Here is a 90,439-nt window from a genome sequence, read left to right as displayed (position 1 = left end):
CTCTGACCAACGCCCTTAAACCTGTCGTCCTGCCCGGAGAAGACATCGTCATCGATATCATCAAGGAAGGAAAGGACGAGAATCAAGGCATTGGCTATCTTGAAGACGGAACGATGGTGGTTGTCGAAAATGGCGGGTCCATGGTGAACAAGAAGGTTCGCGTAAACGTAACATCGATCATTCAGACGGCCGCCGGAAAAATGATCTTCACGCGCGCGCAAAGCGTTATTGAAGAAAGCGACGATCGGCAGGTTCGCGACGAGGACCGCCGCAATGATCGTGATCGCAATCGAAACCGTCAAGGCGGCGGCCGCCGCGATGACCGTGACCGCAACCGCGGCCGCAATGACGGCGGACAGAGCGGGCGAGGCGACCGTGAAACCGTGGGGAATCAGCGCTGAAGACTGGCGTCTGCGCCGGCGACGCTACGTCCTCGCCATCTGCCACAGATGATTGAGCGGGCCTGCGCCGGCGCCCAGGCGCGGCGCATGCTCGATGGCGCCCTGCAAGTAATCGCGGGCTGCAGCAATGGCATCAAGTAAAGAGCGTCCTTGCGCCAGTCCCGCAGCTATGCCTGCAGAAAGCGTGCAGCCCGTGCCGTGTGTATTCTCCGTGCGCAGCATCGGCCGTGATAGCAGCTCTTCGACTTCGCCGTCGAAAAATACATCAATGGCCTCGCCGGGTCGCTCTCGATCGCCTTCACGATGACCGCCCTTCAGCAGTATTGCGGCGCGCGTCCGATTGTGCAGCTCGCGCGCCGCTTCGCGCATCTCGGATAGAGTTGCAACCTCCCGGGCAAGCAGCACGGAAGCTTCCGGAAGATTCGGAGTAATCAGAGTGGCCAGCGACAGATATCGGCTCAATTCTTGCTCCGCCTCTTGCTCCAGAAGACGGGCGCCGCTGGCCGCTACCATGACCGGGTCCACGATCAGCGGGATGTTGCGCGCTTCGCTTTGCCAGACCTCGGCCACAGTGCGAATAATATCCGCCGAAAAGAGCATTCCTGTTTTGGCCGCACGAACCGGAAAATCGTGGAGAACATCGCGCAGCTGACCTGCGACAATTCCGGGATGAGCGGCCTGCACGGCGCTGACGCCGCGCGTATTCTGGCAGGTCAACGCTGTGATGGCGCTGGTCCCAAAGCAGCCAAAGGCCTGAAAGGTCTTCAGATCAGCCTGAATGCCCGCTCCGCCGCCGCTATCGCTGCCGGCAATCGTCAATGTAACGGGAAGCTCATGTGGTTTCACGGCCGGATCTTAGCCAGGCAGACGCCAAGAGTCAAGCAGTGTAACGAAGGCTTTTCGCTCGACTGGCATCCAGGCTTGGCGTTGATGGGTGTCATGAGCTCGCAGGATCGCGGCGTGTTTCGTGTACGCGGCGGAAATCCAATCAGCGGCAAGATCCGTCCGCAGGGAAATAAGAACGAGGCCTTGCCATTGCTGGCCGCATGTCTGCTGACGAATGAAGAAATGGTGCTGAGCAATGTGCCGGACATTGAAGACGTCCGCATGATGCAGGAAATTCTCCGCGGTTTGGGCGCAAGCGTAGCGCCAGTGCATCCAGGCGATGGCGCCAGATTGCGCATCCAGGCCAGCGGCGATCCGGCGGCAGAATTGCCGGCCGCAGAATCGGCCAGCCTGCGCGGAAGCGTGACCCTCGCTGGCCCGCTTCTGGCGCGCAACGGTCGCGTATTCCTGCCGCGGCCTGGCGGCGATCGAATTGGTCGGCGACGCATCGATACGCATATCCTGGCCTTGCAGGCTCTTGGGGCTCGCGCCAAGGTTTTTCCCGATGGCATTGAACTGCAGTGCGATCATTTGCGCGGCGCAGATATCTTGCTTGATGAAGCCTCGGTAACAGCCACGGAAAACGCAGTATGCGCCGCCGCTCTTGCTGAAGGAGAGACCATTATTCGTAATGCGGCCAGCGAACCTCATGTGCAAGGCCTCTGTCGGATGCTCAATTCGATGGGCGCCAGAATCGAGGGTCTTGGATCCAACATCCTTCGTATCCAGGGCGTCGAAAAGCTACGCGGGGCCCCGCATCGCGTCGGTCCCGACTATCTTGAAGTAGGCAGCTTCATTTCCCTGGCAGCGGTAACCGGCGGCGAACTCTACGTTGAGGACGCCGATGTTGAAAATCTGCGCATGATTCGCCTTGTCTTTTCCCGGCTCGGAATCGAAACGCGGGTGGAAGGCGATGGCATCTTGACTCCCGGCGACCAGCAGCGGGAAATCGTATCCGATCTGGGCGGCGCCATTCCGCGCATCGATGACGCCCCATGGCCTGGCTTGCCGGCCGACATGACTTCCGTCATTCTGGTAACGGCCACTCAGTGCAAAGGGACGATCTTGATTCACGAGAAGATGTTCGAGTCGCGACTGTTTTTCACAGATCGTTTGATCAGCATGGGCGCTCGCATCGTTCTCTGTGATCCGCACCGCGCCGTAATCATGGGCCCGAGCCCGTTGACCGGCGCCGTAGTTTCCAGCCCGGATATTCGCGCCGGAATGGCTATGTTGATCGCTGCACTATGCGCCCAGGGTGAAAGCGTCATCCAGAACATTGCGCAAATTGATCGCGGCTTCACGCGTATCGATGAGCGCCTGCGCGTTCTGGGCGCGGACATCAGCCGGGAGGCTTAGGCCTTGAGGCCCTGGTGCATTGCTTTCAGGCGCTGGCCAGCACAGATTCCGCTCGCGCCAGCAACGCGGCCAGCGACGGGCTGACGTTATGCGCCTTTTGCGAGTGGATATGTATGCGGCCGCCGCGCGTGCGTACAGCGTGCAGCACATCGCCCAGCAGTATGAGTTCCGTAGCGCTGGGATCCCCGCTTTGCCGCAAAGAAACCAGGACCGGCAAATGACTCTGGCGAATTGCATCAAGTATTTGACTGCGCTGTTCGGCGGCGGCAAAGGGCGATGCGGCGCCAAACCGCAAGTGCAGCGTATTTCTTTCCACTTTCAGTACCATCCGTGTTATCCTTGAGCGATCCTCCATGATCGCCCTGCTGTTTTCTCTGACTGGAAGCCCCGGCTGGATGTTCGACTTAGCCCCGGGCAGTTCCTGGTAAATGCTTCGGAAGAAAGGAAAGCGAGATTAACGGCGCCCGGCCAGTTTCAGTCGCCCGGCAGCGCAGAATGGGAAGTGGGCCCTCCAGGATTTGAACCTGGGACCAAGAGATTATGAGTCTCCTGCTCTAACCGCTGAGCTAAGGGCCCGGCGCCGAACTCTGGCCTGCCGGAGGCAGGCAGCGAAGCGCCAGCCTGCCAGAGGGGAGAGCGCTGGCAAGAAGAACGGTTGCACCAGCCCTGATCAAAAGGGGAGCAGATCCTGGCGCTCGCTGTCGGCCGCCCGTTTCTCTGCGAGGCGCAGTAGCGCGTCACGCAGAGAGTTCACGCAGGTTCCGCAGCCTCCCGACGCGCCCGTCAAATCCATGACTCGCTCCAGGGATCGAGCGCCGCGTTGCATAGCCGCCGCTACATCCGATTGGCGAACGTCGCAGCAGCGACAGAGGATCGGATCGGCGGCGGACATTCGTAGTTCAGACCGCCTTCAGAATCTCCAGCGTTGCTTGCTTTCTACGCGCTTCGCGCTCCTCGGGAGTTTCGATCTTGATTTCGACATCAGGCTTAACGCGGAACAAAGGTTGTCCCTTCTTAACTACGACCCCATCCTGGCCGGGTACCAGCGATTCGGTCACTGTGCCGCTGAACTCGGCGTAGACTTTGTTGAACATCTTCATCACTTCGATGATGTAAATGGGATCGCCAGCATGGAACTGCTTGCCGGGTTCCAGCAACGGCGGCTGTCCTGGCGCCTCGCGGGAGTAGAACATGCCTCCGCTGACTGCCACCAGTTCGTCCGCCGCCGCCGGCGGCGGCGGCGCGAGGTTGCGAATATAGTTTTCCTGCGCCTCTGGATTCAAGAACTCTTCGGGAGTAATAGGATGCAAGGCGTCGTCCACTGCGAAGTCCAGCAGCCCGCAGCGCGATCCGAGCAATACAAGGGCATCAAGAATTTCCATGCCGGCCAACCACCCGCGATGTGAAGCAGCCACCTGGGCCAGCAGCTCCTCGGTCAATGCCGCGCCCGACGTCGGACGTTGATTGGCGAGCAGGGCGGCGGACAGGTCGGAGTAAGCGCGGGAGCCATTTTCCCGGCAGGATGACATGCTGGCTTCGAAATGGCTTTCACTATCGACGCCAAGGGCTTCCTCAAGCTGTTGATAAAAACGCAGCCCGGTTTGAAGCAGCTCCAGATCATCAGGCCAAATCTGCTGTACAGGCGCCGCTCCCGGCCGTTCCTCAAGTCGAAAGTATCTGTACAAATCATTGAGAACGCGCGCCGGATTACGCTTCCAGATTACTTTTCCACTTTCAATAGTAAAGGCGCGCCGATGGTGGCGGACCAGCCAACCTGCAGCAGCATGCGGATTGTCCACGAAGAAGTGCAGCGGTCGAGTGGCCAGCGTTTGCTTGGCGGCGAGGACCTCTGCGGCGCCGGCGCCAAGGGCGACGATAACGCGTTTGGCGACGTCTGTCCAGGCGACCTCAAGATCAAAACTGGCCAGTTCACCGGCCAGCTTGCCGACCGCGGCCAGATAGGGGAGCGCGAACTTCGTATCCGGCTTCAACATCGGATGTAATCCGAGGCAGAAGTTGAGAATTCCATAGTGAAATTCCCGGTTAGTCTTCAGCTCTGGCCCGCGCATCTCCATGCGGCGCAATATGTCTGCTAGATTCTCCAGGTTGTGCCGGCGGCCGTCGCCGCCGCTGATAATCAAGGCAATATTGGAGTCGTAAGCGCCGGCCAGGTGGTAGGCAATGAACCAGCCCGTGTCGGGATTTGGGACGCCAATTCCCTGATCGTCGCGAACCTCATTGGGCGCTAGCGGCGACCAATTCTCAATTGTTCCGCCGGCATGAGGCTGTAGGGCGTCATTCATTGCGTTTAGACGAACCTCTCCGCCGGCGCGATGACGAAACAACCTCTGCGGCTTGGGCAGCCGCGTACCGTGAGCAGCGCACAGCGCCATCGCTTCGACCAGCGATTCGACAATAAAGAAATCCGAAGGATCGTCTGGATTGACGAATTTCAGCGAATAAACCATCTCCGTGACGCGGTGTTCTACCTGGATGCGTGTGTTCATCTCCATGAAAAAGAAACTATGCTCGGATACGATACACTCGAAGGTGGAAGCGCTGTTTAGTTTAACGGCCTGTCCAAAGCGCGCCGCCTGATCCTCCATGTCGCGCAACACGGCCCGATCTTTCTTGAGAGTTTCAGCGTAGCCGGGTCGTCCTTCTTGCTCCGCGAGGGCAGTTTCATATTCGAAGAGTTCGTCCGTAATACTCAGTTCCACAAGTTTTTGCTCGTGCATCTGCAACGAGCAGTCGCGGCCGCCAAGCGCTACGCACCATTCGCCATTGCCCAGCAGCTGGATTTCATTATGGCGGGTGTTCTCAATGTTGAGTTCCATAAGGAAGTTTTTGTTGTCGGCCGGTCCGTTGGCCTTTGATTCCAGCAGAACTTCCAGGGCCATCGCCGGCGCGTCCGCGGCCTGGGTGATGATGCGCTGGCCCTTTCCGCCGCCGCCGCCAATGTACTTCAGGCGAATGCGTCGGCCGGGATTGCTCTTAAACAGCTCGGCGGCCTGGAGGCCGGCTTCCGTCTGGATTTCTTCGGTACTGATCAATCCGATGCTGCGGGAATAGCCAGCCTGCAGGACCGCTTCAGCGTAGTCCTCGAGGCTGCGCCCCTGGCGCTCCACGTTGAGGCCATGGGAACGCGCCAGTTCGCTCAGCTTTGCTTCATTGCCCGCGCATTTGCGCAGCAACGTGAGCGCAGTAATATTGTCGACGCCCGGAGTTACGCTTACGCCGATCTGGCGAGCGATAACCTTTGCAGTATCCTTGGCGCCGGCGGCGCGGTGAACAACAGATGCCGGGCCTACAAAACCAAGGCCGGCGGTCTCGATACTCTCGACAAACTCGGCATCTTCTGCCATGAATCCGTATCCGGCAAAGAGGTGCGTGTACTCATTATCTACGGCAATCTGGATGATTTGACGAATGCGTTCCTTGCGCTCCGCGGCCGAAGCGCCGGTATAGTCTGGAACTCGATGCACGGAGTCATCATCGACGATGACGCGCAGCTCCGGCGCCAGAGTATAAGGGTAAGTCACTGAATCCTTTTCAGATAGAAGAATGCCATAACGGGCCCCCAGTCCGCCGAAAACATCCATAGCCTCTTTGCGGATCGGTCCGCGGCAAACGATCAGAATCTTCAGGTGGGCGCAGGAAAAACTGGCCATCCATTTGGAACTGGCGCTCTTGTACTTGTCCGGATGTGTTGCTGTCAAATTCACGGTGGCGCTCGCTGGCAGGAAAATCGGGCCGCCAAAGGCGGAACCTATGCGAATTCCGCCGACCGCTGGCGTTTGTCAATTGATAGACGAACGCATCTGCTGGACGATTTCAAAGAGCGCAACGGCGCTCAGCTGCTGCGCCTGGTCCAGCTCGCGGGCCTGCGCCGCCAGTTCCCGTAAGCGCGACGCTCGATCATCGCTGCTTCCGTGCCTTACCCCGCTATCAAGCAGGTCAATCAGCAAACGATTCAATTCCGCAGTGAGCCGCGTCGCAAAGCGAGCGTTCCAGCCGCCATCTTCTCCCGCCGCAGCGCTCATCGACCGCAGTTCGCCAATTGCAAAGGCATCAAGCGCTCGGTGATAGTCGGCTGGCGTCCAGCGTCGACGCTGTTGCGTTGTTGCCAGGTAGATGGAAAAGGCGTCGCTGAGGGCAAAGAGGCGCCGAAACGCTCCCAGCGCTTCGGCTGCGCCTTCGCCAAGTGCACGGAGCGCCCCGCGCAACTCGCGCGGCGGTCGAAAGCTGGCGTGCTCCTCGCACTCCCTCAACAACTTCTGAAATCCTTTGCGGCCCGCGTCGCCCAGCTGCTGCAGCAGAGAATCTTCCTGTATCAGTCGTAAATGCAAGCCCTGAAATACATCCTGTAGTTCTACGAGGTAATCATAGTAGGCCGACAGGGAGCTCTTGCGGCCCTCTTCCGGAAAGGCCTGCCAGAGCGCTTCGAGGTCCAGAAAGCGCGCCAATCGAAGGAAGCTTTGCAAGATGGCCGAAGGGCTCGCTGGACTGGCAGACTGAAGACGCGTCATATAGCTGAGACCCATGCGGTCGAACAAATAGTTCAAAGCCTGGGCAATGACCATTTCGCGGCGTAAGGGGTGGCTCTTGATGTCCTCGGCAGCGGTACGCGCGAGGGCCGCTGGAAAATAGTCCAGAGCCAGATAGTCGAAATTTGTGTCCTGGAATGCTCCCTGATCTAGCAGCTGACGTCTGAGTTGCAATTTGGCAAAACCAAATAAAGAGCACAGAGTCGGTCGCGGCAGCCGTCGCCCTTCGCGCGCTATCTGATCCAGATCTGCTTCAAAGGGAATCGTATCCTGCGCTCGGTCCAGGTAGCCCTCGCGGTTCAAGCTTTTGATCAGAATCCGCAGCCAGCCAAAATCGCGCAGGCTGCGTCGCTCATCGAGCGAAAGCGCCAGATTATTGGCGCGATTGGATGCCAGCACTAGCTCGATTTCCTGCGCTTCCAGCTGGCGAATGATTCGATTGCGTTCGGCTACATCCTTAATGGCGCCGCGCGCCAGTCGACGTTGTAGCAAAATCTTCAGGTTCACCTCGTGATCGGACATGTTGACGCCGCCGCTATTGTCGAGGGCGTCAGTATTCAATCGAACGCCGGCGGCGGCCGCCTCCACTCGCGCGGCTTGCGTCAAGCCCAGATTCCCGCCTTCGCCAATGACGCGGCAGCGCAGCTGCGATGCATCTACACGTACGCGGTCATTGACCGCATCGCGCGCCTGATAATGCTGTTCCTTGCTGGATTTTACATAGCAGCCGATGCCGCCATTCCAGAGCAGATCAATCGGCGCGCAAAGTGCGGCTCGAATCAATTCCTCGCCAGAAAGTGCGCTGGCTTTGATCCCCAGCGCCTTTTGCGCCTGCGCTGAAAGCGGAATTTTCCGAGCGCTGCGCTCGTAAACACCGCCGCCTGCGGAAAGCAAATTTGCGTTGTACTGATTCCAGTTACCAACTGATTCAAAGAGACGCTTGCGCTCGAGAAAGGAAACCTCCGGATCCGGATCGGGATCGATGAATATGTAGGCATGATTGAAGGCTGCCACAAGCTTCATGCTCCGTGATAGCAGCATTCCATTGCCAAAGACATCGCCGCCCATATCGCCGATGGCCGTCACGCGAATCGCATCGCGCTCCGGATCGACATTCATTTCCAGAAAGTGACGGCGAACTGATTCCCACGCGCCGCGCGCCGTAATGCCCTGCTGCTTGTGATCGTAGCCGTTTTGTCCGCCGGAGGCAAAGGCATCATCCAGCCAGAAGCCGCGCTTCATCGCCACCGCATTGGCCAGATCGCTGAAGGTGGCAGTTCCTTTGTCTGCCGCTACAACCAGGTAGGGATCGTCGCCATCGCGCCGCCGGATGCCGTCGGCCGGCAGCGTGCGGCCGTCGGGCGCAATGTTGTCGGTCAGCTCCAGCATGCGTTCCATAAAAGTCTGGTAGGCTGCAACGCCGGCTTCGCGAAAAAGCTTTGCATCGTCATAGGCGCGCTTCAGCACAAATCCGCCCTTGCTGCCGGCGGGTACAATCAGAGTGTTCTTTACCATTTGCGCCTTGACCAGGCCCAGAATCTCCGTACGGAAATCGTCCGGTCGATCCGACCAGCGAATGCCGCCGCGCGCCACCGGATCGCTGCGCAAATGTACTGCCTCGAATTCTTGTGAGTAGACAAAAATTTCAAACAAAGGCTGGGGCGATGGCGCAAAGTTCAACGAGCGCGTGCTGATCTTGAAGGAGATCTCGTCATGATTTTTGTAGTAGTTGGTGCGCACAATAGCCAGGCAGAGTTCCAGAAATTGGCGCATGATCTGCTCATCACGCGCCAATCGGGCGCCATCGATAGCGCCCTGGACGCCGAGCAGAGCCGGCGACTCCTCCTGCTTTGCGGCGTGGGCGTCGAGACGAGCGTGAAACAGCCTGACCAGCGCCTCGCTGAATTCATGATAGGAACTTAAGAACGAGTAGAGCGTAATACGTGCGTAGCTCTTTTCGATCTGAAAAAAACAAGCTGCCAGTGCGCGCAGCAAGTGGATTTCTCTGGCGGAAAGGCCGCTGCAAAGCGCAAGCGAGTTCAATTGGTCGGCGGGCGATCGGCCATTCAGAGCGTCCGATAGGACGTCTTCGACCCGTTTCGTTGCGCCTGGCGGAGCTTCGGCCGGCGCTTGAATCCGAAACCGAAGCAGAAAACGGGGATCGCCCTCGCGCTGGTAAGGAATGGTCAGTTCATCAAGCAGGTCCAGGCCCAGACTATTGAGCGCTGGCGTCGAATCGCCAAGCGAAAGCAGTCGACGACAGTAGACCTTGACGCATGCACGTTCCGGCGGCTGGAGGCGAACCCGAACCTCGACGCCGCTTTGTTCATGCAATTGATCGAGCGTGTTCAGGTCCTGAAATGCTTCTTCGGGCGACGCATTGAGCTCAAGTTCCGGCGATAGACCGCTGAAAAAGCGCTGTAGCGCGGCGCCGATGGCCTGGTCGCCAATCAGTCGATTGCGAACGATGCGTCTCAATTCCTCGCGCCAGGAAAGGAAAAGCTCATGAGATCGACTCTCCAGTTGTTCGCGCAGTGCGGAGAGGCTGATTTTTTCCGGTCGCAATGCAAAGAGCAGCCAACGGTTGCGAAAAAACTCCTGGTCGAGCCGGTGAACGATGGCGTAGCCGATTTCACGTTGCATTCGCTCCAGGGGCTCGCCCGGAATATGCAGCGATTCGCGCCTGGGCAGGGTGACGCCAAGCCAGAGGACGCCGTGTGCGGAGTCTTCCACCCAGATGCGTTCCAGATTATCGTTATACAAGTTCTCCAGCGGCAGCGGCAGCCACTGCCGTAACAACGTCAGTCGTGTGAAAAGGATGGCGGCTGGAATCCCGCCGGCCAGCGAATAGAGCTGCTTTCGCAAATGGGATCGCTCTGCCGCGCGTAGTTCGTAAGCTAATGCAGAGAGCGCCTCGTCTACTTGCGGCATCTCGTGGCGCGGCGCGAGGTCGGCGGATTGTGCAAAGTGAACCAGAAAGATTCGCTTACGGTTGGCGGCAACGGCCAGCGTAAGCGGTCGACGGTGATTGACGCGACTGAGAATACTGGTTTCCAGAAAGTACAGGCCGTCGCCGCCGATTTCAGCCGGGACCTGAGCGAGCGCGACCTTGCGCAGGCCAGGTTGACGAAGAATTCCCAGGGGCGCTTCGTCTACTCCGCGCCCCGGCGCCGAACCAAGCAGAATCAAATGCTCGGCAAACCACTGAGCGGCGGCGGGGTCCGGGACGGCGTCGAGCAGCCGCTGACGCATCTGCGGAAAATCAGCGACCACGTTTTCAACTTCAGCAAAGAGTTCCTTCAGTTCGCCCTGCAGCGGTGCCAGACGGTTTTCCGGAAGTCGTCCGGTTTGCAGATAGATCAGGGTTTCGTGTTCCGGACCCTGATCGGAAAATCCACAGTGTGTCAGCGTTCCCTTTTCGTCGCGGCGAGCGAAGAGGACGGGACTGATTAGCATATCGATGCGCAGATCCGATGACTGGCAGTATTCGATTAGCGTATCCAGCAAAAAGCGCGAATCAGAAAGGCAAACCTCGATCAACGTTGCATTGATATAGATCAGCTGTTCGTCATCGGGATTAAACACGCGTACTGCGGCGCGATCGCCGCGTTGCCGAAAAAAGTCGAACCTTGCTCTGATAAACCGATCGCGGTCTTCAGCCGTCAAAAACTGGCGCAGGGTTGAGGGGATATAGAATTCAAAGGCGGCGCTGAAATCTGCAAACAGAGGCTGTTGCTCCGCTCCTGATGGTCTGGCGCTACGGCTCATATTTGCTCAGCGAATTCGCTCCACGCGATAAAGTTTTCCGAGGAGCAGATTTAAGACGCCTTCTTCTCCGGGCAGGTGCAGGGCGCCGATAGCCACAAACGCGCCGCCCTCGTCGATGTGCGGCAACATGTTCTGGACCATGCGGTGATTGCGATCGTACAGCAGTCGTCGGTTAACTTTTCGAATCAGCTCAATGCTTTCGCCGGCGCGAATCTGCTCGTAAATCGAGCCGGTTCGACCATTGAGATAATCGGAGACGGAATCTCTTTGGCCCGGGCGGCCATCGTCGAAGAACCAAACCTGGCCGTCGAGGGTCAGGCGAACCAGGTCAGCCTGCTCCTGTAGACTGAGTCTGCCAAAAACGTCGAACTGCTGCTCTGGCGTTTCCAACGAGACCACCGTCATGCCGCGGGCGCGCGCCCGCTGGCAGAGGGCCGCGTCCAGTACTTCGCCGCTACGCTGGCTGCCCTCTGGTCTGCTGGTCGGTCCGGCCAGAAAGAAGAGCGCTGTCCAGGCCGGAAATGATCGGGCCTGCTGTTCGGGGAAGCCGCGTTTGGCAAGAGCCTTCAGGGCGCGATGCAGTAGATCGCCTTCCCCGAGCGCCTCGTCGAGCGCAGGGTAACGCTGCAGCATCAAAAAGGCGCCAAGCTGGTTGCGGATTACGGCCGGAGAAAGTGCGATTTCTGGAAGCAAGACCCGGCTTTGCTCAAAGGCCGCGGCGACATCTTCCGGAAGCGCCAGTACCCGCGGATCGTTGCTGTGCATGGTGCCAAAGACGTGGCTGACAGCGCCAGCAGGCGAGGTAACGCGAAACAGACGGCCTTCGGCAAAGGGGACAGCGGCATCCGTCGTCTGCGCGGCGGCCGGACCAGCAGCCGCCAGAAATAGGACCAGCAAATACAGAGTTTTCCGTGACATAAGCGTTGCCTGTGAGCGGAGCGACAGCTCGAGCCTCACACGGCCGCTTCGTGACGGCAACATATTTCATAGCCAAATTGAGTTTGACGGCGACCTTTCTGCGAAGAGCCTCTGGCGATTCGTTCGAGCCTGTACTCAGGGAGCATGCAGTGAGCCAAAAACAACGCGCGCCGGGCAAAGAAATCTTCGGCTGGGCGATGTTCGACTTTGCGAACTCGTCTTACACGACTGTCATTATCACAGTAGTCTACTCTACTGTATTCTCCTATTGGATTGTGGGGCAGGGACATGATTCGCCGGAGGGAAACTTTTACTGGGGTTCGGTCGCGCTAACGATCAGCTACCTGATTGTCCTGGTGACTGCGCCGATTGTTGGCGCAGTCATGGATTTCAGCGCATCAAAAAAGAAATTTCTCTTTGGCAGCTACATTCTCACCGTCGTGGCTACTGCTGCACTTTACTTTGCGCGTCCGGGCGATATCTGGCTGGCTGTCATTCTCATAGTAATCTCAAATATCGGCTTTTCCGCAGGCGAGGCATTTGCAGCGGCCTTCTTGCCTGAACTGGGTCCGCAGGAAGACCAGGGCAGAATCTCGGGCATTGGCTGGGGCGTTGGCTACTTTGGCGGCATTCTTTCGACTCTGATCATCAGTCTTGTTCTCGCTGCCCCCAGCACAGACTCTTTTGCCGGGCACGAGTGGATTGGGCCGATTACTGGCGTCTTCTTTCTGGTGGCTGGAATTCCGACCTTCCTGCTGCTGAAAGAAAGGGCGATTCCCAAGACGCTGCCGCCTGGCGCCAGCCTGTTTACGGTGGGCTTCAGTCGCCTGCGGCAGACGCTTTCAGAAATTGGAGACTATCGCGATCTTGCGATCTTCCTGCTCTCTTTTATTTTCTCTTATGCTGCGCTATCGATAGTGATATCGTTTGCCTTCATCTATGGCGATACCGAGATCGCCGGATTCAACCAGGGGTATCCTGGACCGGGTGATATGAAGGTTTTTCGCGTCGGAATGTTTTTACTGACCAACATTTCAGCCGCCGTTGGCGCAATTGCCTTTGGTTACATCCAGGATCGCTTCGGCGACAAGCGTACTTACATACTCACGCTTATCGTCTGGATTGTCGCTACGGTCTTGATTGCCGGCGTCAAAGATGTAACTGCCTTTCTGAATTCCAGCTTTGGTCTGAGTCTACGGGATGTGCAAACCTTCCTCGTAGTGGGTTCTCTTGCTGGTCTTTGTCTGGGCGCTACTCAATCATCTTTGCGGGCGCTTGTCGGAGCGCTCAGCCCGGCCTCGAAGGCGGGGGAATTTTTTGGATTCTGGAATCTGACCGGCAAGATCGCGGCAATCATCGGCCTGTTTAGCTTTGGCGCTTTACAACTCTGGCTGGGTCTGCGCGGTGCAATCCTGATCTGTGCAGTATTCAATCTTGCCGGAATCGTTGTCGCTCTCTTCGGCAATGAGAAGCGCGGGAAGGAAATGGCGCTGCGCCACGAGGGCGAGTAATGGAGCGCCGCCGCCGTCCAGAATCGACGGCGGCGGGCATCAGGATCAAGCGAGCAAATCGAGAGTCTGTTGTTCCTGATCCGCAGACAGCTTCTGTTCGACGTTGACACGCAGCAGCTTATTCGCTGTTTCATGGACGGAGTCCACGATGTTCCGGTTGAGTTGATTCATCATCTCGGCCGAACGCGTAGATTGTTCGATAGCGCGGGCGGCATTGAACGTGGACTGGATTTCCATTCTTGCTCCACGGGAGAGTTCTCCCTTTCTTCTATATGATACGGCCGCGAGAGGCCCGAACCTGAGGGGGCAGCCTAAAAAAAGGCTCAACCCTGGCTCTCTTTTGGAGGTCTAAGATCCAGGGGCAGGGAAAAGTGTTGTATCAAAGATACAGCGCGAGAACTCGCCCTGTGAGCCCTAGGCTCGGAGGCGGCCGACGGGGAGACCGGTCGGCGCAGGAGGCAGAGAGGATGAAGATCGCTGAAAAGAAATCTGGCGCAGGTCGCCTGATCATGGCAGCCATCGCTATTGTCATTGGAGCGGCCTTGAGCGGCGCACTGTGGGCGCAGAGCAGGCCAGCGGATTTTCCCTACACCGGTATCAACTACCCGGCCACGCTGGGTGTAGGCAGCGCCACCGACTGCGTTACCTTCTGCAAATATTCCTACGCCTGTTTCTATCGCGGAAATAGCGGTCGGCAGGCAGAGGCAGCATCCCGCCACGACCGATTCATGCGCGATTGTCGGCGCAACGTTTGCGGCAAGCCGGCAAACCGCCAGAAGGCTCTGGGTTGTTACAACAATCAGATCCACGGCAACCTCAATCTCTGCGTCGCCGGCACGCAGTGCTTGATTCAGGCAATGCGCGCAAACTAGTACAATCTGCTTGCGGCGCGCCGGACCTCGCTGCAAACAATTCAGCATGGCTCACCGAAAAACGATACTGCTGCTGCTGGCGCTGGCCGCCTCTGGATTTGTGGCCGGGGGCTGTGCCAGCGGACCCCGGCAGTGCGCCTGCAGCGAGGTTTCGCGGGAGGCAGCCGACCGTGCGCCTGGCTCGCCGCAGCGGCCCGGCGCCCCACACAGCAGCGGCTTCAGCTTTTCACTGTTTTTGGATCCTTGCGCCTGCTCCCGCGAATTGAGCGATGGCGGCCGAGGCGTCCTGTTGCTGAGCGCAAATCAGGTGGGATCGGACTGCCAGGTGTTGAGCCAGCTGCGGACAGGATTCTACGAGCCGGTCCGCTATGATGTCGCAGGAATCATGCTACGCAATCTTGCAGCGGAGGCCGGCGCCAATGCCGTCTCCATTGACATATTCGAGCCGGGTAGCGCCCAGGGCCGGGCCCTGCAGTGCACTACCGAGTTCCTTTCAGAGCGACGCCCGGCCGCTGTCGAACAAGCGGCCGATCTTCCTGAGTGGACAACTGAAGCAGGCGTAACTCGAAACCGCCAGCGAAGGATTGGCTGGCAACAATGCAGCACCGGCCAGCAAGAGGTGCAGGGACGCTGTCAGGGAGCGGCGATTCCCATGAAATGGCCCGATGCTGCCGACTACTGTCGTCGACTCAGCCTCGGTAACAACCAATGGCGGCTGCCAACCATCGATGAGCTGAGTTCAATTCTCGATCCAACGCGCGCCGCGGGCGAGGCCAAGATCGACCCTGCGCTTTTTCCGGAAACACGCCGCAATGTCTACTGGAGCAGCACGCTCTATGAACCACAGGCCAGTATTGTGCGCGTCGTGGATTTTGACAGCGGTTTGAACTACGCCTACGGTCCGGAGAATCCCGGCTACGTTCGCTGCGTCTACGATACTCCGTAGGCGCAAAGCGCGCGCGGCAGGCCGGCCAGATCATGCAGCACTTCTGCGACTTGAAAGAAATTGTGCAGCGCGCGCTGGCCCGCGGCCGCGTAGCGCGGCGAAGTCTCAATCAGCAGCAAGCCCGGCGGACGCAGCGCCTCTCTGGCGCCCGCCGCTATGCGTTGAATCAGATCCAGCGGATCATCGGAAAATAGCGCCAGCGCCGGCTCAAAATCTCGAACCTCGGGCGCGAGGCTTTCCATTTCATCGGGATGGATATAGGGCGGATTACAGACGACGGCATCAAAAAGCGATTTCTCACTCAGCGCCGCCGCGTTGGCAGCCAGAGCTTCATAAAGATCGCCACAGCAAAAACGTGCGCGGGCTGCAATATTCTCAGGAAAACTGGCGGCATTCTGGCGCGCCACATCCAGCGCCGCCGGCGATAGATCCGTCAATACGGCCTGCCATTGATTGCGTTCCGCCAGCAGACTGAGCCCGATGCAGCCGCTGCCGCAGCATAGATCGAGAATAAGCTTCGGCCTTCCGTCAAGACGAGCAAGGATTTCGCTCACCAGCAGTTCGGTCTCGGGACGCGGAATCAGAGTGGCTTCGGTGACCAGAAAACTGCGGCCGAAAAATTCGCGTCGGCCGCAAATTTGCGCCAGCGGACGATGCTGGCAGCGTTGCTCGACGCGTTGCTGAAACCGCTCTACAAGCGTCAGCGTCAGCTGCTCCTCATCGTGCGCCAGAAGCCATGCACGATCCTTGTGCAGCAGGTCGGCAAGCAGATAGGCTGCTTCCGCCGCCGGCGACTCAAGCTCTGCATCGCGCAAGCGACGGAGCGCCTGCGCCAGAACAGCGGCGACAGTTTGCACTGTGGATTTTTCCACTTTGCCGTCCTGTTCAGCCATAAGCAAAACTCTCCACTGCCTGCTGCAGCTGGCGCAGATAGCTGCTGCCAAACAGGTTCAGATGCACCAACAAAGGATAGCACTGCCAGAAACCGACTCGCATTTCGAAACCCGGAGGAGAGCCGCTCTCCTCGGCGATCGCACGCATTGACTCTTCGCTCAACGGGGATCCAAACAGGGCAAGCATCGCCAGATCCTGCTCTGGAATTGACGCGGATATTGAAGGATCGATCAAGTGAGCGCGTCCGGCCGCATCGGGCAGCAAATTGCCGGACCACAGGTCGCCGTGAATCAGTCGCGGAATGCAACGCTCCAGCTTCCAGCGGCGAATTGCGGCGCGCGCATGGTCCAGGATTTCCCGCCCGGCGGCCCTGGAAAGCTGGCCGCTGGCGACCGTCAGCGCCAGCTGCGGATGCAATCGATCCTCCAGCCAGAATTCCGCGAAACTGCTGCGCGGCAAATTTCTTTGCCGCAAGGCGCCAATGAAATTGTCCTCAAACCATCCAAAGTGCGCCCGCTCTTGCGCGTAAAGCCGGCGCAGGTCGGCGATCAGCCGTCGGGAATCAATGCGGCCCGGGTCCGCAATAAATTCCAGAATCAGCAGCGCGCGATCCGCGTCCAGCGCCGGCGTAGATAGGACGCGCGGCGCCGGTGCGCCCGCTTCAGCAAGCGTCTGCAGGCCGCGAGCTTCAACTTCGGCCATCCTTTGCGATGAGACACACTTGACCGCGGCAATACAATCGGACAATTGCAGGCGATAGAGTTCGAAGAGGCTCTTGCCGTGCAAGAGTACGGGGGCGCCAACGGCGTCGGTTCGCCACAAGCCAAGCGCTTGCTGCATCCAGTGCGGCGCAGACATTGTCCAAGGGGAAAAGGATTGCTGCAAGGCGACAAATCGCTTTTCCTGTCTGATCATGGCCATTCGCAAAATCCTTCGGGCCGGCGATCCTCAGCTGCGCCAAAAGTCGGCGCCAGTGCCGCTCGAAGAGATTCGATCCAAAGAAATCAAGAAACTGATTCGAGATATGTACGAAACCATGAAAGCGGCCGATGGCATTGGCCTGGCGGCGCCCCAGGTTGGCGTATTGAAGCGACTGGTAATCGTGGGTTTTGATCGCAGCGCGCGTTATCCGGATCTAAAAGATGGCATCCAGCAACGCGTGTTGATCAATCCCGAGATCACAGCGCTCGAGTCGAAAACCGAGGGCTACTGGGAGGGTTGCCTTTCGGTGCCCGGCATGCGCGGCTATGTTGAGCGTCCTCGCAAGATACGCTTGAAGTTTTTTGACGAGAATGAAGAGCAGCACGACGAAGTAATCGAAGGCTTCGATGCTGTCGTCTACCAGCATGAATGCGACCACCTCGACGGGGTGCTCTACATCGATCGATTGAAAGATCCGCGACTCTTTGGTTTCAACGATGAACTGGATGCCGAAGAGGCCACGCGAACAGCCGTGACTGTCTGAAGTCGCCGCCAGCCCGGACCGCTATCCGCCGGAAGGCCTGGCGGAACAGGGCGCATCCGTGCTAACCGACGCTGCGTTCAGCCAATGCACGCAGAATCTGTTCGGCGCGATCATTGTCCGGCTCAACTTCAAGCGCTTCGCGCGCCATCTGCGCCGCTCGCGATTTTTGATTCACGCCCAGATATAGCCGCGAGAGGTTAATCAGGTTGCGAACATCAAGCGGTCGTCGAAGTCGATAGCGTTCGCCATAGTCAATTCCGGCATCCCACCGCTTCAACTTCCGGGCCAGGGTTGCGCCCACAAAGATCATTTCGGCATCGCCGGGATTCTCTGAGAGATAGCGATCGACAGCAGCAAATCCCTCTTCATAAGCGCCGCTGCGGTAGGCGCTGGCGATGAATTCGCGTTTCACGCGCAGCGAGGGCGGGTCCATCCGCATACGCATACGCAGCAGGTCGAGGGCCTCCTGCTGGCGATTGTTGCGCTGCGCCGCCCGCGCCGTATCAATTACTTCGCGGGTATCAGAAGGCTCAAGCGGCAAGCCGGCGCCTGTGTACTCAACGCGGACCAGCGACAGGTCGTCGGTCAACTCTCCGGCGCTGGACAACAGTTCGTAGATTCGTTCAAGGTCGGCGTTCGCTTCCTGAACAATGATCCGGAATTGCGTCTCATCTTCGTTAATGATCCGATTACCTTCGGCATTGCGCCCGATAGCGAGATCGTCGCGGCCATCCGATCCGGCGACGAAAACGTCGCCAGGCTGCAGCTGAAATGTTTCAATATGCAATGTGTCAGCAATCCCGGTCCAGCCGGCCTTACGCAATATTTCGCCCTTTTCGAGAAATTCAGCTTCGCGGTTGCGGTAGAGTACGCTGGCTGGATGCTCTGCGTTGATATAGTAAAGAAATCCTGATGATTCGTGGATCAGGCCGAAGACCATAGAAACCAGCATGCTGCCATCAAAGCTTTCAAAAATCTTGTGCAGCTCTATGAAGGCATTCTTGAGCCAGCGCTCCGGAAAGTAGCTCTGCGCCGCGTTACTGGAGCGGGTGCGCGACAGTATGGATTCGAGCACGCTGCCAAGTACGATCGTTCCGCCAGCGCCCTGGATTGACTTACCCATGGCGTCGGCATTGAGGAAGATTGTATACACTTCGCCGCGCAACTGTATCCGGTCCGCAGCGCAAAAGTCCCCGCCGATTTCCGATTTCCAGCGCCGGAATTGAAATTCCTTCTTCTGCTTGATCAGAAAATCGACTTTCACGGCCTCGCCGTGCGCTCGATTGGAGGAAAGCGGCGCCACCAGCATTGAAGTAAGCCAGTAGTCGCCATCTTGCTGGACTTTCAATCGATTGACTTCGTCCAGTGTATTGCGTAATTCTCTGGTTCGCTCTTTGACCTTCTCCTCCAGCGTCTCTGCATATTCTTGCAGCTTCTTGCGCGCCGACTGAATGGAACGAACCATCCCGTTAAAGGATTGCGCCAAAAATCCAATCTCGTCCTCGACCTTGACGGTTACTTCAACATTGAGATCGCCCTCGTTCACTTGCTGCACTCCGCGTAGCAGTCCCTGTAGCGGTGAGACAAGGGCGCCATAAAAGAACAGCGGAAAAAGCACCAACATGACGGCGACAGTCGCCAGCAGTAGTATTGCCAGATCTCGCGTCGGTCCATCCATATACCTGCGCCATCCAAGATAGGAAAAGCCGGCTTCCAGTACGTGTTCGCCGCGCTCATCTACGAAGGCATAGGCGACGTAGGGGTCATGATTGGGATCCTGCGATGCATGCCAGTGGTAGCTGCGTTCGCCCACAGCCCGCGCCGGGGCCAGATAGCGCAAAATTTCGGCTTTCAACGCAGCGTTCTCCAGCTGCGATGCTGGAAGCGCCCCGAGCAATGCTCCGGCAAAGGGACCAAAAGAGCGATCGCTTTGTTGCTTCTGCAGGTAGGCTTCGAGTTCGCGGCGGAAATTCTCGTCAGGCAACTCGCGGATCTTATTGAAGCGCGTCAGTACAGTTCTTGAATTTGCCTTCAAAAATGCGACGATAGGCGATGTTTCAGCGGTCGTTACGGGCGTTTCCGCGCTCTGGCCGGACGTAAAATGCGAACGAATGACCGCAGCATAGCCCGCAAAATGCGCCGGGGCAGCCTGCAAAATTGCTTCGATGGCAGGAGCCGTCGGCTGTGATCCCAGCCGGGCCAATCGTTCAACCGTCAGGGTATTGTCCAGCTCCGCAGCGAAACGATTCGGTTCAATTTCAACATCGGCTTCCTTAAAGACCCAACGAGATTTTCCGCTCTGCGGGTCATATTCGCTCAAATAGCGCAGACCCGGGGCGCGATCGCCGTGCAGCAAAGCAAGCCGGGCTTCGGCCCGGCGCAATCCATCATAGATCGCGTCATATCGCGATAGAACAAAGTAACTCACCAGCTGAAAGACGACCAGAAAGGTGGCGGCCGATACTGCTACCAGCTTGGTCATGAAGGTAGTGCGGTCCTCTGTGTTGTTGAGATATATAATAAAGAATGTAAAGAATCCGCCAAGCACCATCAGGCTTTTGGAAATTTGATAGGAATCGTAGCCGATCTGACCGCTGCGGCTGAGAACATTGAGAATACCCGGCGTAACCGAGCCCAGCAGCCACCCGGCCGCCATGGCAAAGGCAGGCAGACGCACGCGTTTGGTTACGATGCCGCGCCAGATGCCAAGGACTCCGATTGCAACAACATAGAGAAGGATGATAACTCCGCCGCGTCGCGAAATCAGATCAGCGTCGAAATCCCAAAAATGACTGGAGAAATGAAAGATTCGAGGCGCATGGTAGGTGCCGTAGAAGAAGACCAATGATGTGGCCGCTGCAACGATCCCGGCAACGATCCTCGTGATGCGCGTAAATCGCGGATGCGTATTTTCCGGAAAATGCATCCAGAAGGATATGAGAAAGTAGCCGACCACCAGAACCATGCTGAAGGTCGACCAGCGATAGAAGGCCAGTTCCGGCCGGAAGATGGTGGAAGCAAAGAAATACGAAATTTCAAAGAAGCCATACACGAGCATGGCCCAGGCATAGAGCGACGTAGCCCTGGAGCGATTTCGGATGCGAAACAGGAAGAAGGCCACAATCCAGGCAAAGAGCGTGGGGACCAGCGGACCGATGGAAAAGAAGTTCAGGAAGGAGCGTTCTAGCCAGTGCGAAAGGAACATCAAGATTGCCTGACCGCAGGGACGGCCTGCACAGACAAATGGCAATCAGATTTCCGAGGAGTTCGCGCGGACTGGAGCCTTCGAAGGCCCGGCGCTAACGCTGGAGGATGGTTTCGCGAGCCTTGCCGCGCATCTCCCGGAATTGTTCTTCCGTATAGATCTGGTATTCGTAGCCCTGCTCGGTCAAGAAAAGCTGTCGGTTTTGCCCGAAGCGCTCCTCGGTCGTGTCCCGACTCACCAGCGAGTAAAAGAAGGCCTGGTTGTCGCCCTGCTTGGGCCGCAGGACGCGTCCCAGACGCTGCGCTTCCTCCTGGCGAGAGCCAAACGTACCGCTGACCTGAATAGCAATCGAGGCATCCGGCAAATCGATGGAGAAATTGGCGACGCGCGAGACAATCAAGCAGGGTATTTCGCCGCCACGAAAGGCGCCATAGAGCCGCTCGCGTTCAGCCAACGGCGTCTTGCCGGTAATCAAGGGAAACTCAAAATGACGGGCAATCGTTTCCAGTTGATCGATGTACTGACCAATGATCAACACGTTCTCGCGGCCGTGTTCCTCGAGAATCCACTCGATCACTTGCATCTTTTCCCGATTCTCAGAGGCCAGACGATACTTTTCGCGATCGTCAGCGAGGCTGTACTGCATACGAAGATCGTCGTCCATATCGCACCGCACTTCGATGCAACGCGCATTGGCAATCCAACTCTGTTTTTCCAGCTCCTTCCACGGAACATCGTACTTCTTGGGGCCGATCAGCGAGAATACGTCCTCTTCCAGACCGTCCTCGCGAACTAGCGTAGCCGTCAGTCCGAGACGTCGCTTGGCCTGCAGCTCCGAGGTCATGCGAAAAACGGGCGCCGGCAGGAGGTGCACTTCGTCATAGACGATCAGACCCCAATTGTTAGCGCTGAAAATATTGAAGTGAGTGAACTCGCCGCCTTTCTTCTTGCGGTGGGTGATAATATTGTAGGTGGCGATGGTGATTGGCTTGATCTCCTTTTTCTCGCCGCTGTACTCCCCAATGTCTTCTTCCTTGACATCGGTCTTGTCCAGAATCTCGTTTTTCCACTGACGGATGGAGTAGGTGTTGGTGACCAGGATCAGCGTCTCGGCCCCCACAATCTGCATAACGCCGATGCCAACGATCGTCTTACCGGCGCCACAGGGCAGGACAATGACGCCAGAGCCGCCCTCGCGAGCGCCGTTCTGATGAAAGACTTCCACCGAGCGACGCTGGTAGTCGCGCATGATGAACTCTTTGCCGCCTTCTGTTGTATGCTTCAGATTGAAGCCATATTTCGCTCCCTCATCATAACCTGCGAGGTCTTCTACCGGATAGCCGATGCGAATCAAGGCCTGCTTGATATGTCCGCGATAGGATTTCTTAATGACGATTTGATCGCCGCGGCGCTCTTCGATATAGGGTTGAACGGTGCGGTGGTTGGCAATCTCGTTGAGAAATGCCTTTTCTTCCGAAATAATATATAGATCGCCGGTGTCGTCCTTGACCAGCTTCACTTTGCCGTAGCGCGAAATCTGTTCGCGGATCTCATTGATTACGTTCTTGGGCAGAGGGTACTTGGAGAATTCCTCCAGCGCTGCTACAATCTCCTCGGCGCTCATGCGACTGGAGGCGGCATTCCACAAAGAAAGCGGCGTAATGCGGTAGGTGTGCATGTGCTCCGGGCTCTTTTCAAGCTCGGCGAAGCGACTGACTGCAGCGCGGGCGTCCTCAAAGTAGCCATTATCCACTTCGAGCAGCATGGTGCGGTCGGACTGGACAATGAGGGGTTTGTTGATATCTGCCATCGGTTCCTTGAGGCCGCAAAGCAAGCAGCATGCCGGTACTCGCGAAAAGGCCCTGTACGTCAAGCTAAAAGCGGGAAGCAGGTCGCGGCGCGTGTAAAATGACCGGAAAGGGGCGTTACGACCGCTTCTGGCAGCGGGCTTTCGGCTGGACAGCTTGAAGCAGATGAAGCTCCCATCCGCTGTGGCTGACTCAAGACCCTACCGGCTCAATGTCGGCATAGTTGTGCTCAACCGCACCGGCTTGGCGCTGGCCGGCGAAAGGGTGCACTATCCGGGCGTCTTTCAATATCCGCAGGGCGGTATCGATAAGGGCGAGGCGCCGCTCGCTGCCGCTCGAAGAGAACTATATGAAGAAATCGGACTGCGGTTGGACGAAGAGCCCATCCACGAATTGGCCGAGTGGCTGAGCTATGAATTTCCTGAAAGCATTCCAGAGCATCTGAAACGCTTTCGTGGACAAAAGCAGCGTTGGTTCTTTTTTCACTGGGAGGGCGAACCTTCCACGCTTGCACTCGATTTGCACGACCGTGAATTTTCACGCGTCATCTGGGCGGATCCCCTGCACCTGGCTGACAATATAGTCGAATTCAAGAAAGACATCTATCGACGTCTGTGCGCGGAGGCAAAAATCGCAATGGCTCGATTCTGATGGATGCCGACGCAAGCTTGTTGGTCGGTAACCAACGGTTGCACGGCGAATTCCTGCAGCGCTATCGCTTCACAATGGCCGCGCTACTGCGCGGCGACTGCCTGCGGGCTTGCGCCGAGTGGGATCTGCTGCAAACTGACATCAATCGGCATGCCGTATTGGAAGAGCTCCAGGCTCTGCCTTTGAGCGCAGGGCTCGATCTGCCGCGGGGCGCCGATCCACGTGTGCTGCGCCATGACCACGAGTTACTGCGCGTTTCGATGCAATCGATTCAAAACTTGCTGGCGGAGGCCAGCGTCCAGCCGCCAGAGCGCTTGCTGGATTGGATTGTGGAGCGACTTGCACGTATTACAGCGTTTGAATCGCTCTTCGAACATCACACCGAACGTGAGTGCAAACTGTTCTACTCAACTCTGGATCGGCGGCTGATGCCTGCTCAACGAATGAAGCTCTATGAAGTTCTCTTCGAAATCTCCTGATCACGTGATACAAGGCATCTCACCGATGCTTCCTGGCGCGCATCAGCTCGGGTGCGTAACGCTCGAGGCGGGCCAGGCAAAGCTTTCGCCCATGAGTGCGCAAACGCTGCAGGTCCGCGGCAGCCAGTGCGCTGAGGTCTGTGGCAATTGAGGCCGCCCACTCCGCCGTTTGCGCATCCGATCCTTCCGCGCTGTTAATGGAAAACCAGAGCGGGCGGGGTCCGCCGCTGTGACGATAAAGTGACATCATCTGCTGCAAGACCAGACCGCGAATATTCTCCATCATGATATCCAGTGAGCGCAGCAAAGTACTCAGGCCGGAGCGAGTGGAGCGGTCCTGCAGCGCCAGCGGACGCCCGCCATCGCTTACAATTACATAATCCAGTCGCGCGAACCGCGGATGAAGCAGCGGGCGTACGCCAAGATTTTCGTAAACTCCGCCATCAGTAAGCGTTATCCCCGGATGCTGCGGAAACTCATCCGCCCCCAGCGGCAATGGGTTGAAGATGGGCGGAAAGGCGCAGGAGGCGGCAAGAGCCCGCGCTATCGACATCGCCGGATAGTTGTGAAATCCTAACTGCCATTCGCCAATACCGATCTGTAGCGGCGTTCGTGGCAGACCATGTTGTCCGGTTACCGCAAAGAATAGATTGCCGCTGGCCAAATTGGCGCTGTTGATGTAGAGCCGCGGCCCGAGCGCTAGATCTCCAAGCGTGCGCAGCGGGGCGTTGCGTCCGGCTCTGTCCAGGAGCCGACTTTGCAAGTATCCGGATAATGCTTCGATGCGCGTACGGAACGGATGTATCACCGATTGCAAGACGCTGCCAACGGCCAGCGATTCCTTTTGCAAGAATTCGGCAAGGAAATGACGACCGGAGTGGACATCCGGCGCCGCAAGCAATGCGCAGGCAGCGATACTGCCGCCGCTTACTCCGGAAAACATGTCTACCCGCTGCAGCAATTCCAGCTCACTGAGCGCATCAAAGAGGCCGAGATGCAGCGCCGCCGCCCGATAGCCTCCGCCAGACAGCGCGACGCCGATGCGCCGTTGGCGACCGCGCAATGGAATGGCCATCAGTGAAACGCTGAAGCCCAGGCCGCAAGCGTCAGGCTGATCAGAAGTAGCGTTGCAAGGAGCGCCATAAACAGTATTGCGTAAGGAACAACAACGGTCCCCCACGCTACGCGTTGTGAAAGAGCGAATCGCAGTTGAAGACCGATCGCGCTGAGATAGCACTGCCAGCCAAGAACAGCCAGCATCAAGAATTGTGCAGCCGAGGTCAGGATGGCCGCCAGATCAGGCCGCAGGGCCATCAGCGCCGCGGTCAAAAGTCCGCCTGCCAGCGATGCGGGCGGAAAACAGAGATGCGCCAGCAAGGTCGTCGACTGGATATCCGCCAGGGAAACCCGCGGCGCATTGAAGATTCGAAGCGCTCCGTAGCGCAGCAGGCCGACAAGCAAGATCGAAGAGAGGCCAATAGGCGCCAGCAGCAAGGGCGTAAGAAAGATATACCGCTGCAGATTTGCCAGCGGCGCTGGCTGCAGCTGTATGCCTTGATTTGCTGGAAGAATCGCTGGCGGAGATAAGATCCAGGAAACCAACGCTTGCAAAGCAGCCGCGCCGAAATACCAGATGGAGAAGATCATTAAGGCTTGAAGAAAAGTTCGTTGTACGCCTGCGAAGTATCGACGCGGAGACAACAATAGCTGCATATCATTCAGTATCATATTCAATGTTTGGATCTCCGATTGGGATCAATTGTGCAAGATACTGAAGCCAGAGTCCAGACTTTTCCGAAAACGGCCGCTTCGATCGAGGATCGCCACAGAATGGCGCGGCTGTTGAATCGCAGCGCTGCCTGGATTGAGATCGAAAGTCGCCTCAATTGCTTGTATCGGGCGGAGTGAAAGCATCAATTTCAATCACCGTTCGTTCCAACGCGGCCCGTAGCGGTCGCGAAGCAAGGCAAGTGCGGCTTCGCGCGCCTGCGCCGCCTGTAGCTGCAAATTCTGACGGCGTTGGGCGCTGAGCATCGCCTGTACTGCTGCCGTCACAGCCTGCTGGTCGCCGCGCAGGGAAGGATCGGCGGGGCGTGCAGCGATGTAGGCAGCGGCTTCGGCGAAGCTAGCTTCACTGCGTAGATCGAGGGCATCGTTCTCCAATCGCTTGCGCAGATAAAATTCGGCGGCCGCCTTGCGCAAACTCTCCTCCATCCAGATGCGACCCTCGGCCCCGGCGAGCAATCCTTCGCGAAGCGCCGCATATGCGAGCGTATCGGTTGCATATTGTTCCCGCGCCCAGCGCTCATATCCCTGGCGATTTCCAAGAAGCACGGCGGCGCCCTGCTTGCCAAGGTGCAGCTCAGCAAGCAAGGGAAAGCGGGCGCTCAGCTCCGCTTCTTCCAGATAGTGATCGGCGACTTCGTAACGCCAGTCCGGCCGTGCGCCGCTGTGCGCTTCAAAGTAGGATTCCAGAGCGCGCTCTGCGGCGCTGCGCTGGGGACGAGCGGCAAGAACGCCCAATATCATCGACAGCGCCATGAAGCCAAATAGGAAGGCCTTGTTGCGATGCGCAAAGCGCCGAAAAGCTTCAAAGCGACTGTGCGGCAGGTCCCCCTCCCCCCAGGACTCTTCGAACTCTGCGGAAGCCGATGCGTTGTCTGTCGCATCAACATGAATCCCCGTTTCTAACCTTGCTCGCTCTTTCATTGCACTAGCTCCTCATATTTGTTGTGCTCACTATGGTTTTCAGTGACGGCCAATTGTCTGGAATAATAGAACCAGGCCGCCCACGGCGTGGCGATGCTTGCCGCCGCCATGGATGCCAGCGCCCCGCTGGCAACGGCGATCGCCAGCGGACGCCAGAGGTCCGCCTCGGCCGAATTGTCCAGCGCGGCCGGCAGCATGCCAGCCAGCGTAGTCAGCGTAGTCATAGCAATCGGGCGCATTCGGGCGAGTGTAGCTTCAACCAGAGCGCCGCGCAGGGCGGCGGCATCTTTCGGCGGATGCAGCAGTAGACGATCCTCAATTGCGCTGAGAATCAAGATCGAGCTATTAACAACGATGCCGCCAAGCATTACCAGGCCAATCAGGGCCGTTACTCCCAAACCACTGTTGCTGATCCAGAGTCCCAGAAGCGCCGCGCTGGTTGATAGCGGCGCAGTCAGAAAAACGATCAATGGACGAAGCAATGATTCGAGCAAGGCTGCCAGCAGCATGTAGATCAAGAGCAGCGCAACGGCTACGGCGAGTAGCATCTGCCGACGGGCGGCGCGCTGCCGCAGATAGTCGTCGCTCAGCTGAAAGCTGATGCCGGAGGGAACGCGCGCTCGCAGAAAGTCATTGAGTTGATCAGCGGCTTGTTCCAGATCGCCGGTGAGCAAACGCAGACCGAAGGAGAGCATGCGCCGCTTGTTCTTACGCCAGATGCGCGGCTCGCCCTCTCCTTCGCGGAATTCAAGCAACGATCGCAAAGCCAGACTGTGTTCGCCTACCGGCAGAACCATCTGCTGCAGATCCGCCGGACCGCGCAACAGATCCGGGCGAGCGCGGTAGCGAACGTCGAGCAGCCGCTGTCCATCAAAGTGTTTGTGGATAACAATTCCTGCCAGCAGCTGCCGCAAAGCGCCGCCCAGTTCGACGCTGGAAATGCCAAGCGCCGCCATTCGATCCCGGCGCGGCAACAGTTGAATTTCTACGCGGGTTTCGCGAAAATGGAAAAGCGTCTGGTCAATGCCATTGACTTGCGATGGCAGCGCTGCCGCCAGATCTTGCGCTGCACTGCGCAACGATTTGAAATCCTCGCCATATAGTTCGACATTGAGTTCGGCGCCGCGGGCTTCGCCGGCGGCGTCATAGTAAACAAATGCATCCTGGCGGCGGTCGGTCAATTCGCGCAGTGCAGCAATTGCCTGCTGCGGTTCGACATCGTCGGCCAGATCCAGATGCAGTTCGGCATGGGATTTTTCAATGCGAGCAGTGACCCGCGAGACCAGCGGATGGGAGCGCAATTGCTGTTGGACTTCCGCAGCGATGGTCTGCGTTCGCTCCAGAGAGGCGCCGGTTGGCAAATCCAGGGAGGCGTGGAGCTGGCGTCCGTCCAATGGCGAATTTGCACGCGCTGGCAATAGCCACAAGAGCGCGGGCGCAAACAGCAGCACTGCCAGCAGAATGATTCCGCAAAGCCTGGGCCGCTGCAAGCTGAGCTCAATCAACTGCTGCCAGCGCTGCAGGCCGCGCGCCAGAATGTTGCGAACGCCAATCGATAGCGGCCCTGAAAAGCGAGCGGGAGCAGGATCAGCCCGCTTGCCTCGGCGACGCTCCAGCAAAGAGACGGCGATAGCCGGTGCAACGCTCAGCGATAGCAAGAGCGAAACCAGCAGCGTGTAGCACACGGTCAGCGCCAGATCGCGGTAGAGATCGCGCGTCTCGGCGGAAGTGAAAAGCAACGGAAGAAAGACGGCGATCGTCGTAAGCGTCGAAGCAATCAACTCCGCAGCACAGGCCCGTACTGAGTCGAAAGCGGCGCTCAAGGGCGTCATCGCTTCGCCGAGACGCTTTTCAATCGCGTCGGCCAGCACGATACTGTTGTCGAGGAGCATTCCGCCGCCCAGTGCAAGACCGGCAAGACTCATGACATTCAACTCGACTCCGCTCCAGCTCATCAAAGCAAATGCCCCGGCGGCGCTGCCGGGCAATGAGACAATGACCACTGCCGAAAGTTGTGGGCGGCGTAGAAAGAACAGCACAGTCAGACAGGCGAAAACTGCGCCCAGTACCGTTGATTGTACTGCCTGCCGCAAGGCGGACTCGATCGAATCGCCCTGATCAAAGGCGATGCGCGACGGAGGGGCGCTGCCGGCCGCGACGACAGCGGCCCGACACGCTCTGCTCACTGTCAAACCGCTGGCGCTGCCAGCTTTCTGAACATACAGTGCAACACGCTCGGCGCCGTCAACGGTAGACAGCGAATCAGCATCGCGGCCAGCCTCGGCAATGCGCAAAGCCTGGCCGATGGCTACAGCGGCATCGCCGGAAGGAAGCAAGGCCGCTTCCAGATTCTGCACTGCTGCCGAACGGGCATCGAGAGTGACCGCGATATCGCGATCACCGGCGAGACGTCCTGGACCAGCATATAGGTCGTTTCCTGAAATGGAATGGAAAATCCTCTGCGCCGGCCAGCGCAACGCGCTGAGTCGCCCAGGATCGACCAGCGCGGCAACCTCTCGTTCCCGCCCGCCGCTTACAAAGACCTCGCTTACGCCCTCAATGCGCTCGAAACGCGGCTTCCAGATTCGATCCACAATCTCGCGCGTTTGATCAACGCTCAATGTCGACGACTCGAAAACAACAATGAAGATTGGCCGGTCGCCCGGATCATAGCGAACAACTGCCGGATCCTCGACATCTCCAGGCAGTTGCTCGCGCAAGAGCTGCATCCGCTCTCCCGCCTCCAGCATTTTCAAGCGAATGTCGCTGTGCTCGGAGAATATCAGGCTAACGCGCGACTCTCCCTCCTGACTGACGCTGCTTACGGTCTGGATATCGGCAATGTCGCTGAGCTGGCGTTCGACCGGAATGGTAATGATGCGCTCCATAGTCTCAGCCGGAGCGCCATAGTAGCGCGTAATGATAGTTAGACCGGGCGACGCCACCGCTGGCAGCAAAGCCGCGGGCATTCGGGCGGCGGCCGTAGAACCGAGCAACAGAAGCGCGACTAAAATCATCCAGGCGCTGATGGGTCGCCGCAGAAGCGCGGCGGCAATTGAACTCACATCGATCTCCGCTGTCGACGAAGCTCGACCATTGCGTAGAGCGCAGGAAAGGCGACGAGGGAGAGTAACGCCGACGCGGTGAGGCCGCCAATGACGGCAATCGCCATGGGCGCCTGCAATTCAGCGCCCTCGCCCAGCCCAAAGGCCATAGGCGCCAGTCCAAGAACAGTGGTCAGCGTAGTCAGGGCGATCGGTCGCGCTCGCTCTGCGATGGATTCTTGTAAAATACGAAGCAGTTTCGTCTCGTCAATGTCAGCGCCATCTGGCATCGCCGCTCGTCGTTGTTGGATGGCTTCGTATAACGCAATTGCAGCATTCACCGATAGGCCGGCCAGCATTACCATGCCGATGCCGGAGACGATATTGAGCCCTCCGCCGCTCACAAATAGCGCCAGTCCGGCGCCGGCAAAAGTAAGCGGCGCTGCCGCGCCAAGTACCAGCGGATGCAGCAAAGATTCAAATTGGCCGGCAAGCAACATATAGATCAAGGCCAGCGACAGTGCAAAGGCGCCGGCCATTTGCCACAGTGACTGCAGCGTTTCCTGATTGGCCGCGCGCAGCTGTAGCAGCGGGCGGCGATCGACCGGCAGTCTGGCCGCCAGCGTTTGCAATTCCTGTAGAGTATTCTCCGCCGCCGACTGCGCTGCAGACTCTTTTCCAGGAATTGCCGCAAGTTCCAGGCGCTCCAGCTTACGCTGATCCTCGCGCAGCGTCGTTGTATATCCCGCTCCGGTTTGCATTTGTAGCGCCAGACCAAGCGGCGCTTCGCCTTCGCCTGCCGGTGCGTAAATACGCGGCAGCAAATGAGCGCTGCTGCGGTCGGCGGCGCGCAAACGAATGCGTACCGGAATTTCGCGATCCGCCTGGCGGAGCTCCGCTCCTATTCGACCACGTAATGCCGCGCCCAGCAGTTCGGCGGCAGCGCCGGGCGTCAACCCGCGGGCGCCCAGTCGCGTGCGGTCGACTTGCAGCTGCAATTCCGGCCGGCCGATGCGGGCCGTGCTACGCAGAATTCGAAACAGTCCGAGCTTCTGCAGCCGTTGATGAGCGATCTCAATCAAACGACGAGCGTCGCCCCGATCGGCAGCGCTTGCTTCCAAATACATCAGCGAGGCGTCGCCCAGCAAATCGGCCAGCGGATCATCCTTGCTGCGCAGTTCGCGTTCGATGCGACCTGAGCCGGAAAGCAAACGCTCAATGCGCAGCAAGGCGTTCGAAGAGTCAGGATCGGCCGAGTCCAGGAATACGCGCGTCAGGCCCTCGTTGGTATGCAGAGCGCCGCGGGCGTGTTCGCTGAGATCGTCGCTTTCGGCGCCAAGCGTTGTCACGGCGCCAGTCACGCCTTCCGTAGCAAGCAGCGTCTGGTGGAAGCGTTGGTGCCATTGCAGATTCTGCTGTAGCGTGACGCCGGGCGGTAAGGCCAGTCGCACGCTGAGTTCAGCGCGCTGCGCCTGTGGAAAAAGTCTACGCTCCATCAAGAGGAAGAGCGCCGCGCCGCCAATGCTGACCAGCGCCAGCAGGATGACGGTCGCCTGCGGGCGGGCCACGGCGCGAAATACCCACGCCGAGCTGCCCCGCGCCAGTGCCGCGATCCAGCGATTGAGCACAGCTGCGATTGGTTCTAGCCGGCGCTGCATCCATTGCATGATGCGATCGCTCCGCGAATCAGGCGAGGGCTGCAAAGTAGCGAGGGCCGGAGTGAGCAAGAGGGCGCAGGCAAGGGAGGCCAGCAGCGAGATGGCGACAGTCAGGGCCAGGTCGCGAAACACAGCCGCCGCCAGCCCAGACAAGAAGACGATCGGCAAGAAGACAATCACTGAGGTCAGGGTTGACGCCAGCGACGAGGAGGCGATGCGACGAATTCCAAGCGCCGCCGCATCGGCGAGCAATAGCTCCGGACGCCTTTCACGCTCGGCGGCGATGGCCTCCAGTGCGACGATGGAATTATCCACCAGCATGCCAGCGCCGGCCGCGAGGCCGCCAAGGCTCATCAAATTCAGCGAAAGACCAAAGACGTCCATGGCCGCAAAAGCGGCAAGCATCGACGATGGAATACTGGCTGCAATGATCAACGCGGCGCGTATATCATTCAGGAAGACTAGCAACACAGCAAAAGCAATGCCGCCGCCGAGAACTGCCGACCACGCGGCCGACGACACCGCATTCTGAATGTAACGGGACTGGTCGCTGATCACGCTTAGATGGAGCTGACGTTCAAAACGCGAATTGATCGGTCCAAGGGCCTGGGCGATGGCAGCGGCGGCGTCGATGGCATTCTTGCCGGGCTCTTTGCGCAATGCCAACAAGGTCGCTGGCTGGCCTTTGTAGAGCGCGGCGCCGCGTGGCTCGCGGTAGTCATCGCGTACGCTGGCTACATCGGAAACGCGCAGCAACGGTCCATCGCCGCCGCGCACAATCACATTGGCAACTTCGGCCGCGCTGCGCAAATCGCCCAGCATGCGGACAGAAAATTCACGATCGCCAGAGCGCAGTCGTCCGGCCTGCGTCTGGAAGCTCGCCGCGGAAATAGCCTCGCTCAACTGAGCCAGGTTCAGCTGTCGGGCATGCAGTCGCGCCGAGTCCGCCTCTACCTGGATTTCGCGGCGTTCGCCCCCTTGAATGCTGATAGCGGCGACGCCGGGAATGCGTTCCAGCAGCGGTCGCACTTCCCGTTCCAGAAAATCGCGCAGCGCCCGCGGATCTATCTGGCGCGCCTCGGCAGCAAGCAGGACCAGCGGCTCTTGCGATGGATCAAATTTCAAGAGAATCGTTCGACTGGCTTCCTCCGGCAACTGCTGGCGAGCCAGATCGGCCTTCTGACGCATCTGAATCAGCGCTAGATCCGGCTGGGCGCCCCATTCCAATTGCGCCTCGACCACCGAAAGACCCTCCTCGGAGCGCGAGCGAAGCGACTGCACGCCATTGACGCTGGACAGCGCTTCCTCCATTGGCCGTGTCACCAGCGCCTCGATTTCTTCCGGCGGAGCGCCAGCGTAGAGAGTGAGCGCACTGATTCGCGGAATCTCCATGTCCGGAAAGAGATCAACTCGAAGTCGCTGAATGGAGATTGCCCCGGCCAGAGCAATGGCCAGGAAGATCATGAAGACTGCGATGCGTCGACGTACCGCCAGTTCAATCATCATGCGCCTAGTAGCTCAAGTAGAGCGAATAGTCCTGTTCCATCCATGCCCCGCTCAGGTTTTGCGCTCCATTGACGCCCCCGCGAAGCCGCAGACGATAGATTGGAATTTCGCCGGGTCCAGGCGCCGGAAAACCGCCGACAAGGCTGATAACGGCGCTTGCACCCAGAACACTGACATCGTAGATTTCCGGCGATGCTCCAGCGGGATTGAGTACCGGAGTAAGACTGAGTGCGGCCATGACTGTGGCTGGCGACATTGGCTGATTGAAATCAACCTGCAATTGCAGAGCACAATGCGCGGGCGCCGCGGCTGGAAGCGTCTCGATCCACTGGCCAATATCAACCACATTGAAGTCGACAAGGTCCGGCGAAAACCCGGCCGCCGAGGAACCAGCCGTGCAGGCCAGCGGTGCGCTGCTCTGTATCTGTCGAACGCGCAGCACCTGAGGCCGCAGGGATGCGACGCCATTGGTAACAAAGCGGTATTCTGCGGCCTGCGCCAGCGCATTGCCCTCCAGGTCGTGCGCCTGCCCATCGATACTGAGTGAATACTCGGTTTCCGGATCAAGACCGCCGCTGAATTGAATGGTCAGCGTATCGCCGGCGCCATTCCACCCAAAGACCATGGCGCGCGCCGGAGAGAGGCGGATCGAACCTTCGACCGAGGCGGCCTGCATCGCTTCGCTGAACTGCAGTGTAAGACTGTCGAGACGCTCCGCCCCGGAAAGACTTAGACCGGAGACAAGGGCCAGCGCGCCTATCGCTGCCGAGGCGATGCCCGGCTGTTGAAAGTCGGCGCCAACCGTAAACTGAATGCTGGCCTCGCGACGCAGCGTGTGGCCGCTGATGTCGCGCAGTTGTTGGTTCAACCGCAGGGTGTAAACGCCGTTAGCCAACGGGCTGTTGGGAACGAGCTCAATGGTCGCGCCGCCATCCGCACTCTGTGTACTGCGTAGAAAGTCGGGGCTAACGCTTATGCCGTCGCTGGCCGTAGCCAGATCCATGACCCGGGAGAAGCGCAGTCGTAGCACGCTGCCCGGAGGCACTGCGACGGCGCCGGCGGCCGGGCTGCTATCGATCCATTCCGGCGCTGCCAGGTCGGCGCTGGCATAGAATCGAATGATAACATCATCGGAAAGATCAACGCCGCGACTGGATTCCGCACTGCGTTGAATCAACATAGTGAACTGCTCGACTCCGCTGAGCGGCGTATCGGGCGTAAAGGTCAGTCGCGGTCCTTCCCAGCGAAAGCTGCCAGCAACGGCGCCTGAGGCGCCGCTCAAACGAAAGGAGCTTTGCGTCTTCTCCTGATCCATGCTCTGATTGAAAAGCGCCCACAGGCCGGCGGCGCCATCAAAGCCAAAGGCGCCATCGGCTGGTTCAGTAGCCACGACTGCGGGCTGGAGTTCATCGGGCGACAAACCGAGCAATAGCGACTCCACTGAGTCGTTGCTGCAGCGCAGAGCCGCCAGAACCAGCAATAGCGACAACGCTAGAAGAACGCGGCGGGCGGAGCTCATGGGTTGAACCTCAGGTAAAAGGTCCGGTCCTCGCGCAACCAGGTTCCGCTCTCCGGACCGGCGGCGGCGGAACGCAATCCGTTGCGCCCGCCGAATATTCTGAGTGTATACAAACTATCGCAAACGTCGCTCAGGTAAATGCGCAGGCGATCGGCGGGGCGGACCCCGCTGCTCTCTACGGCTATTCCAACCAGCGTGGCCCCCTGGCCCGAGGGCCCAAAGAGGCGCGCAAAGCTGAGGGCTTCGGCGACAGTCGCAGGGTTTAGCGAATGATCAAAATCCAGAGTCAGCTGCGCCTGCAGCGGAGCGGAGTCGCACCCGCCTGCATTCAAAAGCTGGATCGTATCGGGGGCCAAATTGAATGGCTCGAGCGGCGCTGGCGTCGTCTTGTTGGCACTGACAATTTGCAGATATTCAGAATTTATCGCGCCAGCGCTGTTGTTCACCTGAAATGCAAGTTGAGTCTCCAGAAGCAGGTCATTCCCGGCCAGATCTCGAGCGCTGGTCGCAGTTCGCAATCGATAGATCTGCAGCGGTTCCAGGGCCTCTTGCGGCGCAATGGTCAGTTCGCGGAAATCGGCGCTCCAGCTGCGCAACAAGGCGACGCCGGCGCCGTTTTCAACTCGGGTCAGTGTAACCGCGCTTTCGGCGCTGGCAAAATGCATGGGCTCGCTGAAGCGCAGAACAAGTGCACTGTCCTTATAGATCCCGGCAACCCCATCCAGCAGATCAACGAGGCTGCCGTTTTCGCGCACCCACTCCAGCTGCGGTCGTATCAGATCAAGACCGCTTTGAAAGGACCAACTGTAGTTCTCGCCGAGGAGCGAACCATCAGCCGCCGCGGCGGAGGATAGGATGCGCACGGAATACAGGCCGCCATTGTTCAATGCAGCAAACGGCGTGAAGCGGAAGCCTGCATCGTCGGCATCCCACTGGAAGGCGCCGGGCGCAGCAGGCGATACACTGAAGGCCTGCTCGACCGAGGTGCGATTCATTGCACGCGAGAAACGCAGCTCAATCGTTGCAGCTGGATCGACGCCCTGTGCGCCGCGGGCTGGCAGATGACTGACAACGCGCGGCGCATTTCCGCCCATCCCTACCGAAAAAAAGACAAGGTACTCCACTTCCAGAGGCGCGCCCTCTGCGGAGCGCGCTTCGCCGCCCACGCGTAAAAGATAGCTGGCGCCCGGCTGGAGATCTTCCTCCAGATCGAAGTACAGACGTCGGCCTTCCCATAGCGGCTGTCCGCGCGGCGGCGAGTCGCCGCTGATGGAGAAAGCGCTGCGCGTCGACTCGCGATCCATCTCTCGATCGAATTCTACAAATATGGCGGAGCTGGCAGCGACCGTCGGCGAGGCGCTGGAGGGCGATGAGAGTGTAATACGCGGACGCTCGCCGCCCGGCGGAGGCAGGAGGGCATCCAGGGCATCGGCAGCTTTGGCACACTGCAGCAAACAAAGCGACGCAACAAACGCAGGAAACGCTGCATCAACAATGCGCCTTCGCGTTCTCATGGCGAGCTCTCGCTGATTGGATTGGCGGCCTCATTTTCGATCCGCTCAATGCGCAGTCCATCTTCCAGAAAATCGACGGAATCAAGGGCAATGAGTTCGCCAGCCTTCAGTCCTTCGAGAATCTGCACCCGTTCGCCAAAGTCTTCGCCCAGACGAATCTCGCGCCGAAAGACCAGATTGTTTTGTATTACGTAGGCGATGGCGCGGCGGCCATCAGGGCCGTTGCGAATCTCGGTCAGCGCGCTAAGCGGCGCTGCCAGGGCATTCTCAATGCTGCGTACCTCGGCTCGGCAACGGGCAAACATTCCTGGTTGCAGACGGCGATTGCCATTGTCGATTTCCAGCCGGATCTCGGCGCTGCGCGAGGCAGGGTCGATGACCGGCGCAACCAGGCGTACGTTCGCTTCAATCTCCGTTCCCTGGTAAGCATCGATGCTGCAATGAGCCTTCTGTCCCGGATGTACCAGCGGCGCCTGATCTTCTGTAGCGTGCATCAAGGCTTGCAGTCGATCCATGCGCACTACCACAAAGAGCGGTTCGCCTTCTTTGGTCTGCTCGCCCAGATCCAGTGCGCGCTCGGCGACAACACCATCGATAGGCGAGCGAATTGTTGCTTCCTGCAGCAACATCTGTACCGATTCAGTCTCCAGCTGTGCGTTCTGCACGGCGGCTTGCGCGGCGCGTAGATCCTGGCGTTCGGTCTCAGTATTGAAGCTGATGAAGGCCTCGCGCTTCTCTTGCGATTCCTCGGGAATGGTCCAGCTGGCCTGGCGCAAATCTTGATCGCGATAGCCGACGATGCGCATCTCATATGTCTTGCGCGTCTGGTAGTAGCGGCTCATGGCTGCCAGGTACTGCGTGTATGCGCCCTTGACCTCTTCGCGGGATGCGCCGCCCAGTGCAAAAATCTGCTGACGTTGTTGTAGCTGTCGCCGCGCATTCAGAAAGGAAGCGCGGGCATCGACGATTTCAGCCTGGCTGCGTTCCAGGTCGCGAATTTGACGATCTGCTTCGCGTCGCGAGGCGCCATAGCGGGCCCGCGAGACGCCGGCCTGGGCCAGCGCCGAATTCAACCGTGCGCGGGCCTGGCGCAGCTGCAGTTCCAGCTCAAAGGTTTCCAGCTGAGCGAGCGCTTCGCCGCGGCGGACAGATTGTCCCTGCTCGGCATGCAGGCGGGCAATACGACCGGAAATGCGCGCAGAAACGGCAGCCTTTTCCAGATATGTTATGCTGGCCGGCGAATCAACCGTCTGCACCAGTGTTTCACTGTTTAACTTCAATGTATGGACGCGCGGAACAAGCGGCCCCTGTTCCTGACTGGCCAGTTGCGTCTGCCAGATTCGAAAGGCGATGATCGCCAGCAGCGCAATGGCGAGAGCGCCTGCCGGCAAAGGGTAGCGGCGTATCCAGGTCCACACCTTCCGGTAGTGCGTGGATAGTTCAGCCTTGAAAAATCCGAGCGCTTGACTGAGAGCAGCGCGAACGTTCGGATCCTCGCCGAAGGTCGCAGCTGTTTGGCGAACTCTGGCGGCGCGCTCCCGGACCGCCTGGACTACTTTGGACCAACGCTTCATGGTCGAACCTGACTGGCGTCGTCGTTGGCCGATGCCGGCGCCGGAGCGCTCAAAGGGCTGACTGCGTTCTGGCGCATACGGATCTCGACCATGCCCAGCGAATCCAGCGGCAAGCCGAGGGCGCTTTCCATCTGGTTGGCGGCCAGCGCCAGATCCACGCGTTGTTTGACCAGATCGTGTTGCGCCTGAATGAAACGAAGTTCCTGCTCGAGGTATTCCTGCAGCGCCAGCTCGCCATTTTCGTATTTCAAGCGGTCAACCTGAAAACGTCCGGCCTGAACCTGCAGGCTGTTTGCGGCCAGTTCCGACTCACGCACGCGCAGTAAGAAATCGCGGCGCAAACTCTCAATTTGCTGTCGTACCTCATCCATGAGGTCGCGTTGTCGTTCGCGCGCCCGATAGAGATTCATTTCACTGCGCAATTCCGATTCGCGCCAGCTGGCATTGTCATAGATGTTCAGCGTGGCGCTGGAGGAATAGCCGCGCGAGGTTTCGCCACGGGATCGATCTTCCTGCGCGTCGGTAACCAGCGTGTTTCCAAACGCGCGGAAGGTGAAGCTAAGGCCAACGCCCCACTCTGTGGTGCGCGGCGGCCACTCTTCGCCTGTGCGTCCGAGGTTGCCGGTGAGCGCAACGGTGGGCAGCCAGTCATACTGCTGAATCCGATGCTCGCGCGCGGCGCGAAGAGCGTCGATCCGAGCCTGGCGTACGTCCGAGCGACGTTCGAGAGCAAGCTCGACAAGATCTTCATTGGCCGGCGGCGGCGAGGGGAAGCGCAGCTCGAGGTCCTCGAGACGCAAGAGACTTAGAGAATCGTCGTCTGGCAGGCGCAGCAGACGGCGAAAGGAACTCAAGCCATCGGCCGCCGACTGATCCTGTCGCTCCAGATCCAGCGCCCTTCGCTCGAATTCGCTGGCCAGCTGTCGCTCATCAAGAGCCGCAATCGCGCCCTGCTGCAATTCCAATTCTGCTCGCTGTAAGGCGCGATGCGCGCTCTCCAGCGAGCCGCGTGCAATCAGCACTCCCTCCTGATCCTGGAGAATACGCAGATAACTTTCACGCACTTTGAGGCGCAACTGCACCTGCGCCTCAGCGTATCGCTCCTGTGCCATGCGCGCGTCAAGTTGCGCAATCTCCAGGGCCAGCACGCTGCGGCCGCCATCGAAGATAGGCTGCGATACGCTGAGTTGAACGGAATGGGCGCCGTTGTCGAAATTGCGCTGTGCGACGGTACGGTTACGACGATAGGAGAGCGAGACCTGCGGCAAAAAATCGCGCCAGCGTGCGCGTTCGGCCTCGTGCGCCAGAACGCGCTCACCGCGCAGCAAGCGTAACTCGACGCTATTCTGTTCAGCAAGCTCCTCGGCCTGGGCGATGCTCATCGGCGGCGCCGATTGTGCAAGCGCCGGGGATGCCAGCTGCACCACAAGAATCAACGAAAAGGCCAATCGCTTCACGAATCAACCGCCTTCGTCGGACGCAGCGGCGACATCACGCGCGTTAATATTCAGGGCGCGGACCATCCGGTAATGCTCGCTGCTGCGCTCGGGCATGTTCATGCGCTCGAAGAGTCGACCCATGTGCAGGTGGATGCGCGAAAGCTGATAGTCGGCGCCGAGCGCCGATTGGTAGGCGGCAAGAGCTGGACGCAGCTCGTTCTGCGACTCCAGGCACCTTCCTAAATAGTAGTGAGCTACGTAATTTTCGGGATCGCGCTGCAAGATGCGTCTGAAAATGGCGGCCGCCTCGCTTTGCCGGGCATCCTGAGCGGCCAATGTCTTGCCCAGCCACATCAGGGCGTAGGGGTTGTCAGCGTCGCGATTGAGGAAAGTCTGTAGGGCTTTCTCAGCCTGATCGAACTGTCTGGTGTAGAAGCGACAGCGCGCCAGAAGTACTGCCGCTTCTACTGAGTCTGGCCGTTCCTTGTAGAGCGCCTCCAGCAGGGCCGCCGCCTGATCAAATTTTTGGTTGCGGTAGAAAGTTTGGGCCTCGTTGAAGCTGCGCCACTGCTCTTCGTTGAATGCTTCCGGAGCGCTGGAAGAGCACTGCAGCGACCCGGCTGCCAGCGCCCATGCGACCATAATCAAAGCAGGCGCCGCATTGCTACGCCGTTGCCAACAATTCACGCCTTGCTCCTTTCGCACGCTGTTCAGCGTCCGATTGGCTTAACGATGCGCAACGGGGCCCTTTTGTGAATTTTTCAGCAAACGATAATGGCGGCGTCAGCTGCGAATACGTTGGGTCAGGCGATGAAATTCTTTCGTTTTAGATCCGTCGCTGCAAGGCCGTCGAGAGCAAAGAATCGCAGCCAGTGCAACGCGGCATCGCCGCGCAACTGGCAGCGCTCCTTCGCCAGCGCCTTGCTCGGCGTCAGGGAGATGAATGGTTCCTTGCTGACAGCGTCTAAGCGTGCCGGCGTAACATTACGCAGCAGGGCGAGCAGGGGGGTAAGCGCCTCGTAACTCGGACCTGGAAGTTATCAGTCATGCGGCGCACCTTGTCACAGCTGTACGATGTCGTGCCGGCCGCAGGTTCAATTAGTGAGGATTCAGAAAAGCAAAAAAGAGACATCTCCGGGCCATAGTGCCAGGTAGTCCCATTCCGTCAAGATAGCCAATTCCGCTAGCAGCATTTAAAAGTTAAGATAATATTCATCTACATACAATATTGAGCCAATCGGCGACAACTAATTTCGAATCGCTTGATTCAATTAATATTGGTTTCCCATTGACCGTGGCCGAGCTCGTTGCCTGCTGCCAATGTCAGTCCGGCCGATTTCATGCCCCCATTGTCAGCGCTTGACCCGGCGGATTCCGCACCTGCCCTTGACTTTCGCACAGAAGGTATTAAGTATGCCGGTTCAAAGCGGAAGCTGATTCCAGACATATTGAATATTGTCTCGCGTTTGCCAGTGCGGACGGCCCTTGACGCATGCTCCGGCAGCACGCGCGTCGCACAGGCTCTGGCGCGCAATGGCTTGCGGACTACAGCCAATGATATTGCCGTGTGGTCGCAGGTTTTCGGCCAGTGCTACCTGTTAAGCGCTGAGGACGAGGAGTTCTATGCTCCCTTACTTGCCTATCTGAACGCGCTTCCGCCCGAACATGGCTGGTTCAGCGAGCACTACGGCGGCGATGGCAGCCAGGTTTGTTCCGACGCCGGCGATGGTCGTAAGAAGCTCTGGCAATGGCAGAACACGCGTAAGCTGGATGCAATTCGCTCGGAACTTGATCGATTGTCGCTCAGCGAAATCCAACGCAGCGTATTACTGACTGCCTTGATTCTGGCGCTGGACCGCGTTGATAGCAGCGTTGGCCATCAGGTCAGCTACTTGAAACGCTGGGCCTCACGCTCCTACCAAACGCTCAGTCTACGCTTGCCATTGTTGATTCCGGCCGCCGCCCAGCAGGGACATCGCGTATTGCGTTCCGACCTCTTCGATCTTCTGGCAAGCGAGAGCGCCGATTTGATCTACCTTGATCCGCCCTACGGCTCCGGCAATGAGCGCATGCCGCCGTCGCGCGTTCGCTATGCCTCTTACTATCATGTTTGGACTACGCTTTGCCTCAATGATCGACCCAGCGTCCAGGGCAGAGCGGCGCGCCGCGCCGATTGCTCGGATCCGACGAGCTCTTCCATATTTGAAGAATATCATCGAAATCCAGAAAGCGGACGATGGATTGCGCTGGAGGCAATGGAGCGCGCTTTACGCAGCGCACGTTGCGCCTATTTGCTGCTTTCTTACAGCAGCCAGGGCCGCGTCTCGCGCGACGATCTGGCCGGCATGATTTCCGACCTTGGCTATGAATTCAGGGTCTTCGAAAAGAGCCATCGCGACCATGTGATGCGCTCGATGCAATGGACCGGGCAATGGAGTCAGATCCCAAGCGGAAGGCTCAGCGAGTATCTGATTTTGATAGGCAAGGCGGAGCGCCTGCCGCGCAACTGGCCGGGATGAGCGAAGCGCGACCCCGGGTGTTAATCGTCGATAGCGATGATGAGACAGTTGCACGCTTCGAACAGCTTCTGGCCATAACGGGATATGAAGTCTTCTTTCACCGCCAGCGCAGCGGCCTCGTCGAGGCTATGCTGCGCATCCAGCCAACGCTGATCATTGTCGCCGAGATCGTGGAAGACGCCAAGGGTTTGGATTTGCTGGACGAAGTCCGCTCGCATCCGAATCTGGAAGAGGCCCCGGCTTTGCTCCTGGCCGACCATCCAGATGAAGAAATGGTCATTACTTCGCTGGCCCGCGGCGTGGTAGATATCATTCGCAAGCCCTTCAGCATGGCCGAACTTTTGCTGCGCATTGGCAGCACAGTAAAGCGCGAGCGACAGCGCGTCGAACTCGAGGAAGCTAAGAATCGCCTGCTTGGCGAACGCAAATTGCTGCTGCAGTATTTCTCCGATGATGTGGTCAGTAAAATTGTTAGCGGCGACCTTGCCAACGTGGCCGGCGAAAGCCTGATTGCTTCCATCCTCTTCATTGACATTCGCAACTTTACCAGCATTAGCGAAAATCTTGATCCCCGTCACGTGGCCGATTTGTTAAGCATACTGTTTACGGATATCATGGATCTGATATTCAGCAACCACGGTTCGGTAAACAAGCTGATCGGCGATGCGCTGCTGGCCACCTTCGGTTGCCCCTTTGGATCGCCGCAGGATGCAGAGAACGCTGTGCGCGCGGCTCTCGCCGTTCGCGGCATGACCAAGCTATTTAACCAGGCCAAGCCGCCTTACCTGAAAGAAGACATACGCATTGGCATGGGCATTACCACCGGTCGCGTCTTTGCCGGTAACGTCGGCTCCTATCGACGCATGGAATACACCGTCATCGGTGATTTGGTCAATACCGCCAGTCGCCTTCAATCGCTTACCAAAAAGGCTAATGTCGACCTGCTGCTTGATCGCAGCACTTACGATAAGGTAAGCGAAATCTTTCCTCTGAAAAAGTTTCGCACTCAAACCCTGCGTGGCAAGGCGCGCGAAGTCGAAATCTTTACGGTAATGGATGTCGAGGGCCTGCCCGCTGACGACATAACCTTCTTCTAGCTCAATCGCGCGGCAGATCTAGCGCCTGTATCTCCTCGCGCGTCCAGATCGCCTCCGGCTTGAGTACGAAAATTACTTCGCCGCCAATCGTTGCCACGCCTTCCAGGAATTGCAGCTGAGCGCTGTAGCCCATGTCCGGCAATTCAGCCGGCGAAGTATCTTGCAGCGATATGACATCGTGCACGCTGTCAACCAGGAGGCCGCACAGCGTTTTTCCCGGAGTCATGCCCTCCTGTAAGAGAACAATGCAGCTGGCGCGTGTAGGCATCGTAGGTGCGCCAAAGAACCGCTGCGCAGGATCGAGTACCAGCACCGGTCGGCCGCGCATGTCCATCATTCCGGCGACAAAGGGCGGACTGGCGGGGATGCCGGTCAGGCTGGCGCGCTCGATGATTTCCAGCACGGCGGCGATGGGCATCGCGCAAAGTCGGCCGGCAATGCGCAGTGTGAGGAACTGCCCGGCCAGGCGCGAGTCAGAAACGCTCAAATCCGGCATCGTCGTCGCTCGCAACCGGCGCGGGCGCCGCGTAGCTGAGGCCAGTCGGTGGCGCGTTGGGCGTACGTGGCGCGGCGCCGCGTCGTTCCTGGACCCGGAAAAATGACATCATATTCTGGAGCGACGCGGCCTGAGCGTTCATCTCTTCGGCCGTCGCAGCAAGCTCCTCCGAGGCTGACGCATTTTGCTGCGTGACCTTTTCCAGCTGCTCAATGGCCAGGCTGATCTGGTGGACGCCGGAGGTCTGTTCGCGCGAGGCCGCGCTGATTTCTTGCACCAGATCCGCCGTTTGACGAATGTTCGGCACAATCTGATCGAGCAGTCGACCAGCGCCCTCAGCAATGGTCACGCTGCCGGATGCCAGACTGCCGATCTCTTGCGCTGCCACCTGGCTGCGTTCGGCAAGCTTGCGTACTTCGGAGGCCACCACGGCAAAGCCTTTGCCGTGTTCGCCGGCGCGCGCCGCTTCGATGGCGGCGTTCAGAGCCAGCAGGTTGGTCTGGTAGGCTATGGCTTCAATAATTGATATTTTTTCGGCAATCTTGCGCATTGCCTGCACCGTTTCCTGCACTGCCGAGCCGCCATCGCGGGCCTCATTGGCGGTGCGCGTGGCAATGTCGTCGGTGGTTGTGGCGTTGTCGGCGTTTTGTGCAATGCTGGCGTTCATCTCTTCCAGACTGGCGCTGGTTTCTTCCACGCTGGCAGCCTGCTCGCTGGAGGATTGGGCCAGCGATTGGGCGGTAGCGTTGACCTGATCGGAAGCCGTGGCCATCGATTCGGCGGAATTGCGAATCTCGTCAATGATATCAGAAAGTCTCTGCGCCATGTTGCTGAGCGCCCCAAGCATGCGGCCAATTTCGTCGCGGCTGCGGGCCTCGACGCGCGCGCTCATGTCGCCCTCTGAAAGCTTGCCGGTCAGTTCCATGGCGCTGGAGATTTGAGAGAGGATCTGACGGAGCATCAACACTGTCAGCGTTGCGGCCACCAGCACCGAGAGTGCGACGGCTGCTAATATCATATACATGCTGCGGCGAAAGCCGCCGATGCGCGTTTCCAGCATGTCGTCGAGTTCATCAAGCGCCGTGTCAAAGAGCCGAAAACTTGCGTCCAACGCCTTCTCGCCGCGCTTTCTAACCTCGGAGGGCGAGGCTTCGGCGCTTTCTTTCTGAATGATATTCTTCTCAATAAATGAAACCAGCTCTTCATTCTCAGCCAGAAAGCTGCGCAGTAGCGGACCGGTCTTTTCTTCCAGAGTTGCGCTGCCAGAGAAATTGCGCGTTTCCGTGAATGCACGCTCCTGTTCGGATTGAATCGCTTCACTGTGCGAGCGCACAACGGCCGCCAATCGCAGCAGCTCGGCGCGCTCCCGGAACTCCAGGTTCTTCTTGTTTGCCGCAAGCTCGGCCAGATCGCTCAGATCGGAAGCAGCCTCCCAGTAGTCTGGCAGCCGAATCAGGGTGACACTCATCGTGTAGTAGGTATCCAGATCTGGATCAAGGATCAGCTTTGAAGTATCGCCGACGTGAGCGTACAGTCCGCGCAGATCCTTGATCAAGCGTGTGACTTCGTCGCGTGAAGACTGGCCGCGTTCACTGCGTCCCTGCAATTCTTGCCAGCGCGCGGCCAGTTGCGTTGGTCGCAGAGATTCGCGATTACGCGCTCGCATGGCCGCCTGCGTCGTTTCCAGTTCGTTTTCCAGTTCGGCGTTCACCTCTTCCAGTCGCTGAAAGGACTCATCGATACTGGCGGCACTGGCATTTCGCTGTGCGCCCGCGTTGTCAGTATCCTGCAGTCCAGCGGTGTTCAGGCGGCGGTAGTCCAGCGTCGGCGCCAGCGCCTGGCGCAATGGTCGCAAGTAGCGATTGCCGTAGGTCTCCCAGCGCGCAAAGTCGATCTGTACGGAACGCGCACTGATCAGAAGGAATACCAGCAAAACCAGTGAGAAGCCCAGCGCCGCCCCCAGAATCAGAAACTTCTGCCAGAGTCGGAGGTTGTAGATCCACTTCATATCTGTGCTACCCTGCGGCGCGTCGCCGTCCCGCTGCAAATTCAACGATGGCCGCCGGCATCCTCGCCAGCGGCAATTCCTGCTGCACTGCGCCCAATTTCATAGCTTCGGCTGCCATGCCGTAGACTACGGAACTTTCTCGATCCTGGCCGATGGTCATGGCCCCGGCCTCGCGCAGATGCAAAAGTCCTCTGGAACCGTCGCCTCCCATGCCGGTGAGCAGCAGCGCCAGGACGCCGCCTGTCTCCGGCCGACGGGCCGCGGACTCAAATAGAACATCGACGGACGGCCTGTGCCGATTCACCAGCGGCCCATCGAATATTTGTACGTTGCGACCGCCTGGCGAAAGACGCATATGCTTCCCGCCGGGAGCCAGCAGACAGAGTCCGGCCTGCAACGTCTCGCCGTCGGCCGCCTCGCGTACGGTGAGCGCACAACGCTGGTCCAGGCGCTGGGCAAAAGCGTGCGTAAAATTTTCGGGCATATGCTGGACGATCAAAATTGGCGGACAGCCTGCCGGCAGTTCGCTGAGAATTTGTTCCAGGGCCGTTGTTCCGCCGGTGGAGGCCCCGATCAGTATCAAGGCGCTGCCGGCTGCGGCGGGTTCGACAGTCGCCTCACGGGCGACGGTTATGGCAGGTTCGGGCTGCACAACGGAGACGGGCGCGGCAAGGCGCGCGCCCGTTGTCAGCGGAAAGAGTTTGCGCACATCAGCGCGCGCTGCGGACTTCACTGCGCGCAGAATTTCCTCTGCGGATTCGCTGAGGAAATCGCGCAGACCGAACTTTGGTTTGGCAATGGCTTCCGCCGCTCCCAGGGAGTAAGCCTCGAGAGTAACGCGGGCATTCTTTTCGGCGTGCGAAGAACAGAGTACGACAGGCGTCGGCCGTTGTTTACTCAACTGACGCAAGAAAGTAAGGCCATCCATGCGCGGCATCTCGATATCCAGTATGATGACATCCGGCCACTCTTCTTTCATCTTCTGCAAGGCGAAGATCGGATCGGAAGCCGTGCCCAGAAGACGCAGCGATGGATCGCTCTGAATCACGAAAGAGAGCACCTCGCGGACTACTGCGGAATCGTCAATGACCAGTACTGTGCTTTGCGTTTCGCTCATCGTTGGGCGCCTGTCGGAACATGCAGCGGCAGGCGCTTCAGCCAAACATCGCCGGTGCTGAGTTCGAAGTGCAGCCGACGATAAACTTGCCCGCCCAGATCGCTGGACTGAAGCATTAGGCCGTGCTCCTCCAGCAGCTGCCGGCTGCGCTCTATGTTACGCGCCCCGACGTCGACGCTTGCGCTTCTGCCATAGAGTCCGGCCAGCAGCGAAGCCCCGCCAAATATCTTGGCAATGTACTCTTGCGGCGCTCCGTGGCGCCTCATCTGCTTTACCATAATAGCCATCGCTTCATCAGCATACCGGCCGTCCAGCTGAGGGGCGGGCGAGGCGCGCCCGGGCAGCATAACGTGGGCCATTCCGCCGCTGCGTCGCTCGGGATGCCAGAAACAAATTGCTACGCAACTTCCCAGTACAGTGCGGATGCGCACACCGGCTTCGGCCCAGGCCATTTCGCCGGGCTTCAGGTAAACATCTCCCTCGGCAACGAACTTCATTGTTTGCTATATACCGCTGGTTGCACCATGCGCATGCCGGGCTGTTGCGGCCGCAGCGATTCGGAGCCGCCCAGAAAAAGCCGACCTCCGCGCTTCAACCGAGAAATCGCAATTTGCAACGCACGCTGCTTATTTGACTCCGGAAAATAGATGATTACATTGCGAAGAAAGACGGCATCGCACAATTCGCCAAAGGGCGGCGGCGCCAGAACGCTGGCCTGCATGAAGCGAACTCGCTCTCGAAGCTGGCGTGAAATCTTCATCAGATGTGCTCGTTGGTCCACGCCGCGCAGACAGTAACGCTTGAGCAAGGCCGGCGGCACCTGTTGCTTTTGTTCGATGCGAAACTCCCCGCGCGCCGCCTGCGCCAGGATGCCCTGGCTGATATCGGTAGCTACCACGCTCCACGCCCCGCGGCAATGCTCAGCCAGAATCATGGCAATACTGTAGGCTTCTTCCCCGCTGGAGCAGGCCGCGCTCCAAACGCGGAATTCGGCGGAATCGGAACGCCGGGCCATTTCAGCCAGAGCTTCAAAATGTGAAGAATGTCGAAAAAAAGAAGTCTCGTGCGTCGTCAAAAGATCAATCGCTCGCTGTCGTTCAGCGTGGTCCTGCTGCAAGATGTTGTGGTAACTGAGAAAATCTGTGCAGCCAAGCGCGCGCAACCTTGCGGAAAGTCGACCCTGTACCAGCGATTTCTTGATCGGGGCCAGATGAACGCCAGCGGCCTCGCTGATCAGGTCGGCAAAGCGCTGAAACTCGTCGTCGCGTAGACTGACCGCAGTCCACGCCGCCGGCCAGCGTTCAAATTCGCTGGCGCTCTGATTCTTCATGGATGCTGAGGGCCAGTTCATCGATGTCTGCGACGCGGCTGAGATCCAAAATCGGAGCAAATACGCCATCCTGCGCTGCCATGCGCGATACAAAATGATGCGGCGCTCCCAGGCCGAACTGCGGAGGGGATTGCAATTCGTCTGGAGCGGTTTGCAGGACAACCTCTACAGCTGAAACCAGCAGACCCAGTTCGTTGTCCGTCGGTTGCTCATCGTCGCCGATGATCAGGACGCAACTGAGCGAATCGGCCGCAATCTCCCCGTGTCCCATTCGCACCGCGAGATCGAGTACCGGAACGACATTGCCGCGTAGATTGATCACGCCGCGCACAACTGGCGGCGTGCGCGGGACGCGCGTGATGTCGCTGAAGGGAATGATTTCTTTGACCGCCTCAACGGGCAGGGCATAATGCCTCTCGCCCACGCGAAAGCGCAGAAGCTGTACCTGCTCCGCGTTCATGTGCGGCCTCCGGCGACGACGGAATGAGCTTCGTGGCGCGCTGCCAGCTCGACGAGGGAAGGCACGTCGAGGATCAAGGCCACCGCGCCGTCGCCAAGGATCGTTGCGCTATTGATACCGCGCACGCCGGCGAAAAGCCGCCCCAGCGGTTTGATCACAGTCTGAAATTCTCCAAGCAGTTCGTCGACCAGCAGTCCGGCCTTGCGCGCGCCGTACTGTACCACCACCACGCTTCGCCCGCTGCCGCTTTCGCCAAAAAGCGCGTGCAACGGAACGCAAGGCAGAGCCTCGCCCCGCAAATTGAGAATCCCGGTTGCTGAATCTTCAGGAGCGTCCACACACTCCAGCACCATATCCATTGGCAGAATGTAGCGCGCCTGACCCACCCGGACTTGAAAGCCTTCAATGATGGCCAAAGTGAGCGGCAGTCGTATGCGCGTCAGGCTGCCGTGGTCGGGCTGATTCTCAATCTGGATGCTGCCGCGCAAGGCTTCGATATTCTTCTGAACGACGTCCAATCCGACGCCGCGACCGGAGATGGTACTGAGTTCGGTCGCTGTGGAAAAACCAGGCTGAAAGACCAACGCTAAAATCTGCTGTTCATCCAGCTGCGCTCCCGCCTCCACAAGGCCTCGGCGCCGCGCGGTTTCCAGAATACGCTCCAGCCGAAAGCCGCGACCGTCGTCGCGTACTTCGACGACAATGCTGCCCGTTTCCTGATAGGCCTGCAGGACGATCAGTCCTTCGCGCGGTTTGCCGGCGCTTTCGCGCTCCTCCGGGCGCTCAAGGCCGTGATCCACGGCGTTTCGCACCAGGTGCATCAACGGATCTACGATCTTTTCGACGACCGTCTTGTCCAGTTCCGTTTCTCCGCCGCTGATGGAGAGGCGTACACTCTTACCGGTTTCGGCGCCCAGATCGCGCACTACACGCTGGAAGCGGGCAAAGGTCTCGCCCAGCTGCACCATGCGTACGCGCAACGATTGCTCGCGTAATTCGGCAATCATCCTCAGGATCGAAGCCGACGCTTCGTTGAGTTGCGGATCGTTGCGGGCCGCTGCCAGCTGACTGATGTTGGCCCCGGCAATCACCAGCTCGCCGACCAGGTTGACCAGTTGATCAAGTTTTCCGCTCTCCACGCGCAGAAACCGCGCACCGGGGGCTTGAAAACCGGCGGCGGCAGCGGCAGATCGGTCGACGGGCTGCGGTCGATCGGAGGGCGACGCAGCGGTGGACCGCGCCGCAGCTTCAATTTCTGACCGCGGCAGGTCCGCTGCACTCTGACTGCGCAGCAGGGGTTCGCTGGCTCGCACGCTATCGGCCGCGCCCTCTGAGATCTTCCAATTGGCAACGCCATCGAAAAATTCGAAGGCACTTTCAATGTCCTGCCGGCTTACGCTTCCGCTGAGGTTTGCGCTATAGGAGAGATAGCAAAGTTCGGCATCCAGATCGCGCAGTACTGGCAGAGAAGCAAAGTCGACTTCAACATCTTCAATTTTTGACTGTGTCGCAAGTTCGCGCAGCGGCGCCAGGGGATCCAGCCCGAGTTTGAAGACGCCGCGCTCTGGTTGAAAAGCAATGCGCCAGCCAAATTGAAACAGGGCGCCTTGATCGCTAGCCGGGACATCAGGCTCGGCCGCTTCGGGCTGCGATGCCGGTCCAGTCGTCGGTCCCTGGGCGGCATGGGCCATTAAGGCTTCCATCAGTTGTCTTCGTCGCATGGCAAGTTCGGCGCTTTCAGCGCGATCCGCCATTGCATCCTGGATCATCTGCGAACTCAGGTCGCGAGCTTCCAGCAATCGCTGCACTGAGGCAGCCGACGCTTGCGAGCGGCCCTCGCGCCACTCGGCCAGCAGATGCTCCATGCAGTGAACGAAGTTGGTAATGTCGTGGTAGCCAAAAATTCCAGCGGCGCCCTTGATCGTATGCGCTGCTCGGAATAGCGAGGCAATCAACTCCTGGTCTTCCAGCTGAGATTCCAGTTGCAGGAGGTCAGCCTCCATGCGTGTCAGCAGTTCATTGCTCTCTTCAAAAAAAAGCAGGCGCGCCTTGTCCAGGTTCATTGGCCTTTCTTCCTGGCGCGAACTCCATAGCCAAAGCCGTAGTCATTTCGTCTGGCGGCGGGGATGCGCAGCGGATCGCCGAAAGCCGCCGTGGCGCCCGTTAGATCGAGAATACGCAGTACCGCATCGCTGTGTGCGCTGAAAACGAGCCGGCGGCCTTCGCTCTTCGCCATCTTTTTTGCGGCGGCCAGCAATTGTAGTCCGGCCAGGTCGATTCGAGAAACCCCATTCAGGCGCAATTCATCAATTGGCCAAACGCCGAGCAGCTCGCTGCGCAAGCTTGCTGCCCGATCCACAGTCACTTCGCCCGATAGTTCAGCGATGCGTTGGCCGTCTTGTTGAAGAACTACCATAATTGATTCATCTCTTTGGCTTCACATACTGATCGACAAATACGGGCTCCGGATTGACGTCCAGCAGCGCGGGGTTTCGAAACGGATATGCGCACCGTCCTGACGATCGACGATTCTATGCCGGTTCGGGCGGTGGTCCGTCAAGCGCTTGAGGCCGCCGGCTTTTCTGTGCTGGAAGCCTCAAGCGTTGAGGATGCCTACCGCCAACTCAACGGTGTAAAGCTCCATCTGATTCTCTGCGACTACAATATGCCCGGGGACAACGGCGTAAATTTTACGCGCACGATTAAGACGGAAATCGCCTATCAAAATTACCGCTTTACTCCGGTGATTATGATGACCACGGAATCAGACCCGCAAAAGAAACAAGCGGGCCGAGAGGCGGGCGTCAGCGCCTGGGTGGTCAAACCCTTTGTACCGGCCAGCGTGGTGGCGGCGGTGCAGAAACTTGCCCTGCCCGAATAACCGTCAGGAGACGGCTGCCCCGCCAGTTTGAATCGATCCACCCCGCCCCGTCTGACTCTCGTTTTCAGTTTTCAGCGAGGGGCGCCGTTTTTCGCTTCATGATGGCAGTGAGTTCGTTGCCCGGGGCGCGGTACTCCAGCACATCAAAACAGAGATCCCGGGCTATGGCTATGCCGCGTCCGTGCTGTTCGTAGGCCCGATCAGCAGAGAAAGTAAGGAATTCTTGAAAGTCAAAGCCGGCGCCCTGATCGCGGACGGTAAAGCTGGCGTGACCATCGATGCGTCGCAGGCGAACGCTGGCGAGGCGCGAGGCATACTGCGGATCGGCCAGCCGGCGGCGGATTTCGGCGCGCAGTCCGCCGGTGCGTAGCAATTCTTTCTTTTCGACGTGGGAGATCGACAGGTTGCCGTGTTCTACGGCGTTGACCAGGAGTTCATGAAGACCAAGGCGTGCGCTATCCGGGTCCGGCGTCAGTGCAGCGAGGAATACGGCCACCTCCGCCGCCTCCTCGAGGGTCCGAAATTCAAAACCCGCTTCGGTACAATGATCAAAGGGAAACTCCGGTCTGGCCTTGCCTTCGCGAACGAGTTGGAAGTCGGCGAGCGCTGTTTCCATCAGCACTCTCAGCACGCGCGGATCGAAGGGTTTGGTAACGTAATAGAGGGCGCCGGCAGCGATGCCGCTTTCCACATCGGCCGGGCTGGTGCGCCCGGTGAGCATGATGACTGGCAGGAGGCGCAATTCCTTTTGCGCCTTGGCATATTTCAAGAATTCAAAACCGCTCTCGCCAGGCATTTCCCAATCCAGCACCAGCAGAGCGACTTCGGCGCTGCGCCGCTGCAGAAAACTGCGCGCCTGCGCCGTGTCGTAGACGGCCTCAACGCGCCAGCTGGCCCCGGCAAATATCTCGCGGATCGCCTCACAAATAGCGCGGTTGTCGTCGACCGCGAGTATTACATTCTTTTCAACGCTCATACAGATTCACGCCTGAGATGACTGCGCAGTTCCGCCTGGCTTCCTGGCGACGGCAATGTAGGCCTGCGAGCAGAGCGCGCCCGCCGCTGACCAATGCTGGACCACATAATCGTGCATAATTGAGTCTCGTTGCTTCCAGTCTTCGTTACTCATCTTGTTTTTCATCCACTGAATCGGCGCACTACCTTCGACCATCGCTTCGTACAGAGACTCAGCATCGGCAATCGCGACGATCGGGGCATGGCTGTGGATCGCAATATCGATATAACCCGCAAGGCGCAGTTGCTCCCTGAAAAACTCCGGATTCTCAAGGCTGGCAATACCGCTCTGTGGCGCGGGCATCTGCGGATCGGCGGCGCGCAGCGCGCCAAACATCAGTTGCATCAGCGGCGAGTTGGCAATGGGTCCCCAGCTAGAAATGGCGGCGCGCCCGCGCGGTCGTAGCACGCGCAACATCTCACGCAATCCTTGCTGGAGGTCCGGAAAAAACATCAGGCCGAACATCGAGAAGGCCAGGTCGAAACTCTCATCGGGGAAACTCAGCTGCTGACCGTCCATTTGTTGAGCGACCACATTCGAAAGTCCTTGTTCCCTGCAGCCGCGCTGGAGTTCGACAATCATCGCTTCAGAAAAATCGATGGCCTCCACTTTTTGCACCATTGGCGCCAGTTGCAAGGCCAGGGTGCCGGGACCGGCGGCGACATCAAGCGCCCGTTCGCCCGGCAGGGGCATGAGTAGCTCGATTGCAAAACGAGAATAGGCGGCGAGCATCGGCGCCGTGCGGCGCGTATAGCCCGGCGCCACCAGCGTCCAGGGCGCAGCCGAAGAGAACGGATTGCTCATGGACCAAACGCGACCTGTGTCGCAATGCAGCCCAGCAAAATTGCAAGCCATCCTTTGCGATCACAGATCGTTAACAACCGCTCAGGGTCCAGCGTCCCTGCTTTCCGAAGCCCTCGCCCTGCCGCCCCCGCTCAAAATTTAGATTTACTACGCGTCCAAGGGCGGCCCGCTGGACTGCGCTATGTCGGTTGTTTCAGTAGTTCTGGTCGTAGCTGGACTCTGTCTCTTTGAGACCATATCGAGTATCGACAACGCCATCATCAACGCCGAGGTTCTGTCCACGATGGGACAGCGCGCCAGACGTTGGTTCTTGACATGGGGCATTTTGATCGCCGTGTTCTTGATTCGCGGACTGCTCCCGTGGGGCATCGTCTGGGCCGTGAACCCGACGCTCGGACCGGGCGGCGCATTGACTGCGACCTTTTCCAGCGACCCGGCGGTCCATCGATCGATTGAACAAAGCGCTCCAATCCTGCTCGCTGGCGGCGGGATTTTCCTGATCTTTCTTTTCTTTTACTGGCTCTTCCTGGAAGAGAAGAGCATCGGACTGCCGCATGAAAGCTTCTTTCTGCGAGCCGGCGTTTGGTTCTACGCCCTGGTGTCGCTGATTCTTGCCGCGACAGTCTGGTTCGCTCTGCAATCCAATACGATGATGGCTTTTGGCGCAGTAGTTGGCTCCAGCGTCTTTTTTATCACGCACGGTTTCAAACAAAACGCCGAGGAGGGCGAGCAGGAGCTGCTGCACGGCGCTATCCCACGCTCGGACATCAGCAAGATTCTTTACCTGGAAGTTATTGATGCCAGTTTCTCCATCGACGGCGTATTGGGCGCCTTCGCCTTTACTCTGTCTGTTCCGCTGATTCTGCTGGGCAATGGACTCGGCGCCATTGTAGTGCGACAACTAACGCTTGGGAATATTGAGAGAATCAAACGACTGCAGTTTCTAAAAAATGGGGCCATGTACAGCGTACTTGTCCTTGGCGCAGTGATGCTTGCTCACGCCTTCGGCTTTCACATCCCCGACTGGGTTTCACCGGTCTGCACCTTTGCCATCGTGGGCTTTTTCTTGCTCAAGAGTATACGAACGCTCAAAACGACGGCAACTGGCTAAAGCGGGCGCGTATTGCAACAGCGCATCATGGTCGGGACATTCAAGCAAAGTACACAAATTCCGGAGCGCCTCCTCGCCAGAGGGGCCGGCCAGCGCCGTGCGATAATGGCATTTTCTGGCGTTTTCCCCTTGCCGCTTTGGTCCGTGAAATCTCTGCTGACGCTCTTCTGGCGGCAGCACGCGTATGATGATTGGCATCGATCTGGGCACCACCAACAGTCTGGCGGCGGCGTTTCGCAATGGCCGCTCAGAATTGATCCCGAACGCGTTGGGCGAGAATATCACGCCCTCGGTGGTCAGCCTGAGCGAGGACGGCGCCGTGTTGGTCGGCAAGGCGGCGCGCGATCGTTTGGTTTCGCATCCGCAGTCCAGCGCGGCAAATTTCAAGCGCTACATGGGCTCGCCGCGCACCCAGCGTCTCGGCAATCGCGACTACCGGCCCGAAGAACTCTCGGCTCTGGTTCTGCGATCGCTCAAAGAGGACGCCGAGCGTTTTGTCGGCGAAAAAGTGGAAGAGGCGATCATAACGGTCCCGGCCTATTTTCGCGATGCTCAGCGGCGCGCCACGCGCCTGGCTGGCGAGCTGGCCGGCCTGAAAGTAGACAGACTGCTCAATGAACCCACGGCAGCAGCGCTTTCCTTTGGCGCCCAGGAACAGCTCGAGACGCGCGTGCTGGTCTTCGACCTGGGCGGCGGCACTTTTGACGTATCCGTGCTGGAGTTTTTTGAGGGCGTGGTTGAAGTGCGCGCCAGCGCCGGCGACAATATGCTGGGCGGCGAAGACTTCAACGAGGCGTTACTGCAGCGGTTCCTGCGCGAACACAAGCAGGAGCCGGCGGCAATACAGCGTGACGCGGCGCTCTGGAATCGACTCTTACGAGCGGCGGAGATGGCGCGTCGCGCTTTGAGCCAGGAAGCGCAGACAGTAATGCGCTTTGAAGATGAGCGGCGGGAATGGCAGATGAGTATCGATCGCGATGTTCTGGCCGAATTGTGCCAACCATTGTTGGATCGCATGCGCTCGCCGGTAGAACGGGCGCTGCGCGATGCACGCATTCGTGCTGCGGAACTGAACGACATCATTCTGGTGGGCGGCGCCACGCGCATGCCTCTGGTGCGCGACATGGTGGCCCGAATGTTTGGCCGCTTTCCATCTTTCTCGGTTCCGCCCGATGAGGCCATCGCTCTCGGCGCCGGCGTACAGGCCGGACTGCGCAAGCGCGATTCTGCGTTGCGCGAGGTTGTGTTGACCGATGTGGCACCCTACAGCCTGGGTATCGAGGTTGCCGACGTCTATCCAGATCGAATTGAACCCGGCTTCTTTTCGCCCCTAATTGAACGCAACACGGTCATTCCGGCCAGTCGCTCCAGCACTTTTGGTACAGTGCGGGACAATCAGCGGACGCTGGATTTGATGGTTTACCAGGGCGAGAGCCGCTACACGCGAGAGAACATTTTTCTGGGCAAGATTGAGGTGCAGGTGCCCGCCAGAAGACAGGGCGAGGAACAGGTCGAGATACGTTTTACTTATGATCCCAGTGGATTGCTCGAGGTTGATGCCACGGTGATTTCTACGGGCAAACATGAAAATTTACTCATCCAGGAAAGCCCCGGTTCGCTCAGTGAAAGCGACATCCGGCGGATACTTGAGGGCCTGCAAAAACTCAAGCTTCACCCGCGCGAGGATATGGAAAACATGACGGTGCTGGCCCGCGCCCGGCGCATGTACGAGGAAACGTTGGGCGAGCGCCGGCAGCGCGTGGGAGAGTTGATCAACGCCTTTCATCATGCACTGGAGACGCAGGACGAATTGGAAATCGAACGCTGGCGGCTGCGGCTAAACGAGCAGTTGGATCAGCTGGAAGAGAACCCTTTTCTCTGAACGCGTCATGATTTCGTGCAGAGAGGCCTGGCAACAACTGGCGATCAAGCCAACCAAAGATCCAGCCGTTCTCAGACGCGCCTATGCGCGTCGACTGAAAGAAATCAATGCTGATGAGGACCCGGCGGCTTTTATGCGGCTGCGCGAGTCATACGAACTTCTCAAGTCGTTGGTCGAAGGGCGCGAACTACGGCCAGAAGATTTGCGTATTTCCACGCTTGACGTAAGTCCGCGACCTGAATGGCAAGATCAGCCTCCGCCGCCTCCAGTTTGGTCGTCCGCGAATGCGCACTTGCCTCCGTTTGTAGAAGAGCCGGAGCTTGCGCCGTCGCCAGCAAACGATCAGCCATCCGGCGGAATGCCAGGAGCTCCGCCTGAGTCAGAGCTTGATCTTCGCCGTCCCTATTATGATGCTCGTCTGGAACACGAAATGTTCCTCGCTCAACTGCGCCAGTACCTGGAGTCCGGACAGGAGGCTGACGCCGTCGCTTTGTTTGATCGCGCTCTGACGCGCGACACCTACGAAAATTTTGAGCTACGCGCACAACTGGAGGCCGCGCTGCTGGCCGAGCTGGAGCAGCGCGTCCCGGTTCCGTCCGTATTTGGCGAGCACATTTACAGCGCCTTTCAGTGGTCGCAATTGCGACAGGGCGACCTGAGTCACTACAATGCGCGACTGTCCTCAATTCGTCGGCGTCTTGACTTAGGCGAGACGCTTGCAAAACACAGGATAGAGTCATCCGCGAAGCCAAAGTCCTCTACAAAAAAGCGCATACCGGTAGGGCTGATTATCCTGGCTATTGTTCTGTTTAACGGCGGGCGACTCTGCCTTAGCGGCAGCAGAAATCGCCATCGCAATCCACCCTCAAGCGAGCAGCGGGAGGAATTTCTTCGCAACCAACAACCATCCAGCGGCGGCTCTACTCTTCGCCGCCCCTATCAATCGACGCCCTCGCCGACGCCTGCTTCGCCATCTCCCAGGACTTCTCCCGACGCGGAGCGTCCGTCTCCTTCCGCTCCGCCGTCCTCGTGGGACGAGGTGCGACCCGCCCCCCAGCCCGCTGATGATCCGCAGCGACTCCGTCGTCAGGGGCCGGCCGCGTCGCCGTGGGGCGACAGTATACGTTGATCGCGGTCGCTGCGGCGGTTTTCGCAAAATTTTCACATTCCCCGCCTGACCAAGCACCTGGCAGTATGAACTGCAGCTTTCATTGCTGGCGGCGCCTCCGGCTTGCCTGTGTCTTGCTGCTCTTTGCCGCTGCCGCGCTGTCCTGCCGTTCAAGGGTGCAGAACCTGTTGGAAGCTTTGCAGCAGCGCGCTTACGGGAGCGAGCGCGGTCCGCAATTGGCCGAGGCTGGCGGCGCCCGCGTCTTCGAGGGCGATTTGCATCTGGTCAATCGATCCGGGGAAGAACTGGGACCTGTTGCATTGCAGGGAATGGCAACGGAAGCTCGCAACCTGGCCCTGCGTCGCCTGGCCCTGCGTCGGCTGGCAATTGCCGAGGGCTTCCGGCTTGGCATATTCGAATCGTCCGAGGCTGCGAGCTATCTGGCCCCCCGAATCGAACAGTTGTTAGAAGACTACTACTACTATGAACGCGGAAGATTTAGCAGCCTGCAGCGCGCGCTACACGATGCTGGACCGAGCGCCGCCGATTTACGTACGGCGGCCTTGCAGAATCCGCGACTGGCAGGCCGTGATGCAGAGCGCTTGCGTCGTCGGCTGATTGGCGAAGCGCTTGCCGTTCGTCAGCGTGAGCTTCGCGCCGAAATCAGCGCACGACTCGTTGCCGAACATCCTATTCGCCTGCAACAATGAGCCAGGACTGATGACGACATCCAATCAATATTGGCGCCGATTCATTTTCAGCCGCACAACCGTGCGCCGGCTTATCTCCATAGTTGTGACGATTCAATTCGCACGGCCGTTGGAGCTCATTGCTGAAGGAGAAGCCTATACGCCAGGGGCCAGCGTCATCAATGAGAACGAGATTCTCGATCGTATGGAGCGCGAGCTTGGCGAGCAACGGCCGGCGCGCAGCGCGCCGGTCGCGCCAACCGAGCAGTCTGCGTCCGCTGCCTTGCCAGCAGCCCTTCCCGAGCTGCCCGCGCAAATCGAATTGGCAGGCGGCGCTGTACGCACTGGTATCTTGAGGCTGCCCGGAAGATATCTCGAATTGCGCAGCCTGGAAGACGGCGAGAGCCTTCGAATTGAAGTGCAGCAGATTGCGGAGTTGGAATTTCAGGATTGGGCAGCGGCCGGAGATTTGCGCACTGCCGAGGGAGTGCGCACGCTTTTCTTTCCGATTCGCTGCCGTTTACGCCTGAGCGATGGCCGTGAATTGATAGGCCGCTTGAATCCTTATCTCTGGCTGCGGCTGCGATTTCAGGAAGGGAGCGGCGCTGTTGCACTCTACACTTTCTGGAGCGGATTGCCGCCGGCGGCGGGCGGCGCCGACTCGGCTATGCAAAGTGCAGCAAGCGCGGCGGTCCAGCCGCCGCCGATGGTGGTGCGGCGAATTCAGCTGGGCGTAGACGCAAATCGCGGCCTGCCTCAGGCGGAGCATCCATGAGCCTCAAACATATTTTACCAATGTTGCTGTCCGTCATCTGTACATCGTTTTGCGCTGCGGCCGAAACTGCCCGCCCGCTTTATTCGGCGCCGGGCGCTGATCGTCGAACGGAATTGCTGGGCCCGGACAACATGATTGTTGTTGGCGGCATTGCCACGGCCTTTCGCATCGATCCCTTTGAAGTAGCCGAAATCGCGCCGGGCCAATTTCTACCGGCGCCCTTGCAACGTCCAAGGTCGGCAATCACCAGAGACGAAGCACAGCAGGCCTGCGCTGCCGGCGGTAAGCGTCTCTGTAGCCTTGCGGAATGGACCAGCGCCTGTTTGGGTCTGCATGGCTTTCGCTACTCTTATGGCAGCGACTACGTTGCTGGCCGCTGCCGGGTACAAGCCGACGCCGCCGAAGACTCCGGCCTCAGCGAATCATGCCGCAACGAGTTTGGAATTCATGATATGGTGGGAAACCTGATGGAGTGGGTAGCAGACGATCGCGGCGGATTGGCCGTCGCCGCGGGCGGTTCGTATGCCAGCGGCCAACGCGCCTCTTGCTTTTTTCGCCTGCATGCTCCGCCGGAACTGCGACAGCAGGAACTTGGCTTTCGGTGCTGCCTATGAAACGAACGATAGTGCATTGTGCCGCTGCGCTGGCCGTCGCGTTTGGCAACTGCAGCGCCTATGTTGTTGAATCGGTTCGAACCGAGCCCTGGCTGGCCGGCGCTGTGCGCCGCGAGGCGGCCATTGGTCGCTTTGAGGCGCTGGGCGCCCGAGCGCTTGCCGCCCGCAATATCGGCGAATCGCTGGCATTTGCGCTGCGCCGCCGCGGCTTCGCCATTGTTGAGCAGATCGAGACGGAACGACTGCTTCACGAAAATGGCATTGTCTCCTCCGGTCTATTGACGCCCCAGGAAATTGCGCGGGTAGCCAATGCAGTGCCCACGAGGCTCTATCTGCAGGGTCGCGTTCAGGAGCAGCGAACAGTCGAGCTGGTAGAAGAGCGACTGCAAGTGCTGGTGGCCGTCGATATTTTTCAGACTGCCGGCGGCGAAAAGCTTGGGGAGATCCGGCTCTACGCCCGCGATCTGAATTTTCATTCGCCGGCGGAGTCGCGCGAGATGGCAGAGCGAATTGCCACACAGCTCGATGATATGATTGGCATCCCGCTGGCTACGACGCCAGGCCGCGTTTCATCGCCATGACCGTTGAGGCGCGTAATAGCACGGGTGCGTGGGTTGCAAGTATCCTGGCGTTGCTCCTTATCCCGTCTGCCGCTGCTGCAGCAGCGCTGTGGATCATGCAGGATCTTGAAGCGGCCTCCCGCCGACAGGAGATACATGCTGCCTTGCTGGAGCGACGCCAGAGTTTGCTGCGTCAGCAACAGCATTGCCGCGAGCATACATGCGGCGCCGCGCTGCGCGTCCAGCTGCCGCAGATTGAACGGGAACTTCGCTTTGTAGAGGCCCAGCTGGAGCGCAGCACGGCCTCCGGCGCCGCAGCGAACCCGGCGCCTTCTGGCCTGGAATTGAATCGACCTTGACCCTCCCTGGCGGCAGAGGGCCTCTGCACCGTGCCGCCGGTTTCCGTTTTTCGCGCCGCCTTCGTTGTGCCCTGGCCCGAGCTCTGGCGAGATGCGCTCGCATCCATTTGGCTGGAGGCGCGATCTTGCATCTTCGCCGGGAGTTTCTTCGTTCTTCTCTATGCTGTCGGAAAGTTGCCCGCGATGGGCATTGCGCGTTACGACCTGATCTTCGTCGGCGCTGTGTTGATCCAGGCGACGCTCATTGTTCTGCGACTTGAGACGCGCGATGAACTTTTGACTCTCGGCGTTTTTCATCTGCTGGGCTTTGCCCTTGAGGTCTTCAAGACTCATCCAGCCATTGGCTCCTGGTCTTATCCCGGCGAGGGCCGCATAAAAGTCCTGAATGTGCCGCTCTACAGCGGTTTCATGTACGCCGCAGTGGCCAGCTACATTGTTCAGGTTTTCCGGCTGTTGCGCATGCGGCTGGCGCATGCTCCGAACTACGCGCTATCGGCGCTGCTGGGCGTTCTGATCTACATCAACTTTTTTACGCACCACTTCTTTGTTGATTTACGCTGGTGGCTGACGGTCGCGACGCTTTTGCTTTTTGCAAGGACCAGCGTCATTGTACGCCCCCGACAGCGAGAATACTCAATGCCTGCAACGCTTGGCTTCTTGCTGGTGGGCGTTGCCATCTGGTTTGCCGAAAATATCTCTACTCTGCTTGGCGCCTGGAGTTACCCGCATCAACACCAGGGCTGGAAAGTTGTGGGCCTTGGCAAAATTAGCAGCTGGTCATTGCTGGTTATTGTGAGCTTCTTGCTGGTTGCCGGATTGCGCCACTGGAAAGAACGGCGTGGGGCGCGCATCTAGACGCTTGCCTTTTCGTCAAAAATTGCTTGGAAGTATCTGCGCCATTTACTCGGATCTAACATGCAGAGGGCCTTCAATACTGGAGTGTGGCACAAGCCAATCCGCCGGCGCCTATCGATAGCGATGCTTGCGCTGTGGAGCGCCGGCTGCTTTCTAGACGACGCGGATTGTTCATCAGGCGACGCGACCTGTTCGATTCAAGCGGCACTGGCGGCATCACTGGTTCCGGATATCGTGTTTGTTGCGCTTTCCGGTACGAATGCTTTTTTTTCCTATAATGGTCGCAGCTGGAACGGACCCATCGCCACTGGTTCGCCTGCAGGTCTGGCGGATACGGCTTACGGCAATGGCCGCTATGTTGCCGTGGGCCTCAGCGGATCGTTGGTCCACTCAACCGATCTCGTGAATTGGACCGTTGGCGCCTCAGGAACATCCAACAATTTGAACGGCGTGACCTTTGGCGGCGGGCATTTTGTCGCCACCGGCGCGTCTGGAACCGTACTTATTTCCTTTGACGGCATCAACTGGTCGCTGCAATCTCCTGGCGCCGCAGTGGGCTTGACGCGTCCATTCTACGGCGGCGGCCTATTTGCAGCCGCGCAAGCCGGGGCTTCCACAAACTACTTCAGTCCCGGCGGCCTGACGGGGACGTGGGGCGTTTCAACTCGTACAGTTTCAGTTTTTGGCTACACGACGGCCTATGGCAACAATCGCTGGATCTTTGGCAGCACGGGTTCGGATGTTGAAGTCTTTTCCTCCGACTTGAAGACGGCGATCTTTGCCAGCGCCTCTGCAGTCGGTTCTTGCAACGGACAGATCTATTTTGCAGGAGATCGTTTCTTTTGCACCGGAGACAACGGCGATATTTACTACACGGTAACTGGTATGGAAAGTAGCTGGTCCGGCGGCGCGCTTGGTTGTATGACCGGCGGCGCTGGCGAGCTGATTCGCGGCGTCGCCTACTCCAACGGCCTCTATGTCGCCGCAGGCGATGACATAGCAAATAATGGAGCCATTTGCACATCGGCCAGCGGAGTGGCCGGCAGCTTTACCCGTGTAACGGTCAACGCCACTGCCTTGCCGCTGAGCGCTCTGGAGGTGCACAGCGGCCCGCTTCGGCTTGGATTTCGATGAAAACACAGCCAGAGAGCGGCCGTTCGCCTGCCGCCTTCTGTCATTGCACTTGACCCCCGGCCCCCCTGGCCAATCCCTAGCGGTCAGTGAAATTTGCTGATACCGAGCTGCACCCGGATCTGCGGGCGGCCATCGCCGCCGTCGGTTTTTCCGACCTCACGCCGATTCAGGAGCAGTGCCTGGGGCCGCTGTTGGAGGGCCGCGATATTGCCGGCATCTCCCAGACCGGAACCGGCAAGACCCTCGCCTTTCTGCTGCCGGTGTTGAACCGGATCTACCTCGAAAATGTGCCGGGCCCCATCGCCCTGGTCGTTACGCCTACGCGCGAACTTTGCCTGCAAATTGCCGAAGAGGCCCAACGCATGCTCAGCGGACGCTCGGCGGAGGTCGTTGCCATCTATGGCGGCGAAGAATATCGCAAGCAGGAACAGGCGCTGGCGCGCGCACCGTCAATTATCGCGGCAACCCCCGGTCGCCTGATTGACTACATGAAACAAGGCAAAGTCGATCTGGGCGGGCTGCGCTATCTGATTCTCGATGAAGCGGACCGCATGTTCGACATGGGCTTCATTCGCGACGTACGCTACATCATGCGGCACGCGCCGGAGAACGCTCAGACCATGCTGTTTTCGGCGACTCTATCGTACTACGTAATGCGACTCGCCGCCGACTACATGAAGGACCCGGTCGAGATTCGCATTGAATCAGAATCGGTTGCCGTAGATAAGATCGACCAACGATTGCTGCATCTGGGGCGTCACGAGAAGGACCCCTATCTGGTAAACCAGATACTGGCTGTGCCTGGCATGAAGGCTATTGTCTTCAGCAACTACAAGCACCGCGTGCAGCACATCGTTCGCGTATTGCAACGCAAGGGCATCGCCGCTACTGGCATCTCTTCGCTGCTCGATCAAAAGAAACGAGTTCGTTTGCTCAAAGACTTCAAACTGGGACACTACACAGTGCTGGTGGCGACTGATGTTGCCAGCCGCGGCCTGGACGTGGACGACATTACCCACGTGTTCAACTACGACCTTCCCCAGGATAGCGAGTCTTATGTACATCGAATTGGACGCACGGCGCGCGCGGGTAAGAGCGGGGTCAGCGTCTCGTATTGCTCGGAAGAGGACTACGAGAACCTTCCCAGAATCCAGAGATACCTTGGAGTGAAAATACCCGTGGACGAGTTGAATACAGAATACCTGCAGTACCCTGAGGGAGAACGAGAGCCTTTCCGCGATCCCAATCATCGTGATGAAGAGTCGGAGGAGCGCGGAGCTTCCACCGAATCCCGAGGCGACGATTCCCGCAGCCGCGGTTCGCGCCGCAGGCGCGGTCGCGGCCGTAGCCGAGAATCAGAGGCCGAAGTAGACGGAAATCGAGCCGAGCCCGAAGCAGAACTGGATGACGACATTGGCAACCGTCGGCGCGGCAGCGGTCAGCGACCATCAGCCGAACCCATGAGCGTGCGCGAGCGCGATCGATTGGTGGCTTTGCATGGGGCGCCAGACTATGAAGATGAATACCGCCGCCCCGCAGGCCGTGGCGGCAGGGACTCCCAGCATCGCCGCAACGGCCGCGAGGAGCGCGGAAATCAGGGAGATCGCAGCGGACGCTCCGCGAATTCCGAAGAGCAGGGCGGCGGACGTCGGCGTGGACGCGGCCGACGGGGGCGGTCGAATCGGGAACGCACGGATCGTCAGCAAAAGCCAGGTCTCTGGCGAAGAATATTGGCCTTCTTTGGCATTGGCAGGAAGAAGGCGGCAGGGACGGGACGAGGCGAAAGTGAAGAATCCCGCCGCCGTCGCTCTCGCGGCGGTCGCGGTCGTTCCGGGGAACGTGGCGAACGCCATCGTCGCGGCGAGCCGCGCGCCGGCGGCGCTCAGAACGGTCGACAACCGGATGGGGCAGCCCGCAGCGAGCGCAGCAGCAGCGCCGAGAGCGGCGAAGGCCAGCGTAACAGCCGGCGGCGTCGGCGTCGCGGCGGCCGCGGACGCTCGCGCAGCGCCGGCGAGCAATCTGAATAGCTACTGCACCGGCCGCCAGGCGCCGCGTCATTAACGGGCGGGGCGCAGAGGCGGCCGCAGCAATACAATTTCCCGGGCAATTCCGGCGCTGTATGCTCCGGCGCGACCTTGCATCGCGAGCGCTTCCAGTTCCGCTACCAGTACGCCCTCGCCGTCGCTATGCAGGTTAAGCAGATGCCAGGACCTGTTCTCGCAATCTTTGGTCTGCAGCGGGCTTCCATGGGCGGCTATCCGATCGGCGTCTTCGGCCGCAAATGGAGCATCGTCTGTCTGCGTCGCCGATTGTTGCAACAGTACAAAGTCGCCGGATTGGCGACCAATGATCTGTGTCAGATTGGCAATGTCGGCGGGCAGAAAAAGACAGTCCCTTAACTGCAGCAGTCGCGAGCGGGGAAGGCTTGCGCCGTGCAGCTGTAGCGCAACGCTGTTGCGACACAAATAGACGCGCGCTGCCGGCGAAGTCTCAAGCTGAAGGCGCAAGCTGAAATGTTGCTCATGCTCGCGCTGCCAGAAGGGGGCGGGTTGAGTCTGGACCTGATCGCTTTCCGCTGAAGAGGCTTCAACTGGTTGCGCCCAGCTTTTCCCGGCCAGTAACAGTCGCAGCACAATCAACAACAAATAAGCCGTGCGACTCAATTTCATCGGCCAACCTCGCCGGCCTCAACAAGCGAGAGAGCTTTTCGCTTCAACCAGTTTTGCGGATCGTGCTGTAAATCGCGCCGCAAGTTGCTACGTCGGGCGCGCAATTGAGTTTGTGCGCGCGCATCAAGATTCAATTCAGTGCGAATTGTCAGCGCCAGCAGCTCGGCTTCCTCATCACGCTGCAACGGCCAACCCTGCAATAGATCAAAGGCCTGCTCGGGAAGCCCCATCTGGTATAGACTGTAGGCGGCAAGGGCATTGACGCGCAAAGACATATCGCCGCTGGAGCGGGCTGCAGCCAGACGAAAAAAACGCACGGCGTCAGCGTGCTGGCCGCGAGCGCGCGCCACTCTTCCCAGCAGATAGAGAGCACGGGCGCCTTCTTCCGCACTGGGGGACGACGTCTGGCGTACAAAGTCATGCAGCAATATTGCCGACTGATCAACGTCGTTCACAGCAAGTAAAAAGTCGGCGCGCAGCAGCGGATGAAGCCCGCCCCCGGCGAGCGTAAGTATCTCTCTTGCCTGCTGCTCCAGGCCAGCGCGCACCATCCGCGTCAGAATCTCGGACTGAAAAACTGGACGTCCGCTGCCAAGCTCAAAGGCTCTGCGCAACTCAAGTGCGGCCCGCGATTGCGCTGTCGTTGACGATAGCGCAGCGGTCCCGCTCAAATAGGACTCAATAGCGCCTTCGCTTACTTTGTAGTAACGAAGCATATCCTGCTTCAATGTTCCGCGAGCCTGCCCTCCAAGAACAGCGGATGCCAGCCACGCCTCAGGATAGAGCCGGAGCTGTCGCAGCAGATGGAAGCGTCGCCAGCGAGCGGCGCGGTCCAGATCTGCTGGAAGACCGCGCTGCAATGCAGCCTCGTAGAGCTCAAGCGCGCGATCAGGCTCCGCGCCTTCCAGGCGGTAGGCTTCTTCAAAAAGCGTGCGACCGGACTGGCCGGTAAGCGGGGTCGCACCAATGAGAAGGAGCAGCCCAAGTGTCGCCAGAGCTGTGCGACAGTCAGTGAAAGTCCGAATCACGATTCAGACTCCAATCATTGGTTTGCGGCGGCCGCAGATCTTCTTCGGCGGGCGGGGGAGGTCCATGCAGTGGCGTAAACCACTCCTGCACCCGCTTGTGACAGGAAGCTCCGGGCTGACGACCCGTTTCTTCGCAAACCGTGCGTCGCACTGCACGGGGTTCAAAGTAATAGCCGCCGCTCTGCCGCGGGGCGGCATTCAATATGCGACCGAATAGCGGTCCGGCCAGCGCTGCGCCCGTTCCATTAGCCATGGAGTAGAGCGGCGCATCATAGCCCACCCAGACTGCGGCCGCCGCGCCGGGAATGGCGCCGGCAAACCAGGCGTCGCGAAAATCATTGCTGGTCCCGGTTTTTCCAAACAGGTTGCTCAGGCTCGCCCCGCGACTGACGCCGCCAAATCGCGCTGAATCGCTCATCAGACTGACCATGACCTCCGCCGTTGCCCCATCAACAGCCTTGCGCTCCGTCGGCGCATCGAAATGAAATTCATCGCGGGCGCCCGCCTGGTAGAGTAGCTTTCCGCTGCCATCGAGGATGCGCTTCACCAGATAGGGACGGTGGATGATCCCATTAGCGGCAAAGGCGCTAAAGGCCACAGCCATTTCCAACGGACTCATTTCAATCGATCCAATGGCAGCTGTTTCGTCCGGTCGAAAGCGCGCTGCGAAACGCGGCTCCGAGGGAAAGAAGAACTTCTGAAACTGCTCGCCCAGGCGATCGATCCCGATAGCGCGCGCCGCCTGGATGGCTGGAATATTCTGGGAACGGGCCAGAGCGCGCCGCACCGGAATGGGTCCTTCATAGACTCCGCTGAAATTGTGCGGTAGCCAGTAGCGGTCTGTGTTTCCGCCGCTCACAAATATTGGACTGTCCTCCAGGATGCTCGCGGCCGTAAGCGCTCCGCTTTCAATTGCTGCGGAATAGACGACAGGCTTGATTGCCGATCCGGTCTGTCTGCGCATCTGCACGGCGCGATTCAGCTGGTTGCCTGGCGTAAAATCGGCGCCGCCCTGCAGGAAGAGTACGCCGCCGCTTGCCGGGTCCACGCCCGCCGATGCCGATTGCAGTCGCGGACGCACGTTAGCTGGCGTCGGCATGCCGAAGAGCTCGCCAGCGATGGCGAAGTTGGAATAATCCTGTACGAAGCGCAATCGCTCGTCCTCAATGGGAACGCGCTTTCCGTCGACGTAACGCGCCGGCGGAAAATTCGGAGCGACCTCGCCGATGAATTGTTTCGTCTCCCGCGCGGCAGCTATCTGGAGCTGACGATCTATAGTGGTCTCGATACGCAGTCCTGCGCCAAATTGATAATCTTCGCCAAAAAGTTCGGCCAGTAGTTGACGCACGTGCTCGGCCACGTAGGGCGCATCATTCAAGCGCACGCCAAAGACGCTATCGGCCGGCCGCCGCGTTACAGTGCGCAATGCCAGGTCGCTTTGCCGCTGGTAATCGATAAGCTCGGGAACTGGAAATCCCTCGTCACGCATGCGCAGATAAATGCGATCCATTTTGCCGCGCAGTTGTCGCGGGTTGCGCAAAGGAGAAAAACGCTCCGGCGCCGACGGAAGTGAAGCAAGCGCCAGTTGTTCGGCGAAACTCAGTTCGCCAATCTGGCGGTTGAAATAAAAGCTGGAAGCAACCTCGAAGCCGCGGGCGCCATGCCCGAGGTAAACGAGATTCATATACGCTGCCAGAATTTCGTCCTTACTCAATGAATCCTCGAGATAGTATGCAAGCGCAGTTTCCCGCAGCTTTCGCAGCAGGCTTTTTTCTCGCGAACCTAGCAAAATACGCGCCAGCTGCTGGGTGATGGTCGAACCGCCTTGCGAATAGCCGAAACTCAGCAAATTGGCCGCCGCCGCACGAAACACCGAGCTCCAGCGCACAGCCCCATGCTGATAGAATTGGTCATCCTCCACAAAAAGCAGCACGCTCTTGAGCGAGGGCGGCAGTTGATCTGGCTGCAGTGCGCCGGTTCGCTCGGCAAAAAGTTCGGCAATCGGCTGGCCATTGCGATCGACAATGGTGTTGGGCTGGATAAACCTCAATCGAGCCGTGTAGGCATCGGCCCCGCCCGGAAAGTAGAGCCGCGGCAGATGCAGCGACGCCGCCAGCAAAAGCGCGACGCTCAAAACAAGCGCCGCAGCGGCGGCGACCAACAGCAGCGGTCCGCGACTTCCATGGCGGCTGCGCCCGGCGGCGAGATGCAAGAATGAGTTGGAGAGTCTCTGGAGTTCTTGCCATAGGCCCGTGATGCTTCCTTGTGCTTTACTGCGCGGGCGGCGTGTAATCGCCTGTGCGTTGCGGCGTCCAACGGAAGGCGATGCATCGCGTGCGGCGCCAGGGAGCGAACGACGAGGTTCCTCCTGTCGCCGGAGCGCTGGCATCGGCGGCGCTGCGCTGGCGGCGGCTCGCGCCAGACGCAGCAATTCGCCGTCGCGGTTGTCAAAATACTGCGCGGCGCCGCAATGCGGACAGTAGGCGCGATGGACAACGCGCAGCTCGGCCTGGATCACGGCCCGGAACTTGCCTCCACAGCGGTCGCAGACGTGCGGGGCTTTGAGGGGTTCGGTTTTCATCGGACCGAGCGACATACCGGGAGAGGAGCTCTGGGCTCTCTGCTACAGTATCGGAGTCATTGGACGACTCAGCCTCCAGAAAGGATGTTCTGGATCTCCGACTCCGCTTCAAGCACAGCCTGCTTCAGCTGGGCGTAAAGCTCCGGTTTCAGAGCGATGCCCTTTTGCGTGGGCTTCTTCTCGCCGCTCTCTTTGTCCGTGTACCAGATGCGCAGGTTCAGCAGCTTTTGCCCCTTAAAGTCTGTAATTTCGACGCGAATGATCTCGCCGCCGCCCTTTTCAATATCGCGAATGATACCCATATCCTGAGTGCGGGGCGCCCGGCTCCGCCTGGCAATTTCTTATTGCTGGCAAGGGCCCCTGCCAGATTGTGGCCCGGCTATGTCCAGAAGGTGCCAGATCTCCGGGAAGTCCACGGCCTCCGGAAATGCGATTTCCCACTCCCACCGGCGGACCAAGCGCAAGTTCAAGGTAAACCTTGTTTCCAAGCGTGTCTATCTGCCGCATGAGAATCGCTGGGTCCGCCTGCGCATTTCGGCGCGCATGCTTAAGACGCTGAACAAGCGCGGCGTCGTTTCCCTGATGAAGAAGTACGGCCAGGACCTCAGCGTCCTGAAAGCCGGCTGAGACCAGTCTGGAACAGCAGGCCTTCCTGCAAATCGCATGGCGACGCTTTCAGCGTCGCTACGGCAAGCCTGCCTGTCCCTTGCGCTACGGCGCTCCGCATGAGCTGGTCATTTCCGTCATCCTGAGCGCTCAGTGCACGGACGAGCAGGTGAACCGAACTACGCCAGCGCTATTCGAGCGCTTTGTACGACCTGAAGATTACGTTGCCGCGTCGCTGACAGAAATCGAAGAGCTAATCTATTCCACCGGATTCTATCGTAACAAAGCCAGGAACATTCAGGGCTTCTGTCGCGCACTGATCGAGGATCACGGCGGTAAGACGCCGGAAACGCTGGAGGAATTGGTGCGGATGCCGGGCATCGGACGCAAGACTGCCAACGTCGTTCTCGGCGAGTTGTATGGTAAGGCGCCGGGCCTGACGGTCGATACGCATGTGGCGCGTATTTCACGATTGTGGTCCTTGAGTAAAGCGCGCGACGCAGTACATATTGAGCGCGACTTGCTGCAGCTGCTCAAACCCGCCTGGCGACTTTGCTGGCCGCTCTACGTCATCTTTTTGGGACGATCCCATTGCACTGCGCGCCGCCGCGATTGTCAGGTCTGCTATCTGGGCGATGTTTGCCCGGCTTCCTCGCGAGAAGCTCGGCCTGTCGCTGCCAGGCCGCCCGGCAAGAAAAAGCAAGGCGCGCGTCGGCGGGCGGATCGCTAGCCCTGCAGAGCCAGCAACAGATCAGTTTCCAGTGCGCGCAAGTGCTGGCGATCGCCGGTCATTCGAAACAATTGCAGCGCACCCTCGTACAGTCGCAGCAGTCGCGCCGCAAGTTCCGCTGAACTTGACGAAACCTTCAATCGACCGGCGTTGCGCTCCAGCTCAAAGTATTCCTCGAGAATCGAGAGCCAACTCTGAATTGCAGATGCGACCGCGGAACGAAGCCGCTCTTGTTCTTCTTCGATCTGCGCTCTGAGGTTGGCCACCGGGCAGCCATGGTAAGCGCCGCCGCGAGCCTCGCGCCATAGCAATCCGGACCAGACGCGTACAAAGTGACCGGGCCCCTTGCTCTTCGAGACGACCAGTCGAAGGAAGCTGCGGAAATTTTGATCCTGCAATTGCAGATAGGCGAGCGCCAGCTCCTCCTTGGTTTCGAAGTAGCGATAGAGACTGGCCTTGTGCGCTCCGGATTCTTCAAGAATCTGATTGATTCCGGTTCGCGAATAGCCCTGGCGGCTGAATAGCTCGGCCGCCTTTCTGAGGATTCTTTCACGCGGGCCGTCACGCAAGGCCGGGGAGCGCACCATGACACATGAGAACCGCAGGGGCGGCGGCCGTCCAGAAAAAGTTGTAGACAACGCGGTCTATTGTTGAGAGGCATCGAATAGACAAGTTGGTCTATTCCCGGGGAGGCAAAGATGCAACAACTGCAATACGTACGCAAAGGCGTCCTGGAGTGGGGCGAGGTCCCGGCGCCAGAGCTGTCTGGAGGAGATGCTCTGGTGCGCCCGCTAAGTATTGCGCGCTGCGACCTGGATTTGCCTATGTTGCGCGGCGAGACGCTGCTGCGGCCGCCGTTCCCCTTCGGTCACGAGTTCACCGCCGAGATCACAGAACTGGCCGACGATGTTCAGGGCTTCCAGATTGGACAGCGGGTCATTGTTCCCTTCCAGATATCCTGTGGCAGCTGTCCGCGCTGCCGGCGCCATAGCAGTCAGAATTGCAGCAGCGTCGATTTCACTTCGGCCTATGGCCTGGGCCGCATTTCGCGGCAGTGGGGCGGAGCGTTTCAGGAGAGCATCCGCGTTCCTTTTGCCACAGCGATGCTGGTGGCAATGCCGGAGGGCATCGACCCAGGAGCGATTGCAAGTATCAGCGACAACATCAGCGATGCGTGGCGAACCGTGGCCCCCTTTCTCCAGGCTGACAGAGACCAATCGACGCTTGTCCTGGCTGGCGGCGCGCACAGCATCGCACTCTACGCCGTGCAGATTGCCGCGGCCCTTGGATCGCCGCACATCACCTACGTCGATTCCAGCGAAGAACGTCGTCGCCACGCCGAACGACTGGGCGCCGTTGCTATCACCATGGAGGAATTTCAGGGTACACACCCGCAGGCGGACATCGTTGTGGAAGCCACTGGCAATGCAGAGCGTTTCCCGGAGGCAGTACGCGCGGTTGCGCCCGGCGGATCGTTGACTCCAGTCTCGATCTTCTTTCAGAATGACCTGCCGCTCCCTTACCTCGAAATGTACAACAAGAGCGTGCAGTTGAACATCGGTCGCGTCAGTTCGCGTGAAATCATCCCGCAGGCCCTGGCATTGATTGAGAAGGGCGCGCTGCAGCCGCAGGAGGTGACCACCCGGCGCGTTTCCTGGAAGCAGGCGGCGGACGCGCTCCTTGAAGAAAGCGTCAAGCTGGTGCTGGACTGCGATCCACTGTAGTTCAGGCTTCGGACAGAAGCTCGCTGCGATAAGCGACGTGCACTTCGCCCTTCAGCATGGCCAGCACGCTACAGTACTTTTCAACGGAAAGCTGTACTGCCTGCTGCAAGCGATCCAACTGCACATCGCCGGAGGCTTGAAAAACAAGTTCAATTGACTTGTAGGTGGCCGGCGTAGCGTCGCGCCGGACGCCATGCACTTTGATCCGCAAATCGGCCAGGGTCTGGCGCTGTTTTTTTAGAATGTGGATTACATCCATGGCGCTGCAGGAAGCCAGACTGGCCAGAAACATCTCCATCGGCCGCATTCCGCCGCCGGCGCCGCCCAGGTCGGCAGGACCATCAATGCGGGCCACGCCGCCGCTGCCGGCGCGCGCCTCAAACAGAGACTCGCCAACGCGCTGTAGTTCTACCTGCATTTCTCCGCCGGCCATACTCAAGTATCCTTCTCTTCGAAAAGATCGGAGGAAAGATAGCGATCGCCGCGATCGCAAATGATTGTGACCAGCAAACCGTGCTCCAATTCAGCAGCCAATCGCTCGGCGACAGCTACGGCGCCGCCGGCGCTCATGCCGCAAAAAACGCCTTCGTCGCGGGCCAGACGTCGCGTCATGCGCTCTGCATCCCGTTGATCAATGTCCATCAGTCGATCGACCCGGGCCGGTTCGAATATTTTTGGGAGGTATTCTTTTGGCCAGCGGCGGATACCCGGAATCTTCGAACCATCTGTAGGCTGCACGCCGACGATCTGAACCTGCGGCGCTGTTTCCTTCATGTAGCGTGATACGCCCATGATGGTGCCGGTGGTTCCCATGGAAGAGACAAAGTGCGTGATTTTTCCTTCCGTATCGCGCCATATTTCCGGACCGGTTGTGCTGTAGTGCGCCCGATAGTTGTCCGGATTGGCGAACTGATTTGGCATCCAGTAGCCGCCCCGTGCAAATTTCTCATGGGCGTAGTCTATGGCCCCTTCCATCGAAGCAGCCGCCGGCGTTAACGTAACCTGGGCCCCGTAGGCCTGCATTGCCAGCGTGCGTTCGCGCGTGGAGCCGTCGGGCATCACCAGTTCGATTGGATAGCCCTTCACTGAAGCAATCATGGCCAGGGCAATTCCAGTGTTCCCGCTGGTGGCCTCGATGATCTTCATCCCAGGCTTGAGTTCGCCGCGCTTTTCCGCCTCCTGAATCATCCAGAGCGCCGGGCGATCTTTGACGCTGCCAGCCGGATTGTTGCCTTCCAGCTTGCCGTAAATTTTAACCGAGTTCTTTGGCGATATACTGCGCAATTCAACCAGAGGAGTATTGCCGATCAATTGGCTGAGTGAGGAAGCAGGCGCAGACACAATTCCAGAGGCCCTTACCAGGCGCTACGGTCAATAGCGAATCGAAGGCTATGCAATCCCTTACTCAGGGCTTGCTACGACGCATACCGGGCAGCGACTGTATGCTGGCCAGCGGGGCCAGCGTCTCCAGCATCGGCGCGTGAATCAGACCGTTGGTGGCCAGCATCTGAAACATCCCCGGCTCAAAATTCTTGCCAGAAAAGTCGCTTACCCGGCCGCCCGCAGCGCGGACAATAGCCGCCCCGGCTGCAACATCCCATGCGCCAAGATTGAATTCGTAGTGTGCATCAAAGCTGCCTTCGGCAACCCAGCAAAGATCGATGGCCGCCGAACCTGTGCGCCGGATGCCGCGTGCGCTGGCCAGCACCGAGCGCACGCCAGAAACCAGCGAATCCAAAAACGCAGCGCGTTCATAGGGAAAACCAGTTACAACCAGAGCGTCAGCAAGCGAACGGTTGTCGCTAACATGAATTGGACGCTGGTCGCGAAACGCCCCTTCGCCTATCAGACCATGATAACGGCGATTCAGAGCGGGCAGGCAAACCAGACCTGCAATCGGAGAATTGTTGTAAAGAATGCCAATGGATATAGAATAGAGCGGCAGTCCATGAGCGTAATTCACCGTGCCATCAAGGGGATCCACAGCCCAGCTGAAGTCGCCCTGCGCACCGCCGCTGCGACCGCTTTCTTCGGCAAGAATCGCGTCATTGGGCCAATCGCGTCGAATAGCGCCAAGCAAGGCCTGTTCCGATTCCAGATCGGCGCGAGTCACCAGATCGCTGGCCGTCGATTTGCTGCGCACTTCGAGGTCGCCATATTGCAGATCGCGCAGCAGCGCTTCAGCCGCCGGCGCCGCCGCCAGCGCAGTGCTCAGGCGTACGCGTGCGGCGCTCCGGATGTCCTCTTCCAACATCGCCATCAGCTGGCAGGCTGGCGCGGCAGGCCTCGCCGTCAATTGATTCCTCCAGCCGAACTGCTGAAGGGCGTTCCCGGCAAGCCACCTGAATAACATCAACTTAAACTATATGCGTATCTTTGGAATTGTCAACATCACCGCAGACTCCTTCTCTGATGGCGGTCTGTATCTGGCGCCGCATAGCGCGCTGGCTCATGCTCGTCAATTGCTGGCCGGAGGAGCCGACGTCGTCGACCTGGGCGCCGCCTCCAGCAATCCCGATGCGCAAGCGCCGATGGTCGAAACCGAAATCGATCGCTTGCAGAGCGTCGTCCTCGCGTTACAGGCCGAGGGACGCAATGTCTCCATCGATAGCTGTCGCCGAGAAGTGCAGGAAGCAGCCATTGGCTGGGGCGTACGTTACTTAAATGATATCAACGGCTTTGCCGATCCCCTTCTGTATGAACGGCTTTCAAGTGCGCCGCAGCAACTGATTGTTATGCATAAGGTACAGGAAGCCGGCGTGGCCGATCGACGAGCCTACGAGCCGCAGCAAATCTTAGAAAGGATCTGTCGCTTTTTTGACCAGCGATTGGCGGTTCTCCAGAGGGCTGGCGTCGAAGCCGGGCGACTGATCCTGGACCCGGGAATGGGTTTTTTCCTGGGCGCGGCGCCAGAGAACTCGCTCCTTATTCTGCGATCGCTGCAAAAACTGCGCGCTGAGTTTCCTTTTCGATGGATGATTTCGGTTTCGCGCAAGTCATTCCTTGGCGCGCTTACCGGACGGGAGCCGAAGCAGCGAGGGGCGGCGACGCTGGCTGCGGAGATCTTTGCAGTAGAGTCGGGAGTGGACTTTGTGCGCACTCATGACGCAGCTGCATTGCGCGACGCGCTGCTGGTGAGGCGGGCGCTGCTGGCCTCAGAGTCGGAGCAGTAGCGTTTGCTGACGATCCATATGCAGCTGTGAGGCCAGGGCCTGCGGCGACTCAAAGCGCCTTTCCTCGCGTAGCCGGCGATGGAAATGCAGTCGAATATCCTGGCCGTAGAGATCGCCTTGAAAATCGAGCAGGTGCGCCTCGACGCTCAGGCGGGAGTCGGCAAAGGTCGGCTTCAAACCCACATTGACCATGGCTCGAAAGCGCTGTCCGCCCCACTCCGCCAGACAGGCGTACACGCCGTGGGCTGGCAAGGCCTTGGTCTCGGGAAGATCCAGATTGGCAGTAGGGAAGCCAAGTTCGCGGCCGCGTTGTTGGCCTCGCACTACCATTCCGCTGGCAAAATAGGGATGACCAAGCAAGCGCGCCGCAGCCTCTACATTGCCTTCGCCCAGTAAGGCGCGGATGCGCGAAGTGGATACAATTTGTCCGCGGTATCGCACCGCTTTTACGCGTTCGACAACAAAGGGATAACGACGACTGAAGCGTTTCAGCAGCTGATAGTCGCCCTTGCGACCGCGTCCAAAGCGCTGGTCGTAGCCAATGATGATCCTTTTTGCGCGCAATCTGCCCAGTAGAATCTCTTTCAGATAGCGCAGCGCCGTCATGCGCGCCAGATCGCGGGTGAAAGGGAGAAAGACGACCGCGTCCAGCTCAAAGCGCTGGAAAATTGCCAGCTTTTCCTGATAGGTAAAAAGCTCCGCGCCAGCAGCCGGCCGCTTGGCAAGTACCAGGTCGGGATGCGGATGATAGGTAACCAGCACCCGCGCCATACCGGACCCGCGGCCCAGGCGTTTCACAAGGGCCTGATGACCGCGGTGCATGCCATCGAATACGCCAAGGGTAAGGGCGCACGCTGGCCACGGGGAGGCGAAGTCGCCAAGTTCGTGGATGATTTGCATTCCGGGTCTGGTTTGCAGTTCCGCGGCGCCAGCGGCGGCCGCAACCAGATTCCAGCAAGTTGCCTCTGTTTCCGATAGTAGCAGGAGACAACATGCGCCTGCGCCGAAGCCTTCGCCTGATCCTGTCCTTGTTTTTTCTGCCTTTGTCCGTCGGCGCCGCCGCCGATTCGCCAGGCGAGATCAACTTTACCCTGGAGAACTCCCGCCAGGCAATCACTTCAGTCGAACTGGAACAATGGGCGCGCAGCCGGAATCTGCGCCTGCAGGCCGACTCGTCACTGCGGAACCTGGCCGATTCGGTAGCCGCGGTGGTTCCAGAGCAAGGACTGAGCTTTGAGCTGGAGTCCCCGGCGCGCGGACGGATCTATCTTTATCTGGATCTCGCCAGCTACGAACCATTGGCAGGGGCTCAGCATCCGCGAGTACGCTGGCTGGAAGTCTGGGTCAACAATCATCTGGCGACAACCCTCTACCAGGGCGGCGGCCGATACCTTGACCAGCCGACCGTAGTAGTCATAGACCGCGAAATGGTCCTCGATGGACGCTTGCGCATTCGACTGCGACCGTCTCCCGGAGACGGAATATTTGCCATCTGGGACGCATTTGTAAGCCGCTACGACGAGCGCACAACAGAAGCGACGCCCTGATCTGGCGGCTGCGCGGTCTCAGATGGATCGGCTCTTGAACTCGTCCGGGGACAGGATTTCGAAGTAGGACGTCAGTCCGCTAACCTTGAAAACCTTCTCAATGGCCGGCTTCAGATTGGCTACACTGAGCTTGCCCTTGATGCCCTGGACATAATTCAGCGCCTTGATCAGGATGCCAATGCCGCTGGAATCGATATAGGTGAGCCGATCCATGTCGATGATGACGTCCGGGCTCTCGCCTTTCACGTGCTCTTCCAGAGCCGCCTTCAGGTCCAGCGAGGTGTAGATATCCAGGCTGCCTTCGAGTTCGAAGATGATGCGATTGTCTTTTTTCTTAACGTTGATTTCCATAAGACCTGGCGACTGGGGGAGAATGCCTGACGGCGAGGACAGTTTGCGCCCGCTTCCCCGGGGCTTCAACGAAATTTCCGCTGAAGGGGCGCTGGATTTTTGCTGGCCAGGGGGCCGAAAAGTAGTGCAGACTTGCCTGAAGAGTCGGGAACCCCAAAGCCATGAAACGCATCGCAGCAGTCCTTTTGATCCTGGCCGCCGGCCTGCAATCGCCGGCCTACGCGCTTGAGGAATTTACCCGTGTGCGAGAGCCAAACGCTGAGCAAAAGGTCACGATCGAGGTCCTGACCCGCGAAATCATGGAAGTGCAGAAGCTTCTCAACGGCTACCGTACGGAGCTGGAAAACAAGAGCTGCGGCACATTGTATGGAGGCGAAAACATCATCTGCGCCTACTACCGGATTGATGCCAGCACTCAGCGCAGTATTGTTCCGCTGACGGCTCAGCAAGAGACTATCTATGGCCAACGCCAGCGCTACGTGTACAACGAGCAGGCGATCATGCAATGGCAGGGCAACGACATCAAGAATTACGTCTTTGAATCGCGTCGCGGATTCATCGGCAAAGGCCAGGTGCTGTGGCGCAGGCTTTCCGGAAACTCGATCGTCAATGCCGGGGCGGCGGAGACTCCGCTGAACCTTGAGGTAAATGAGATTCTGGCCTCCGGGCGCGGGCTCATGGTGAACTTCCGCTTTCCAAACGCTCCGGACGTCCGCGACGGCAAAGAACAGGTCGAAATCGACGGCCAGCGTCGCGAGATCGACGTGATCTATGTGCGCGATCCGGAAACGAAGATCAACATGATGCGCGAATACCTGCGCCAGCTGCGCCTGCTGGAGCGTCGCCTCGACTGGAATATTCGGGCCGAAGCGGCCCGTCGCGAAGCGGAAGTGGGAAGACTGTTACGCAGCGACTACGATCGTTGACGGACAAGCGGCTGCGGCCTTGAGTCGCGGGCCTCTGGGGCGGCGACTTGCCAAGCGCGATGCCGGCATCTGCAACAAGCATTTTTGTCGACCACTATGCAGTGCTGGGCGTCGACCACGCTGCGCCGACGCTGACCATCAAGCAGGCCTTTCGTCGGCTGGCGCGCATCTGTCATCCTGATGTTTGCGGCGGCGATGGCCTGCGCTTCATCCAGGTCTACAGCGCTTACCGGACACTGGCAGTTCAGGAAAGCAGACAGAACTTTGATCGTCTGCGGCAATTGCACCTGCTGCAGGCGACGGCGCGAGCCCGCCTGGCGGAACGTTTGCCCATCCCCGCTACGCGATTGCGCTTCCCTTACAATGCAGCCGCGTTTGCCCGCCGCGGTTTGCTTGGGCGACGTTATCACAGCGGCGACCGGCGACGCATCTTCAACATTGATTGCGACCTCGAATTACATTTGAAAGCAGCAGAGCTCCGGCGGCCGCTCGCTGTGGTTTTGCCGCTTACCGTGCGCAGCATTTGCCCGGATTGCCAGGGAAGCGATCTGGACTGCGACGCCTGCTCCGGCCGCGGGTCGTACAAAACTTGCCGTCCCACGCCCCTGCACCTGGATGGCGGACTGGCGCCGGGGCAGATACTCGAGATCCGTCTCGATGGGCTGCGGCCGGGACCGCTCTGCCACTTCAAGAAGCAAAAGTTGCGACTGAAGATTGTAGTGCAACAGTGATCGCCCTGCGGGAGCAACGTAGAATGAAACGACTCAGCTTCTGGCTGGCCGCAGGAGCGGCGTTATTGCTTGTGATGAGCGCCGGCGCTTATGTTTGCGCCCAGAATTTGCAACAGGCGCGGCTGCAAGAAATGCTGGAACAGGCGCCACAGCAGATTCTGGCGCGGATGTCGCTGGAGGACAAGGTCGGCCAGCTGATACATATCGGCATGCGCGGCAAAGATGCCAGCGGCGCTGTGCTGAACGATATCCGGCGCTACCGGCCCGGCGGCGTAATTCTTTTTGCAGTCAATCTGGGCGATGCCGGCCGAATCCGCGCATTGAATGAGGGGCTGCAGCGCGCCAGCGTCGCCGCTTCCGGAATTCCCTTGTTGATCAGCATCGATCAAGAGGGCGGCCGCGTTGTGCGCGTCGGTCCGGATGGCGTGGATCAATTTCCTGCGGCCATGGCGCTAGGACAGAGCAACGATCCGACGCTGGTAGAAGAAGTGGGCTTTATGACCGGCTACCAGCTGCGCAAGCTGGGACTGAATCTTGCTCTGGCGCCGGTGCTTGATGTGAACAGCAATCCGGCAAATCCGGTTATCAACACGCGCTCCTTTGGCAGCGATCCGGAGCGCGTAGCAAACATTGGACTTGCTCTGGCCCGCGGTCTGCGCGCCTCGGGCAATATTCCGACGGTGAAGCACTTCCCCGGCCATGGCGACACCAACGTTGATTCGCATCTCGATCTGCCGGTAGTCCATAAGTCGCTGGAGAGCATGCGCGCTATGGAACTCGCTCCCTTTCGCGCGGCGATTGGCGAGGGCGCTGAAATCATAATGTCGGCACATATTGTATTTGAGAATTATGATTCGCAAAATCCTGCAACGCTCTCCCCGCGGATTCTCAAAGATCTGCTGCGCGGCGAATTAGGCTTCCGCGGCCTGGTTATGACCGACGCCATGGAAATGAATGCAATTTCCAGACGCTATGCCCGCGGAATGGCGGCGCGCAAGGCCTTCCAGGCTGGCGCCGATATTGTCTTGCTAACCAGCGATGGAACAATCATTCGTGAAATGTACGACTCTCTACTGCGCGGCTTTCAAAGCGGCGAGCTTTCCGTAGACGATCTGAATCAGGCGGTTCTGCGCCAGGTGCGTCTCAAATTTCTGCGCGGCGCGTTCTACAGCAATGCATCTCCGCTGTCTCCGACCGACGCGGCGTTGACGGCTCATTTCCAGAGTCTGCAGCAGGCCGCCGATGAGCGCGCCGCGGCCATAGAGGCGAAGTACCGCCGTCAGAATCTCAACTTGAACCGAGTTGCCTCGCGCGCCGCCATCGCCGCGCTACGGCGTCCCTATGCCGGACTGCCGCTGGAGCGGCGCAAGCAGGTGCGCTTGCTCTACAGCAGTGAGGAGGTGCGGCAGGAGGCGTTGCTCGATGGCCTCAGCGCCGAGCAATTGATCTTTGCGCCGCGTTCCGTTGACCTTTACCAGATCTTTCGTCGTCGCAAAGCGGGCGAAGTCTGGATGCTGGAGCTGGATGAACGCAGCGTGAGCGCCTGGAATCGAATCGTTCAAGTGCTGAACGCCAGTTCCGAGGCGCGTCTGAAAGGCGGCGTCATAGGATTGCTTGCCGCTTCGCCCTATTTGCGGGCGCTCAGTCCCAATGATGGAGCGCTGCTGTGTTCTTTTGCTTCCACGCCGGAGTCGCGACGAGGCCTGGTCTATCGCGCTCTGGCCGCGGGCAGCGTGCCCCAGGCTGATCTGATCTTGCCGGCGCTGTGAATTCCGACCTGCCAGCTCTGCTGACGCCGCCTCGCCGCGCCGACCTGCTTGGCGTCTATATTCATTTTCCCTATTGCATTCGTAAATGTCGCTACTGCGATTTTTATTCGACGGGCCTGAATGTCGAAGGCGGCAATGATCAACTGCAACCAAGCGCTGAACAATTGCGGGAATACGAAGAAGCTCTGATGCGTGAGCTGGGCGACCGCCGCGACGACTTTGCCGGATTCCAATCTGTTAATACCATTTTCTTTGGCGGCGGCACGGCTTCGCTGGCGCCGGCGGCCTTGATTGATAGAATTCTGCGTCGCATCAGCGAAGAATTTACGCTAACCACCGACTGTGAAGTCACGCTGGAGGGCAATCCCGAGGATTTCAGCGCGGACTATTTGCATTCATTGCAACAGTGCGGAGTCAATCGCATACATGTCGGCGTTCAAACATTGGAGACTCGCCATCTGCAGGCCATGGACCGCTACTTTTCGGCCAGCTCTTACCAGAGGATTTTTGAGCGCTTGAGCGAAGCGCCGCAGTCTCGAATTGGCGTGGATTTGATCTATGGTTTTCCGCAACAGACCCTCGACGAGTTTCTCAAGGACCTGACGGCAGCGCTGGGCGCTCGACTCGATCACCTCTCCCTGTACAGCCTCACCGTAGAAGCGGGTACGCCCTACGCGGCGCTCAGCGCGCGCCGACAGATGGGTGCGCCCGATGAGGAGCTTCAGTTTCAGGTCTTTCAGATGCTGCCCGGGCTATTGGCGGCGCGCGGCTTCCAGCACTATGAAATTTCCAACTATGCTCTTGCTGGCGGCGCCAGTCGTCATAATCTGCGCTACTGGCTCTATGAGCCCTATCTGGCCCTTGGACCTGGAGCCCACGGTTTCACCGGCAGATTGCGTTACGCCAACCCTCGAAGCATTCAACAATGGCAAATGAATCCCGCGCAACGCTGTTTTCAAGAGGCGGCGCCTCTGGAGGAGGCTGCTCTGGGCGCGCTGCGGTTATGCGGCGGCATTCCGCTTTCGTTGTTTGAACGCGACCTGGTCCGGGAGTACCATCTGCCAGAGGAACTGAAACTCAATGTCCGGAGCGTTTTTCAGCAATGGCAGGATCGAGGCTACGGCCGTCTTGACGCCGACTATTTTACCTGGAACATGGAAGGAATGCTGCGTTTAGATGATCGCATTGCCGAATTCTGCTCAAGGCTCGGGCCTGCGGCCGGAAGCTGAACTGGAAACCTCAAAACTGGAAGTAGATGAATTGTCCGCTGACGTCGCCAAAGGCGCTCACCACAACGCCAACAAAAAATGTTCCGGCGATATTCAGTGCATAGCGCAAGCCGTTGCGGCCGGCGATAAAGCTGCGAACACCCTTCCAGTATTGCAGGGCGTTAAAGATCAGAGCTACCAAAATTAACGCCAGAACTCCGTCGATTTGTACAACCGTATTGCCGCGCTGCATGGAAAGCGCCCCGCCCATCAGGTCGATCGCTTGCTGCAGCCCCGGTACAGCAAAAAAGATCGCGCAAAAAGCAAAGAGTGCGTTGGTGCGCACCACGCGCAGGATTCGGACGGGCGCTGGCGCGCCGTGCTCCGGAAAGAAGAGCCAACCCTTTCGATGACGCAGTCGATCCCAACAAATGTAGAGGCCAATGATGCTGCCCCAGATCAGGTAGGTCCAGGCGGCGCCGTGCCACAATCCGCCGAGGGCCATGGTAATCATGATGTTCAGATAGGTGCGTGGTTCGCCGAGACGCGAGCCGCCCAGCGGAATATAGATATAGTCGCGAAGCCAGGTGGAGAGCGTAATGTGCCAGCGTCGCCAGAAGTCCTGCATGGTCTCGGCCATCAGCGGCCCGCGAAAATTGTCCGGTATCTCGTAGCCCAGCAAGAGCGCCATGCCGCGCGCCATGTCGGTGTATCCAGAGAAGTCGCAATAAACCTGTACGCCAAAACTGAGCGGCGCGATCCACAGCGTCAGCGCATCGTAGGCAGCGGGGTTCTGCCAGACCGGCGCCATGGCATGTCCAATGTGGTCGGCCAGCAGAACCTTCTTTACGATCCCCTGCAGAATCAAGAGTCCGCCATTGAGCATTCGATCGTGGGACGGCGCTGGATGGTCGATCTGACTCAAGAAATCCTGGGCGCGCATGATCGGTCCGGCTACAAACTGCGGAAAGAATAATATGAAGAACGCGTAGTGTCGAAAGGAAACTGGTCGATCAATCACGCCGCGGTAACAGTCGACCAGAAAAGCTACGATCTGAAAAGTATAGAAGCTGATAGCGATTGGCAGGACGATGCTGAAATTCCAGTCCTGAATGAGGTTGGCCTTGATGTGCGCCAGATAGGGCAGGCCAAATATGCTGCCGGCGCTCTCCGTAAAGAAATAGAAATACTTAAAGATTCCAAGAGCGCCCAGATCAACGACCAGACCCAGCCAGAGCAGGCCGCGGCTCTTCTTGTGAATCAACGCCGAGCTCAGTGCAAAGTTCAGCGCAATCAATGCCAGAAAAAAAAGCAGAAAGGGAATGCTGTACCACGCGTAAAAAATAAGGCTTGTCGCGAGGATTAGCGTCTGCCTACCTTTGAGCGGCAGCGGCCAGTAGAGCGCGTAGAAGACAACAAACAGCGCCAGAAAAATGGCCGAATTGAACAGCATGGCGTCACTCAGTGCGCCGCCAGGGGGCTGTCAATCATCCGCTTTCGCGGAAGGCCGGCCGGCCTCTGGCGCTCGCCAATTGCGAAGTCTGCTTCTGCCCTGCCAGGTCAGCGTCGATCGGCAGCGAAGTAAGTCGGGATATCAAGGGCATAGAATGAGACCAATTCTCAGAAAAGGCCTTGCCGGCCGCAAAAGCGGCGCCCAGTTTGCCGATAGAGAAGGATAGTAATGGAAGAGCGCGACTATGGCATCAACAAGCGCGAGGTTGCCGAGCTACTAAAAGATTGCTCGATCAATCCGACTACGCAGCGCATTGAAATTGCCCACCTGCTGCTGCAAAGGCCGCAGCATCTTTGCGCCGATGAGATCTATCGCGCGCTGAATAGCGAGTACGAGCAGGTCAGTCAGGCTACCATCTATAATACGCTGCGGCTCTTTGTGGAAAAGGGCGTCATCCGCGAACTGATTGTGAGTCCCGACCGAATCTACTACGACTCCAATACCGGCGTGCATCATCATTTCGTAGATACGAAGTCCGGACAGATCAGCGACATTGACGCCTCGCGCGTCAGCATCAACATTCCGCAGATCGATCAACTGAACGCCGAAGTGCACGAGATATCGCTGATCATCAAGGGACGAAGCCGCGCCGAGCCCGGGGTGTGATTCGCTCCGCTTAGTTCCTCTCCGCCTCAACCCTGAACCAGCATCGCTGCCGAGACTTCCTGGCGTTTTGCCGCACCGCACAGCTGTTCGACCAGATCAAGTGCGAACTCAAAGCTGGTCCCAGGACCCTGACTGGTTGTCACCAGACCGGCGCGTACCACGCGTTTCTCCGGATGATAGCTTCCGCCGCTGGCCTTGGCCTCGTGACCGGGATAGAGCGTAAAGGGATCGTTCTTGCTCAGAATTCCGTGAACGCGCAGCACGGTGGGCGCCGCGCAGATTGCCGCGATGCGCTTTTGCATTTGCTGGTGTCGTTTCAACATCGATGCCAGCGTGACGTCCTCCTGTAAGCGTCGCGCGCCCTCGCCTCCGCCTGGCAAAACAATCAGATCGAAGTCCTGGTTCTGGACATCGGCCAGGGTGGAGTCCGCCAGATGCTGCGTTTGGCGCGAGGCCCGTACCGCGCCGGGCTGCAATGAAGCCGAAACAACTTCCACGCCGGCGCGTCGCAATACATCGATCACGACTATCGCCTCCATTTCCTCGAATCCCTCGGCCAAAGGCACCAACGCGCGCGGCATAGATAGAACTCCTCGCCTTGAATCTGCACAAGAATTGCAGACAGGTCAACTCAATTGATGCGCATTTTGCTAGAGCAATTCAGCAATTTGCACAGCATTGAGCGCCGCGCCTTTCAGCAGTTGATCGCCGCAGCAGAACAATTCCATCTCGCGTCCGTCGTCGCTGGCCGCCGATCGACGCAAACGACCGACCAGAACATCGTCCTGACCGCTGGCCTCCAGCGGCATTGGAAAGCGATTGGCCTGCCGATCATCAACCACGCGCACGCCCGGAAAGGATTGTAGCGCATCGCGAATAGCCGCAAGGTCTGCTGGATCGCGCAGCTCGAGGTGGATAGACTCGGCGTGGGCGCGGAAGGTGCTGACGCGCACGCAAGTTGGCGCCAGACGAATGGAATCGTCGTGCAGAATCTTGTGCGATTCCTTGATCATCTTGGTCTCTTCCTGGTTGTAGCCGCTTTCCGGGTCCATCGCCGAGTTGTGGCTGAAGACATTAAAAGCCAGCGGAAAGGGGAAGATTTCCGTCGCCGGGGCCTTGCCTTCCAGGGTCTGCCGGGCCTGCAATTCCATCTCTTTCATGGCGCTGGCGCCAGCGCCCGAAGCCGCCTGATAGGTTGAAACGACGATCTTGCGAATCGGATTGATGCGGTGGATGGGATACACTGCCATCAACAGGATGATGGTACTGCAATTTGGATTGGCGATAATTCCGTGGTGTTTGGCCGCATCCTCTGGATTGATCTCCGGCACGACCAGCGGCGCTGTTGGATCCATGCGAAAGGCGGAGGAATTGTCGACGGCTACAGCGCCGGCCTGCGCGGCCAGGGGGCAGAAGCGCTTGCTGATCGATCCGCCGGCGCTGAACAGCGCCACGTCCACGCCCTGGAAGCTATCCTCGCGCAGCTCCTGGACTGTGTAATCCTGACCCTGGAACTGCTGATGGCTGCCGGCGGAGCGCGCGCTGGCCAGCAGGCTCAGCTTGCCAACCGGATAGCGTCGCTTCTCCAGAACTTTCAAGATCTCCACGCCGACGGCGCCCGTTGAGCCAACGACGGCGACATGTTGAGAGGACTTCATGCGGTCACATTTCCAGCGGCCTCTGGCCGGCAAAGTCTGAAAAGGCTGCTGCTGACGGCCGATATTGCAGGCAGATGAGTTTTTCCGGCAAAGGTCGTCCATTGCAGGCGGCGTTGCTCTGGGCGCTCCTGCGCGGCGAGACCAAAGAGCGCGTCGCCAGGGAGCTTGATCGCGGCGAACGGGCGCGCCTCGACAGGGAACTGCAGAAATATGGCGAAGCGCCGCGCAGCGAACGTTTGCTGGCGGAAGAGGCGCTGCGCGAGCTGCTAGCAGTAAAGCAACCGCGCTGGCCGATTGCCGCAGCCGCAGCTCTGGCGCTGATCTTTGGTCTGTCCTTCACCCTGCACCTGGCCCTTGTGCCAGCAGCACCCATGCAAATTCGACTGCAGGTCTTTCAACCGCTGTTCCTGAGTATCTTTGCCCCGCTGTCGCTTTACCTTCTCACTCCGCTGCGACGAAGGATGCTGTTTCATTGGCGTTTTGGATTGATGCAGCTTGGGACGGCGCTTGTCGTATTTCTGACTCTGCTCTGGTCTCTGGCCTTTATCCACGAAGAACAGATGAGGATCGGCGGTCTGGCGCCGCGTCTCGATTCAATCGCGCTTATCTTTCTGGGAATGGGCGCCGTCCTTGCGCCGCTTCTGGAAGAAGTTGTCTTTCGCGAACTTTTTCCTTCGCTCTTTGGCAAGGATCCTTACGTAATCGGGCAGCTGGCCAGCGCCCTGGCTTTTGCCTCCGCCCATTTGCTTTTCAGTGCGCGGACAGCGGAAAGCTTTGCCTGGAACCTTGTGGCGGCGCTGGCCCTGGCGCTGTTGCGTATCGAAAGCGAGGGGCTGGTCCTGCCTTATGCTGCGCACGCCATGGCCAACGCCTTCAGCCTGGCCCTGGATTCGGGCTGAGCGGCGCCTGGTAGTTCTCAGGCGCGGCGACAAAGCGCAAAAGCTCGTTTCGCGCCGCCTCGTTTTGCAGCAGAAGAATGCCCTTCTGGGGGCTGTCGACGCGCAGACTTGCGGCTCGCTGCAATTGCGCCGCAACTGCTGTCAGACGAAAGAAGAAGCTTCGGCCTTCCATCAGCAAGACGGGAGCGGCTACTTCGCGAGCGCCCAGCTGCGCCAGTTCGGACCGGTAGAATTCTGCGTTTGGTGAAAGCGCAGCGATGCACTGAATGCCCGGCAGGCTCTGGATCAATACCAGGTTGCTGTGGAAATCTCCAGCTACAATACAACTGCGGCTGATCCCAAGATGCAAAGGTTCGGCAGTTTCTTCGATAGAGGCGATGGCTGCCCAGTAGTCCAGTGAGATACGCTGTGCCATTTCCAGGTTGCGCGTCAGGTCGCTGGCGCTGACGACGCCCCGCAAGGCGCCAGGCGAGCTATCACGGTGACCGCGTCCAGTCACTACGGCTACATGCGCCGCTTCGTGCAGCTGGGTGGCAATCTGCAGCACGCGGATGTCGTTGCTGGCCATCGGGAAGTCTGGCAGCAGCAATAGCATAGGCGCTGGCATTCGGGCGGCCGGAATTAGAGTGATGTGTACGGGATAGCCGTCCAGAGCCGTTGCCGTCCACTCCCAGCGGCCGTTGTGCCGCTGCATATCGTACCAGCCATCGTCAGGGCCAAAGGTCAGGGGCAAGGCGCGGCCATCAGCAGCCGGTCCGGCTGTAACCCGGCCGCTCGCGCCAAAGAAAGAAAGGGCGGCGAGCGCGATGAAAATGCTTCCTGATGCCTTGCGAATCAAAGATTGCTGAGGGCGCGCACTGAGCCTCGAAGGTAGCGCTTGCTCAGGTCGAACTTCATATCGGACAGAGTGCGACGCCGTCCCTCAATCAGGTATTCTACTGAGTCCGCCTGATTCTGCAAGCGGAAGATCGTCGCCGTATAGGCTGCAAAAAAGGCATCCAGGAAGTACTGACGCGTGCGCTGCTCGTCGCGGCGCGAAGACAGGAAGCCGCGCACTTCCGTTTCCAGCGTTTCCTCGCGCATGTCAATGATCAGACGGCGCTTGCCGCCGCTTTCGCGCAGCCAGATCTTGCGGATGGCAATACCCAGGTCGGGCAGGGGCTCCACGTCGGCAATTGCGCCGCTGGCGTCCGCGCTCAATTCCCCAGGATGACAGATCAAGGAGGCGGCGCGGCGAAGATCTAACTCCAGATCGCCGCTTGGCAGAAAGAGCCTTGAAGTCTCCGCCGGTTTGCCATTATTGCGCGATGCAGCAAAAACGACGAATTCGCGACGCAGCTCGGCGCGCGGCGGACTGAAGCCAAGCAAGGGAATTGTAAGGCCCCAGGGATTTTGACCGACCAGCACAACGCCTGCCAGAAACACGACTGCCACCGACCAGAGGATGGAGCGGAAGCGAAGTTGCCCGTCATTTTGCAGGCGAGCGTGAAATTCCAGGAGGGCGGATCGAGCAGAACGGAAGCGCTGCGGTAGTAGCAAGATCTGAAGCCAGATTGCTTGCGGAGAATTGCGGGCCCGCTGCCATACTGCGGGCATAGCCAGGCGCGCACGCCGCGGAAGCTCCCTCCACGGATAGGCGCGCAGAGCGATAAGGCCTTTCTGAATATACTCAGCGGCAACACCGAGCGCCGATTGCAGATGCCTTGCGGCGCGAGAGATCGCAGAAGCGGCGGCCATTGTGGCCAGATTTCCAGGCGGCTATGGCTCAGACAAACCAGAAACGATCCCCGCGGTTGAAGCGATCAACCCCCTGGCGCATGCTTGCGCTGCGAATCACAGGGTAGAGATTTTCAGATTCCAGTCGCAAGGCGTCCTCCAGCGGTAGATGCCATCCGCGCAAGGCGCTTTGCAAATCGGCAAGCAGTGCGTCGCGCGGTTGTTCGCATATTTGCTCCGCGATGCGCATGGCGCGTCCCAGTCCGCGCCCCTTGGAACAGATCTCCCAGATCAGTCCAATCTCCATGGCTCGCGAGGCTCGGATGCGTTGACCGGTGATGATCAAAGGCAGCGCTGAACCCCAGCCCAGCAAGCGCGGCAGGTATACCGTTCCGCCGTCCACCAATGGCACGCCCCAGCGTCGGCAGGCGACAGAAAACAGCGCCTGGCGCTCGGCAATGCGAATGTGGCCATGGCAGAAAAGCTCCAGTCCGCCGGCATAGGTATAGCCCTGGCTAACTGCGATCACCGGTTTGCTCTGGACGATGCGCGATCCGCCAAGCGGACCCAGGCCATCCTGGACGACCTGGGCTATCTCCTGGTCGGACGCATAGATGTTAACCAGCTCATCGAGCGCGCTGAGGTCTGCGCCGGAACAGAACGCCTTGTCGCCCGCGCCGTGCAGAACGCAGACCAATAGCGAGTCGTCCTCTTTGAACTTGCGCCATGCTTCGACAAAGAGTTTGGCTGCTTCGCCGTTGATGCAATTGTGTACCTGCGGTCGATTGATTGTGATCTGCAAGATTCGACCGCCAGGACGATCATGAATTGTGCAGATCAGCGGCAGTTCAGAGGCGGCCATCGCCGATCGACATGGACCGCTGCGCCAGACTCAATCAGTTTTTGTTGCGAAAGTCCATTTGCGGTGCAGGATCGGTTCATGCTATCGGAAGGAAATTTGCGCAAATGGATCCTGTTCAACGCCTGGATCATTCTGGCCCTGGCGGGCGCCCTGATGGCTCTGGGCAGCGGCGCGCCGCCCCATGACGGCGCTTACAATCCTGGCTTTCAACAGGCCTTGATCTGGTTTGAACTCATGCTGCATCCTGCCGAGCTGCAAAGTATCCTTGGTCCGCCTGACGCCAGTGGACAGGCCATGCGACGGATGATGGATCGCATCCAACTCCTGGATTATATCTTCTTGATCGCTTATCCTCTATTTAATTTTGCACTGCTGCTTTGGTTTCGCCTGCGGCTCTTTGGACCCCGCCATGGAACGCTGCCATTGCTGTTTCCGGCTTTGGCGGCCTTTGCAATGTATCTGGGAGACGCGCTGGAGAATCGGGCCCTGCTTGCGTTGAGCGCCGACTCCTTGCGTGATTGGGCGGCCAGAGAGTGGATTCAGTCTTTGCGCATCTGGTCGGATCTAAAGTGGACGTCTATCTTTCTGGCGCTGCTTCTTCTGGCGCGCTATTGGCTGCTGGAGTTGCGCGCCCGGCATCGAAGTCCGATCTGGATCATTGCCGCGCTGCCGCTGCTTACCGCGTTTGTCGGATTGGTTGGGACGCATGCACACTGGGCCGCTTCCCCCGCGGAACTGGCAGCCTCGCCCGTCGCTATATGCAATGCTGCCGGGCTGCGTGTGCTGGTAGAAGGCGCCGCCTCCGGCGTTGCGCTCAGCTGGCTTGTATCGTGGATCTATGTCTGGCGCACCCCGCCTGAGGAGCCTTGATTTTTCGAAGGGGGTTGACGGGGCGCCCGCCCTCCGGTTTCCAGTTCTTTCTGTCTGTCGGGCGAGCCCACAGACGCTCTGCTGCCTTAGCTTAGCAGGTAGAGCGGCTGATTTGTAATCAGCAGGTCGCGGGTTCGATTCCTGCAGGCAGCACATCGTTGTAGTTAGGGCAGGTTCCCGAGTGGTTAAAGGGACCAGACTGTAAATCTGGCGGCTTACGCCTTCGAAGGTTCGAATCCTTCCCTGCCCACACTCCGGCCCCAGGATCCGCTCAGTCGCTCTCAGGCGAGAGAGTGTTCAGCCACTGCAGCAAAATCTCATTCACGACCTGCGGTTGTTCCTGCTGCGTCCAGTGGCCGCAATTTGCAATTTCATATCTGGTCAACCTTGCGACATGTCGTTCCATGCCGCGCGTCATCGATGGCGGCAGCACCGGATCGTCGGCGGCGCAAATCATCAGCGCCGGCATTTGTAAGACGGTTCCGGCGCTGGCTGCCAGCCAGCGCCAATTTCGTTCCATATTCCTGTACCAATGCAGAGCGCCCCGGAAGCCTGTCTTGCGAAAGGCGGCCTCGTATATGCCGATCTCTTCGTCGTCTAATAGATCGCTACGGATCAGCTGCTGGTCCAGCGGCGTTGCGTCTTGCTTTTTGGCCCCAATGGCAGCTTGAAAAAAGGCGTCGATCGGGCGCCCTGATCGCGAACTTTGAAAAATGGAATGAAGCGTCGCGCGAATGTCCGCTTCCAGCATCGCCTCTGGCGGGCCGATTTCCTGAAAGTACAGCTGGTAGGCCAATCGGCCCGGACGCTTACGCAGCATTTCCAGCGGATTGAGTCGAGTGTGCGGTGAAAGCGGCGTATTCAATGCTGCGACGGCGCGCACTCGACTGGCGTGCATCAAGGCCATGTGCCAGACAATCATTCCGCCAAAATCATGTCCGACAAAGATCGCCTGCTGGTAGCCATGGGCATCCATGAGGGCCAGAAGATCCGAACAAATTTCTTGTGAAGCATAGTCCTCGGCCGCTGGCGGAGTAGAACTTTCGCCGTAGCCGCGCATATCCGGCGCCAGTGCGCGAAAGCCGGCGCTGGCAAGGGCCGGCATCTGGCGTCGCCAGGAATACCAGAGTTCCGGAAAGCCGTGGCAGAATATGACGGGCGCCCCGTCGCCGCAGGCGACGACGTGAATCTGAACGTTCCGGTTCTGGACAAAGGAATGCTCTATGTTCCAACGTGTCATTGTTCCACGCCGCTCTGGCGGAAGACGGCAGCGCAAAAATCCCGCTCTGCCTGCGTAGCGCTGGTCGGCGCTCTGGAACAGTAGGCTTTGCTCTCCACTGGCGCCCAGCGTCCAAAGCGATCGCCAAGATAGTCCGGTTTCGGCGGCGTTTGCCACGATTGTCTGCTGCGCAAATTGCGTAGCGCGATCTGCAAGAGTCGGGGCTTGCGGTCCGCGCCTGCGACCACAACTGCATGGTACTCCTGTCGACCGCCGCCGATGGATGCGCGAATTCGAATCAATCCAGCGCCCTCGCCGATTGTTTCAGCAATGACGACCGCCCGCGCCGGGCCGCGTTGTGGTTGCAGTCGCAGATCATTACGCGGTCCGTCGATTTCCATAAAAGGTTGTTCGCCAACCAGCAACACAGCGGAGTCCGGCGGCGCCAGGGGATAGTAAAGGGTACTGTAGAGTTCTCCTCGGGCCAGGATGCGTCCTTCGCTCGCAATTTTCCAGCCAAACTCCGGCGAACCAAAGGCGTCGCGAAAATCAATGGTCGTGCGGCGA

Annotated in this window: 82 protein-coding genes, 3 tRNA genes and 1 pseudogene; 36 read left to right on the top strand and 50 right to left on the bottom strand. The window is 59.0% G+C overall.

What is annotated here, in order from left to right; genetic code table 11:
* A pseudogene (locus K1X75_15140) lies at positions 1-218 on the top strand (TRAM domain-containing protein).
* Positions 219-425: 207 nt separating this feature from the next.
* Here K1X75_15140 and thiD read toward each other — a convergent pair.
* Complete coding sequence (gene thiD / locus K1X75_15135; protein ID MBX7059396.1) at positions 426-1,247, bottom strand: bifunctional hydroxymethylpyrimidine kinase/phosphomethylpyrimidine kinase; 822 nt, start codon at positions 1,245-1,247, stop codon at positions 426-428.
* Between the two features lie 93 nt (positions 1,248-1,340).
* On the opposite strand from thiD, the gene murA reads away from it, so the two are divergent.
* On the top strand, positions 1,341-2,645 hold the full coding sequence (murA, locus tag K1X75_15130) for a UDP-N-acetylglucosamine 1-carboxyvinyltransferase (protein ID MBX7059395.1): 1,305 nt from the start codon (positions 1,341-1,343) through the stop codon (positions 2,643-2,645).
* Between the two features lie 25 nt (positions 2,646-2,670).
* On the opposite strand, the gene K1X75_15125 is transcribed toward murA, so the two are convergent.
* The 6 genes from K1X75_15125 to K1X75_15100 all read right to left on the bottom strand — a co-directional run bounded on the left by K1X75_15125 (position 2,671) and on the right by K1X75_15100 (position 11,878).
* Complete coding sequence (locus tag K1X75_15125; GenBank protein ID MBX7059394.1) at positions 2,671-2,973, bottom strand: hypothetical protein; 303 nt, start codon at positions 2,971-2,973, stop codon at positions 2,671-2,673.
* Between the two features lie 175 nt (positions 2,974-3,148).
* Positions 3,149-3,221 (bottom strand) — tRNA-Ile (locus tag K1X75_15120).
* A gap of 94 nt (positions 3,222-3,315) precedes the next feature.
* The gene (locus K1X75_15115; protein ID MBX7059393.1) at positions 3,316-3,537 is read right to left on the bottom strand and encodes a (2Fe-2S)-binding protein; all 222 of its coding nucleotides are present in this window, start codon (positions 3,535-3,537) and stop codon (positions 3,316-3,318) included.
* A gap of 7 nt (positions 3,538-3,544) precedes the next feature.
* The gene (locus tag K1X75_15110; GenBank protein ID MBX7059392.1) at positions 3,545-6,316 is read right to left on the bottom strand and encodes a biotin carboxylase; all 2,772 of its coding nucleotides are present in this window, start codon (positions 6,314-6,316) and stop codon (positions 3,545-3,547) included.
* Positions 6,317-6,445: 129 nt separating this feature from the next.
* Complete coding sequence (locus K1X75_15105; GenBank protein MBX7059391.1) at positions 6,446-10,960, bottom strand: NAD-glutamate dehydrogenase; 4,515 nt, start codon at positions 10,958-10,960, stop codon at positions 6,446-6,448.
* A gap of 6 nt (positions 10,961-10,966) precedes the next feature.
* Positions 10,967-11,878: a TraB/GumN family protein gene (locus K1X75_15100; GenBank protein MBX7059390.1), complete on the bottom strand. Its 912-nt coding sequence runs from the start codon at positions 11,876-11,878 to the stop codon at positions 10,967-10,969.
* A 149-nt stretch (positions 11,879-12,027) separates the two neighbouring features.
* Here K1X75_15100 and K1X75_15095 point away from each other — a divergent pair, with 149 nt between their 5' ends.
* The gene (locus K1X75_15095; protein ID MBX7059389.1) at positions 12,028-13,389 is read left to right on the top strand and encodes an MFS transporter; all 1,362 of its coding nucleotides are present in this window, start codon (positions 12,028-12,030) and stop codon (positions 13,387-13,389) included.
* Between the two features lie 45 nt (positions 13,390-13,434).
* Here K1X75_15095 and K1X75_15090 read toward each other — a convergent pair whose 3' ends face one another.
* Positions 13,435-13,626 (bottom strand): hypothetical protein, encoded by a 192-nt coding sequence (locus tag K1X75_15090; GenBank protein ID MBX7059388.1) that lies wholly within the window; start codon positions 13,624-13,626, stop codon positions 13,435-13,437.
* Positions 13,627-13,856: 230 nt separating this feature from the next.
* On the opposite strand from K1X75_15090, the gene K1X75_15085 reads away from it, so the two are divergent.
* Positions 13,857-14,261 carry a hypothetical protein gene (locus tag K1X75_15085; protein MBX7059387.1) on the top strand — a complete coding sequence of 135 codons (405 nt, stop codon included), beginning with the start codon at positions 13,857-13,859 and terminating at the stop codon, positions 14,259-14,261.
* Between the two features lie 46 nt (positions 14,262-14,307).
* Positions 14,308-15,207 (top strand): DUF1566 domain-containing protein, encoded by a 900-nt coding sequence (locus K1X75_15080; GenBank protein ID MBX7059386.1) that lies wholly within the window; start codon positions 14,308-14,310, stop codon positions 15,205-15,207.
* Here the strand turns inward: K1X75_15080 and prmC are convergent.
* Entirely contained in the window at positions 15,192-16,100 is a 909-nt protein-coding gene (gene prmC / locus K1X75_15075) for a peptide chain release factor N(5)-glutamine methyltransferase (GenBank protein MBX7059385.1), read from the bottom strand. The genes K1X75_15080 and prmC overlap by 16 nt on opposite strands.
* Positions 16,093-16,959 carry a fructosamine kinase family protein gene (locus tag K1X75_15070; protein ID MBX7059384.1) on the bottom strand — a complete coding sequence of 289 codons (867 nt, stop codon included), beginning with the start codon at positions 16,957-16,959 and terminating at the stop codon, positions 16,093-16,095. The genes prmC and K1X75_15070 overlap by 8 nt, the downstream gene beginning before the upstream one ends.
* Positions 16,960-17,014: 55 nt before the next feature.
* On the opposite strand from K1X75_15070, the gene def reads away from it, so the two are divergent.
* Entirely contained in the window at positions 17,015-17,566 is a 552-nt protein-coding gene (gene def, locus K1X75_15065; protein MBX7059383.1) for a peptide deformylase, read from the top strand.
* Between the two features lie 61 nt (positions 17,567-17,627).
* Here the strand turns inward: def and K1X75_15060 are convergent, their stop codons facing one another.
* Positions 17,628-20,771, bottom strand: a complete 3,144-nt coding sequence (locus tag K1X75_15060) for a SpoIIE family protein phosphatase (protein MBX7059382.1) — start codon at positions 20,769-20,771, stop codon at positions 17,628-17,630.
* Positions 20,772-20,865: 94 nt separating this feature from the next.
* The gene (locus K1X75_15055; protein MBX7059381.1) at positions 20,866-22,572 is read right to left on the bottom strand and encodes a DEAD/DEAH box helicase; all 1,707 of its coding nucleotides are present in this window, start codon (positions 22,570-22,572) and stop codon (positions 20,866-20,868) included.
* 172 nt (positions 22,573-22,744) lie between these two features.
* Between K1X75_15055 and K1X75_15050 the strand changes: the two genes are divergently transcribed.
* Positions 22,745-23,230, top strand: coding sequence for an RNA pyrophosphohydrolase (locus K1X75_15050; GenBank protein ID MBX7059380.1), 486 nt, complete (start codon positions 22,745-22,747; stop codon positions 23,228-23,230).
* A complete protein-coding gene (locus tag K1X75_15045) occupies positions 23,230-23,709 on the top strand; it encodes a hypothetical protein (protein MBX7059379.1) in 480 nt (159 codons plus the stop codon). Before K1X75_15050 ends, K1X75_15045 begins: the two co-directional genes overlap by 1 nt.
* A 19-nt stretch (positions 23,710-23,728) precedes the next feature.
* Here the strand turns inward: K1X75_15045 and K1X75_15040 are convergent, their stop codons facing one another.
* The 10 genes from K1X75_15040 to K1X75_14995 form a co-directional block, all read right to left on the bottom strand.
* Positions 23,729-24,784, bottom strand: coding sequence for a patatin-like phospholipase family protein (locus K1X75_15040; protein ID MBX7059378.1), 1,056 nt, complete (start codon positions 24,782-24,784; stop codon positions 23,729-23,731).
* Complete coding sequence (locus K1X75_15035) at positions 24,784-25,437, bottom strand: hypothetical protein (protein ID MBX7059377.1); 654 nt, start codon at positions 25,435-25,437, stop codon at positions 24,784-24,786. The genes K1X75_15040 and K1X75_15035 overlap by 1 nt, the downstream gene beginning before the upstream one ends.
* A 195-nt stretch (positions 25,438-25,632) precedes the next feature.
* Positions 25,633-26,418 carry a hypothetical protein gene (locus K1X75_15030; protein MBX7059376.1) on the bottom strand — a complete coding sequence of 262 codons (786 nt, stop codon included), beginning with the start codon at positions 26,416-26,418 and terminating at the stop codon, positions 25,633-25,635.
* Positions 26,415-29,483 carry an efflux RND transporter permease subunit gene (locus K1X75_15025; protein ID MBX7059375.1) on the bottom strand — a complete coding sequence of 1,023 codons (3,069 nt, stop codon included), beginning with the start codon at positions 29,481-29,483 and terminating at the stop codon, positions 26,415-26,417. Before K1X75_15025 ends, K1X75_15030 begins: the two co-directional genes overlap by 4 nt.
* The gene (locus tag K1X75_15020; GenBank protein MBX7059374.1) at positions 29,480-32,626 is read right to left on the bottom strand and encodes an efflux RND transporter permease subunit; all 3,147 of its coding nucleotides are present in this window, start codon (positions 32,624-32,626) and stop codon (positions 29,480-29,482) included. Before K1X75_15020 ends, K1X75_15025 begins: the two co-directional genes overlap by 4 nt.
* Before the next feature lie 4 nt (positions 32,627-32,630).
* Positions 32,631-34,145, bottom strand: a complete 1,515-nt coding sequence (locus tag K1X75_15015) for an Ig-like domain-containing protein (protein MBX7059373.1) — start codon at positions 34,143-34,145, stop codon at positions 32,631-32,633.
* Positions 34,142-35,659 carry an Ig-like domain-containing protein gene (locus K1X75_15010; protein MBX7059372.1) on the bottom strand — a complete coding sequence of 506 codons (1,518 nt, stop codon included), beginning with the start codon at positions 35,657-35,659 and terminating at the stop codon, positions 34,142-34,144. Before K1X75_15010 ends, K1X75_15015 begins: the two co-directional genes overlap by 4 nt.
* Positions 35,656-37,233, bottom strand: coding sequence for an efflux RND transporter periplasmic adaptor subunit (locus K1X75_15005; protein MBX7059371.1), 1,578 nt, complete (start codon positions 37,231-37,233; stop codon positions 35,656-35,658). The genes K1X75_15010 and K1X75_15005 overlap by 4 nt, the downstream gene beginning before the upstream one ends.
* Entirely contained in the window at positions 37,230-38,690 is a 1,461-nt protein-coding gene (locus K1X75_15000; GenBank protein ID MBX7059370.1) for a TolC family protein, read from the bottom strand. Before K1X75_15000 ends, K1X75_15005 begins: the two co-directional genes overlap by 4 nt.
* Before the next feature lie 3 nt (positions 38,691-38,693).
* Entirely contained in the window at positions 38,694-39,359 is a 666-nt protein-coding gene (locus K1X75_14995; protein MBX7059369.1) for a tetratricopeptide repeat protein, read from the bottom strand.
* Between the two features lie 761 nt (positions 39,360-40,120).
* Between K1X75_14995 and K1X75_14990 the strand changes: the two genes are divergently transcribed.
* Together K1X75_14990 and K1X75_14985 are read left to right on the top strand one after the other, a co-directional pair.
* Positions 40,121-41,191: a DNA adenine methylase gene (locus K1X75_14990; protein MBX7059368.1), complete on the top strand. Its 1,071-nt coding sequence runs from the start codon at positions 40,121-40,123 to the stop codon at positions 41,189-41,191.
* Positions 41,188-42,288 carry a response regulator gene (locus K1X75_14985; protein MBX7059367.1) on the top strand — a complete coding sequence of 367 codons (1,101 nt, stop codon included), beginning with the start codon at positions 41,188-41,190 and terminating at the stop codon, positions 42,286-42,288. Before K1X75_14990 ends, K1X75_14985 begins: the two co-directional genes overlap by 4 nt.
* 1 nt (position 42,289) lies before the next feature.
* On the opposite strand, the gene K1X75_14980 is transcribed toward K1X75_14985, so the two are convergent.
* The 8 genes from K1X75_14980 to K1X75_14945 are packed head-to-tail and all read right to left on the bottom strand — an operon-like array spanning position 42,290 to position 50,115.
* A complete protein-coding gene (locus tag K1X75_14980; GenBank protein MBX7059366.1) occupies positions 42,290-42,775 on the bottom strand; it encodes a chemotaxis protein CheW in 486 nt (161 codons plus the stop codon).
* Positions 42,762-44,792 (bottom strand): HAMP domain-containing protein, encoded by a 2,031-nt coding sequence (locus K1X75_14975; protein ID MBX7059365.1) that lies wholly within the window; start codon positions 44,790-44,792, stop codon positions 42,762-42,764. Before K1X75_14975 ends, K1X75_14980 begins: the two co-directional genes overlap by 14 nt.
* Before the next feature lie 7 nt (positions 44,793-44,799).
* Entirely contained in the window at positions 44,800-45,909 is a 1,110-nt protein-coding gene (locus K1X75_14970) for a chemotaxis response regulator protein-glutamate methylesterase (GenBank protein MBX7059364.1), read from the bottom strand.
* Positions 45,906-46,406, bottom strand: a complete 501-nt coding sequence (locus K1X75_14965; protein MBX7059363.1) for a chemotaxis protein CheD — start codon at positions 46,404-46,406, stop codon at positions 45,906-45,908. Before K1X75_14965 ends, K1X75_14970 begins: the two co-directional genes overlap by 4 nt.
* A complete protein-coding gene (locus tag K1X75_14960) occupies positions 46,403-47,239 on the bottom strand; it encodes an SAM-dependent methyltransferase (protein ID MBX7059362.1) in 837 nt (278 codons plus the stop codon). The genes K1X75_14965 and K1X75_14960 overlap by 4 nt, the downstream gene beginning before the upstream one ends.
* Entirely contained in the window at positions 47,211-47,699 is a 489-nt protein-coding gene (locus K1X75_14955) for a chemotaxis protein CheW (protein ID MBX7059361.1), read from the bottom strand. Before K1X75_14955 ends, K1X75_14960 begins: the two co-directional genes overlap by 29 nt.
* Positions 47,696-49,762 carry a chemotaxis protein CheA gene (locus K1X75_14950; protein ID MBX7059360.1) on the bottom strand — a complete coding sequence of 689 codons (2,067 nt, stop codon included), beginning with the start codon at positions 49,760-49,762 and terminating at the stop codon, positions 47,696-47,698. The genes K1X75_14955 and K1X75_14950 overlap by 4 nt, the downstream gene beginning before the upstream one ends.
* On the bottom strand, positions 49,759-50,115 hold the full coding sequence (locus tag K1X75_14945) for an STAS domain-containing protein (protein MBX7059359.1): 357 nt from the start codon (positions 50,113-50,115) through the stop codon (positions 49,759-49,761). Before K1X75_14945 ends, K1X75_14950 begins: the two co-directional genes overlap by 4 nt.
* 87 nt (positions 50,116-50,202) lie before the next feature.
* Between K1X75_14945 and K1X75_14940 the strand changes: the two genes are divergently transcribed.
* Positions 50,203-50,580, top strand: coding sequence for a response regulator (locus K1X75_14940; protein MBX7059358.1), 378 nt, complete (start codon positions 50,203-50,205; stop codon positions 50,578-50,580).
* Between the two features lie 64 nt (positions 50,581-50,644).
* Here the strand turns inward: K1X75_14940 and K1X75_14935 are convergent, their stop codons facing one another.
* Both K1X75_14935 and K1X75_14930 read right to left on the bottom strand, forming a co-directional pair.
* On the bottom strand, positions 50,645-51,556 hold the full coding sequence (locus K1X75_14935) for a response regulator (protein MBX7059357.1): 912 nt from the start codon (positions 51,554-51,556) through the stop codon (positions 50,645-50,647).
* A 6-nt stretch (positions 51,557-51,562) separates the two neighbouring features.
* The gene (locus tag K1X75_14930; GenBank protein ID MBX7059356.1) at positions 51,563-52,399 is read right to left on the bottom strand and encodes a methyltransferase domain-containing protein; all 837 of its coding nucleotides are present in this window, start codon (positions 52,397-52,399) and stop codon (positions 51,563-51,565) included.
* Positions 52,400-52,580: 181 nt separating this feature from the next.
* Here K1X75_14930 and K1X75_14925 point away from each other — a divergent pair, with 181 nt between their 5' ends.
* The 11 genes from K1X75_14925 (at position 52,581) to K1X75_14875 (ending at position 63,513) form a co-directional block, all read left to right on the top strand.
* The gene (locus K1X75_14925) at positions 52,581-53,510 is read left to right on the top strand and encodes a DUF475 domain-containing protein (protein ID MBX7059355.1); all 930 of its coding nucleotides are present in this window, start codon (positions 52,581-52,583) and stop codon (positions 53,508-53,510) included.
* A 184-nt stretch (positions 53,511-53,694) separates the two neighbouring features.
* Entirely contained in the window at positions 53,695-55,392 is a 1,698-nt protein-coding gene (locus tag K1X75_14920) for a molecular chaperone HscC (GenBank protein MBX7059354.1), read from the top strand.
* 7 nt (positions 55,393-55,399) lie between these two features.
* Positions 55,400-56,521 carry a hypothetical protein gene (locus K1X75_14915; GenBank protein ID MBX7059353.1) on the top strand — a complete coding sequence of 374 codons (1,122 nt, stop codon included), beginning with the start codon at positions 55,400-55,402 and terminating at the stop codon, positions 56,519-56,521.
* 167 nt (positions 56,522-56,688) lie between these two features.
* Positions 56,689-57,210 (top strand): hypothetical protein, encoded by a 522-nt coding sequence (locus tag K1X75_14910; GenBank protein ID MBX7059352.1) that lies wholly within the window; start codon positions 56,689-56,691, stop codon positions 57,208-57,210.
* A gap of 109 nt (positions 57,211-57,319) precedes the next feature.
* Positions 57,320-57,964 (top strand): hypothetical protein, encoded by a 645-nt coding sequence (locus K1X75_14905; GenBank protein ID MBX7059351.1) that lies wholly within the window; start codon positions 57,320-57,322, stop codon positions 57,962-57,964.
* Positions 57,961-58,578, top strand: coding sequence for an SUMF1/EgtB/PvdO family nonheme iron enzyme (locus K1X75_14900; protein MBX7059350.1), 618 nt, complete (start codon positions 57,961-57,963; stop codon positions 58,576-58,578). Before K1X75_14905 ends, K1X75_14900 begins: the two co-directional genes overlap by 4 nt.
* A complete protein-coding gene (locus K1X75_14895) occupies positions 58,575-59,159 on the top strand; it encodes a hypothetical protein (protein ID MBX7059349.1) in 585 nt (194 codons plus the stop codon). The genes K1X75_14900 and K1X75_14895 overlap by 4 nt, the downstream gene beginning before the upstream one ends.
* The gene (locus K1X75_14890) at positions 59,156-59,497 is read left to right on the top strand and encodes a hypothetical protein (GenBank protein MBX7059348.1); all 342 of its coding nucleotides are present in this window, start codon (positions 59,156-59,158) and stop codon (positions 59,495-59,497) included. Before K1X75_14895 ends, K1X75_14890 begins: the two co-directional genes overlap by 4 nt.
* 30 nt (positions 59,498-59,527) lie before the next feature.
* Positions 59,528-60,352, top strand: a complete 825-nt coding sequence (locus tag K1X75_14885) for a DUF817 domain-containing protein (protein ID MBX7059347.1) — start codon at positions 59,528-59,530, stop codon at positions 60,350-60,352.
* A gap of 84 nt (positions 60,353-60,436) precedes the next feature.
* A complete protein-coding gene (locus tag K1X75_14880) occupies positions 60,437-61,486 on the top strand; it encodes a hypothetical protein (protein MBX7059346.1) in 1,050 nt (349 codons plus the stop codon).
* Positions 61,487-61,572: 86 nt separating this feature from the next.
* Positions 61,573-63,513: a DEAD/DEAH box helicase gene (locus tag K1X75_14875; GenBank protein ID MBX7059345.1), complete on the top strand. Its 1,941-nt coding sequence runs from the start codon at positions 61,573-61,575 to the stop codon at positions 63,511-63,513.
* Positions 63,514-63,543: 30 nt separating this feature from the next.
* On the opposite strand, the gene K1X75_14870 is transcribed toward K1X75_14875, so the two are convergent.
* The 4 genes from K1X75_14870 to K1X75_14855 all read right to left on the bottom strand — a co-directional run bounded on the left by K1X75_14870 (position 63,544) and on the right by K1X75_14855 (position 68,066).
* Entirely contained in the window at positions 63,544-64,155 is a 612-nt protein-coding gene (locus K1X75_14870) for a hypothetical protein (GenBank protein MBX7059344.1), read from the bottom strand.
* Positions 64,152-65,183 carry a hypothetical protein gene (locus K1X75_14865; protein ID MBX7059343.1) on the bottom strand — a complete coding sequence of 344 codons (1,032 nt, stop codon included), beginning with the start codon at positions 65,181-65,183 and terminating at the stop codon, positions 64,152-64,154. The genes K1X75_14870 and K1X75_14865 overlap by 4 nt, the downstream gene beginning before the upstream one ends.
* On the bottom strand, positions 65,164-67,764 hold the full coding sequence (locus K1X75_14860) for a transglycosylase domain-containing protein (protein MBX7059342.1): 2,601 nt from the start codon (positions 67,762-67,764) through the stop codon (positions 65,164-65,166). The genes K1X75_14865 and K1X75_14860 overlap by 20 nt, the downstream gene beginning before the upstream one ends.
* Before the next feature lie 68 nt (positions 67,765-67,832).
* Positions 67,833-68,066, bottom strand: a complete 234-nt coding sequence (locus K1X75_14855) for a transcriptional coactivator p15/PC4 family protein (GenBank protein ID MBX7059341.1) — start codon at positions 68,064-68,066, stop codon at positions 67,833-67,835.
* Between the two features lie 79 nt (positions 68,067-68,145).
* Between K1X75_14855 and rpmB the strand changes: the two genes are divergently transcribed.
* Both rpmB and K1X75_14845 read left to right on the top strand, forming a co-directional pair.
* Complete coding sequence (gene rpmB, locus K1X75_14850; protein ID MBX7059340.1) at positions 68,146-68,391, top strand: 50S ribosomal protein L28; 246 nt, start codon at positions 68,146-68,148, stop codon at positions 68,389-68,391.
* A gap of 7 nt (positions 68,392-68,398) precedes the next feature.
* Positions 68,399-69,100, top strand: a complete 702-nt coding sequence (locus K1X75_14845; GenBank protein ID MBX7059339.1) for an endonuclease III — start codon at positions 68,399-68,401, stop codon at positions 69,098-69,100.
* Here the strand turns inward: K1X75_14845 and K1X75_14840 are convergent.
* Positions 69,097-69,687 (bottom strand): TetR/AcrR family transcriptional regulator, encoded by a 591-nt coding sequence (locus K1X75_14840; protein MBX7059338.1) that lies wholly within the window; start codon positions 69,685-69,687, stop codon positions 69,097-69,099. The two genes, K1X75_14845 and K1X75_14840, sit on opposite strands and share 4 nt — an antisense overlap.
* A 111-nt stretch (positions 69,688-69,798) precedes the next feature.
* Here K1X75_14840 and K1X75_14835 point away from each other — a divergent pair, with 111 nt between their 5' ends.
* Complete coding sequence (locus K1X75_14835; GenBank protein MBX7059337.1) at positions 69,799-70,824, top strand: alcohol dehydrogenase catalytic domain-containing protein; 1,026 nt, start codon at positions 69,799-69,801, stop codon at positions 70,822-70,824.
* 1 nt (position 70,825) lies between these two features.
* Here K1X75_14835 and K1X75_14830 read toward each other — a convergent pair whose 3' ends face one another.
* The 3 genes from K1X75_14830 to K1X75_14820 all read right to left on the bottom strand — a co-directional run bounded on the left by K1X75_14830 (position 70,826) and on the right by K1X75_14820 (position 73,084).
* Entirely contained in the window at positions 70,826-71,242 is a 417-nt protein-coding gene (locus tag K1X75_14830; protein MBX7059336.1) for an OsmC family protein, read from the bottom strand.
* A 17-nt stretch (positions 71,243-71,259) separates the two neighbouring features.
* Complete coding sequence (cysM, locus tag K1X75_14825) at positions 71,260-72,165, bottom strand: cysteine synthase CysM (protein MBX7059335.1); 906 nt, start codon at positions 72,163-72,165, stop codon at positions 71,260-71,262.
* Between the two features lie 64 nt (positions 72,166-72,229).
* Positions 72,230-73,084 (bottom strand): inositol monophosphatase, encoded by an 855-nt coding sequence (locus K1X75_14820; protein ID MBX7059334.1) that lies wholly within the window; start codon positions 73,082-73,084, stop codon positions 72,230-72,232.
* Between the two features lie 91 nt (positions 73,085-73,175).
* Between K1X75_14820 and folP the strand changes: the two genes are divergently transcribed.
* Complete coding sequence (gene folP / locus K1X75_14815; GenBank protein MBX7059333.1) at positions 73,176-73,997, top strand: dihydropteroate synthase; 822 nt, start codon at positions 73,176-73,178, stop codon at positions 73,995-73,997.
* Here the strand turns inward: folP and K1X75_14810 are convergent.
* Positions 73,980-74,897 carry a bifunctional riboflavin kinase/FAD synthetase gene (locus tag K1X75_14810; GenBank protein MBX7059332.1) on the bottom strand — a complete coding sequence of 306 codons (918 nt, stop codon included), beginning with the start codon at positions 74,895-74,897 and terminating at the stop codon, positions 73,980-73,982. The genes folP and K1X75_14810 overlap by 18 nt on opposite strands.
* A 92-nt stretch (positions 74,898-74,989) precedes the next feature.
* Here K1X75_14810 and K1X75_14805 point away from each other — a divergent pair, with 92 nt between their 5' ends.
* Positions 74,990-75,544 (top strand): hypothetical protein, encoded by a 555-nt coding sequence (locus tag K1X75_14805; protein MBX7059331.1) that lies wholly within the window; start codon positions 74,990-74,992, stop codon positions 75,542-75,544.
* Between the two features lie 18 nt (positions 75,545-75,562).
* Here the strand turns inward: K1X75_14805 and K1X75_14800 are convergent, their stop codons facing one another.
* On the bottom strand, positions 75,563-75,895 hold the full coding sequence (locus K1X75_14800) for an STAS domain-containing protein (protein MBX7059330.1): 333 nt from the start codon (positions 75,893-75,895) through the stop codon (positions 75,563-75,565).
* A gap of 161 nt (positions 75,896-76,056) precedes the next feature.
* On the opposite strand from K1X75_14800, the gene K1X75_14795 reads away from it, so the two are divergent.
* Genes K1X75_14795 through hemW form a run of 4 tightly spaced genes read left to right on the top strand, consistent with a single transcriptional unit; the run spans position 76,057 to position 80,550 of the window.
* Positions 76,057-76,821, top strand: coding sequence for a hypothetical protein (locus tag K1X75_14795; GenBank protein ID MBX7059329.1), 765 nt, complete (start codon positions 76,057-76,059; stop codon positions 76,819-76,821).
* A gap of 59 nt (positions 76,822-76,880) precedes the next feature.
* Positions 76,881-77,552, top strand: coding sequence for a DnaJ domain-containing protein (locus K1X75_14790; GenBank protein MBX7059328.1), 672 nt, complete (start codon positions 76,881-76,883; stop codon positions 77,550-77,552).
* 23 nt (positions 77,553-77,575) lie between these two features.
* Complete coding sequence (locus K1X75_14785) at positions 77,576-79,321, top strand: glycoside hydrolase family 3 protein (GenBank protein MBX7059327.1); 1,746 nt, start codon at positions 77,576-77,578, stop codon at positions 79,319-79,321.
* Positions 79,318-80,550, top strand: coding sequence for a radical SAM family heme chaperone HemW (gene hemW / locus K1X75_14780; GenBank protein ID MBX7059326.1), 1,233 nt, complete (start codon positions 79,318-79,320; stop codon positions 80,548-80,550). Before K1X75_14785 ends, hemW begins: the two co-directional genes overlap by 4 nt.
* A 10-nt stretch (positions 80,551-80,560) precedes the next feature.
* Here hemW and K1X75_14775 read toward each other — a convergent pair whose 3' ends face one another.
* Complete coding sequence (locus tag K1X75_14775) at positions 80,561-81,982, bottom strand: MBOAT family protein (GenBank protein ID MBX7059325.1); 1,422 nt, start codon at positions 81,980-81,982, stop codon at positions 80,561-80,563.
* A gap of 228 nt (positions 81,983-82,210) precedes the next feature.
* Between K1X75_14775 and K1X75_14770 the strand changes: the two genes are divergently transcribed.
* Positions 82,211-82,648 (top strand): transcriptional repressor, encoded by a 438-nt coding sequence (locus K1X75_14770; protein MBX7059324.1) that lies wholly within the window; start codon positions 82,211-82,213, stop codon positions 82,646-82,648.
* 26 nt (positions 82,649-82,674) lie between these two features.
* On the opposite strand, the gene K1X75_14765 is transcribed toward K1X75_14770, so the two are convergent.
* Positions 82,675-83,229: a DJ-1/PfpI family protein gene (locus K1X75_14765; protein ID MBX7059323.1), complete on the bottom strand. Its 555-nt coding sequence runs from the start codon at positions 83,227-83,229 to the stop codon at positions 82,675-82,677.
* Positions 83,230-83,298: 69 nt separating this feature from the next.
* The gene (locus K1X75_14760) at positions 83,299-84,306 is read right to left on the bottom strand and encodes an aspartate-semialdehyde dehydrogenase (protein ID MBX7059322.1); all 1,008 of its coding nucleotides are present in this window, start codon (positions 84,304-84,306) and stop codon (positions 83,299-83,301) included.
* A gap of 74 nt (positions 84,307-84,380) precedes the next feature.
* On the opposite strand from K1X75_14760, the gene K1X75_14755 reads away from it, so the two are divergent.
* A complete protein-coding gene (locus tag K1X75_14755) occupies positions 84,381-85,205 on the top strand; it encodes a CPBP family intramembrane metalloprotease (protein ID MBX7059321.1) in 825 nt (274 codons plus the stop codon).
* Here K1X75_14755 and K1X75_14750 read toward each other — a convergent pair.
* From K1X75_14750 to K1X75_14740, 3 genes are read right to left on the bottom strand one after another with little or no spacing between them, the layout of a single operon-like run.
* Positions 85,180-86,043: a hypothetical protein gene (locus K1X75_14750; protein MBX7059320.1), complete on the bottom strand. Its 864-nt coding sequence runs from the start codon at positions 86,041-86,043 to the stop codon at positions 85,180-85,182. The genes K1X75_14755 and K1X75_14750 overlap by 26 nt on opposite strands.
* Positions 86,040-86,942, bottom strand: coding sequence for a hypothetical protein (locus tag K1X75_14745; protein MBX7059319.1), 903 nt, complete (start codon positions 86,940-86,942; stop codon positions 86,040-86,042). Before K1X75_14745 ends, K1X75_14750 begins: the two co-directional genes overlap by 4 nt.
* Positions 86,943-86,970: 28 nt before the next feature.
* Complete coding sequence (locus K1X75_14740; GenBank protein MBX7059318.1) at positions 86,971-87,783, bottom strand: enoyl-CoA hydratase/isomerase family protein; 813 nt, start codon at positions 87,781-87,783, stop codon at positions 86,971-86,973.
* 78 nt (positions 87,784-87,861) lie between these two features.
* On the opposite strand from K1X75_14740, the gene K1X75_14735 reads away from it, so the two are divergent.
* The 3 genes from K1X75_14735 to K1X75_14725 all read left to right on the top strand — a co-directional run bounded on the left by K1X75_14735 (position 87,862) and on the right by K1X75_14725 (position 88,903).
* On the top strand, positions 87,862-88,653 hold the full coding sequence (locus tag K1X75_14735) for a hypothetical protein (protein ID MBX7059317.1): 792 nt from the start codon (positions 87,862-87,864) through the stop codon (positions 88,651-88,653).
* Positions 88,654-88,733: 80 nt separating this feature from the next.
* Positions 88,734-88,806, top strand: a tRNA-Thr gene (locus K1X75_14730).
* 14 nt (positions 88,807-88,820) lie between these two features.
* Positions 88,821-88,903, top strand: a tRNA-Tyr gene (locus tag K1X75_14725).
* 21 nt (positions 88,904-88,924) lie between these two features.
* Here K1X75_14725 and K1X75_14720 read toward each other — a convergent pair.
* Both K1X75_14720 and K1X75_14715 read right to left on the bottom strand, forming a co-directional pair.
* Complete coding sequence (locus K1X75_14720) at positions 88,925-89,893, bottom strand: alpha/beta hydrolase (GenBank protein MBX7059316.1); 969 nt, start codon at positions 89,891-89,893, stop codon at positions 88,925-88,927.
* Positions 89,890-90,439 (bottom strand): hypothetical protein (locus tag K1X75_14715; protein MBX7059315.1); only part of this gene is annotated, 550 nt, incomplete at its 5' end. The genes K1X75_14715 and K1X75_14720, both read right to left, overlap by 4 nt.

It is taken from the genome of Leptospirales bacterium, assembly GCA_019694655.1.
Taxonomy (GTDB): Bacteria; Spirochaetota; Leptospiria; order Leptospirales; family Leptonemataceae; genus SSF53.
The sequence above is the reverse complement of the archived record's forward strand: the minus strand, read 5'-3'. Positions and strand labels throughout refer to the sequence as shown.

Bases quoted from the DNA above. Each gene is read 5' to 3' on its own strand.
- murA (MBX7059395.1), top strand. From the start codon at position 1,341: ATGAGCTCGCAGGATCGCGGCGTGTTTCGTGTACGCGGCGGAAATCCA.
- K1X75_15125 (MBX7059394.1), bottom strand. From the start codon at position 2,973: ATGGTACTGAAAGTGGAAAGAAATACGCTGCACTTGCGGTTTGGCGCC.
- K1X75_15115 (MBX7059393.1), bottom strand. From the start codon at position 3,537: ATGTCCGCCGCCGATCCGATCCTCTGTCGCTGCTGCGACGTTCGCCAA.
- K1X75_15110 (MBX7059392.1), bottom strand. From the start codon at position 6,316: ATGGCCAGTTTTTCCTGCGCCCACCTGAAGATTCTGATCGTTTGCCGC.
- K1X75_15105 (MBX7059391.1), bottom strand. From the start codon at position 10,960: ATGAGCCGTAGCGCCAGACCATCAGGAGCGGAGCAACAGCCTCTGTTT.
- K1X75_15100 (MBX7059390.1), bottom strand. From the start codon at position 11,878: ATGTCACGGAAAACTCTGTATTTGCTGGTCCTATTTCTGGCGGCTGCT.
- K1X75_15090 (MBX7059388.1), bottom strand. From the start codon at position 13,626: ATGGAAATCCAGTCCACGTTCAATGCCGCCCGCGCTATCGAACAATCT.
- K1X75_15085 (MBX7059387.1), top strand. From the start codon at position 13,857: ATGAAGATCGCTGAAAAGAAATCTGGCGCAGGTCGCCTGATCATGGCA.
- K1X75_15080 (MBX7059386.1), top strand. From the start codon at position 14,308: ATGGCTCACCGAAAAACGATACTGCTGCTGCTGGCGCTGGCCGCCTCT.
- prmC (MBX7059385.1), bottom strand. From the start codon at position 16,100: ATGGCTGAACAGGACGGCAAAGTGGAAAAATCCACAGTGCAAACTGTC.
- K1X75_15070 (MBX7059384.1), bottom strand. From the start codon at position 16,959: ATGTCTGCGCCGCACTGGATGCAGCAAGCGCTTGGCTTGTGGCGAACC.
- def (MBX7059383.1), top strand. From the start codon at position 17,015: ATGGCCATTCGCAAAATCCTTCGGGCCGGCGATCCTCAGCTGCGCCAA.
- K1X75_15060 (MBX7059382.1), bottom strand. From the start codon at position 20,771: ATGTTCCTTTCGCACTGGCTAGAACGCTCCTTCCTGAACTTCTTTTCC.
- K1X75_15050 (MBX7059380.1), top strand. From the start codon at position 22,745: ATGAAGCTCCCATCCGCTGTGGCTGACTCAAGACCCTACCGGCTCAAT.
- K1X75_15045 (MBX7059379.1), top strand. From the start codon at position 23,230: ATGGATGCCGACGCAAGCTTGTTGGTCGGTAACCAACGGTTGCACGGC.
- K1X75_15040 (MBX7059378.1), bottom strand. From the start codon at position 24,784: ATGGCCATTCCATTGCGCGGTCGCCAACGGCGCATCGGCGTCGCGCTG.
- K1X75_15035 (MBX7059377.1), bottom strand. From the start codon at position 25,437: ATGATACTGAATGATATGCAGCTATTGTTGTCTCCGCGTCGATACTTC.
- K1X75_15030 (MBX7059376.1), bottom strand. From the start codon at position 26,418: ATGAAAGAGCGAGCAAGGTTAGAAACGGGGATTCATGTTGATGCGACA.
- K1X75_15020 (MBX7059374.1), bottom strand. From the start codon at position 32,626: ATGATGATTGAACTGGCGGTACGTCGACGCATCGCAGTCTTCATGATC.
- K1X75_15015 (MBX7059373.1), bottom strand. From the start codon at position 34,145: ATGAGCTCCGCCCGCCGCGTTCTTCTAGCGTTGTCGCTATTGCTGGTT.
- K1X75_15010 (MBX7059372.1), bottom strand. From the start codon at position 35,659: ATGAGAACGCGAAGGCGCATTGTTGATGCAGCGTTTCCTGCGTTTGTT.
- K1X75_15005 (MBX7059371.1), bottom strand. From the start codon at position 37,233: ATGAAGCGTTGGTCCAAAGTAGTCCAGGCGGTCCGGGAGCGCGCCGCC.
- K1X75_14985 (MBX7059367.1), top strand. From the start codon at position 41,188: ATGAGCGAAGCGCGACCCCGGGTGTTAATCGTCGATAGCGATGATGAG.
- K1X75_14975 (MBX7059365.1), bottom strand. From the start codon at position 44,792: ATGAAGTGGATCTACAACCTCCGACTCTGGCAGAAGTTTCTGATTCTG.
- K1X75_14970 (MBX7059364.1), bottom strand. From the start codon at position 45,909: ATGAGCGAAACGCAAAGCACAGTACTGGTCATTGACGATTCCGCAGTA.
- K1X75_14965 (MBX7059363.1), bottom strand. From the start codon at position 46,406: ATGAAGTTCGTTGCCGAGGGAGATGTTTACCTGAAGCCCGGCGAAATG.
- K1X75_14960 (MBX7059362.1), bottom strand. From the start codon at position 47,239: ATGAAGAATCAGAGCGCCAGCGAATTTGAACGCTGGCCGGCGGCGTGG.
- K1X75_14955 (MBX7059361.1), bottom strand. From the start codon at position 47,699: ATGAACGCGGAGCAGGTACAGCTTCTGCGCTTTCGCGTGGGCGAGAGG.
- K1X75_14950 (MBX7059360.1), bottom strand. From the start codon at position 49,762: ATGAACCTGGACAAGGCGCGCCTGCTTTTTTTTGAAGAGAGCAATGAA.
- K1X75_14945 (MBX7059359.1), bottom strand. From the start codon at position 50,115: ATGGTAGTTCTTCAACAAGACGGCCAACGCATCGCTGAACTATCGGGC.
- K1X75_14940 (MBX7059358.1), top strand. From the start codon at position 50,203: ATGCGCACCGTCCTGACGATCGACGATTCTATGCCGGTTCGGGCGGTG.
- K1X75_14935 (MBX7059357.1), bottom strand. From the start codon at position 51,556: ATGAGCGTTGAAAAGAATGTAATACTCGCGGTCGACGACAACCGCGCT.
- K1X75_14930 (MBX7059356.1), bottom strand. From the start codon at position 52,399: ATGAGCAATCCGTTCTCTTCGGCTGCGCCCTGGACGCTGGTGGCGCCG.
- K1X75_14925 (MBX7059355.1), top strand. From the start codon at position 52,581: ATGTCGGTTGTTTCAGTAGTTCTGGTCGTAGCTGGACTCTGTCTCTTT.
- K1X75_14920 (MBX7059354.1), top strand. From the start codon at position 53,695: ATGATGATTGGCATCGATCTGGGCACCACCAACAGTCTGGCGGCGGCG.
- K1X75_14915 (MBX7059353.1), top strand. From the start codon at position 55,400: ATGATTTCGTGCAGAGAGGCCTGGCAACAACTGGCGATCAAGCCAACC.
- K1X75_14900 (MBX7059350.1), top strand. From the start codon at position 57,961: ATGAGCCTCAAACATATTTTACCAATGTTGCTGTCCGTCATCTGTACA.
- K1X75_14895 (MBX7059349.1), top strand. From the start codon at position 58,575: ATGAAACGAACGATAGTGCATTGTGCCGCTGCGCTGGCCGTCGCGTTT.
- K1X75_14890 (MBX7059348.1), top strand. From the start codon at position 59,156: ATGACCGTTGAGGCGCGTAATAGCACGGGTGCGTGGGTTGCAAGTATC.
- K1X75_14870 (MBX7059344.1), bottom strand. From the start codon at position 64,155: ATGAAATTGAGTCGCACGGCTTATTTGTTGTTGATTGTGCTGCGACTG.
- K1X75_14860 (MBX7059342.1), bottom strand. From the start codon at position 67,764: ATGAAAACCGAACCCCTCAAAGCCCCGCACGTCTGCGACCGCTGTGGA.
- K1X75_14855 (MBX7059341.1), bottom strand. From the start codon at position 68,066: ATGGGTATCATTCGCGATATTGAAAAGGGCGGCGGCGAGATCATTCGC.
- rpmB (MBX7059340.1), top strand. From the start codon at position 68,146: ATGTCCAGAAGGTGCCAGATCTCCGGGAAGTCCACGGCCTCCGGAAAT.
- K1X75_14840 (MBX7059338.1), bottom strand. From the start codon at position 69,687: ATGGTGCGCTCCCCGGCCTTGCGTGACGGCCCGCGTGAAAGAATCCTC.
- K1X75_14835 (MBX7059337.1), top strand. From the start codon at position 69,799: ATGCAACAACTGCAATACGTACGCAAAGGCGTCCTGGAGTGGGGCGAG.
- K1X75_14830 (MBX7059336.1), bottom strand. From the start codon at position 71,242: ATGCAGGTAGAACTACAGCGCGTTGGCGAGTCTCTGTTTGAGGCGCGC.
- K1X75_14820 (MBX7059334.1), bottom strand. From the start codon at position 73,084: ATGGCGATGTTGGAAGAGGACATCCGGAGCGCCGCACGCGTACGCCTG.
- K1X75_14810 (MBX7059332.1), bottom strand. From the start codon at position 74,897: ATGCAAATCATCCACGAACTTGGCGACTTCGCCTCCCCGTGGCCAGCG.
- K1X75_14805 (MBX7059331.1), top strand. From the start codon at position 74,990: ATGCGCCTGCGCCGAAGCCTTCGCCTGATCCTGTCCTTGTTTTTTCTG.
- K1X75_14800 (MBX7059330.1), bottom strand. From the start codon at position 75,895: ATGGAAATCAACGTTAAGAAAAAAGACAATCGCATCATCTTCGAACTC.
- K1X75_14795 (MBX7059329.1), top strand. From the start codon at position 76,057: ATGAAACGCATCGCAGCAGTCCTTTTGATCCTGGCCGCCGGCCTGCAA.
- K1X75_14790 (MBX7059328.1), top strand. From the start codon at position 76,881: ATGCCGGCATCTGCAACAAGCATTTTTGTCGACCACTATGCAGTGCTG.
- K1X75_14785 (MBX7059327.1), top strand. From the start codon at position 77,576: ATGAAACGACTCAGCTTCTGGCTGGCCGCAGGAGCGGCGTTATTGCTT.
- K1X75_14775 (MBX7059325.1), bottom strand. From the start codon at position 81,982: ATGCTGTTCAATTCGGCCATTTTTCTGGCGCTGTTTGTTGTCTTCTAC.
- K1X75_14770 (MBX7059324.1), top strand. From the start codon at position 82,211: ATGGAAGAGCGCGACTATGGCATCAACAAGCGCGAGGTTGCCGAGCTA.
- K1X75_14765 (MBX7059323.1), bottom strand. From the start codon at position 83,229: ATGCCGCGCGCGTTGGTGCCTTTGGCCGAGGGATTCGAGGAAATGGAG.
- K1X75_14760 (MBX7059322.1), bottom strand. From the start codon at position 84,306: ATGAAGTCCTCTCAACATGTCGCCGTCGTTGGCTCAACGGGCGCCGTC.
- K1X75_14755 (MBX7059321.1), top strand. From the start codon at position 84,381: ATGAGTTTTTCCGGCAAAGGTCGTCCATTGCAGGCGGCGTTGCTCTGG.
- K1X75_14745 (MBX7059319.1), bottom strand. From the start codon at position 86,942: ATGGCCGCCGCTTCTGCGATCTCTCGCGCCGCAAGGCATCTGCAATCG.
- K1X75_14740 (MBX7059318.1), bottom strand. From the start codon at position 87,783: ATGGCCGCCTCTGAACTGCCGCTGATCTGCACAATTCATGATCGTCCT.
- K1X75_14735 (MBX7059317.1), top strand. From the start codon at position 87,862: ATGCTATCGGAAGGAAATTTGCGCAAATGGATCCTGTTCAACGCCTGG.
- K1X75_14720 (MBX7059316.1), bottom strand. From the start codon at position 89,893: ATGACACGTTGGAACATAGAGCATTCCTTTGTCCAGAACCGGAACGTT.